General features: G+C 61.6%; 105 protein-coding genes, 2 tRNA genes and 1 pseudogene (2 of these 108 cut by a window edge). 46 read left to right on the top strand and 62 right to left on the bottom strand.

What is annotated here, in order from left to right; genetic code table 11:
• Positions 1–661 carry the end of a pilus assembly protein PilY gene (locus tag C7A17_RS26795; protein ID WP_158704672.1) on the top strand. It extends 4,040 nt beyond the left edge of the window, so only the last 661 of its 4,701 coding nucleotides appear in the window; its start codon lies off the left edge, out of view; the stop codon is at positions 659–661.
• 9 nt (positions 662–670) lie between these two features.
• Entirely contained in the window at positions 671–1,039 is a 369-nt protein-coding gene (locus tag C7A17_RS27095; RefSeq protein WP_106739063.1) for a prepilin-type N-terminal cleavage/methylation domain-containing protein, read from the top strand.
• A gap of 66 nt (positions 1,040–1,105) precedes the next feature.
• Here the strand turns inward: C7A17_RS27095 and ispH are convergent, their stop codons facing one another.
• The 6 genes from ispH to murJ form a co-directional block, all read right to left on the bottom strand.
• The gene (ispH, locus tag C7A17_RS16635; protein ID WP_106739062.1) at positions 1,106–2,050 is read right to left on the bottom strand and encodes a 4-hydroxy-3-methylbut-2-enyl diphosphate reductase; all 945 of its coding nucleotides are present in this window, start codon (positions 2,048–2,050) and stop codon (positions 1,106–1,108) included.
• Positions 2,051–2,188: 138 nt separating this feature from the next.
• The gene (locus tag C7A17_RS16630) at positions 2,189–2,626 is read right to left on the bottom strand and encodes an FKBP-type peptidyl-prolyl cis-trans isomerase (protein WP_106739061.1); all 438 of its coding nucleotides are present in this window, start codon (positions 2,624–2,626) and stop codon (positions 2,189–2,191) included.
• Positions 2,623–3,132, bottom strand: coding sequence for a signal peptidase II (gene lspA / locus C7A17_RS16625; protein WP_106739060.1), 510 nt, complete (start codon positions 3,130–3,132; stop codon positions 2,623–2,625). Before lspA ends, C7A17_RS16630 begins: the two co-directional genes overlap by 4 nt.
• Positions 3,125–5,959: an isoleucine--tRNA ligase gene (gene ileS, locus C7A17_RS16620; protein WP_106739059.1), complete on the bottom strand. Its 2,835-nt coding sequence runs from the start codon at positions 5,957–5,959 to the stop codon at positions 3,125–3,127. Before ileS ends, lspA begins: the two co-directional genes overlap by 8 nt.
• Entirely contained in the window at positions 5,956–6,906 is a 951-nt protein-coding gene (gene ribF / locus C7A17_RS16615) for a bifunctional riboflavin kinase/FAD synthetase (protein ID WP_106739058.1), read from the bottom strand. Before ribF ends, ileS begins: the two co-directional genes overlap by 4 nt.
• A 133-nt stretch (positions 6,907–7,039) precedes the next feature.
• Positions 7,040–8,581 (bottom strand): murein biosynthesis integral membrane protein MurJ, encoded by a 1,542-nt coding sequence (gene murJ / locus C7A17_RS16610; protein ID WP_106739057.1) that lies wholly within the window; start codon positions 8,579–8,581, stop codon positions 7,040–7,042.
• A 191-nt stretch (positions 8,582–8,772) separates the two neighbouring features.
• Between murJ and rpsT the strand changes: the two genes are divergently transcribed.
• Entirely contained in the window at positions 8,773–9,051 is a 279-nt protein-coding gene (gene rpsT / locus C7A17_RS16605) for a 30S ribosomal protein S20 (RefSeq protein WP_003243036.1), read from the top strand.
• A gap of 422 nt (positions 9,052–9,473) precedes the next feature.
• On the opposite strand, the gene C7A17_RS16600 is transcribed toward rpsT, so the two are convergent.
• On the bottom strand, positions 9,474–10,058 hold the full coding sequence (locus C7A17_RS16600; RefSeq protein ID WP_106739056.1) for a YajG family lipoprotein: 585 nt from the start codon (positions 10,056–10,058) through the stop codon (positions 9,474–9,476).
• Positions 10,059–10,229: 171 nt separating this feature from the next.
• On the opposite strand from C7A17_RS16600, the gene C7A17_RS16595 reads away from it, so the two are divergent.
• Together C7A17_RS16595 and mqo are read left to right on the top strand one after the other, a co-directional pair.
• On the top strand, positions 10,230–10,463 hold the full coding sequence (locus C7A17_RS16595) for a hypothetical protein (RefSeq protein ID WP_106739055.1): 234 nt from the start codon (positions 10,230–10,232) through the stop codon (positions 10,461–10,463).
• Between the two features lie 457 nt (positions 10,464–10,920).
• Entirely contained in the window at positions 10,921–12,420 is a 1,500-nt protein-coding gene (gene mqo, locus C7A17_RS16590; protein WP_106739054.1) for a malate dehydrogenase (quinone), read from the top strand.
• 95 nt (positions 12,421–12,515) lie between these two features.
• Here mqo and C7A17_RS16585 read toward each other — a convergent pair whose 3' ends face one another.
• From C7A17_RS16585 to rplU, 5 genes are all read right to left on the bottom strand, one after another.
• On the bottom strand, positions 12,516–12,974 hold the full coding sequence (locus C7A17_RS16585; RefSeq protein ID WP_106739053.1) for a CreA family protein: 459 nt from the start codon (positions 12,972–12,974) through the stop codon (positions 12,516–12,518).
• Between the two features lie 25 nt (positions 12,975–12,999).
• On the bottom strand, positions 13,000–14,118 hold the full coding sequence (proB, locus tag C7A17_RS16580) for a glutamate 5-kinase (RefSeq protein ID WP_106739052.1): 1,119 nt from the start codon (positions 14,116–14,118) through the stop codon (positions 13,000–13,002).
• A gap of 181 nt (positions 14,119–14,299) precedes the next feature.
• Positions 14,300–15,520 (bottom strand): Obg family GTPase CgtA, encoded by a 1,221-nt coding sequence (gene cgtA / locus C7A17_RS16575; RefSeq protein WP_106739051.1) that lies wholly within the window; start codon positions 15,518–15,520, stop codon positions 14,300–14,302.
• A 241-nt stretch (positions 15,521–15,761) separates the two neighbouring features.
• Positions 15,762–16,019: a 50S ribosomal protein L27 gene (gene rpmA, locus C7A17_RS16570; RefSeq protein ID WP_031303584.1), complete on the bottom strand. Its 258-nt coding sequence runs from the start codon at positions 16,017–16,019 to the stop codon at positions 15,762–15,764.
• A 37-nt stretch (positions 16,020–16,056) separates the two neighbouring features.
• Entirely contained in the window at positions 16,057–16,368 is a 312-nt protein-coding gene (gene rplU / locus C7A17_RS16565; protein ID WP_106739050.1) for a 50S ribosomal protein L21, read from the bottom strand.
• 247 nt (positions 16,369–16,615) lie between these two features.
• On the opposite strand from rplU, the gene C7A17_RS16560 reads away from it, so the two are divergent.
• Entirely contained in the window at positions 16,616–17,584 is a 969-nt protein-coding gene (locus tag C7A17_RS16560; protein WP_106739049.1) for a polyprenyl synthetase family protein, read from the top strand.
• Between the two features lie 135 nt (positions 17,585–17,719).
• Here the strand turns inward: C7A17_RS16560 and C7A17_RS16555 are convergent, their stop codons facing one another.
• Positions 17,720–18,478, bottom strand: coding sequence for an SDR family oxidoreductase (locus tag C7A17_RS16555; protein ID WP_106739048.1), 759 nt, complete (start codon positions 18,476–18,478; stop codon positions 17,720–17,722).
• Positions 18,479–18,730: 252 nt separating this feature from the next.
• Here C7A17_RS16555 and C7A17_RS16550 point away from each other — a divergent pair, with 252 nt between their 5' ends.
• The 6 genes from C7A17_RS16550 (at position 18,731) to C7A17_RS16525 (ending at position 23,823) form a co-directional block, all read left to right on the top strand.
• On the top strand, positions 18,731–19,465 hold the full coding sequence (locus C7A17_RS16550) for a HugZ family pyridoxamine 5'-phosphate oxidase (RefSeq protein ID WP_106739047.1): 735 nt from the start codon (positions 18,731–18,733) through the stop codon (positions 19,463–19,465).
• Between the two features lie 66 nt (positions 19,466–19,531).
• Positions 19,532–19,981, top strand: coding sequence for an FxsA family protein (locus C7A17_RS16545; RefSeq protein WP_106739046.1), 450 nt, complete (start codon positions 19,532–19,534; stop codon positions 19,979–19,981).
• A 255-nt stretch (positions 19,982–20,236) separates the two neighbouring features.
• A complete protein-coding gene (locus C7A17_RS16540; RefSeq protein ID WP_017675400.1) occupies positions 20,237–20,530 on the top strand; it encodes a co-chaperone GroES in 294 nt (97 codons plus the stop codon).
• Between the two features lie 48 nt (positions 20,531–20,578).
• Positions 20,579–22,225, top strand: coding sequence for a chaperonin GroEL (groL, locus tag C7A17_RS16535; protein ID WP_106739045.1), 1,647 nt, complete (start codon positions 20,579–20,581; stop codon positions 22,223–22,225).
• Between the two features lie 208 nt (positions 22,226–22,433).
• Positions 22,434–23,138, top strand: a complete 705-nt coding sequence (locus C7A17_RS16530; RefSeq protein ID WP_106739044.1) for a lipopolysaccharide kinase InaA family protein — start codon at positions 22,434–22,436, stop codon at positions 23,136–23,138.
• Positions 23,139–23,586: 448 nt separating this feature from the next.
• The gene (locus C7A17_RS16525) at positions 23,587–23,823 is read left to right on the top strand and encodes a hypothetical protein (protein ID WP_106739043.1); all 237 of its coding nucleotides are present in this window, start codon (positions 23,587–23,589) and stop codon (positions 23,821–23,823) included.
• On the opposite strand, the gene C7A17_RS16520 is transcribed toward C7A17_RS16525, so the two are convergent.
• Positions 23,824–24,552 (bottom strand): lysozyme inhibitor LprI family protein, encoded by a 729-nt coding sequence (locus C7A17_RS16520; RefSeq protein ID WP_106739042.1) that lies wholly within the window; start codon positions 24,550–24,552, stop codon positions 23,824–23,826.
• A gap of 256 nt (positions 24,553–24,808) precedes the next feature.
• On the opposite strand from C7A17_RS16520, the gene C7A17_RS16515 reads away from it, so the two are divergent.
• Positions 24,809–25,540 carry a carbonic anhydrase gene (locus tag C7A17_RS16515; protein ID WP_325049291.1) on the top strand — a complete coding sequence of 244 codons (732 nt, stop codon included), beginning with the start codon at positions 24,809–24,811 and terminating at the stop codon, positions 25,538–25,540.
• Between the two features lie 84 nt (positions 25,541–25,624).
• A complete protein-coding gene (locus tag C7A17_RS16510; RefSeq protein ID WP_106739041.1) occupies positions 25,625–27,136 on the top strand; it encodes a SulP family inorganic anion transporter in 1,512 nt (503 codons plus the stop codon).
• 268 nt (positions 27,137–27,404) lie between these two features.
• Here C7A17_RS16510 and C7A17_RS16505 read toward each other — a convergent pair whose 3' ends face one another.
• The gene (locus C7A17_RS16505; RefSeq protein WP_106739040.1) at positions 27,405–28,232 is read right to left on the bottom strand and encodes an arylamine N-acetyltransferase family protein; all 828 of its coding nucleotides are present in this window, start codon (positions 28,230–28,232) and stop codon (positions 27,405–27,407) included.
• A 218-nt stretch (positions 28,233–28,450) separates the two neighbouring features.
• Between C7A17_RS16505 and C7A17_RS16500 the strand changes: the two genes are divergently transcribed.
• Positions 28,451–28,846: a phosphatidylethanolamine N-methyltransferase family domain-containing protein gene (locus tag C7A17_RS16500; RefSeq protein ID WP_106739039.1), complete on the top strand. Its 396-nt coding sequence runs from the start codon at positions 28,451–28,453 to the stop codon at positions 28,844–28,846.
• A gap of 282 nt (positions 28,847–29,128) precedes the next feature.
• On the opposite strand, the gene C7A17_RS16495 is transcribed toward C7A17_RS16500, so the two are convergent.
• The 3 genes from C7A17_RS16495 to aptA form a co-directional block, all read right to left on the bottom strand.
• The gene (locus C7A17_RS16495) at positions 29,129–30,625 is read right to left on the bottom strand and encodes a CoA-acylating methylmalonate-semialdehyde dehydrogenase (protein ID WP_106739038.1); all 1,497 of its coding nucleotides are present in this window, start codon (positions 30,623–30,625) and stop codon (positions 29,129–29,131) included.
• A gap of 145 nt (positions 30,626–30,770) precedes the next feature.
• Positions 30,771–31,064 (bottom strand): cupin domain-containing protein, encoded by a 294-nt coding sequence (locus C7A17_RS16490; protein WP_106739037.1) that lies wholly within the window; start codon positions 31,062–31,064, stop codon positions 30,771–30,773.
• The gene (gene aptA, locus C7A17_RS16485; protein ID WP_106739036.1) at positions 31,064–32,410 is read right to left on the bottom strand and encodes an omega-aminotransferase AptA; all 1,347 of its coding nucleotides are present in this window, start codon (positions 32,408–32,410) and stop codon (positions 31,064–31,066) included. The genes C7A17_RS16490 and aptA overlap by 1 nt, the downstream gene beginning before the upstream one ends.
• A gap of 189 nt (positions 32,411–32,599) precedes the next feature.
• Between aptA and C7A17_RS16480 the strand changes: the two genes are divergently transcribed.
• The 8 genes from C7A17_RS16480 to C7A17_RS16445 all read left to right on the top strand — a co-directional run bounded on the left by C7A17_RS16480 (position 32,600) and on the right by C7A17_RS16445 (position 41,628).
• Positions 32,600–33,517, top strand: a complete 918-nt coding sequence (locus tag C7A17_RS16480) for a LysR family transcriptional regulator (protein WP_106739035.1) — start codon at positions 32,600–32,602, stop codon at positions 33,515–33,517.
• A 259-nt stretch (positions 33,518–33,776) separates the two neighbouring features.
• Positions 33,777–35,774: a methyl-accepting chemotaxis protein gene (locus C7A17_RS16475; protein WP_106739034.1), complete on the top strand. Its 1,998-nt coding sequence runs from the start codon at positions 33,777–33,779 to the stop codon at positions 35,772–35,774.
• A gap of 154 nt (positions 35,775–35,928) precedes the next feature.
• A complete protein-coding gene (locus C7A17_RS16470; protein WP_106739033.1) occupies positions 35,929–36,591 on the top strand; it encodes a TetR/AcrR family transcriptional regulator in 663 nt (220 codons plus the stop codon).
• The gene (locus C7A17_RS16465) at positions 36,591–37,175 is read left to right on the top strand and encodes an IMPACT family protein (protein ID WP_106739032.1); all 585 of its coding nucleotides are present in this window, start codon (positions 36,591–36,593) and stop codon (positions 37,173–37,175) included. Before C7A17_RS16470 ends, C7A17_RS16465 begins: the two co-directional genes overlap by 1 nt.
• Entirely contained in the window at positions 37,172–37,741 is a 570-nt protein-coding gene (locus C7A17_RS16460; RefSeq protein WP_106739031.1) for a DUF922 domain-containing protein, read from the top strand. Before C7A17_RS16465 ends, C7A17_RS16460 begins: the two co-directional genes overlap by 4 nt.
• A 222-nt stretch (positions 37,742–37,963) precedes the next feature.
• Positions 37,964–39,511, top strand: a complete 1,548-nt coding sequence (locus C7A17_RS16455; RefSeq protein WP_106739030.1) for an ABC transporter ATP-binding protein — start codon at positions 37,964–37,966, stop codon at positions 39,509–39,511.
• 11 nt (positions 39,512–39,522) lie between these two features.
• Positions 39,523–40,620 carry an ABC transporter permease gene (locus C7A17_RS16450; protein ID WP_106739029.1) on the top strand — a complete coding sequence of 366 codons (1,098 nt, stop codon included), beginning with the start codon at positions 39,523–39,525 and terminating at the stop codon, positions 40,618–40,620.
• Positions 40,621–40,701: 81 nt separating this feature from the next.
• Positions 40,702–41,628, top strand: a complete 927-nt coding sequence (locus C7A17_RS16445; RefSeq protein ID WP_106739028.1) for an ABC transporter permease — start codon at positions 40,702–40,704, stop codon at positions 41,626–41,628.
• 18 nt (positions 41,629–41,646) lie between these two features.
• On the opposite strand, the pseudogene C7A17_RS27340 reads toward C7A17_RS16445, so the two are convergent.
• Together C7A17_RS27340 and C7A17_RS16435 are read right to left on the bottom strand one after the other, a co-directional pair.
• Positions 41,647–42,024: pseudogene (locus C7A17_RS27340) on the bottom strand (REP-associated tyrosine transposase); the annotation flags it as partial.
• A 110-nt stretch (positions 42,025–42,134) separates the two neighbouring features.
• Positions 42,135–42,551 carry a hypothetical protein gene (locus C7A17_RS16435; protein ID WP_106739027.1) on the bottom strand — a complete coding sequence of 139 codons (417 nt, stop codon included), beginning with the start codon at positions 42,549–42,551 and terminating at the stop codon, positions 42,135–42,137.
• An 82-nt stretch (positions 42,552–42,633) separates the two neighbouring features.
• Between C7A17_RS16435 and C7A17_RS16430 the strand changes: the two genes are divergently transcribed.
• From C7A17_RS16430 to C7A17_RS16395, 8 genes are all read left to right on the top strand, one after another.
• On the top strand, positions 42,634–42,984 hold the full coding sequence (locus C7A17_RS16430) for a MerR family transcriptional regulator (RefSeq protein ID WP_106739026.1): 351 nt from the start codon (positions 42,634–42,636) through the stop codon (positions 42,982–42,984).
• A 132-nt stretch (positions 42,985–43,116) separates the two neighbouring features.
• The gene (locus C7A17_RS16425; protein WP_106739025.1) at positions 43,117–44,472 is read left to right on the top strand and encodes an 8-oxoguanine deaminase; all 1,356 of its coding nucleotides are present in this window, start codon (positions 43,117–43,119) and stop codon (positions 44,470–44,472) included.
• Positions 44,473–44,727: 255 nt separating this feature from the next.
• A complete protein-coding gene (locus C7A17_RS16420; RefSeq protein WP_106739024.1) occupies positions 44,728–45,810 on the top strand; it encodes a BMP family ABC transporter substrate-binding protein in 1,083 nt (360 codons plus the stop codon).
• Positions 45,811–46,009: 199 nt separating this feature from the next.
• Positions 46,010–46,975: a 2-oxoglutarate and iron-dependent oxygenase domain-containing protein gene (locus tag C7A17_RS16415; RefSeq protein WP_106739023.1), complete on the top strand. Its 966-nt coding sequence runs from the start codon at positions 46,010–46,012 to the stop codon at positions 46,973–46,975.
• A gap of 219 nt (positions 46,976–47,194) precedes the next feature.
• Positions 47,195–48,211 carry a class I SAM-dependent rRNA methyltransferase gene (locus C7A17_RS16410; protein ID WP_106739022.1) on the top strand — a complete coding sequence of 339 codons (1,017 nt, stop codon included), beginning with the start codon at positions 47,195–47,197 and terminating at the stop codon, positions 48,209–48,211.
• A 101-nt stretch (positions 48,212–48,312) separates the two neighbouring features.
• Complete coding sequence (locus C7A17_RS16405) at positions 48,313–51,207, top strand: DUF748 domain-containing protein (protein WP_106739021.1); 2,895 nt, start codon at positions 48,313–48,315, stop codon at positions 51,205–51,207.
• On the top strand, positions 51,204–51,512 hold the full coding sequence (locus C7A17_RS16400) for a DUF2845 domain-containing protein (protein WP_106739020.1): 309 nt from the start codon (positions 51,204–51,206) through the stop codon (positions 51,510–51,512). Before C7A17_RS16405 ends, C7A17_RS16400 begins: the two co-directional genes overlap by 4 nt.
• 13 nt (positions 51,513–51,525) lie before the next feature.
• A complete protein-coding gene (locus tag C7A17_RS16395; protein ID WP_106739019.1) occupies positions 51,526–51,828 on the top strand; it encodes a DUF2845 domain-containing protein in 303 nt (100 codons plus the stop codon).
• A 184-nt stretch (positions 51,829–52,012) separates the two neighbouring features.
• Here C7A17_RS16395 and C7A17_RS16390 read toward each other — a convergent pair whose 3' ends face one another.
• Together C7A17_RS16390 and C7A17_RS16385 are read right to left on the bottom strand one after the other, a co-directional pair.
• Positions 52,013–52,210 (bottom strand): CsbD family protein, encoded by a 198-nt coding sequence (locus C7A17_RS16390; RefSeq protein ID WP_074916313.1) that lies wholly within the window; start codon positions 52,208–52,210, stop codon positions 52,013–52,015.
• A gap of 56 nt (positions 52,211–52,266) precedes the next feature.
• Complete coding sequence (locus C7A17_RS16385) at positions 52,267–52,620, bottom strand: BON domain-containing protein (protein ID WP_017675327.1); 354 nt, start codon at positions 52,618–52,620, stop codon at positions 52,267–52,269.
• 520 nt (positions 52,621–53,140) lie between these two features.
• Between C7A17_RS16385 and C7A17_RS16380 the strand changes: the two genes are divergently transcribed.
• Positions 53,141–53,770, top strand: coding sequence for a TetR/AcrR family transcriptional regulator (locus C7A17_RS16380; protein ID WP_106739018.1), 630 nt, complete (start codon positions 53,141–53,143; stop codon positions 53,768–53,770).
• Between the two features lie 69 nt (positions 53,771–53,839).
• On the opposite strand, the gene pnp is transcribed toward C7A17_RS16380, so the two are convergent.
• The 15 genes from pnp to rlmE form a co-directional block, all read right to left on the bottom strand.
• Complete coding sequence (gene pnp / locus C7A17_RS16375) at positions 53,840–55,945, bottom strand: polyribonucleotide nucleotidyltransferase (protein WP_106739017.1); 2,106 nt, start codon at positions 55,943–55,945, stop codon at positions 53,840–53,842.
• Positions 55,946–56,116: 171 nt separating this feature from the next.
• Positions 56,117–56,386 carry a 30S ribosomal protein S15 gene (rpsO, locus tag C7A17_RS16370; protein WP_004424394.1) on the bottom strand — a complete coding sequence of 90 codons (270 nt, stop codon included), beginning with the start codon at positions 56,384–56,386 and terminating at the stop codon, positions 56,117–56,119.
• A gap of 238 nt (positions 56,387–56,624) precedes the next feature.
• Positions 56,625–57,545, bottom strand: coding sequence for a tRNA pseudouridine(55) synthase TruB (gene truB, locus C7A17_RS16365; RefSeq protein WP_106739016.1), 921 nt, complete (start codon positions 57,543–57,545; stop codon positions 56,625–56,627).
• A 3-nt stretch (positions 57,546–57,548) separates the two neighbouring features.
• Entirely contained in the window at positions 57,549–57,941 is a 393-nt protein-coding gene (gene rbfA / locus C7A17_RS16360) for a 30S ribosome-binding factor RbfA (RefSeq protein ID WP_106739015.1), read from the bottom strand.
• 109 nt (positions 57,942–58,050) lie between these two features.
• Complete coding sequence (gene infB / locus C7A17_RS16355; protein WP_106739014.1) at positions 58,051–60,537, bottom strand: translation initiation factor IF-2; 2,487 nt, start codon at positions 60,535–60,537, stop codon at positions 58,051–58,053.
• Between the two features lie 27 nt (positions 60,538–60,564).
• Complete coding sequence (gene nusA / locus C7A17_RS16350; protein WP_106739013.1) at positions 60,565–62,046, bottom strand: transcription termination factor NusA; 1,482 nt, start codon at positions 62,044–62,046, stop codon at positions 60,565–60,567.
• Positions 62,047–62,148: 102 nt separating this feature from the next.
• Entirely contained in the window at positions 62,149–62,607 is a 459-nt protein-coding gene (gene rimP / locus C7A17_RS16345) for a ribosome maturation factor RimP (protein ID WP_106739012.1), read from the bottom strand.
• Between the two features lie 127 nt (positions 62,608–62,734).
• Positions 62,735–62,811, bottom strand: a tRNA-Met gene (locus C7A17_RS16340).
• Positions 62,812–62,906: 95 nt separating this feature from the next.
• A tRNA-Leu gene (locus tag C7A17_RS16335) sits at positions 62,907–62,992 on the bottom strand.
• Between the two features lie 7 nt (positions 62,993–62,999).
• Complete coding sequence (secG, locus tag C7A17_RS16330) at positions 63,000–63,377, bottom strand: preprotein translocase subunit SecG (RefSeq protein ID WP_106739011.1); 378 nt, start codon at positions 63,375–63,377, stop codon at positions 63,000–63,002.
• A 3-nt stretch (positions 63,378–63,380) separates the two neighbouring features.
• On the bottom strand, positions 63,381–64,136 hold the full coding sequence (gene tpiA, locus C7A17_RS16325) for a triose-phosphate isomerase (RefSeq protein ID WP_106739010.1): 756 nt from the start codon (positions 64,134–64,136) through the stop codon (positions 63,381–63,383).
• Between the two features lie 65 nt (positions 64,137–64,201).
• Positions 64,202–65,539 (bottom strand): phosphoglucosamine mutase, encoded by a 1,338-nt coding sequence (glmM, locus tag C7A17_RS16320; protein ID WP_106739009.1) that lies wholly within the window; start codon positions 65,537–65,539, stop codon positions 64,202–64,204.
• Positions 65,540–65,552: 13 nt separating this feature from the next.
• Positions 65,553–66,404 carry a dihydropteroate synthase gene (folP, locus tag C7A17_RS16315; RefSeq protein WP_106739008.1) on the bottom strand — a complete coding sequence of 284 codons (852 nt, stop codon included), beginning with the start codon at positions 66,402–66,404 and terminating at the stop codon, positions 65,553–65,555.
• Between the two features lie 8 nt (positions 66,405–66,412).
• Positions 66,413–68,332 carry an ATP-dependent zinc metalloprotease FtsH gene (gene ftsH / locus C7A17_RS16310; RefSeq protein WP_394337042.1) on the bottom strand — a complete coding sequence of 640 codons (1,920 nt, stop codon included), beginning with the start codon at positions 68,330–68,332 and terminating at the stop codon, positions 66,413–66,415.
• A 167-nt stretch (positions 68,333–68,499) separates the two neighbouring features.
• A complete protein-coding gene (gene rlmE, locus C7A17_RS16305; RefSeq protein WP_106739006.1) occupies positions 68,500–69,120 on the bottom strand; it encodes a 23S rRNA (uridine(2552)-2'-O)-methyltransferase RlmE in 621 nt (206 codons plus the stop codon).
• Between the two features lie 90 nt (positions 69,121–69,210).
• On the opposite strand from rlmE, the gene yhbY reads away from it, so the two are divergent.
• Positions 69,211–69,522, top strand: coding sequence for a ribosome assembly RNA-binding protein YhbY (yhbY, locus tag C7A17_RS16300; protein ID WP_106739005.1), 312 nt, complete (start codon positions 69,211–69,213; stop codon positions 69,520–69,522).
• Between the two features lie 6 nt (positions 69,523–69,528).
• On the opposite strand, the gene C7A17_RS16295 is transcribed toward yhbY, so the two are convergent.
• The 4 genes from C7A17_RS16295 to carA are packed head-to-tail and all read right to left on the bottom strand — an operon-like array spanning position 69,529 to position 74,826.
• Complete coding sequence (locus C7A17_RS16295) at positions 69,529–69,918, bottom strand: DUF4149 domain-containing protein (RefSeq protein WP_234035807.1); 390 nt, start codon at positions 69,916–69,918, stop codon at positions 69,529–69,531.
• 28 nt (positions 69,919–69,946) lie between these two features.
• Positions 69,947–70,423, bottom strand: coding sequence for a transcription elongation factor GreA (greA, locus tag C7A17_RS16290; protein ID WP_106739003.1), 477 nt, complete (start codon positions 70,421–70,423; stop codon positions 69,947–69,949).
• On the bottom strand, positions 70,420–73,641 hold the full coding sequence (gene carB, locus C7A17_RS16285; RefSeq protein WP_106739002.1) for a carbamoyl-phosphate synthase large subunit: 3,222 nt from the start codon (positions 73,639–73,641) through the stop codon (positions 70,420–70,422). The genes greA and carB overlap by 4 nt, the downstream gene beginning before the upstream one ends.
• Positions 73,642–73,677: 36 nt before the next feature.
• The gene (carA, locus tag C7A17_RS16280; protein ID WP_106739001.1) at positions 73,678–74,826 is read right to left on the bottom strand and encodes a glutamine-hydrolyzing carbamoyl-phosphate synthase small subunit; all 1,149 of its coding nucleotides are present in this window, start codon (positions 74,824–74,826) and stop codon (positions 73,678–73,680) included.
• A gap of 279 nt (positions 74,827–75,105) precedes the next feature.
• Between carA and C7A17_RS16275 the strand changes: the two genes are divergently transcribed.
• A complete protein-coding gene (locus C7A17_RS16275; protein ID WP_106739000.1) occupies positions 75,106–76,518 on the top strand; it encodes a DNA cytosine methyltransferase in 1,413 nt (470 codons plus the stop codon).
• A 4-nt stretch (positions 76,519–76,522) separates the two neighbouring features.
• Here C7A17_RS16275 and C7A17_RS16270 read toward each other — a convergent pair whose 3' ends face one another.
• The 5 genes from C7A17_RS16270 to grpE form a co-directional block, all read right to left on the bottom strand.
• On the bottom strand, positions 76,523–77,254 hold the full coding sequence (locus tag C7A17_RS16270) for a PmeII family type II restriction endonuclease (protein WP_106738999.1): 732 nt from the start codon (positions 77,252–77,254) through the stop codon (positions 76,523–76,525).
• A gap of 57 nt (positions 77,255–77,311) precedes the next feature.
• Positions 77,312–78,115, bottom strand: a complete 804-nt coding sequence (gene dapB / locus C7A17_RS16265; protein ID WP_106738998.1) for a 4-hydroxy-tetrahydrodipicolinate reductase — start codon at positions 78,113–78,115, stop codon at positions 77,312–77,314.
• Positions 78,116–78,177: 62 nt separating this feature from the next.
• Positions 78,178–79,305: a molecular chaperone DnaJ gene (gene dnaJ / locus C7A17_RS16260; protein WP_106738997.1), complete on the bottom strand. Its 1,128-nt coding sequence runs from the start codon at positions 79,303–79,305 to the stop codon at positions 78,178–78,180.
• A 111-nt stretch (positions 79,306–79,416) separates the two neighbouring features.
• Positions 79,417–81,333: a molecular chaperone DnaK gene (dnaK, locus tag C7A17_RS16255; RefSeq protein ID WP_106738996.1), complete on the bottom strand. Its 1,917-nt coding sequence runs from the start codon at positions 81,331–81,333 to the stop codon at positions 79,417–79,419.
• 99 nt (positions 81,334–81,432) lie between these two features.
• The gene (gene grpE / locus C7A17_RS16250; RefSeq protein WP_267895739.1) at positions 81,433–82,140 is read right to left on the bottom strand and encodes a nucleotide exchange factor GrpE; all 708 of its coding nucleotides are present in this window, start codon (positions 82,138–82,140) and stop codon (positions 81,433–81,435) included.
• Between the two features lie 19 nt (positions 82,141–82,159).
• Here grpE and recN point away from each other — a divergent pair, with 19 nt between their 5' ends.
• On the top strand, positions 82,160–83,836 hold the full coding sequence (recN, locus tag C7A17_RS16245) for a DNA repair protein RecN (protein ID WP_106738994.1): 1,677 nt from the start codon (positions 82,160–82,162) through the stop codon (positions 83,834–83,836).
• A gap of 115 nt (positions 83,837–83,951) precedes the next feature.
• On the opposite strand, the gene fur is transcribed toward recN, so the two are convergent.
• Positions 83,952–84,356 carry a ferric iron uptake transcriptional regulator gene (gene fur, locus C7A17_RS16240; protein WP_106738993.1) on the bottom strand — a complete coding sequence of 135 codons (405 nt, stop codon included), beginning with the start codon at positions 84,354–84,356 and terminating at the stop codon, positions 83,952–83,954.
• Between the two features lie 95 nt (positions 84,357–84,451).
• Between fur and C7A17_RS16235 the strand changes: the two genes are divergently transcribed.
• The gene (locus C7A17_RS16235) at positions 84,452–84,970 is read left to right on the top strand and encodes an outer membrane protein assembly factor BamE (RefSeq protein WP_106738992.1); all 519 of its coding nucleotides are present in this window, start codon (positions 84,452–84,454) and stop codon (positions 84,968–84,970) included.
• 126 nt (positions 84,971–85,096) lie between these two features.
• On the opposite strand, the gene C7A17_RS16230 is transcribed toward C7A17_RS16235, so the two are convergent.
• Both C7A17_RS16230 and C7A17_RS16225 read right to left on the bottom strand, forming a co-directional pair.
• The gene (locus tag C7A17_RS16230) at positions 85,097–85,411 is read right to left on the bottom strand and encodes an RnfH family protein (protein ID WP_106738991.1); all 315 of its coding nucleotides are present in this window, start codon (positions 85,409–85,411) and stop codon (positions 85,097–85,099) included.
• Positions 85,404–85,838 (bottom strand): type II toxin-antitoxin system RatA family toxin, encoded by a 435-nt coding sequence (locus tag C7A17_RS16225; RefSeq protein ID WP_106738990.1) that lies wholly within the window; start codon positions 85,836–85,838, stop codon positions 85,404–85,406. Before C7A17_RS16225 ends, C7A17_RS16230 begins: the two co-directional genes overlap by 8 nt.
• Before the next feature lie 164 nt (positions 85,839–86,002).
• Here C7A17_RS16225 and smpB point away from each other — a divergent pair, with 164 nt between their 5' ends.
• Positions 86,003–86,485: an SsrA-binding protein SmpB gene (smpB, locus tag C7A17_RS16220; protein ID WP_106738989.1), complete on the top strand. Its 483-nt coding sequence runs from the start codon at positions 86,003–86,005 to the stop codon at positions 86,483–86,485.
• A gap of 190 nt (positions 86,486–86,675) precedes the next feature.
• Here the strand turns inward: smpB and C7A17_RS16215 are convergent, their stop codons facing one another.
• Entirely contained in the window at positions 86,676–87,446 is a 771-nt protein-coding gene (locus C7A17_RS16215; RefSeq protein WP_106738988.1) for an FCD domain-containing protein, read from the bottom strand.
• A 296-nt stretch (positions 87,447–87,742) separates the two neighbouring features.
• Here C7A17_RS16215 and C7A17_RS16210 point away from each other — a divergent pair, with 296 nt between their 5' ends.
• From C7A17_RS16210 to dld, 3 genes are all read left to right on the top strand, one after another.
• A complete protein-coding gene (locus C7A17_RS16210) occupies positions 87,743–89,428 on the top strand; it encodes a lactate permease LctP family transporter (RefSeq protein ID WP_106738987.1) in 1,686 nt (561 codons plus the stop codon).
• A gap of 87 nt (positions 89,429–89,515) precedes the next feature.
• Positions 89,516–90,655 carry an FMN-dependent L-lactate dehydrogenase LldD gene (gene lldD, locus C7A17_RS16205; protein WP_106738986.1) on the top strand — a complete coding sequence of 380 codons (1,140 nt, stop codon included), beginning with the start codon at positions 89,516–89,518 and terminating at the stop codon, positions 90,653–90,655.
• A gap of 4 nt (positions 90,656–90,659) precedes the next feature.
• Positions 90,660–92,390: a D-lactate dehydrogenase gene (dld, locus tag C7A17_RS16200; protein ID WP_106738985.1), complete on the top strand. Its 1,731-nt coding sequence runs from the start codon at positions 90,660–90,662 to the stop codon at positions 92,388–92,390.
• 327 nt (positions 92,391–92,717) lie between these two features.
• Here the strand turns inward: dld and clpB are convergent, their stop codons facing one another.
• The 4 genes from clpB to C7A17_RS16180 form a co-directional block, all read right to left on the bottom strand.
• Positions 92,718–95,282: an ATP-dependent chaperone ClpB gene (clpB, locus tag C7A17_RS16195; protein WP_106738984.1), complete on the bottom strand. Its 2,565-nt coding sequence runs from the start codon at positions 95,280–95,282 to the stop codon at positions 92,718–92,720.
• Between the two features lie 128 nt (positions 95,283–95,410).
• Complete coding sequence (locus tag C7A17_RS16190) at positions 95,411–96,148, bottom strand: nitroreductase family protein (protein WP_106738983.1); 738 nt, start codon at positions 96,146–96,148, stop codon at positions 95,411–95,413.
• A gap of 108 nt (positions 96,149–96,256) precedes the next feature.
• On the bottom strand, positions 96,257–96,742 hold the full coding sequence (locus tag C7A17_RS16185) for a glutathione peroxidase (RefSeq protein WP_106738982.1): 486 nt from the start codon (positions 96,740–96,742) through the stop codon (positions 96,257–96,259).
• Between the two features lie 197 nt (positions 96,743–96,939).
• Positions 96,940–97,425 (bottom strand): FKBP-type peptidyl-prolyl cis-trans isomerase, encoded by a 486-nt coding sequence (locus C7A17_RS16180; RefSeq protein WP_106738981.1) that lies wholly within the window; start codon positions 97,423–97,425, stop codon positions 96,940–96,942.
• A gap of 141 nt (positions 97,426–97,566) precedes the next feature.
• Between C7A17_RS16180 and C7A17_RS27090 the strand changes: the two genes are divergently transcribed.
• From C7A17_RS27090 to C7A17_RS16160, 4 genes are all read left to right on the top strand, one after another.
• Positions 97,567–97,734, top strand: coding sequence for a DUF3565 domain-containing protein (locus C7A17_RS27090; RefSeq protein ID WP_234035947.1), 168 nt, complete (start codon positions 97,567–97,569; stop codon positions 97,732–97,734).
• Positions 97,735–98,919, top strand: coding sequence for an acetate kinase (locus C7A17_RS16170; RefSeq protein WP_106738979.1), 1,185 nt, complete (start codon positions 97,735–97,737; stop codon positions 98,917–98,919).
• A 7-nt stretch (positions 98,920–98,926) separates the two neighbouring features.
• A complete protein-coding gene (gene pta, locus C7A17_RS16165; protein WP_106738978.1) occupies positions 98,927–101,020 on the top strand; it encodes a phosphate acetyltransferase in 2,094 nt (697 codons plus the stop codon).
• Positions 101,021–101,254: 234 nt separating this feature from the next.
• Positions 101,255–102,151, top strand: coding sequence for an acyltransferase (locus tag C7A17_RS16160; RefSeq protein ID WP_106738977.1), 897 nt, complete (start codon positions 101,255–101,257; stop codon positions 102,149–102,151).
• A gap of 113 nt (positions 102,152–102,264) precedes the next feature.
• On the opposite strand, the gene C7A17_RS16155 is transcribed toward C7A17_RS16160, so the two are convergent.
• From C7A17_RS16155 to C7A17_RS16130, 6 genes are all read right to left on the bottom strand, one after another.
• Positions 102,265–104,415 carry a putative bifunctional diguanylate cyclase/phosphodiesterase gene (locus C7A17_RS16155; RefSeq protein WP_106738976.1) on the bottom strand — a complete coding sequence of 717 codons (2,151 nt, stop codon included), beginning with the start codon at positions 104,413–104,415 and terminating at the stop codon, positions 102,265–102,267.
• Positions 104,416–104,460: 45 nt separating this feature from the next.
• Entirely contained in the window at positions 104,461–108,177 is a 3,717-nt protein-coding gene (locus tag C7A17_RS16150; RefSeq protein WP_106738975.1) for a response regulator, read from the bottom strand.
• Positions 108,178–108,430: 253 nt separating this feature from the next.
• Positions 108,431–109,087 (bottom strand): YiaD family glycine zipper/OmpA-like lipoprotein, encoded by a 657-nt coding sequence (locus tag C7A17_RS16145; RefSeq protein ID WP_106738974.1) that lies wholly within the window; start codon positions 109,085–109,087, stop codon positions 108,431–108,433.
• A gap of 144 nt (positions 109,088–109,231) precedes the next feature.
• Positions 109,232–109,900 (bottom strand): YiaD family glycine zipper/OmpA-like lipoprotein, encoded by a 669-nt coding sequence (locus C7A17_RS16140; RefSeq protein ID WP_106738973.1) that lies wholly within the window; start codon positions 109,898–109,900, stop codon positions 109,232–109,234.
• A 64-nt stretch (positions 109,901–109,964) separates the two neighbouring features.
• Complete coding sequence (locus C7A17_RS16135; RefSeq protein ID WP_106738972.1) at positions 109,965–110,612, bottom strand: MBL fold metallo-hydrolase; 648 nt, start codon at positions 110,610–110,612, stop codon at positions 109,965–109,967.
• The gene (locus C7A17_RS16130; RefSeq protein ID WP_106738971.1) at positions 110,612–111,634 is read right to left on the bottom strand and encodes an AraC family transcriptional regulator; all 1,023 of its coding nucleotides are present in this window, start codon (positions 111,632–111,634) and stop codon (positions 110,612–110,614) included. The genes C7A17_RS16135 and C7A17_RS16130 overlap by 1 nt, the downstream gene beginning before the upstream one ends.
• A gap of 214 nt (positions 111,635–111,848) precedes the next feature.
• Between C7A17_RS16130 and C7A17_RS16125 the strand changes: the two genes are divergently transcribed.
• Positions 111,849–112,694 (top strand): metal-dependent hydrolase, encoded by an 846-nt coding sequence (locus C7A17_RS16125; RefSeq protein WP_106738970.1) that lies wholly within the window; start codon positions 111,849–111,851, stop codon positions 112,692–112,694.
• Between the two features lie 92 nt (positions 112,695–112,786).
• Here C7A17_RS16125 and C7A17_RS16120 read toward each other — a convergent pair whose 3' ends face one another.
• Both C7A17_RS16120 and C7A17_RS16115 read right to left on the bottom strand, forming a co-directional pair.
• Positions 112,787–113,728, bottom strand: coding sequence for an alpha/beta fold hydrolase (locus C7A17_RS16120; RefSeq protein ID WP_106738969.1), 942 nt, complete (start codon positions 113,726–113,728; stop codon positions 112,787–112,789).
• Between the two features lie 128 nt (positions 113,729–113,856).
• Complete coding sequence (locus C7A17_RS16115; protein ID WP_106738968.1) at positions 113,857–114,525, bottom strand: TetR/AcrR family transcriptional regulator; 669 nt, start codon at positions 114,523–114,525, stop codon at positions 113,857–113,859.
• 82 nt (positions 114,526–114,607) lie between these two features.
• On the opposite strand from C7A17_RS16115, the gene C7A17_RS16110 reads away from it, so the two are divergent.
• A protein-coding gene (locus C7A17_RS16110; RefSeq protein ID WP_106738967.1) for a hypothetical protein crosses the window boundary here: on the top strand, positions 114,608–114,675 show its start. 793 nt of this gene lie beyond the right edge of the window; the window shows 68 of its 861 coding nt (coding positions 1–68); it begins with the start codon at positions 114,608–114,610; its stop codon lies off the right edge, out of view.

The following is a 114,675-nucleotide window of genomic DNA, read 5'->3' as shown; positions in this document are numbered from 1 at the left end:
GGCAGAACTTGCGCTGTTAAACGTCAACGGCACTAAAATGCTGACCGTAAACATTGGAAGTGGCTACCGAGGTCACCCCCTAAATAGTGTGATCGAGGATCGTTTCTACTCGTTCCGGACACACTTAGTAAAGGGAGCTGCGCCTGAAGTGACCCTGACGGAAAACTCTCTCTATGACGCCACAAGTAATGCGGCTCAAACTAGTAGTGAAATCGCCACTGCCGTCGCTAACAACACGAATGGATGGATGATTCGCCTGCCACGTTCGGGCGAAAAAGTACTTAGCCGTCCATTGGTTGCGGATGGGATGGTTCTGTTTAGCACCTATGAACCTCAAAGCAACCCAACACTTTGTCGAGCCTCAGTAGGTGTATCTCGTGCCTACACGGTCATGTTGGGGGACGCAACCGGCCTGACGATTGATCGCTTTACAGAGAGCAAGGCAAGTAGCCTGCCGTCTAACCCTCAAATTTACTGTGCTGGTAACGCTTGCTGGGTTTACCATGATCCGTCAGACCTAGTGCCCGTCTCAAATGGTAGTGAGAGTGGCCCAGATATCTGCGCAGCCAGTGCTAACCCCGAAAAATGCCGCTGTGATAACAACCCTCGCTGCATCTGGATGCCACCGACACCTCGTCTGTATTGGATCGATGAAGAATAAGGACGGATAATGAGACAACAACAAGGCTTTACACTGATTGAGGTGATGATCGTTGTAGTGATCATTGCCATTCTCGCAGCGATCGCAATACCAAGTTACACAGCGTATCTTGATCGAGCGGCCTGCGAAGATGGGAAATCGCTAATTATGCAGGCAGCGGCAAATGCCGAGCGACGACGAGCACAGAACGCAGGCAGTTACGTTGGATTCAACGCCCTACCACAGAATACGAGCGAGTTCTCAATTGCAGTGGGTAACATTACTGCGACTGCTTATACCCTAACTGCCACAGCGACTGGCAGGCTTGCAGCCGGCACATTGACTCTGACTGCCGCAAATGTGAGAGGTGGGAGTCTAGCAGGGCAATGTAACTGGTGAGATAAAGCGATAATAGAAGTGAAAGCCGGCTACAGCCGGCTTTCTCTTTCCTAGAATGAGGGGGCGTTAAACGTGCTTCACTCTTAATTCTTTCGGCATCGAAAATGTAATGTTCTCCGGCCGTCCATCCAACTCGCTCTCCCCCACCGCCCCCCAAGCACGCAGTTGATCGACCACCCCACGCACCAGTACTTCAGGGGCAGATGCGCCCGCGGTGATTCCAACGCCGCCCACCCCTTCGAACCATTCAGCCTCAAGGTCTTCGGCGCCATCGATCAGATAGGCCGGAGTGCCCATGCGCTCAGCCAGCTCGCGCAAGCGGTTGGAGTTGGAGCTGTTGGGACTGCCAACGACCAGCAGCACGTCGCACTCGCTGGCCAGTTGCTTGACCGCATCCTGGCGGTTCTGCGTGGCGTAGCAGATATCGTCCTTGCGCGGACCGCCAATGGCGGGAAACTTGGCGCGTAGGGCGTCGATCACCTTGCTGGTGTCATCCATCGACAAGGTTGTCTGAGTGACGAACGCCAGCTTCTCTGGGTTGCGCACCTGCAGTTCGGCAACGTCCGCCTCGTCTTCGACGAGGTAGATATCACCACCATTGCTGGCGTCATACTGCCCCATGGTGCCTTCGACTTCCGGGTGGCCTTCGTGACCGATGAGGATGCACTCACGCCCCTCGCGGCTGTAGCGCACCACTTCCATGTGCACCTTGGTCACCAGCGGGCAGGTGGCGTCGAAGACCTTCAGGCCGCGACGAGCGGCTTCATCGCGCACGGCTTTGGAGACACCATGGGCACTGAAGATCACGATGACATCATCCGGCACCTGATCCAGTTCTTCGACGAATACAGCACCACGGGCACGTAGGTCTTCGACCACGAATTTGTTGTGCACCACTTCATGACGCACATAGATCGGTGGGCCGAACACTTCCAGGGCGCGGTTAACGATCTCGATGGCGCGGTCTACACCGGCACAGAAGCCGCGGGGATTGGCGAGTTTGATATGCATGCAAGGCGTCTCGGTGTAATCAGGGGATCGGAACAAGTCGACTGAGCGATCCCGAAAGTCATAGCCTGCGCGCAATACGTGCAGGTCACAACAAGGGTTTCGCGGCTAAAACCGCTCCCACAGGGCAGGTGCTGCTGACTAGAGCGCCTTGACCTCGATGATCTCCACTTCGAAGTCCAGCACCTTGCCGGCTAGCGGGTGGTTGAAGTCGATGGTGACCTGATTGTCATCGAATGCTTTGACCACACCAGGTAGCTCGGTGTTGGCCGCATCGTTGAAAATCACCAGCAGCCCCTCGGAAAGCTCCATACCCTCGAACTGGCTGCGCGGCATGATCTGCACATTCTGCGGATTCGGCTGGCCGAACCCCTGTTCTGGTTGAACTTGCACATTACGCTTGTCGCCAGCCTTGAAGCCATACAGGGCCTGCTCGAAACCGGGCAACAGGTTGCCATCGCCAACCTTGAAGGTGGCCGGCTGCTTGTCGAAGGTGCTGTCGACCACATCGCCGCTTTCCAGCTTGAGGGCGAAATGCAGGGTCACTTCCCTGTCCGGGCCGATGCGTACGTCTGTCATTGCGTAGCCTCCTTCGCGGACTTGTCGCTCTTGAACATATCCAGTGCCAGTAGGATGGCGCCGATGGTGATGAAGGTGTCGGCCAGGTTGAACGCCGGGAAGTACCAGCGGTTCTGCCAGTGCACCAGAATGAAGTCGACCACATGGCCGAGCACCACGCGGTCGTAGAGGTTACCCAAGGCACCGCCAAGCACCATCGCCAGCGCTACCGCCAACAGGGTCTCGTGACGCTTGAGGCGCTTGAGCCAGACGACCAGCACGACACTGACGACGATGGCGATGGCGGCGAAGAACCAGCGCTGCCAGCCATCGGCATCAGCCAGGAAGCTGAATGCTGCGCCGGTGTTGTAGGCCAGCGTCCAGTCGAAATAGTCAGGGATGACCTGAATTCGCTGGTACATGTTCAGGCTGCCTTCGAAGAAATCCTTGGTCACACGATCGACGACCAGGATCAGCACACTCAGCAACAGCCAGGGCAGATGCCCGAAACGCGAGGACTCAGGCATGCTTGCGAACCTCGCCTACACCTTCAATATTGCTGACGCAGCGCTCGCACAGATCCGGATGAGCGGCATGACTGCCGACATCGGCGCGGAAGTGCCAGCAGCGACCACACTTGGCGTGGGCAGACTTGAGGATCTTCAGCTTCAGACCTTCGACTTCGGTCACCACTGCGTCAGCCGGTGCATCGGCCAGCGGCGCGGTCTGCGCAGCCGAGGTGATCAAGGCAAAACGCAGCTCGTCGCCAAGCTTGGCCAGGTCAGCCTGCTTGGCGTCGTCGCAGAACAGGGTCACCTCAGCCTGCAGGCTGGCCCCGATGGCCTTGGCCGTGCGCAGGTTCTCCAGTTCCTTGTTCACTGCCGCCTTGACCGCCATGACGCGATCCCAGTAGGCACGATCCAGCTCGAAGCCTTCCGGCAGACGATCCAGCCCTTGATACCAAGTGCTCAGCATCACCGACTCGTCACGCTCGCCCGGCAGGAACTGCCAGATTTCCTCGGCGGTGAAAGCCAGGATTGGCGCGATCCAGCGCACCAGTGCCTCGCTGATGTGGTACAGCGCGCTCTGGCAGGAGCGACGCGCCACGCTGTCAGCAGCGGTGGTGTACTGACGATCCTTGATGATGTCCAGGTAGAAGCCGCCCAGCTCCTGCACGCAGAAGTTGTGCACCTTCGAGTAGACGTTCCAGAAACGGTACTCGGAGTAGGCCTCGGTCAGTTCGTCCTGCAAACGCGCGGTGGCGTCGACAGCCCAACGATCCAGATCGAGCATCTGCTCGGCGGGCAGCAAATCCTTGGCCGGATCGAAACCATTGAGGTTGGCCAGCATGAAGCGCGCAGTGTTGCGGATACGCCGGTAAGCATCGGCACTGCGCTGCAGGATCTGATCGGAAACCGCCATCTCACCGGAGTAGTCGGTGGATGCGACCCACAGGCGCAGGATATCGGCGCCGAGACTGTCGATGACCTTCTGCGGCGCGACCACGTTACCGAGCGATTTCGACTGCTTGCGCCCCTGCTCATCGACGGTGAAGCCGTGAGTCAGCAGTTCCTTGTACGGCGCGTGGCCGTCGATGGCGCAGCCGGTCAGCAACGAGGAATGGAACCAACCACGATGCTGGTCTGAGCCTTCCAGATACAGGTCGGCAGCCGGGCCGCTGGCATGCGCCAGCTCGGCGTGGGAGCCACGCAGCACGTGCCAGTGAGTGGTACCGGAGTCGAACCATACATCCAGGGTGTCGCGGCTCTTGTCGTACTGATCAGCCTCGGCGCCCAGCAGCTCGGCGGCGTCCAGCTTGAACCAGGCCTCGATGCCTTGCTGCTCGACGCGCTTGGCGACTTCTTCCATCAGCTCCACGGTACGCGGGTGCAGCTCGCCGCTTTCCTTGTGGGTGAAGAACGGAATCGGCACACCCCAGTTGCGCTGACGCGAGATGCACCAGTCCGGGCGACCGGCAATCATGCTGTGCAGGCGTGCCTGGCCCCAGGCCGGGACGAACTTGGTTTCTTCGATGGCCGCCAGGGAGCGCTCACGCAGGGTGCCGCCCTCCTTGGGTTTAGTATCCATGCCGACGAACCACTGCGCGGTGGCGCGGTAGATCAGCGGCGTCTTGTGGCGCCAGCAGTGCATGTAGCTGTGGCTGATAGTGGTGTGCTTGAGCAGTGCACCGACTTCCTCGAGCTTGGCGATGATGGCCGGGTTGGCCTTCCAGATGAACTGGCCGCCGAAGAACGGCAGCGACTCGACGTACACACCGTTGCTCTGCACCGGATTGAGGATCTCGTCGTTGCTCATGCCGTAGCGCTTGCAACTGTGGAAGTCGTCTTCACCATAGGCAGGTGCCGAGTGAACGATACCGGTACCGGCGCCCAGTTCGACGTACTCGGCCAGGTACAGCGGCGACAGACGCTCGTAGAACGGGTGGCGGAAGTTGATCAGCTCCAGCGCCGCGCCAGGCGCAGTGGCGATCACGTCGCCCTGCAAGCCATAGCGTTGCAGGCAGCTCTCGACCATTTCCTCGGCCAGCAGCAGCACACGGTCGCCGACATCCACCAGAGCGTAGGTAAACTCCGGGTGCACGTTCAAAGCCTGGTTGGCCGGAATGGTCCAGGGCGTGGTGGTCCAGATGACGATGGCGGTCGGTTTGCTCAGGCTGGACAGGCCAAAAGCGGCGGCCAGTTTGTCGGCATCTTCGACCGGGAAGGCCACGTCGATGGCTTCGGACTTCTTGTCCTGATACTCGACTTCAGCCTCAGCCAGTGCCGAACCGCAGTCGAAGCAGAAGTTGACCGGTTTGAGGCCCTTGAACACGAAGCCGTTCTTGACCATTTCCGCCAGGGCGCGGATTTCACCGGCCTCGTTGGCAAAGTTCATGGTCAGGTACGGGTTGTTCCAGTCACCCAGCACACCCAGGCGGATGAAGTTGGCTTTCTGCTCCTCAACCTGCTCGGCCGCATAGGTGCGGCAGCGCTCGCGGGTCAGGTCAGCCGGCTGGTTCTTGCCGAAGGTGGTCTCGACCTTGTGCTCGATCGGCAGGCCGTGGCAATCCCAGCCCGGCACGTACGGCGCATCGAAGCCGGCCATGGTCTTGGAACGGGTGATGATGTCCTTGAGGATCTTGTTCAGCGCGTGACCGATGTGGATGCTGCCGTTGGCATAGGGTGGGCCGTCGTGCAGCACAAATTTCGGGCGGCCTTCGCCAGCCTTGCGCAGTTTTTCGTATAGACCAATATCAATCCAGCGCTGCAGGGTCTGCGGCTCGCGTTGCGGCAGGCCAGCCTTCATCGGGAAGGGGGTGTCGGGCAGGTTCAGCGTGGCTTTGTAGTCGGTCATGTCGGGCTCTTCATCAGCGGGTGGCTCTGCCAATAATTACGGGCAGCGGCAATATCGGCGGCAATCGCCGCCTTCAAGGCCTCCAGCGAGGCGAAACGCTGCTCATCACGCAGCTTGTGGTGGAATGCCACCGAGAGACGCCGGCCATACAGATCGCCGGCAAAGTCCAGAAGGTGCACTTCCAGATGGGCGCGGCCGTCACCGGCAACGCTGGGGCGCACGCCGATATTGGCGACGCCCGGTTGAATGACACCATCGATTTCACAGCTCACCAGATAGACGCCAGTCAGCGGTACCTTGCGCCGCTTGAGCTGGATATTGGCCGTAGGGGCATCGAGCTGGCGACCGAGTTTCTGTCCGTGCAGCACCCTCCCGGCAATACGGAACGGTCGGCCGAGCAAGGCTTCGGCCAGGTCGAAATCGCCATCGGCCAGAGCCTGGCGCACACGGGTGCTGCTGACCCGGCCGCCACGCACTTCGACGGTGGTCGAGGCGTCGACGCTGAAACCGTAACGCTGGCCCGCAGCCTTGAGAAATTCGAAATCCCCGGCGCGGTCGCAACCGAAGCGGAAATCGTCGCCAATCTCCAGATCCTTCACCTTGAGACCATCGACCAGCACACGCTGCACGAATTCGGCTGCCGAGAGCTCGCGCAAACGACGGTTGAACGCCAGGCACAGCACCATGTCGACGCCTTCGGCCGCCAGCAGGGCGAGCTTGTCGCGCAGACGGGTCAGGCGCGCCGGGGCGGTGTCCGGACCGAAGAATTCACGCGGCTGCGGTTCGAAGATCACCACGCAACTCGGCACGGCCAATTCCGCGGCACGCTCACGCAAACGCGCCAGGATGGCCTGGTGCCCACGATGAACGCCGTCGAAATTACCGATGGTGACCACACAGCCCCGCGACTGGGGCTGCAGGTTATGAAGACCTCGAACCAGCTGCATAGCACGCTTCTTGTTCACAAAGTGGCCGATTATACGCACAGCACGCCATGCACAACAGGCATCGCGATGCCTGGAATCGCAGGTAGCGCCGTACACACCGCTCCTGCAGCGGCCTGATGGCGCCCTGCAATGGCTACAATGCCCGCCTTGCAAAGTCGCGCAGGCGGAATCCCAATATCAGCAGCATGCCGAAGTAGGCGACCAGCCCGACCGCAACCAGAGCACCGAGACGCAGCAGACGCATGAGCATCTCCCCTTCCGCCCAGGCCGGCATGAGCTGCAGCAGCCCCAGCAACGCAGCAACCATCACAGCCACCGCGACTGCCAGCTTGAACAGGAACAGTCCCCAGCCCGGCAAGGGCTGGAAGATATCGGCGCGGCGCAGTTGCCAGTAAAGCAGTCCCGCATTCAGACAGGCCGCTAGACTGATGGCCAACGCCAGGCCGACGTGAGCCATATCCAGGCCGAAGACGAACAGGGCATTCATCGCCTGGGTCGCCAACAGGCTGACCACGGCGATCTTCACCGGTGTCTTGATGTTCTGCTGGGCATAAAAGCCAGGAGCGAGAATCTTGATCAGAATCAATGCAAGCAGACCGACCGAGTAAGCCACCAGCGCACGTTGGGTCATCAACGCGTCCTCTGCGCCGAACTTGCCGTACTGGAACAGCGAGACCACCAGCGGTTCAGCGAGAATCGCCAACGCCAGGGTGCAGGGCAGCACCAGCAGAAAGCACAAGCGCAGCCCCCAGTCGAGCAGGCGACGGTACTCGTCGCGGTTCTTGCTCGCGTAGGTCTTGGAAAGCGCCGGCAGCAGGATGGTACCCAGCGCCACGCCAAGCACACCCGATGGCAGTTCCATCAGGCGGTCGGCGTAGTACATCCAGGACACCGAACCGGCGACTAGAAACGACGCGAAGATGGTGTTGATGATCAGTGAAATCTGACTGACCGATACGCCGAAAATCGCCGGCCCCATCTGCTTGAGCACGCGCCACACTCCGAGATCTCCGAGACTCACGCGCGGCAGCACCAGCATGCCGATTTTCCTCAAATGCGGCAGCTGCCAGAGCAATTGCAGCAGACCGCCCACCAGCACAGCCCAGCCCAGCGCCATGATCGGCGGGTCGAAATAGGGCGTCAGGAATAACGCGAAAACGATCATGCTGACATTGAGCAACGTCGGCACGAACGCCGGCACAGAGAAACGGTTCCAGGTGTTGAGAACGGCGCCAGCCAGCGATGACAGGGATATCAGCAATATATAGGGGAAGGTCACGCGCAGCAGATCAACCGTCAGCTCGAAGCGCTCGGCCTCGGCGGCAAACCCCGGCGCGGTAGCCCAGACGATCCAGGGCGCGGCAAGTACACCTATGGCCGTGACCAACGCCAGCACCAGCGTCAGCAAACCGGAGACATAGGCGACAAAGGTTCGCGTGGCCTCCTCGCCCTGCTGCATTTTGTATTCGGCCAGAATCGGCACGAAGGCCTGGGAAAAAGCCCCTTCGGCGAAAATACGACGTAGCAGGTTGGGCAGTTTGAACGCCACCACGAAGGCGTCCGACGCCACCCCAGCGCCGAAGGTACGGGCGATGATGGTGTCGCGCACAAACCCCAGCACACGAGACACCATGGTCAGGGAACTGACGGCAGCCAGGGATTTGAGCAGATTCATGGAGTGTTTCGGCTTCCATAAAGAGGTTTAGTAGCGGACAATCCGCCGCCCAACGAAGGCGACGAGTGTAGCGAGCCACCACTGGTCAGGCCAGCACAGGAAAGCGTCATCAGACTTGACAGCAGGCAGATGGATCGGCATGATTCGCGGCCTTATTTGTCGTAACCCCCCAGTTTTCGAGGAGCTTGACGGTGGCCAACTCACCTTCTGCCAAAAAACGCGCCAAACAGGCTGAGAAGCGCCGTAGCCATAACGCCAGCCTGCGCTCGATGGTTCGTACCTACATCAAGAACGTGGTCAAGGCTATTGCTGCCAAGGATCTCGAGCTTGCCAAGACCGCTTACACTGCAGCAGTTCCGGTCATCGACCGCATGGCTGACAAAGGCATCATCCACAAGAACAAAGCCGCTCGTCACAAGAGCCGCCTGAACGCGCACATCAAAGCGCTGGGCGAAGCTGCTGCCGCTTAATCGCGACAGGTTCTTGCCAAAAATGCCCGCATCGAAAGATGCGGGCATTTTTGTTTGTGCAGTCAACTGCCATCGACAACTTGGCAGCCACCATGCGAAACAGCATCGACCTTGAACAACCGGCACTCACGCTAAAACCTCAAATGCCAACCAGGGAAGGCGGATCAGGCTTTTGTAGGGTGCGCCGCGCACACCAAAGGAACGACCATTCAGCAGCGATGCCCAGGCATACGCAGATAAGCGGTGCGCAAAGCGCACCCTACGACTGGAGAACGCATGAACCCCTTAGGATCAAGAGTGGATTCTAGCGCGCGAAGGAGAAAACCAGAGGCTGCAGCACTAGACTCCCACCTAGAGAGAAGTGAGCAGCCTCTTCAGAACCTCAAGGGCGACTGCAACACCGGGCGCAGTCACCCTGATCGTTACTGAAGCAGAACCTGGCCGATGGTCGGATCCTTGAAGGCGCGAGTCAGCGCATCACTGAGCACATCACTGACCAGCTTGGTGTTGGTCTGCTGATTGGGCGCGGTACCAAAGCGCTGATTCAGCGACGCACCATAGCGGCCGGTATAGCGCCGGCTACCACCCTGCACGTCAGCACGGATGGAGGCTGAAATATCCGCCTCAGTCACATACAGCCCTTCTTTCGGCGACTGGTACTTCAGGTCAGCCAGGGTAATAGTCAGCTGGGGTGCATTGTAGGCATTGGCCGACGGCGTAAAACCGAGCAGACGAACAGCCGCCTCGGCCTCGGCCTGCAATTTCGGCAGCACGCTCTCGCTGCTAACGCTGATGGCGCTGGTTTCCGGATACAGGCCGCCGCGCGTGCCAAGCACGGGCGAAGAGCGACCATCGACGACACGCACCACCACCGGCTGCCCCTGACCAACGGGCGTCAGCGAGCTGGTGAGTTTGGGTTGCGGGGTGAGTTGCTGAGGGCTGTGGGCACAGCCAGCCAAGGTCAGGCTGGCAGCAGCAAGCAGGGCGAACAACGCACGATGCAGCATGCTCGATCTCTCCGAAGGGGATGTCATGAAATGGCCAGCAGTATACCCAGCAGCGCCAGTCGCCGACAGCCATACCTCTATCGACAAGCCCAGCCAGGCGGCGGTTCCTGTCATGGCCCTGTCACCCAATTGCGCCATAAAGGGAGCCAGCCAATTTACGGAGCCATCGCCATGCTCTTCCTGCTCAGCCTGTTCAACGCGCGCCAGCCAATGAAGCATTTTGTTCTGCTCGACACCCAGGAGCGCTGCTGCGCGCTGCGCCATTCACGCGAGCAACCGAGCAGCGGAAACTGGGTAGAAGTCGGCGAGACATGCATCAGTTGGCTGGGCCACCCCCTCCCCGCCGGAGCCCGCGCCACACCAGTCGTCAAGCATGCACAGAGCGCCCGGCCGTTGGCAGCCTGACCGATGGAATAATAAAAGTCACACCAGACGATCAATTTCGCCGCATTCACCGTTATAATCCGCCCCCGATTATAAGGACGCCTCCTGATCGGGTTGCACCATCTCGCCGATGCATCGCCATCGCCCCGTCCCAGAGAGTCGCCCACTTCGCGCTGCCATTCCCGGCCAGCGGCTTTAGCCCATAGCAGAACCAGTTGCAGCCGTGCTCGCATGGCATGTACGGGCAAAAGCACGCCGAGGCAGACGAGCTTTTGAGGTTCACCGCTCCAAAAGAGCGTGAAAAAGACGGTTTTAACAACTTCACAAGAGTGTGGCGAAAAAATGAACGACTTTGCGTCCGTAAACAGGAGCCTTAACCCTCCCCACACGGCCGGGCAAGATGCCTGAGCCCAGCGGTATAGCCCCGGCCGGCCGATAGGCCAGCCTATCTGGTGCAGTATTTCTTGGAGAGAGGTTAATGGCGCATAACGATTCCCAAAGCGTAGACGTGGTGCTGGTTGGCGCCGGCATCATGAGCGCGACCCTGGGCGTACTGCTCAAGGAACTCAACCCCGGCATTACGCTGGAAGTGGTGGAACTGCGCGAGTCCGGCGCAGTTGAAAGCTCCAACCCCTGGAATAACGCCGGCACCGGCCACGCCGCCCTGTGCGAGCTGAACTACACCCCGGAAGGCGCCGACGGCAGTATCGATATCAAGAAGTCGGTGAGCATCAACGCCCAGTTCGAGGAGTCCAAGCAGTTCTGGGCCTACCTGATCGAGAAAGGCGCGATCAACTCGCCGAAATCGTTCATCAACCCTGTTCCGCACATGAGCTTCGTGCGCGGCAACAGCGGTGCCGCGTTCCTGAAGAAGCGCTTCGAGGCCCTACGCCAGCACCACGCTTTCGAAAGCATGGAGTACACCGAAGATCGCGCCACCATCGCTGAATGGGCGCCACTGCTGATCCCTGGTCGCGACACCAGCGAGCCGCTGGCCATGACCCGCGTACAAGCCGGCACCGACGTCAACTTCGGCGCCGTCACCCAGCAGATGCTCGATTACCTCGTTACCCAGCCGAACGCCAAGGTGACCTGCAACCAGAAAGTCACCGACCTCAAGCGTGACGGTCAGGGCTGGCTGGTGAGCATCAAGGACACCCGCTCCGGCGCTACTCGCCAACTCAAGAGCAAGTTCGTCTTCCTCGGCGCTGGCGGCGGCGCACTGCCACTGCTGCAACTGTCCGGTATTCCCGAGGGCAAAGGCTTCGGTGGCTTCCCGGTCAGCGGCCAGTGGCTGCGTTGCGACAACCCGGAAGTGGTCGCCAAACACCAGGCCAAGGTCTACAGCCAGGCCGCCGTGGGCTCGCCGCCCATGTCGGTACCGCACCTCGACACCCGCGTCGTGGATGGCAAGAAATCCCTGCTGTTCGGCCCCTACGCCGGCTTCACCACCAAGTTCCTCAAGCACGGCTCGTTCCTCGACCTGCCACTGTCGGTACGCCCCAACAACCTCGGCCCGATGCTGGCGGTAGCGCGCGACAACATGGATCTGACCCGCTACCTGATCAAGGAAGTGATGCAGTCCGAAGCGCAGCGCCTGGAAACCCTGCGTGGCTTCTACCCGGAAGCCAAAGCCGAAGACTGGCGCCTGGAAGTGGCTGGCCAACGCGTGCAGATCATCAAGAAGGACGCGAAGAACGGCGGCATCCTGCAATTCGGCACCGAACTGGTCGCTGCACAGGATGGCACCATCGCCGCCCTGCTCGGCGCCTCGCCTGGCGCCTCGGTAACCGTGTCGATCATGCTCGACCTGGTTCGCCGCTGCTTCCCGGAGCAGGCCAAGAGCGAAGAGTGGCGCAGCAAGCTGGACGAAATCTTCCCGGCCATGGCCGACGTCCTGTCCAAGGACGCCGAGCGCTACCGCGAAGTACAGGCGCAGTCCAACCAGCGACTGCAGCTGGATACGCCCGGCGCCTGATCAGGCAGCATGAAAAAACCGCCCCTCGGGGCGGTTTTTTGTGGGCGACGCCTGGTGATGAAACACAACGTGGTGTGCATCGCACACCCCAAGCACTAGCGAGCCCAGGGCAGGATCGGTATGGCGGTTACCGCATTCTGCGGGCTGCCCTCAATCACCCGGTCACTGTAGACCAGGTACACCAGGGTGTTGCGCTTCTGATCGAAGAAACGCACCACCTGCATGGTCTTGAACACCAGTGAGGTGCGCTCCTTGAAGACTTCCTCACCATCCTTGAGCTTGCCCTTGAACTCGATCGGGCCGACCTGACGGCAGGCGATCGAGGCCTCGGCGCGATCCTCGGCCAGGCCCAGGCCACCCTTCACACCACCAGTCTTGGCGCGCGACAGGTAGCAGGTCACGCCATCCACCTTGGGATCATCAAAGGCCTCGACGACGATCTTGTCGTTCGGCCCGACCCACTTGAATACCGTGGACACTTCGCCGATGGTCTCGGCCAGCGCCAGGTTCGGCAACAGCAACAAACCCAGTACAGATCCCTTGAACAGACGCATGGCACCCTCCTTCGCTCAAAACGACTCAGACCAGGATCAAGTTGTCCCGGTGCACCAACTCCGGCTCATCCACGTAACCCAGCAGCTTCTCGATGGCATCGGAAGACTGACCGATGATCTTCTGCGCCTCCAGAGCACTGTAGTTGACCAACCCCCGCGCAATCTCACGACCGTCAGGCGATACGCAGACCACCATCTCACCACGACGGAAGCTGCCCTGCACGGCCTTGACGCCGACCGGCAGCAGGCTCTTGCGATCCTGGCTGAGGGCTTTCACCGCACCGGCGTCCAACACCAGAGTGCCACGCGTCTGCAGGTGACCAGCCAGCCACTGCTTGCGCGCCGCCAGTAGGCCGCGCTCAGGCGCCAGCAGCGTACCCAGGCGCTCACCAGCCTTGAGCCGCGCCAGCACCTGCTCGATGGCGCCACCGACGATCACCGTATGCGCGCCAGAGCGCGCAGCCAGACGCGATGCACGCAGCTTGGTCTGCATCCCACCACGCCCCAGCGCACCACCGACACCACCAGCCACGGCGTCCAGCGCCGGATCATCCGCACGGGCTTCGTGAATCAGCTTGGCATCGGGATTGTGCCGCGGGTCGGCGTCAAACATGCCGTCGCGGTCGGTGAGGATAACCAGCAGATCGGCTTCGACCAGGTTGGCCACCAACGCGGCCAGCGTATCGTTGTCGCCGAAGCGAATCTCGTCAGTGACGACCGTGTCGTTCTCGTTGATCACCGGCACCACATCGAGATCGACCAGCGTGCGCAGGGTGCTGCGCGCGTTCAGGTAGCGCTTGCGATCGGACAGATCGTCGTGAGTCAGGAGAATCTGCGCCGTACGGCGGCTGTGCTCGGCAAAGCTGGATTCCCAGGCCTGCACCAGCACCATTTGACCGATGGCGGCGGCAGCCTGCAGTTCATGCATCGCGCTAGGTCGGCTAGTCCAGCCCAGGCGGCTCATACCGGCCGCCACGGCGCCAGAGGACACCAGCACCAGCTCGACTCCCTGCTCACGCAGGGCCACCATCTGCTTGACCCATACAGCCATGGCCGCCCGATCCAGGCCACGCCCGTCAGCGGTCAACAGCGCACTGCCGATCTTCACCACCCAGCGCCGCGCGCCGGTCACCTTGTCACGCATGATCTTCCAACCTTAGCCAGAACGCCCACTTAGGAAACCCTGAAAAAGTCTCAGCGTCACTCCCGCGAAGGCGGGAGTCCAGGTGCTGCGATGTTTCTGGATTCCCGCTTACGCGGGAATGACGACTATTTCAGAGCATCCCTTACAAAAACGCCGCAATTAAGCGGCGTTGAAAATTTGCTTAATCCCGGACGTAAATGATTTCCGGGCCATCGTCGTCTTCATCATCGAAGAAGTCATCGTCTTCATCGATATCATCGACGCTGCGCACCCCGGATTTACGCAGCGCACGCTGGTCGTCCAGCGCCTGCAGACGAGCACGGGCTTCATCTTCGATACGCTGATCCAGCTCAGCCAGTTGCTCGGCGAACACCGGATCTTCGGCGATGCGCTCACCGCGCACTTCCAGGTAATGCATGATGTCGCGACTGATGCGCTCGGTGCCGTCGCGGCTGATCGCCGAGACCACATAGACCGGGCCTTCCCAGTTCAGTCGAGCGACGATATCGGCCTTGCGCGCCTCACGCTCTTCTTCTGGAATCTGATCCATCTTGTTCAGCACGAGCCAGCGATCACGCTCGGCCAGCGCCGGGCTGAAGCGACCCAGTTCGTCGATGATCACCTGCGCAGCTTCGGCCGGATCGCTCTCATCCAGCGGAGCCATGTCCACGAGGTGCAGCAGCAGGCGAGTACGCGCCAAATGCTTGAGGAAGCGGATACCCAGGCCAGCGCCTTCGGACGCACCTTCGATCAACCCGGGAATATCGGCGACGACGAAGCTCTTGAAGCGGTCAACGCTGACCACGCCCAGGTTCGGCACCAGGGTGGTGAAGGGATAATCGGCTACCTTCGGCTTGGCAGCCGAAACAGCACGGATGAAGGTGCTCTTGCCCGCATTGGGCAAGCCGAGCAGACCGACGTCCGCCAGCACTTTCAGCTCCAGCTTGAGATCACGCGAATCGCCCGGCTTGCCCGGCGTGGTCTGCCGCGGCGCCCGGTTGGTGCTGGATTTGAAGCGGGTGTTGCCCAGCCCGTGCCAGCCCCCCTGCGCGACCATCAGGCGCTGGCCTGGCTTGATCAGGTCACCGATCACTTCCTGGGTGGCGACGTCGATCACCGTGGTGCCGACCGGCACCGGCAGGATCAGGTCTTCACCCTTGGCGCCGGTGCAATCGGTACTGCCACCCTTCTCGCCATTCTGCGCCAGGAATTTACGGGTATAGCGGTAATCGATCAGGGTGTTGAGGTTCTCGTTGGCCTCGAGGAACACCGAGCCACCGTCCCCACCGTCGCCCCCGTTGGGGCCGCCCTTCTCGATGAACTTCTCACGGCGGAAGCTCATCATGCCGTTACCGCCGTCACCGGCTTTTACAAAAATCGAAACTTCGTCGACAAATTTCATGGATATGCCTCCCGCAGAACATGCGGGTCAACGGAACAACGTAAAGGCCCTTGCCGGATGACCCCACGCGAGCAGCGTGGCGATACGGGTGATCGGGCAAGAACCCAAGGATACAGAAACAAAAAAAACGCCTGGAGCGTTTTTAACGTCGCTTGCGACGGCCCGAAGGGTTGCCGCCATGGACGGCGAGCCAATAAAAAAGCCCCGTCCTACGGACAGGGCTTTTCCAGCGCGCAGGCGATTAGGCCTGAACGACGCTCACGTAGCGACGGCCGAAAGCGCCCTTCACTTCGAACTTGACCACGCCTTCGACTTTAGCGAACAGGGTGTGGTCTTTGCCGATGCCCACGCCGAAACCGGGGTGGAACTGGGTGCCGCGCTGACGCACGATGATGTTGCCGGCCTTGATGACCTGGCCACCGTACATTTTCACGCCAAGGCGTTTACTTTCGGAATCGCGGCCGTTACGGGTAGAACCGCCAGCTTTTTTGTGTGCCATGAGTCAATACTCCTATAAAGGGATCGGGGCCGACAAGTCAGGCCTGGATGCCGGTGATTTTGATCTCAGTGAACCACTGACGGTGGCCCTGACGCTTCATGTGGTGCTTACGACGACGGAACTTGATGATGCGCACTTTGTCGTGACGGCCTTGCGAAACGACTTCTGCGACAACCTTGGCACCGTCTACGACCGGAGCGCCGATCTTGACGTCGTCACCGTTGGCGACCAGCAGAACGCGGTCAAAGGTAACGGCTTCGCCGGTAGCGATTTCGAGCTTCTCGATTTTCAGGAATTCGCCTTCGGCGACCTTGTATTGTTTGCCACCGGTAACAATTACTGCGTACATGGTAAATCTCCGTTGATCCTGCTCACCCAGCGCTTTAGAAGAGTCGTTATTGGCTGGCATGGCTGCTCGGGGCCGGAAGTGACACCCTTGCAATTGCGTAAGGCAGGGAAATACCCAGGGGGAATGTTCAGGGTGCGCGATTGTACGCAAGCCATTGACCCGGCGCAAGGCCCGCGGGTGCTTGCCTTGACAGCAATTACCCTGCCACCTAGCATGCCGCGCAGTTTAGAAGGAGCGCCTCTTGTCGATGCAACCCCAGGCTTTTTACCGCGTCGTAGCGGACGATTTCACCGCCGTCGATGGCATCATTCGCCAGCAGGTGGTCTCCCGCGTGCCGCTGGTGGAAAAGATCGGCGACTATATCATCTCCGCCGGCGGCAAGCGCCTGCGCCCACTGCTGGTTCTACTCAGCGGCAAGGCCCTCGGCTACCAAGGTGATGATCTGCGCCTGCTGGCCGCGACCATCGAGTTCCTGCACACCGCCACCCTGCTGCACGACGATGTGGTCGACATGTCCGACATGCGCCGTGGCCGCAGCACCGCCAATGCCCAGTGGGGCAACGCACCGAGCGTACTGGTGGGCGACTTCCTTTATTCACGCTCGTTCGAAATGATGGTCGAACTCGGCTCCATGCCAGTGATGAAGATCCTCTCCCATGCCACCCGCGTGATCGCCGAAGGCGAGGTGCTGCAGCTGTCCAAGGTGCGCGACGCCAGCACCACGGAGGACACCTATATGGAAGTCATCCGCGCCAAGACCGCGATGCTGTTCGAAGCTTCCACCCACAGCGCCGCCGCCCTGGCCAACGCCAGCGAAGCGCAGCGTGAAGCCCTGCGTACCTTTGGCGACCACCTTGGCGTGGCCTTCCAACTGGTCGACGACCTGCTCGACTACAAGGGCGACGCAGCCAGCCTGGGCAAGAACGTCGGTGATGACCTGGCCGAAGGCAAACCCACGCTGCCGCTGATCTACACCATGCGTGAAGGCACCGCCGAGCAGGCCGCACTGGTGCGCCAGGCGATTCAGAAAGGCGGCATCGAGGATCTGGAAAGCATCCGTGCAGCCGTCGAAACGGCCGGTGCGCTGGACTACACCGCGCAACTGGCCCGCGACTATGCAGAACGCGCCATCGCCTGCCTGGAAGTACTGCCGGCTGGCGAGTATCGCGATGCGCTGGTCGAGTTGAGCCGCTTCGCGGTCGCTCGTACGCATTAATAAGAAACAGCGCACCCTACAGAAAGCCGCACGCTTCAAACCAGAGTCCTGACCGTAGGGTGCGCCACGCGCACCACCCGCAGAAACGAAAACGCCCCGAACCAGTCGGGGCGTTTTTCGTTCAGGCCTGGCGGATTACAGACGCAGACCGCCGTCGAGCTCCAGGACACGACCAGTGTAATAGTCGTTTTCCAGGATGTAGGCCACCGAGTGAGCGATCTCGGCTGGTTTGCCCAGACGCTTGAGCGGAATACCCGAGGTCATCTTCTCCAGGGCTTCCGGCTTCATGCTGGCGACCATGTCGGTTTCGATGAAACCCGGCGCCACGCCCGCCACACGAATGCCATAGCGCGCCAGCTCCTTGGCCCAGACCACAGTGTCGGCAGCGACACCCGCCTTGGCTGCGGAGTAGTTGGCCTGGCCCATGTTGCCGGCACGGGAGATGGAGGAGATATTGACGATCGCGCCTTCGTTCTTCAGCTCGATCATCTTCGCCGCCACTTCACGGGTGCAGAGGAACACGCCGGTCAGGTTGACGTCGATCACCGCCTGCCACTGCGCCAGGCTCATCTTGGTCATCTCGCCATCCTTGACCTTGATGGTCAGGCCATCGCGCAGAATACCGGCGTTGTTGACCAGGCCATTGATGGCGCCAAAGTCCTCGGCGACCTGGGCGACCATATGGGTCACCTGCTCTTCATTCGCCACATTGCACAGGTAGGCACGAGCATCACCACCGGCAGCCTTGCAGGCAGCTACAGCGTCATCCAGCTTTTCCTGATTAAGATCCACCAGCGCCAGCTTGGCACCCTTGCTCGCCAGGTACTCGCCCATGGCACGCCCCAGCCCCTGGCAACCACCAGTGATGATGATGACTTTGTCTTTCAGTTGCATCGCTATTCCCCTCAAGGTGCAGCTTTTACCGGCCCCGCTGATGCCCGCTAACCGCTATGCTAGGGCGTCTGTCCGTTTATTAGAATCTGTTCACGATCTTGCGAGCTAGAGCGATGCAAGGCAAAAACAGGCGAGGAAGCGCAGTTTACGAGTTGTAAATGAGCATTCCGAGCCTGTTTTTAACGCAGCAGCGCCGACGCGCAGTTGATCGTGAACAGGTTCTTACGAATTCTTTGCGAGGAGTCATTTAAGGTGAGCGTGAAAGCCGGCAAGCATGCACGAGAATTGCTGCTCAAGGAATACCGTGGCGTGCTCAGTACCCACTCCAAGGCCATGCCTGGCTTTCCTTTCGGATCGGTGGTGCCCTATTGCCTGGACGCCGAAGGCAGGCCACTGATCCTCATCAGCCGCATCGCCCAACACACCCATAACCTCAAGCAGGACGCCAAATGCTCGCTACTGGTCGGCGAACGTGGCGCGGAGGACGTGCAGGCGGTCGGCCGCCTCACCTTACTCGCCGAAGCAGAACAGCTGCATGACGAAAACGAGATCGAAGCGGCCGCCCAGCGTTATTACCGTTTTTTCCCCCAATCACGCGACTACCACCGAGCGCATGACTTCGATTTCTGGCGATTGCAACCAGTGCGCTGGCGTTTCATCGGCGGGTTTGGGGCCATCCACTGGCTCGACGATGTAGCTCTGACCAACCCCTTCGCGACGAACGGCAGCGAAGCGAGCATGGTCGAGCACATGAACGAAGACCACGCCAAGGCCATCGCCCACTACGTCGAGCTGGCCAGCCTTCCCACACATGAACCCGCACAGATGGCCGGTGTCGACAGTGAAGGTTTCCATTTGCGCATTGGCCAAAGCCTTTACTGGCTGGCCTTCCCAACACCTTGCAACACCCCAGGACAGGCGCGCGAAGCGCTGGTGGCATTGGCTCGCGCCGACCAGTGGCCGCAATCCGCGCCGGCTTCAGCTTGAATTCAGGTCAAAGCCCCATATTTACACCCTACTGGAAGCTCGCTTCCGCCAAGGATCCACTGAATCATGCGTGCGTTTCTGTTTCTCTTCCTGCTGTTCCCGATCATCGAACTGGCCGTGCTGATCAAGGTCGGCAGCGCCATCGGTGTATTCCCCACCTTGCTGCTGGTGATCGGTACCGCAGTGCTCGGCAGCATCCTTCTGCGCGTTGCCGGGGTCGCAACTGCCTGGCGAGCACGCGAGCGCCTGGCGCGTGGTGAATTGCCTGAACAAGAGATGCTCGAAGGCCTGCTGATCGCAGTGGGTGGTGGTCTGCTGATCCTGCCAGGCTTCATCAGCGACATGCTCGGCGTACTCTGCCTGATTCCCTTCACGCGTCGCCTGCTGGTCGGCAAGATTCGCCGCCGCGCCGAGGAGCAGGCCCTGCGCCAGCGGGCCTTTTTCGATGATGCCGCTGCCCGCTCCGGACAGACGCGTCCAAATGTACTTGAAGGCGAATACGAACGCCGCGATTGACCCGCCCCCAGGGCGCCCCACTTCCTGGCGCCCATTCCCTCGCCATGCCTGGCGCATGTAAAAAATTTACGTCAGTACCCTTGAAATGCCCTCACCCGCCCACATGTAGCAGTCACCGCAAGGTGCCTGCCCTCTGAGGCAGTCCAACTTCCGCGGTGCGCCCAGCGTGCCGCGTCCGGCCCCGCCGGATTTTACAAACCCGCCGACCACACAGAGTCGGCAAGTTGGCCATTAAATTGTTAGGAGAGATCGACAATGAAGCTTCGTCCTCTGCATGACCGCGTCGTGATCCGTCGCAGCGAAGAAGAGACCAAAACCGCTGGTGGCATCGTGCTGCCGGGTTCGGCCGCCGAGAAGCCGAACCAAGGTGAAGTCGTTGCCGTCGGTACCGGTAAGGTTCTGGACAATGGCGAAGTCCGTCCGCTGGCGGTGAAGGTCGGTGACAAAGTGGTATTCGGCCCCTACTCCGGCAGCAACACCGTCAAGGTTGACGGCGAAGACCTGCTGGTAATGGGCGAGAACGAAATCCTCGCCGTCGTCGAAGCCTGATCACCCACGATTTCCCGTTAATCGTCAAAGAATTGAGGAAACAAGAACATGGCAGCTAAAGAAGTCAAATTCGGCGATTCCGCCCGCAAGAAAATGCTCGTTGGTGTCAACGTCCTGGCTGACGCCGTAAAAGCCACCCTCGGCCCGAAAGGCCGTAACGTGGTTCTGGCCAAATCCTTCGGCGCCCCGACCATCACCAAAGACGGTGTCTCGGTTGCCAAGGAAATCGAACTGAAAGACGCCTTCGAAAACATGGGCGCCCAGCTGGTCAAAGACGTTGCCTCCAAGGCCAACGACGCTGCCGGTGACGGCACCACCACCGCTACCGTTCTGGCTCAAGCCATCGTCAACGAGGGCCTGAAGTCCGTCGCGGCCGGCATGAACCCGATGGATCTGAAGCGCGGCATCGACAAGGCCACCATCGCTATCGTCGCCCAGCTGAAAGAGCTGGCCAAGCCGTGCACCGACACCAAGGCCATCGCCCAGGTCGGCACCATCTCCGCCAACTCCGACAGCTCCATCGGTGACATCATCGCCGAAGCCATGGAGAAGGTCGGTAAAGAAGGCGTGATCACCGTTGAAGAAGGCTCGGGCCTGGAAAACGAACTGTCCGTCGTAGAAGGCATGCAGTTCGACCGCGGCTACCTGTCGCCGTACTTCATCAACAAGCCGGACACCATGGTTGCCGAGCTTGATGGCCCGCTGCTGCTGCTGGTCGACAAGAAAATCTCCAACATCCGCGAACTGCTGCCGGTTCTGGAAGCCGTTGCCAAAGCCGGCCGTCCGCTGCTGATCGTGGCTGAAGACGTCGAGGGCGAAGCCCTGGCTACCCTGGTCGTCAACAACATGCGTGGTATCGTCAAAGTCGCAGCCGTCAAGGCTCCGGGCTTCGGCGACCGTCGCAAGGCCATGCTGCAGGACATCGCCATCCTGACCGGCGGCACCGTGATCTCCGAAGAAGTTGGCCTGTCCCTGGAAAGCGCCACTCTGGAGCACCTGGGTAACGCCAAACGCGTCGTCCTGAACAAAGACAACACCACCATCATCGATGGTGCTGGTGCCCAGGCCGACATCGAAGCCCGTGTTGCGCAGATCCGCAAGCAGGTCGAAGAAACCTCCTCCGACTACGACAAAGAGAAGCTGCAAGAGCGTCTGGCCAAACTGGCTGGCGGTGTTGCCGTGATCAAGGTTGGCGCTGCCACCGAAGTCGAGATGAAAGAGAAAAAAGCCCGCGTTGAAGACGCCCTGCACGCTACCCGCGCTGCTGTGGAAGAAGGCGTGGTACCTGGCGGTGGTGTGGCTCTGGTTCGCGCTCTGCTGGCTATCGACGAGCTGAAAGGCGACAACGAAGACCAGAACGTCGGTATCGCTCTGCTGCGTCGCGCTGTCGAAGCACCGCTGCGTCAGATCGTTGCCAACGCTGGCGGCGAGCCGAGCGTAGTGGTCGACAAGGTCAAGCAAGGTTCGGGCAACTTCGGCTTCAACGCCGCGACCGACACCTACGGCGACATGATCGAGATGGGTATTCTCGATCCGGCCAAGGTCACTCGTTCGGCGCTGCAAGCTGCTGCCTCCATCGGCGGCCTGATGATCACCACCGAGGCCATGGTTGCCGAAGCGGCTGATGACAAGGCTCCGGCCATGCCTGATATGGGTGGCATGGGCGGTATGGGTGGCATGGGCGGCATGATGTAAGCCGACCGGCCCCACGCAGTACCAAGAACCCCGCGCTAGTCGCGGGGTTTTTTATGCCTGTGAAAAAGTGCTACCGCTCGGAAAATCCAGGGTCATTTCCGGTGGACTCGGGAACGTTGTTTGCTTATGTTTCTTGGCAACCATGAACGCCGTAGCCTTCGTTCACGAAACGAGTGCTGCACAAACCATCAAATAGAAGAACAAGAACATGGCCCTTTGCAGCACGAGCGAAATACCTCAGCAAGCATTCCAGCACTGGTGGCAGCAGCAAGGTGAGTGGGTCGAAGAACCCAACGTACGCCGCGGCGGCGAGAGCGGTGTACAGCGCCTGCTGGATGAGACCGGCGTGCTCTATGCCAAAAGACAGATCGGCCATATCTACCGCAGCCTGTTGCATCCACAAGGGCGCCCGACCGTCCTGCGCGAGCGCAGTGCGCTGTTGGCACTGGATGCGCTCGGTGTGCCCGTTCCCAAGCTGGTCTACTGCGGAGTCGAACATGACCCACAGCAAGGATGGCGTGGCCTGCTGGTAACTGCCGAGCTGGAAGGCTTCGTGGATATCGAAAGCTGGTACGCCCAAGGCGGCCGCGAGGTCTGTGGCGAGGCCTTACACACCCAACTGCTGCAACTTGTCGGTGCAACCCTGGCACGCATGCACCTGGGTCGCTGGCAACATGGCTGCCTGTACGCAAAACATATCTTCGTACGCATCGACGGTGATACACCGCAGGTAGCCCTGCTGGATCTGGAAAAAAGCCGCCGCCGCCTGACGCGCGGCCAAGCCGCCCAACACGATCTACCCCAACTGCGACGCCACAGTCCCTGGGCGAATGCCGACTGGCAACAACTGCTGCTGGGTTACCGCCAGGTTTTCGCAGATGGCGCCAAGGGCCTCGGCACAGCTCTTGCGTGAACACACGACTGCCAGCCCAATGCCGGCAGTGATTTATCGCGACACCGTGCCTCATTCACAGAGCGCCCACCAGAAAGTGGCTCTACCTCGCACCTTTACACCAGTAATGGGACAAGCTTCAGGCAACTGCCCCTGCCAGGGTCGGCTGTTACAAGGCGCTGTAACAGGTACCTAAGGTTACGTTAAGTCGTTACCCACACTATTACTGAACCAACCGATAAGGCCCGTGTCCCAGCACAGCCCCGGCTGGGGCCAGCTACACGCCAGGATCTGTGCGAAAAGTCATCGAGCGCAGCTCTGACGAACCGTTCTTTACGAAGCTTCAGCGATACACAAGTACTTTACGCACAGAGACCAAGAACCGTTCGTCGCACAGGACAGCGACAAGGTGATAGGTGATCTAGGTTTAGCGAACAGCGTTTGGCAGCGCTTTCAAGGGGTTAGAAAAATGAAATTAGAAATAGCACGAGGTTTGTTCCTCGGCCTCGCCCTCAGCGTAACGGCGATTGCCGCTGCAGCCTGGCAGGAGCCCGGCCCACGCGTATTGGAAGCGCACGACTGCACGGCCGTAGAGCCCTGCCCCACCACTCCGTTACGAAAGCAGATGCAAACCGACGCCAAACCAGACGCCAACCTGCTGGTGCTGATGTTCGGCCTCAGCGGCGCGATGAAGGGCGAGCATTGATCAACTCTGATCACCGCGTACCACCGCCAGCTGGCGGGCACGGTCGAGCGTCAGGCGCACCAGGCAGTCGTAGCTGAATTCGCCGAACACCGAATAAGGCTGTTCCTCGCCGTAAGGCTTGCATTCGGCATCACGCATGGCGATCCAGTTACGCTGCGCCTGGCGCAAGGCGCTACTGGCCTCGTCCGACAATTGCCGCAGGCGCTCGCGGTAAGCCGCATTGAGCAGCGCATCGGCATCCCCCAACACCAGCGCATTGATTCCGCCCAGAGCCATCACGTTCTGCGGCAGCGCCTGGAGCATCTCGTCATTCCAGTTGTAGAAACCATTGCTCTCCACCCGCAGGCGTGCCTTCGGCCGGCTGTAGACGTCGCCATAGAGCGGCTGCAGCTGGCTGCGATAAACCAGTTCCAGGTAGATCGGGTCGCTGGCGCGTTCTGGCTTGGCCAGTAACGTCTGATAGATCGGCTGCAGTGGGCCACTGCCCTCGTCGATACTCACCTCGAAGCAACTGTTCGGCGCCAGGTGTTGGCTTGGCTCGCTAGCCAGTGGGCATTTGCCGACGATGGACTCCTGATCGGTAGCAAAAGCCTCATCCAGCACGCGCACCAGCAGACGCACTTCCGGGGCCTGAGAAAAGTCGGCATGGACGACGGTGGCAGTGAGCGTGCCTTCGGCAGCAGCGAGCACGGGCGACAGACACAGAGCGAGCAGCACAGGGGCGCGCATACGGAACCTTCCCTGGAAGTAGGCGAGAGCCCGTATCTTCGCGAGCACGGCGAGGCCTGACAAGCCGCCGCGCTCCAAGGCGAGCGCTGGTTCTCGCGGGACACCACCAGACTGGCCGATAGTGGCGTTTTAGAGCCTCTCGTTCAGTTTTGCTTAAGTAAGAATCCTTATCGTTGCAGCGGAAGTGACCGATTGGTCACAGGCGTTTGGCCAGCAGTCGAGAACGTCACCGATGAAAATCACAGGAGATGCAACGATGAACTCAACCGCTTCCCGAACCGGCAACACCCTGCGCCCCGTCGCCAAGGACAACGCCCAGGCCGCCCTGCAACAACTGCTGCAGGGCTTTCGGCGTTTTCGCCAGGAGGTTTACCCGCAGCAGCAGGCACTGTTCAAGCGCCTAGCCTCGGCACAGGCGCCCAGCGCGATGTTCATCACCTGCGCCGACTCGCGCATCGTGCCGGAGCTGATTACCCAGAGCGACCCCGGCACCCTGTTCGTCACCCGCAACGTGGGTAACGTGGTACCGCCGTATGGGCAGATGAATGGCGGAGTCTCCACCGCCATCGAGTACGCCGTACTGGCGCTCGGCGTGCAGCACATCATTCTCTGCGGCCATTCCGACTGTGGCGCGATGAAGGCCGTGCTCAACCCGGCCAGCCTCGATGGCATGCCCACCGTGCGCGCCTGGCTGCGCCATGCCGAGGTAGCGCGCAGCGTGGTGGCGGACAACTGCAATTGCGGCAGCGCCCATGAAACCCTCGGCGTACTGACCGAAGAGAACGTGGTGGCCCAACTCGACCACCTGCGCACCCACCCTTCCGTCGCTGCACGCGTGGCCAGCGGCCAACTGCAGATCCACGGCTGGGTCTATGACATCGACAGCGGCAACATCCGCGCCTACGACGCCGCATCGGGCAGCTTCCTTGCGCTCGATGGCGACGAACAGCCCTGCGCCACCCCACAACCTCGCTACGCCAGCGCCTGACCCACCCGTTCCCCCGAGCCTGCACTGGATGTTGGGGCAGGCACGGGCTGCTTTTGCCCGCAATTCGGGCCAGGAGATCACCTCATGAATGTGTTTCGCACACTGCCACGGGACGCACTAGCGTCCATCGTGGTCTTTCTCGTCGCCCTGCCACTGTGCATGGGCATTGCCATCGCCTCCGGCATGCCGCCCGCCAAGGGTCTGATCACCGGCATCATCGGTGGCCTGGTAGTCGGTTTTCTCGCCGGTGCACCGCTACAAGTCAGCGGCCCGGCTGCCGGCCTCGCCGTACTGGTATTCGAGCTGGTACGTACCCACGGCGTTGCCGCACTTGGCCCGGTATTGTTGCTGGCCGGCCTGATCCAACTGGTCGCCGGCACCTTGCGCCTGGGCGGCTGGTTTCGTGTCACTGCGCCAGCCGTGGTCTACGGCATGCTGGCCGGCATCGGCATCCTCATCGTGCTCTCACAGGTGCACGTGATGATCGACGCAGCGCCCAAGGCCTCCGGCCTGGACAACCTGCTGGCCTTCCCTGGCGCCGTACGTGATGCGCTGAGCCTGCTCGGCAGCAATGCCATGATCGCCGGCGCAGTGGGCCTCGGTACCATTGCCAGCATCTGGCTGTGGGAGCGTTTTCGCCCAGCGCCGCTGCGCTTTCTGCCTGGCGCCCTGGTCGGCGTGACGCTCGCCACCCTGACCAGCCTGTGGCTGGCACTGCCGGTCAAGCGCGTCGAACTACCAGCCAACCTGGGCGAGGCCATCGACTGGATCACCCCGCAAGGGCTGGCCAGCCTGGCCGATCCGCAATTGCTGGTCGCGGCACTGGCCCTGGCCTTTATCGCCAGCGCCGAGACACTGCTGTCCGCTGCTGCGGTAGACCGCATGCACGACGGCCCGCGGACGCGCTTCAACCGCGAACTGTCCGCCCAGGGCATCGGCAACATGCTCTGTGGCGCGGTCGGCGCCCTGCCGATGACCGGCGTGATCGTGCGCAGCTCGGCCAACGTCCAGGCCGGCGCTCGCGGCCGCGCCTCGACCATCCTCCACGGTGCCTGGCTGCTGGCACTGGTCGCCCTGCTGCCCGGCGTACTGCAGAGCATTCCGGTGGCCAGCCTGGGCGCAGTGCTGGTGTACACCGGCTGCAAACTGGTCGATCCCAAGGCCATGCGCAACCTCGGCCAGTACGGACGCGCCCCGGTGTTCATCTACCTCGCCACGGCGCTGTGCATCGTCTTCACCGACCTGCTGACCGGCGTACTGGTGGGCTTCGCCCTGACCCTGCTGAAACTGGTCTGGAATGCCTCGCGCCTGCGCATGAAGCTGGTACCAACCGGCCCGAACAGCGCCGAATTGCGCATGAGCGGCGCCGCCACCTTCCTGCGCGTACCGCAACTGGCCAAGCTGCTGGCCAGCGTCGAACCCGGTACTTGCCTGCACCTGAGCCTGGCACGGGTCAGCTATATCGACCATGCCTGCATGGAACTGCTGGAAGACTGGGGCCGCTCCGCCCGCGCCCAGGGCGGCGGACTGGAGATCGTCGAAGGCGCGGCGTTGAAGCGTCGGGTAGAAGGTCGACAGCGCACGGCACTGGCCTGATCGCACCACGGCTCACTCGCGTAGGGAGAGTGAGCCGGCTCAACGGATCGCCTGATGGACTATGGCGTGACACTTTCACCACACATAAATGGTGTTGGAGTGCGCCATCCCCGCTAAATTAGGTGAGGGGACTGCTCGCATGCCATCGTTGAGATCCGCTGGCACCTGCGATTTTCGCGGCTGAAGCCGCTCCTACAGACGGGGCCGGCTTCAGGTCGCGGCTAAAGCCCTCTCACCAAAAGTCGGTGATGCCAGCCGGCCTTCCCTTTTATGCCCCCGCAATCAACCGCTCGACGATCTCGCGTAGTTCAGGACGCTCCGGTACCTGAATACCAAACTCCTCGCGCAACACCCTCAGTACCTCATCGACACTCTGCAACTGCACCCGCTCACTCGCCTGCCCCAGGCGGTGGATGGCGAAGCTGCCGTTATTCAGGGTCTTGCGCAAGCCTGGGCCGGTGCGCGCGGCGATCATCTGGCCGAGGAAGGGGGAATCCGGATGGGTGCACACGTACCAGTTACCGACCACGTAATCGATATCCGCCACCTTCTGCAGATCGAACACGTACATCGCCCGCCAGCTACCGGCCACCAGCGCGCGCAGGGTGTAGGTGCCATCGACCAGTGTGAGGCGATAAGGCTCATGTGGGGTGGCCTGTTCGGCCTCGCTGTCGAGCAGCAAGGGGCCCGTCGGCACCATGCCGCCGAAGCCGACATCAGTGATGTAGCGCACGCCATCCAAGGTCACCAGCACCAGCATATGGGTGCGCGCCGGCAAGGCATCTTCCGGCCCGCCCATGACCACGCGCCCTGTCAGCCCGCGTGCGTCGAAACCCAGCGCCTGCAGCAGCAGGAGAAACAGGCGGTTGAGTTCGAAACAGTAACCGCCACGCCCCTGGCGCAGCAGCTTGTCTTGAATCGCTGCGGGTTCGACTTCGACCGGCACGCGCAGCATGGTCGACAAGGTTTCGAAGGGAAATTCGGCGGTATGCCGTGCCTGCAGGTCGCGCAGGGTGTCGAGGGTGGGAGGTGGCGCCGATGAATAACCCAGCCGCTCGAGGTATGCGTGTAGATCCAGCTTGAATGGTTCGGTCATTGTTCTTCTCCCTTTTCTACTGCCGGCTGTTGTACCAGAGGCGACCGAGGGGAGATATGTATAGGGTCGATAGCCAAAAGGCCAACTCCGCGAACGGACTTTCGCTTTATCGCTGCACAAGGGCCCAGCTCTTTAGGGGAAATTCGACACCCCATAATGGCCATAAGCCTTTATAGTACGCGGCCCTTTTTAGCACTCACGACAAGGATGTAATCCGGATGTCTTCCTTCAAGTCCGCCGCCATGCTGGCAGCCGCGCTCATCGTCAGCGGTTGCTCCACTGCCACCTGGGTCAAGCTCCCCAGCGAGAGCACCCTCATCGTCAACGAGCGCCCGGCGCTTCACAAAGAAGGCCTGGTCAAGACTCGCCCATTTTCGTGGGGCGCAGCAGGCGGCGTGCCTTATCGGCTGGAGGACAAGCAAGCTCATGTCATCCAGAGTGGCCGCCTGAAGACACGTTTCCGCGTCGCCTCGATTTTCTGGCCTCCGGTCGGCATCGCTTACTGGCCGATGGGCTTCGGCCAGCGCTGCTATGACTTGACTGGCCCGCAGCCGCAAACCTGTACCTATCAGGATCTGGTCGACCTGCGCAGGAACCACCGGCTGTCCCGCTAACGAAAGGGAAGCCGATAGCTGATGATGTCGATCAGGTAGCACTCGATGCCTGCGCGCACGGTGTACGCCGATAGCAGATGCGCCGACATCGGTGCGCACAGCGCACCCTACGTATTGATCGCCTGGAGCATCACTGACGGGCAATAGGTTGGTGACGCTTAGTCCGTATCAGCCAATACGCAGCACACCCCGCTCTCAACATATGCGCTGGAGCGGTGATCTGGCAGCCCAACGAAAAAGGCCGGTCTCACGACCGGCCTTTCGTTAAACGCTTCGCCTCACTCAACCATTGCTGGGGAAGGCGAACTGCGCGGCCTCGTGGCTCTTGCGCGCCGGCCAGCGTTGGGTGATGGCCTTCTTGCGAGTGTAGAAACGCACGCCATCCGGGCCGTAGGCATGCAGGTCGCCGAACAGCGAGCGCTTCCAGCCGCCGAAGCTGTGGTAGCTCACCGGTACCGGCAGCGGTACGTTGACACCGACCATGCCCACTTCGATCTCGTCGCAGAACAGGCGCGCCGCTTCACCGTCACGGGTGAAGATGCAGGTGCCGTTGCCGTACTCGTGGTCGTTGATCAGTTGCATGGCCTCTTCCAGGCTGCCGACGCGGACGATGCACAGCACCGGACCGAAGATTTCGTCGGTGTAGATGGTCATCTCCGGGGTCACCTGGTCGAACAGGGTGCCGCCGACGAAGAAGCCGTTCTCGTTGCCAGCGACCACCAGATCACGGCCATCGACCACCAGCTTGGCGCCCTGCTCGACACCGGCGTCGATGTAACCCTTGACCTTGTCACGCGCAGCAGCGGTGACCAGTGGGCCCATGTCCAGGCCGCAGGAAGTGCCGGCACCGATCTTCAGTGCCTTGATCTGCGGAACGATCTTGTCGACCAGCGCGTCGGCGATCTGGTCGCCCACGCACACGGCCACGGAGATGGCCATGCAGCGTTCGCCGCAGGAGCCATAGGCCGCGCCCATCAGCGCGCTGACAGCGTTGTCCAGATCGGCATCGGGCATCAGCACGGCGTGGTTCTTGGCGCCGCCCAGAGCCTGTACGCGCTTGCCGCGCTTGGTGCCTTCGCTATAGATGTACTCGGCAATCGGCGTGGAACCGACGAAGCTCAGGGCCTTGACCTCGGGCGCTTCGATCAACGCGTCGACCGCGTCCTTGTCGCCGTTGACCACGTTCAACACGCCCTTGGGCAGACCAGCCTGGTTCAGCAGCTCGGCGATGAACAGGGTAGAACTCGGGTCACGCTCGGATGGCTTGAGGATGAAGCAGTTGCCGCAGACGATGGCCAGCGGATACATCCACAACGGCACCATGGCCGGGAAGTTGAACGGGGTGATGCCGGCAACCACGCCGACCGGCTGCAGGTCGGTCCAGGCGTCGATGTTCGGGCCGACGTTGCGGCTGTATTCGCCCTTGAGGATTTCCGGAGCGGCGCAGGCGAACTCGACATTCTCGATACCGCGCTTGAGCTCGCCAACGGCGTCTTCGATGGTCTTGCCATGCTCGGCACTGATCAGTGCGGCGATTTCATTCTCGTTCTGCTCCAGCAGTTGTTTGAAGCGGAACATGATCTGCGCGCGTTTGGCCGGCGGGGTGTTGCGCCAGGCCGGGTAGGCAGCCTTGGCAGCGTCGATGGCCAGTTGCATGGTAGCGCGGTCGGCCAGACCGACCTGGGTGGTGGAATCACCGGTGGACGGGTTGTACACCGGGGCGGTGCGGCCGCTACCGGCAACCAGTTCGCCGTTGATCAGATGCTTGATTGTGCTCATGGTTATTCTCTGCTCGCTGGAACGGAAAGGGGTTGGCGGGACGCTCCCGCAGCGGCGCCTGAGCGCCAGATTGTCATTGGGGGCCACGGCAGTGCCGACTGTAACGCCGGCGCTGCAGTCAGCGCCTGCGCGCGTGCCCGCACGGTCATGAAGCTTTCAGCTCGATTTCGATGAAGGCCACTTCGTGCGCGCACGGGTTGATCACATTGTGCTCGGTACCGATCTGCCGCGTGTAGCTCTGACCGAGCACCAGTGGTGCACGCCGCTCGCCCTCGGGCGTCTCCAACAGCAACTCACCGTTGGTGACCGGTACCACGACATATTCCATGCCGTGGCGATGCCAGCCGGTCTCGGCACCGGGGGCGAAGCGCCACTCGGTGACGATGACCTTGTCGGTGTCGAGCTGAACCGTGGCGACGGCCTTCGCGCGCTCGCTCATCAGGCGATCCCGTTGAGGGCGTCGCCGACGGCGTTGAATACGCGGTCAAGGTCTTCGATCTTGGCGTTAAAGGTTGGGCCGAACTGCAAGGTGTCGCCACCGAAGCGCACGTAGAAACCAGCCTTCCACAGCGCCATGCCGGCCTCGAACGGACGGATCACGGCGTCGCCGTCACGCGGGGCGATCTGCAATGCGCCAGCCAAACCGCAGTTGCGGATGTCGATCACGTGCTTGGCGCCCTTCAGGCCATGCAGGGCGTTCTCGAACTTCGGCGCCAGCTCGGCGGCCTGCTGGATCAGGTTCTCGCGCTTGAGCAGCTCCAGAGTCGCCAGACCGGCGGCGCAGGCCACCGGGTGTGCCGAGTAGGTGTAGCCGTGGGTGAACTCAATCATGTGCTCCGGCGACGGCTGCTGCATGAAGGTGTTGTAGATCTCGCTGCTGGCGATCACCGCGCCCAACGGGATGGCGCCGTTGGTGATCTGCTTGGCGACGTTCATCAGATCCGGGGTGACGCCGAAGTACTCCGCGCCACTCCATTTGCCCATGCGGCCGAAACCGGTGATCACTTCGTCGAAGATCAGCAGGATGTTGTGCTGCGTGCAGATCTCGCGCAGGCGTTGCAGGTAGCCCACCGGCGGCACGATGGCACCGGCCGAACCGGACATCGGCTCGACGATCACCGCAGCGATATTGGAAGCGTCGTGCAGCTCGATCAGCTTGAGCAGTTCGTTGGCCAGTTCCACGCCGCCGGTCTCGGCCATGCCCTTGGTGAAGGCCATGCCCGGTTGCAGGGTGTGCGGCAGGTGGTCGGCGTCCATCAGTTGGCCGTACATCTTGCGGTTGCCGCCAATGCCGCCCAGTGCAGTGCCGGCGATGTTGACGCCGTGGTAGCCACGGGCACGACCGATGAAACGGGTCTTGGAGGCCTGGCCTTTCAGGCGCCAGTAGGCCTTGGCCATCTTCACCGCGGTGTCGGCGCACTCGGAGCCCGAGCCGGTGAAGAACACGTGGTTGAGTTCGCCCGGCATCAGGTCGGCGACCTGCTCGGCCAGCTTGAACGACAGCGCATGGCCGTACTGGAAGCCCGGCGAGTAATCGAGGGTGCCGAGTTGCTTGGCCACGGCCTCCTGGATTTCCTTGCGCGAGTGACCGGCGCCGCAGGTCCACAGACCGGACAAGCTGTCGTAGACCTTGCGGCCCTGATCGTCGACCAACCAGCTGCCTTCGGCACCGACGAGCAGACGCGGGTCACGCTGAAAGTTGCGGTTGGCGGAGAACGGCATCCAGTGCGCATCCAGCTTGAGCTGGCTGGCCAGGGACGGGGTTGCGGTCTGCGGCATGTTCATCGGAGTGGCCTCGGCAGTGGCGGCATGATCGGGAACAGCGTGGGAGGGCTTTAGCCGCGAAAATCGACAGCAATCGCGGCTGAAGCCGCTCCTACGAAGGAAGTGAATCAGTTGCCAGCAAAGGTGCCACGGGCATAGAGTCAGTAAAACAACACTCTTCTTATCTTCAGTTCAAGGCCTACTAAACAAATGAGCAGCCGCCGCCCCGATCCGCTGGCCCAAGTCAGCGACTTTGAAATCCGCCTGCTCAAGCTGTTTCGCAGCGTAGTGGAATGCGGTGGTTTTTCCGCCGCGGAAAGCGCCCTTGGCATCGGCCGCTCGGCCATCAGCCAGCAGATGAGCGACCTCGAACAACGCCTCGGCCTGCGCCTGTGCCAACGTGGACGCGCCGGCTTCGCCCTGACCGAGGAAGGCCGCGAGGTGTACCAGAGCACCCTGCAATTGCTCAGCGCGCTGGAGAGCTTTCGCACCGAGGTCAACGGTCTGCACCGTCACCTGCGCGGCGAACTGAACATCGGCCTGACCGACAACCTGGTGACCATCCCGCACATGCGCATCACCAATGCCCTGGCGCGCCTCAAGGAGCAAGGGCCGGACGTGCGCATCCACATCCGCATGACGCCCCCCTCGGAAGTGGAACAGGGCGTGCTCGACGGGCGCCTGCATATCGGCGTGGTGCCGCAGGTGGGCGCCCTCTCCGGCCTGGAATACCAGGCGCTGTACGACGAGCGCTCGCTGCTCTACTGCGCCGTCGGCCACCCGCTGTTCTACGTCGATGACCAGCAGTTGGAGGACGAACGGCTCAACGCCCAGGAGGCCATCGCCCCGACCTTCCGCGTGCCACCCGAAGTGCAGAGCCATTACCAGGCGCTCAACTGCACGGCCAGCGCCTCGGATCGTGAAGGCATGGCCTTCCTCATCCTCACCGGGCGTTACATTGGTTACCTTCCGGATCACTATGCCCAGGCCTGGGTACAGCAGGGACGCCTGCGTGCACTCAAGGCCAGCAGTCGCTACTACGACATCAACCTGGCAGCGGTGACACGCAAGGGACGGCGTGCACACCTGGTGCTGGAAAGTTTTCTCGACGCGCTGGCAGAGGCCTGATTCACGCACCAGCGCAGTGCACCAAGCACCAGAGCCGGGCACGTCACTCGACACGCCGCCTTATCAGGCTTGCAGACGTTGTGCAGCGGCCCGATCCAGATCGCGACAGCATCTAGCTATTGATGTCAGCTTCACGTCGCCATATAAATGACGGCAAGTTTCTTGCTGGCAAAACGCCAGAGAGGCTCGCACCTCCGTCATTTTCCGCTGCCTTGGCCGTACGCTTGGCTGTCGTAACTCCTGGTTTTCGAGGCTTAAGATGTTCTTCTTCAAACCGGTTCTGACGTTGATGAACCGCGCGCGCTACGCCCACAAGTTCCTGCTGATCTTCACCGTGTTCATGCTGCCCTATTGCTGGCTATCGCTCAGCAAGCTGGCCGATGTGAACGCGACCCTGGAGCAGTCTCGCCATGAGCTGCACGGCCTGCAGACCATCGAGCAGTATCTGCCGGTGTATCGCCAGGCCCTGGAGCAGGCCGGCATGCACGTGATCGGTTATGCACGCAACAAGGATGACGCCAAGCAGGAAATCGAGCGCCGCAGCCAGGCGCTGGTGAACAGCATCGGTGGGCTCAATGCCTGGCTCGATGGCAGCCAGTTCGCCGACATGAAACTGGCCGAAACCGACCCCGGCTACGCCGTGGACAAGAAGTTGTCGGTGCAGGGCCTGAGCTCGCAGATGATCGAGCACGCCAGTTCGGTACACGACCTGAGCGCCAACATGCGCGAGATCGCGGCCGTCTCCAAGCTGAGCCAGGACAGCAACCCGCGCATCTACCGCAACGTGGATCTGCTGCTCAACCAGATGCTGCCGTTGTACGAGACACTCAACCAGACCCGTGCCTACGCCAGCTACATGACCGCCTACGGCTTCCTCGAGTCCTCGTCGCGCCCGGCCATCGTCAACCAGCTCAGCACCCTGCAGCGCTACGCCGATGGCATCGAGGCCAAGGGCAACGCCGAAGCCCAGCAACTGATGAGCGAAGCGGCGCGCAGCGGCGCCGAACAGTACAAGCGCGAGATCATCGACACCTACACGCAGAGTGGCTACTTCGACCAGAACGCGGTGGAGCAGTGGCTGCAACGCTATGAATCCTACGCGCCGCAGGTCGTCGAACTGGACAAGGCCAGCAGCCTGCTGCTGGCGGAAACCGCCGGGCTGCTGCAGGCCCGCGCCGACGCCAACCTGCGCGAGCTGGTGCTATGGGCCGGCACCCTGCTGCTGGTGGTGATGGTGCTGGTGTACCTGTTCGTCGGTTTCTACCTGTCGGTGCGCGGCGCCATCCGCGACCTGACCGGCGCCACCCGGCGCATGGCCGAGGGTGACCTGCGCCAGCGCGTACAGACTGACGCGCGCGACGAGCTGGGCGACCTGGCCCAGGATTTCAACGAAATGCAGACGCGCATGAGCGAGCTGATCGCGCAGGTCGCGCGCTTCTCCGAGACGACCCTGGACAAAGCGCAGAGCGTCAGCGACAGCGCCTCCACCAGCCAGCGCAGCGTCGAGCGCCAGGCCAACGAACTGGAACTGATCGCCACCTCGATGAGCGAACTGGTCAGCAACGTCCAGGAGGTCAGCCAGAACTCGCACGTGACCGCCGACAAAGCCAACACTGCCGGCGAGAAGTGCCGTGAAGGCCGCGTGCAGGTCGATCATGCGGTGTCGCGCATCAACCAGCTGTTCAGCGAGATGGACGACTCCATCGGCGCCATCACCTCGGTAGAGAAGGAAAGCGAGGAGATCGCCAAGGCCGTCGACCTGATCAAGAGCGTCGCCGAACAGACCAACCTGCTCGCGCTCAATGCCGCCATCGAGGCCGCACGCGCTGGCGAACAGGGTCGGGGCTTCGCCGTTGTGGCTGATGAGGTGCGCAGCCTGGCGATCCGCTCCCATGAGCTGACCGGCGAGATCGACCAGACCATCGCCCGCCTGCGCCAGCAGGTCGGCAGCGCGGTGAAGACCATTCGCGGCAGCCACCAGAGCGCGGCGCAGAGCGTCGAGCAGATCACCCTGACGGCGAGCATCTTCGAGCAGATCACCGGCAGCATGGATCAGATCATCGACCACAACATCCAGATCGCCTCGGCCGCCGAGCAGCAGGCTGCGGTGGTTCAGGGTGTCGAACAGAACACTCTGGAGATCAAGAGCCTCAGCGACAGCAATGCCCACGAAGCGCAGAGTACGGTGAACGTCAGCGACGAGCTGACCGGCATGACCCGCAACCTGCACGGTCTGATCGCCAACTTCAAGGTGTGACCGACGCGCCCGTGGGCAACCGCTGCCCACGGGCGCCGATGCAGCGTGACAGGCCCGACTCAAACGGGCTTTTTCACGCCCTGACGCTTGTCACCCGGCCAAGGCTGGGGTATCTGTGCAAACGCTCCGCTCCCAGATCAGTCCGGAATCGCCCATGACCTTCGAAGTCCCCGCCCACAGCGCCCACGGCAAGCCTGCCGGGCGCATTCGCCAGAAGAACGAAGAAGCCATCATCAAGGCTGCCGAGGAAGAGTTCGCCCGACACGGCTTCAAGGGCACCAGCATGAACACCATTGCGCAGAACGTCGGCCTGCCCAAGGCCAACCTGCACTATTACTTCAACAACAAGCTGGGCCTGTATCTGGCGGTGCTGAGCAACATCCTCGAACTCTGGGACAGTACCTTCAACAACCTCACGGTCGACGACGACCCGGCCAAGGCGCTGGAGCGCTACATCCGCGCCAAGATGGAGTTCTCCCGACGCCAGCCGAAGGCCTCGCGCATCTTCGCCATGGAAGTGATCAGCGGTGGCGACTGCCTGTCGCAGTACTTCAACCAGAACTACCTGGACTGGTTCCGCGGCCGCGCCGCCGTGTTCGAAGGTTGGGTCGCTGCTGGCAAGATGGATCCGGTCGACCCGATGCACCTGATCTTCCTGCTGTGGAGCAGCACCCAACATTACGCCGACTTCGCTTCGCAGATCTGCCGCGTGAAGCAGAGCTCGCGCCTGACCAAGCAGGACTTCGAGGAAGCCGCCGACCAACTGGTGCAGATCATCCTCAAGGGCTGCGGCCTGACGCCTGCCGCCAAAGCCTGATGGCGTTCACCCTGCTAGGCCCTTGCGAATACCGCGAGGACATTCGCAAGAGCCGCTTCATCGCCCTCGCCGCGCCAATTGCCTGCGCAGCCGAAGCGCAAGCCTTCATCGACAGCCACAGCGACCCGGCTGCCTCGCACAACTGCTGGGCGTGGAAGGTTGGAAACCAGTACCGCTTCAACGACGACGGTGAACCGGGCGGCACGGCAGGGCGACCGATCCTCGCCGCCATCGAAGGGCAGGACTGCGATCAGGTCGTGGTGCTGGTGATCCGCTGGTACGGCGGCATCCAGCTCGGCACCGGCGGCCTGGCCCGCGCGTACGGTGGCAGCGCAGCGAAATGCCTGCAGGCCGGTGAGCGGCGTGAACTGGTGCTGCGCCAGGCCTTCAGCTGCCACCTGCAGTTCGCTGAACTGCCACTGTTCAAGGCGCGCCTGAACGAGTTCGACAGCCTGATCGAAGGTGAAGACTACGACGCCACGGGCGCACAGCTGCAACTGGCCGTCGCACCAGCCGAGCGTACGGCCCTTGAGCGATTGCTGGGCGATATCAGCCGGGGCCGCGAACGTCTGAGGGCACCATGAAACGGACGGCCATTGCACTCCTGCCGTTGTTGCTGTGGCTGGCGCTACCGGCGCAGGCCGATGTGCAGGAACGCCTACAGGAACAGTACTACGATCTGCAGGTGGCTGCCGGCGAGTCCCTCAGCCGCGCCCTCGACCAGGCCTCGCCGATTCACGAGAACGGCCAGGTCTTCCACGCCTACACGCGCTGGAAGGTGCAGTGGAATTTCTGGTGGCGCGAACAACGCGATGGCCGCTGCCAGATCGATCTCACCCGCACCCAGTTGAACGCCAGCATCACCCTGCCCCGCCTCGGCGGCGGTGATGCACAGCAACGTCAGCGCTTCGAGCGGTATCTGGGCGCACTGCGCGAACATGAGCTGGGCCACTACCGCATCGGTCAGGCCGCCGCTGCCGAGATCGACACGGCCCTGCTGCAGACGCCGGAATACCCCAGTTGCGCCGAGTTGCAGCAGCAGGCCAACCAGCGCGCCAATGCCATCCTGCAGCGCTACGCCGAGCAGGAGCGGCAGTACGACCAGCAGACCGGTCACGGCCGCAGTCAGGGCGCCTGGTTGCAGGATTGAGCCTTTCCCACGGATCGCCCGTAGGGTGCGCCATGCACACCGACACCACCTGCCATAGGCGCTCGAATGCGGTGCGCGCGGTGCACCCTACGGGGTGACTCGCACCAATCCCGCGCATGGATCAAATCGGGCGACAGGCGCGAATAGGCTCGCCTGGATTTTCTGACCTCCTGGCCAGGTTTTTGCTTTAGCCCCGCTCAGTTATTGCCATGAGCGTTTCCCATGTCCGCCTCACCCGAATCCCCTCGCCTGCAGCTGAAGGCCATCAGCAAGCAATATCCCGGCTGCCTGGCCAACGACCGTATCGACCTGGCCATCGCCCCCGGGGAGATTCGCGCCCTGCTGGGTGAAAACGGTGCCGGCAAGAGCACGCTGATGAAGATCATCTACGGCGTGATTCAGCCCAGCAGCGGCGAAATCCGCTGGCAGGGTGAGCCGCTTACGATGCGCGACCCGGCCATGGCGCGCCGGCTGGGCATCGGCATGGTGTTCCAGCATTTCTCTCTGTTCGAGACCTTGAGCGTCGCCGAGAACATCGCCCTGGCCATGGGCGCAGAGGCCGGCACACCGAAGCAGTTGGAGCCGAAGATTCGCGAGGTGTCGCAACGCTACGGCATGGCGCTGGAGCCGACCCGCCTGGTGCACAGCCTGTCCATCGGCGAACGGCAGCGTGTGGAAATCGTGCGCTGCCTGATGCAGGACATCAAACTGCTGATCCTCGACGAACCCACCTCGGTGCTCACCCCGCAGGAGGCTGACGAGCTGTTCGTCACCCTGCGCCGCCTGGCCGCCGAGGGCTGTAGCATCCTGTTTATCAGCCACAAGCTCGGCGAGGTGCGCGCGCTGTGCCAGAGCGCCACGGTGCTGCGTGGCGGGCGGGTGTCCGGCCATTGCGTGCCGGCCGAATGCTCCGACCTGGAGCTCGCGCGGTTGATGGTCGGCGACGCCGAGGGCCTGGAAAGCAGTTACCCGAAAGTCAGCGGCGGCCTGCCACGCCTGCGTGTCGATGACCTCAGCTGGCACAACCCCGATCCCTTCGGCTGCTCGCTGGAACGTATTCGTCTGGAAGTACGCAGTGGCGAGATCGTCGGCATCGCCGGGGTGGCCGGCAATGGCCAGGACGAGTTGCTCGCCCTGCTCAGCGGCGAAACCCGCCTAGCCCGTGGCGAACGCGAGCGGGTCAGCCTGGATGCTGCGCCAGTGGCCAATCTGCATCCCGATGCGCGGCGCCAGCTGGGCCTGGCTTTCGTGCCCGCCGAGCGCCTCGGCCATGGCGCCGTGCCGGAGATGAGCCTGGTGGACAACGCCCTGCTCACCGCCTTCGGCCAGGGTCTGGTCAAGGGCGGCCTGGTGCAGCGCGGCAAGGTGCGCGCAATGGCCGAGCAGATCATCCAGCGCTTCGCGGTGAAGACGCCGGATGCCGACACCGCTGCACGCAGCCTGTCCGGCGGCAATCTGCAGAAATTCATCCTGGGCCGAGAAATCCTGCAGAACCCGAAACTGCTGGTGGCCGCGCACCCGACCTGGGGCGTGGACGTCGGCGCAGCTGCCGCCATCCACCGTGCGCTGATCGCCCTGCGCGATGCCGGCGCAGCGATCCTGGTGATCTCCGAAGACCTCGACGAGCTGTTCCAGATCAGCGACCGCATCGGCGCGCTGTGCAGCGGGCGCCTGTCGCCGCTGGCCGAGACGGCGCAGGTGTCCACCGTGGAAGTCGGCCGCTGGATGGCCGGTGAGTTCGACCAACCCGCCGCCGCTGCGGCTTGCTGACGGAGCCCGTCATGCTGTTATCCCTGGAACCGCGCGGCCAAGAGTCACGCCCCATGCTCTGGCTGTCGCCGCTGCTGGCTGCCGTCCTGACGCTGGTGAGCGGCATGCTGCTGTTCACCCTGCTCGGCCATGACCCGCTGGAAACCCTGCACACCCTGCTGATCGCCCCGGTCAGCGACTGGTACGGCGTGTCCGAACTGCTGGTCAAGGCACTGCCGATCCTACTCTGCGCCCTGGGCCTGGCAGTGGCCTACCAGGCGCGTATCTGGAACATCGGCGCCGAAGGCCAACTGCTGATCGGCGCCCTGGCCGGCAGCGCCATGGCCCTGCAACTGATCGACTGGGAAAGCCGCTGGGCGCTGGCCTGGGTGGTGCTGGCCGGCACCGGCGCGGGCGCGGCCTGGGCCGGGCTGACCGCCTGGCTGCGCACGCACTTCAACGCCAACGAAATTCTCACCAGCATCATGCTCAACTACATCGCGCTGAACCTGCTGCTGTTCTTCGTGCATGGGCCGCTGAAAGACCCGGCCGGTTTCAACTTCCCCGAATCGGCGATGTTCGGCGATGCCAGCCGCCTGCCGCTGGTCAGCGAGGACGGGCGCCTGCACGGCGGCCTGTACCTGGCGCTGTTGGCCCTGGTGGCGGTGTGGGTGCTGCTGCACAAGAGCTTTCTTGGTTTTCAGATCAAGGTGCTGGGCCTGGACAGCCGCGCCGCAGGTTTCGTCGGCTTTCGCGAGAAACGCCTGGTGTGGTTCGCCCTGCTGGTTAGCGGCGCCCTGGCCGGTCTGGCCGGCGTTGGCGAAGTGGCCGGGCCGATTGGCCAACTGGTGCCGCAGGTATCGCCTGGCTACGGCTATGCCGCGATCACAGTGGCCTTTCTCGGCCGCCTCAATCCGCTCGGCATCGTCGCCGCCAGCCTGCTGATGGCCCTGCTCTACCTGGGCGGCGAGAACGCGCAGATGAACCTCAATCTGCCGCAGGCGATCACCCAGCTGTTCCAGGGCATGATGCTGTTCTACCTGCTGGCCTGCGACGTGCTGATCCTCTACCGGCCACGGCTGAAGTGGAAATGGGCGAAGCGCGAGCGCCTCGCTGAAGCGACCACCTGACTGTGGGAGGGGCTTTAGCCGCAACAGAAGCTCGCCGCTGAAGCGCCTCCCACGAAGAGTATGACTGCAAAGGCAAATCCCATGGATCTCGATCTGTTGACCAATATCTTCTACGCCATGGTGCGCACCGGCACGCCGCTACTGCTGGTGGCTCTGGGCGAGCTGGTGTGCGAGAAGAGCGGCGTGCTCAACCTCGGCCAGGAGGGCATGATGCTGTTCGGCGCGGTGATCGGCTTTATCGTCGCCTTCAGCACCGGCAGCCTGTGGCTGGGCGTGTTGCTGGCCATCGTCGCCGGCATGCTGCTGTCGCTGCTGTTCGCCGCCGTGGCGCTGGGCTTCAACGCCAACCAGGTGGCCACCGGCCTGGCCCTGACCATCTTCGGCGTCGGCCTGTCCACCTTCGTCGGCGCCGCCTGGGTCGGCAAGCCGCTATCCGGTTTCGAGCCCATCGTGATTCCGATGCTGTCTGACATCCCGCTGATCGGGCGCATGCTGTTCGCCCAGGACGTGCTGATCTACCTGTCCTTCGCCCTGTTCGCGCTGGTGGCCTGGGCGCTGCTGAAGAGCCGTATCGGCCTGATCATCCAGGCCGTTGGCGAGAACCCGGACGCCGCCAGCGCCATGGGCCTGCCGGTGCTGCGCGTGCGCACCCTGGCGGTGCTGTTCGGCGGCGCCATGGCCGGCCTGGCGGGCGGTTACCTGTCGCTGGCCTACACGCCGATGTGGGCAGAGAACATGACCGCCGGCCGTGGCTGGATCGCCCTGGCGCTGGTGGTGTTCGCCAGTTGGCGGGTGCTGCGTGTTCTCCTCGGTGCCTACCTGTTCGGCCTGGCCAGCATCCTCCATCTGGTGGCGCAGGGCATCGGCCTGTCGATCCCGTCGAACCTGCTGGCCATGCTGCCCTATGTGGCCACCATCGTGGTGCTGGTGCTGCTCTCGCGCGATGCGATCAAGACCCGGCTGTATGCGCCGGTATCGTTGGGCCAGCCTTGGCAGCCGGGGCATTGATGCGCCCATGAATCGCGCGACAGCCCGTAAATCCTCTTCCTGACGCAAAGCCCGATCATGGAAGCCGTGCTGCCACAACGGGCCTGTTCGCGACAACCGCTGGTTGATCCGCCGTGAGCTACGGCCTTTGATCCGGCGCATCAGCTCATTCAAGGTGGCGCTCTCCAGCTGCACCAACCAATGCAGATGATCAGGCATCACCACCCACGCCAATGAGTGCACCAGACCGACCTCATGAGCTTCGCGAAGCTCGGCGACCAATAGACGCCCGAGAGCGAAATCCTGAAGAAGCGCTTCGCGGTCATGCAGTACGGCCGTCAGCAAATAGACCCGACCAGTTTCGGAATAACGTCCACGGCGTAGTGCTCCTGCATGTGGTTTGTCTGAACGAAGCATTCCTTTGCCTCCTGATCGTGATTGGTTCTGTATAGCAGTTGATCGCGGCTGAAGCCGCTCCTACAGGAGCTGCATAGTTCGTTGTAGGAACGGCTGGGCGGCATTCCGCTTCAGCCGCGAAAAGCTTGTTGCGACGATCTAACCGGCCACAACTGCGCCACGCCCCAGGCCAGTTCGAAGACCAGGAAGATCGCGATCAGTGGCGTTGCGCCGTGCATCAGCGCGTAAATCTGCCAGGTGGAGAACAGCAGGCGACCAGCCGCGTCATAACGGCCGAACACCGCTTGCGGATCGCGGATACGCAGCACCGACCAGACGCAGATGATCGAGCCCATCAGGTTGCCCAACAGCATGTGCATCGGTTCGAAGGCCGGCAGTGCGCCGGGCAGGCCGAGGCCGTGGTGCAGGCTTTGCAGCAGGCCGTGCAGCGCCATGAAACTCCAGGGCGTGGCAAAAGGGGCGGCCACCAGCAGGTCGTACCAGCCACTGGCTCGTACCAGGCGACGATAGTGTTCGGGGGTCCACATAGGTGTTGCTCCAGTCATTGAAGGAGCCCCCAGGCTAAGGCCTGGAGTATGCTCCAAGGTCAACCCCCAACCGAGTGAAAAGATGCGAATCGGAGAACTGGCCGAAGCCTGCGAAGTGAGCCGCGACACCCTGCGCTTCTACGAGCAACGTGGGCTGATCGCCGCGCGGCGCAATGCCAACGGCTACCGTGACTATCCCGCCGAGATGGTGCAACTGGTCACCTACATCAAGACCGCACAGCGCCTGGGTTTCAGCCTCGGCGAGATCAGCCAGCATGTCGGCGGCCTGTGGCAGACCAGCGACCCGGATCAGTCCGTGACCCAATTGCTGCAAGACAAGCTGGCGCTGATCGAAAATCGCATCGACGAGTTGCAGCAACTGAGAAACGAACTGCTGCAGCGCCTGGCCACCACTTGCCCGCTGCGCGCCTGACGTCCGCATCCGATTGTCTGCCGGGCAGAAGTTCAGCTATCGTCACCTCGCGTCATTTCTGACGAACCTGGATCAGCAGACAGGGTCAACACTGAGCTGGCTTACCTGAAATCAACCTCAGAGGAGCCACTCATGGCTGCTACTCGACTCTGGATCAAGAAACCTCTCGCCGTTTTCACCGCCAACCACCACGACGCCTCTGGTGGCCTGGTGATCGAAGATGGCCGCATCGTCGAACTGCTCGGTGCCGACCAGCAACCCGCTCAACCCTGTCAGCAGACGTTCGATGCCCGCGCGCATGTGCTGCTGCCGGGCCTGATCAACACCCACCATCACTTCTACCAGACCCTCACCCGTGCCTGGGCGCCGGTGGTCAACCAGCCGCTGTTCCCCTGGTTGAAGACGCTGTATCCGGTATGGGCGCGGCTGACGCCGGAAAAACTGGCGCTGGCCAGCAAGGTGGCGTTGGCCGAACTGCTGCTGTCCGGCTGCACCACCGCTGCCGATCATCATTACCTGTTCCCCGGCGGGCTGGAACAGGCCATCGATGTGCAGGTGGACGCGGTGCGCGAGCTGGGCATGCGCGCCATGCTCAGTCGTGGCTCGATGAGCCTCGGCGAGGCCGATGGCGGCCTGCCACCGCAGCACACGGTGCAGAGCGGCGAGGCGATCCTGGCCGACAGCCAGCGCCTGATCGAGCGCTACCATGAGCGCGGCGATGGCGCGCAGATCCAGATCGCCCTGGCCCCCTGCTCGCCCTTCTCGGTAACCCGCGACATCATGCGCGCCAGCGCCGAAATGGCCGAGCAATTGGACGTACGCCTGCACACCCACCTGGCCGAAACCCTCGATGAAGAGGACTACTGCCTGCGTCAGTTCGGCCTGCGCACCGTGGACTATCTGGAAAGCGTCGGCTGGCTCGGCCCGCGCACCTGGCTGGCGCATGGCATTCACTTCAATGCCGAGGAAATCGCCCGCCTTGGTGCCGCCGGTACCGGTATCTGCCATTGCCCTTGCTCGAACATGCGCCTGGCCTCGGGCATATGCCCCGTACATGACCTGGAGGCAGCCGGTGCACCGGTCGGCCTGGGCGTCGACGGTTCGGCCTCCAACGATGCCTCGAACATGATCCTCGAAGCACGCCAGGCGCTGTATATCCAACGCCTGCGCTACGGTGCCGAGGCGATCACGCCCGAACGCGCGCTGGGCTGGGCCACCCGTGGCTCGGCACGCTTGCTCGGACGCCGCGATGTCGGCGAACTGGCCGTTGGCAAACAGGCTGACCTGGCGTTGTTCAAACTGGATGACCTACGTTTCTCCGGCAGCCACGATCCACTCTCCGCGTTGCTGTTGTGCGCTGCAGATCGTGCCGATCGGGTGATGATCGGCGGCAATTGGCGAGTAGTCGACGGGCAGATCGAGGGGCTGGACGTCACGCAACTGATCGCCGATCACAGCCAGGCGGCGAGGCAATTGGTAAGCGGCTGACGCCATGCCGTGGGGCGCGCCATGTGTATCGAGCAACTGCCGGTGCGCACGGCGCACCCTACGGTTTGCAGCAAGCCACTCGCACCACAACGCAGCATCTGCACGCCCGTCGCACCAATAGCGTTCCACACCATTCTCTGCCCTTGCTCACAAAGGCTTTCGCCACGGCTATCTGTCTTGTTGGTCAGCTTTTTGCAGTCATGGGATCAGCCAACCAACGGCCATCCCGACATCAAGACTGGAGCTCCACCCACCATGTTCGAGAAGAGCAAGAAACCGCTGCTGCGCACCCTCGTTGCCGCCCTGGGTTTTGGCGCCATGCTCAGCGCCTCCGCCGCCGATCCGCTGAAGGTCGGCTTCGTCTATATCGGCCCCATCGGCGATCACGGCTGGACCTACCAGCATGAGCAGGGCCGGCAGATGCTGATCAAGGAACTGGGTGACAAGGTCACCACCAGCTACGTGGAAAACGTGCCGGAAGGCGCAGACGCCGAACGCGTTATCCGCAACATGGCCAAGAGCGGTTTCGACCTGATCTTCACCACCTCCTTCGGCTACATGAACCCGACGATCAAGGTGGCCAAGCAATTCCCCAAGGTGACCTTCGAGCACGCCACCGGCTACAAGCAGGACAAGAACGTCGGCACCTACCTGTCGCGCTCCTATGAGGGGCGCTACGTCGGCGGCTTCCTTGCCGCGAAAATGACCAAGACCAAGAAGGTCGGCTACATCGCCTCCTTCCCGATCCCCGAGGTGATCCGCGACATCAACGCCATCCAGCTGGCCCTGGACAAATACAACCCGGGCACCGAGATCAAGGTGGTATGGGTCAACACCTGGTTCGATCCGGGCAAGGAATCCGACGCCGCCAACGCGCTGATCGACCAGGGCGTGGACGTGATGTTCCAGCACACCGACAGCCCGGCGCCGATCCAGACCGCCGAGCGTCGCGGCATCTACTCCGTCGGCTACGCCTCGGACATGGCGCATTTCGGGCCGAAGGCCGTGCTCACCTCCATCGTCAACGACTGGGGCCCGCACTACGTGAAATCAGCCCAGGCGGTGATCGATGGCCACTGGCAACCGCAGGACTTCTGGGGCGGTCTGGCCGAGGACACCATCGAGTTGCCGATCAGCGACCTGGTGCCGGCTGACGTGAAGAGCGAGGCCGAGCAGATCATCGCCGACATTCGCAGCGGCAAGTTCCACCCCTTCACCGGCCCGATCAAGGATCAGAGTGGCGCAGTACGCATCGCCGACGGCGTGAGCGCGACCAATGCCGAACTGGCCTCGATGAACTACTACGTGGAAAACGTGAAGGCCGAAATGCCGAAGTAAGCGCATAGCCTCGCGGCTGAAACGCAATACCGCCCAACCGCTCCTAGCTCCGTGGGAGCGGCTTCAGCCGCGATGATCAAGAAATCACCGATGCCGTCCCTGCTACCGGCAGAACCGCATCAAGGGGATCTCATCCGAGGTCTCTTTCCGCTGCCCTGGGTACGAGAAGACTCGCAGCACCGCCCACCCGAGGCTCAACATGAACGCACTACCCATCATCGATATCACCCCTTTGTACTGTGACGACGAATCCGCCTGGCCCGCCGTGGCCGAACGGATCGACCGCGCCTGCCGCGAATGGGGTTTCTTCTACATCGTCGGCCACCCGATAAGCAGCGAACGTATCGACACCCTGCTCGGCGCAGCGAAGCGCTTCTTCGCCCTGCCTGCCGAGGAAAAGCTCAAGATCGACATCACCCAGACCACCCACCATCGCGGCTACGGCGCCATCGCCACCGAACAGCTCGACCCGAGCAGACCGAGCGACCTGAAGGAAACCTTCGACATGGGTTTCCACATGCCCGCCGATCACCCCGAGGTACTGGCCGGCAAGCCGCTACGCGGCCCCAACCGCCACCCGGACATGCCCGGCTGGGCTGCCCTGATGGAGCAGCACTACGCCGACATGCAGGCACTGGCCACCACCTTGCTGCGGGCCATGGCGCTGGCCCTGGATATCGAACCGGAGTTCTTCGACAAATGCTTCCATGAGCCGATCAGCGTACTGCGCATGATTCACTACCCGCCGCGCCAGACCGCCAGCAGCGCCGAGCAGCAAGGCGCCGGGGCGCACACCGACTACGGCTGCATCACCCTGCTCTACCAGGACGAAGCCGGCGGCCTGCAAGTACGCCCGCGCCATGGCGACTGGATCGACGCGCCACCGATTGCCGGCAGCTTCGTGGTCAATATCGGCGACATGATGGCGCGTTGGAGCAACGACCGTTACACCTCCACACCGCACCGGGTGATCAGTCCAGTGGGGGTGGATCGCTACTCCATGCCGTTCTTCGCCGAACCGCATCCGGACACCCTGATCGACTGTTTGCCGAACTGTTCCAGCGCCGACAACCCGCCAAAATATTCGCCGGTGACCAGCGCCGAGTACCTGCTGTCGCGTTTCGCCGACACCTATGCCTACCGGCGTGAAGAACAGAGCGCCTGACCGCATCGCTCGCCAGCAATCGCATGAAGTTCTTTACCTCCCTCAGGGAATGACAGGGCTCTTGTAGGAGCGGATTTATCCGCGAAATTCGCGATGAAATCGCGAATAAATTCGCTCCTACACCGTTCATTCGATTGTCCTGCCAGGAGCCCCGGAAACCAAAAAGGCGCGGCAGCTTTCCTGATAAACTGCCGCCCTCCCCATTCCGAGATGCCGCGCATGCCTGCTCTTGACCAGGCGCTGCGCGCCGCCCTCGACGCCCGCGAAAACCTGCTGGGCGAACTGCACGCGCAAGGCACCGACTGCTATCGCCTGTTCCATGGCAGCCAGGAAGGTGCCCCGGGCCTGACCGTCGACCGCTACGGCCCGCAACTGCTGGTGCAGAGTTTTCACCAGCCGCTGGAGGCTGATGCCCTGCAAAGCCTCGCGACCATTGTCGAGCAGCGCCTCGGCCAGCCCCTGTTGCTGGTCTACAACGACCGCTCGCAACGTAACTCACGCATCGACCGCAATCCTCACGCGTTCGAAGCCGAAGAGGCGGCGCTGGCGGATCTGATCGGGCACGAATGGGGCCTGAACTACCGGGTACGCGGTCGCCACACCGGGCAGGATCCATTGCTGTTTCTCGACCTGCGCAACGCCCGCGGCTGGGTCAAGGCCAACAGCGCCGGTAAATCCGTACTCAACCTGTTCGCCTATACCTGCGGCGTCGGCCTGTGCGCGGCAGCCGGCGGCGCGAGCGAAGTGACCAACCTGGACTTCGCTCAGAGCAACCTCGCCGTAGGCCGCGAGAATGGCCAGCTCAATCCACAACTGCCAGCCATGCAGTTCATCCAGTCCGATTACTTCCCCGCCATCCGCCAAATGGCCGGCCTACCGATCAACAGCCGCCGCGGACAGAAGCTGCCGAACTACCCACGCCTGCAAGCTCGTCAGTTCGACCTGGTGTTCCTCGACCCGCCCGCCTGGGCCAAGAGCGCGTTCGGTACCGTCGACCTGCTGCGCGACTACCAGAGCCTGCTCAAGCCGGCGCTGCTGGCCACTGCCGATGGTGGTGCGCTGGTGTGCTGCAACAACCTGGCGAAAGTGGTGATGGAAGACTGGCGCGAACAGGTGCTGCGCTGCGCGGAAAAACTCGGCAGACCCGCGCGCGACTGCCAGGTGCTGGCGCCCGCTGTGGACTTCCCCTCCCATGACGCCAGGCCGCCGCTGAAGACGCTGATCCTGCAGTTTTGAGCCCGCTGCGAAAATAATTGCGCCCCACCACGCACGACCGGAACCGAACTGGCGTGCCATACTCCAAGTCATCCCTTCGTCTGGATAGATGACGCCAAGCCATGCCCAAAGGACTGAAGCGCGCGCTGAGCGCACTGTTGATCGCCCTCTTTCTCTACAGCCTGATCGGCTTCCTGATTCTGCCAGGCATCGCCCTGCGCATCGCCAACCAGCAACTGGCGCAGTACGCCACCGTGCCAGCATCGCTGCAGCGCCTGCAGCTCAATCCCTTCAGTCTGGAGCTGAACCTGTGGGGCCTGCGCATCGGCGAAGCGGGCCAGGAGCATCTGGCGTTCGAGCGCCTCTATGCCAACCTGCAAAGCGACAGCCTGTGGAGCGGTGCGCTGCACCTGGCCGCAGTCGAGCTGCAAGGTGCGCGCACCGCCGTGCTGTTCGACAAGGACGGCACACTGAACCTCACCCAATTGTTCCGCCTGCCGGAAAGTACCGAGGAAAAACAACCGAGCAGCGGCGATCCCTTCCCACTGCGCATCGACACCATCGTCCTGCAGGAAAACGCCCTGCGCTTCCAGGATCTGCGCCCGAGCGAGCCGGTGGAGTTCGCCTACGACGCCCTCGATCTGAAACTGCACAACCTCAGCACCCTGCCCGAAGACAACGCCGAGATGACCCTCACGGCCAGTGGCCCGAATGGCGCGAAGATCGACTGGCAGGGTCAGGTCAGCCTGACACCGATCACCTCCAGTGGCAGCCTGAAGATCAGCGACGGGCGTCTGAGTACCTTCTGGCCCTACGTGCGTGACGCCGTGCCCTTGGTGCTCAAGGAAGGTGTGGTCGATCTCAGCAGCGATTACCGCCTCGACCTTTCCAAAGGCACCGAACTGCAACTGAGCAAGGTCGCCATCCACCTTGCCCCCTTTGCCATCGATGATCCGGACGGTAAACCGCTGGTACGCCTGCAACAACTCGATGTCACCGATACCAGCCTGGATCTGGCCAAGCAGCAGGTGGTGGTTGGCCAGGTGCGCAGCCAAGGCCTGGAAGCCTGGGCCGCCCGCGAGGCCGATGGCCAGCTGGATTGGCAGAAGCTGTTTGCCGGCAAACCACGACCAGCGAGCGAAGCCGCACCCGAAGCGCAAGCGTCAACCGAGACCGAAACCGAGAGCAAACCCTGGCAGGTGCTGCTACAGGACGTGCAGCTACGCGACTACAAGGCCCATCTGGCCGACCGCGTACCCAAGGAGAATGTGGCGCTGGAGGTCGGCCCGCTGAATCTCGACCTGAAGGATTTCGACAGCCTTGGCGACAAGCCCTTCAACCTCAAGCTGGATACCGGCCTGGGCAAACAGGGCAAGCTGCAGGCCGCAGGCGACGTGCAACTGGCCCCAACCACGGCTCGGCTCAAGGTCATCACCCAGGATATCGACCTGCGCCTGGCTCAGGCCTACCTCAGCCCCTTTATCCGCCTGGAACTGCGCAGCGGCCTGCTCGGCAGCGACCTCGACGTGCAGCTCAAGAGCACCGAACCCTTGGCGCTGAGCGTGACCGGCAGTGCCAAGGTCGATCAGTTGCATACCCTCGACACCCTGCGCGAGCGTGACTTCCTGCGCTGGAAGCAGGTGCGCGTCAACGGTCTCGACTATCGCCATGGCGACAGCCTGGCCATCGAGCGGGTCGAGCTGGATCAGCCCTACACCCGCTTCGTGATCAACGAAAACCTCACCACCAACGTCAGCGACCTGATCGTGCCGCAACCCGCCACTGCCAGCTCGGCTCAGCAGGACGCCGGCAAGCCGCTGGCAATCCGTATCGGCGGTGTAACCATCAACGACGGCTCGGCCAACTTCGCCGACTTCAGCCTGACCCCCAGCTTCGCCACGGCCATTCAGCAGATGAACGGCCGCATCGGCACGCTCGACAATCAGAAGCCGCAGGCCGCCAGTGTCGACATCAAGGGCAAGGTGGATCGCTACGCACCGATGAGCATCAAGGGCCAACTCACCCCCTTCGATCCACTCAACAGCCTGGATATCGCCACCAGCTTCAAGAACGTCGAGCTGACCACCATCACCCCCTACTCCGGCAAGTTCGCCGGCTATCGCATCCGCAAGGGCCGCCTCAATCTCGACCTGCACTACCGCATCGAGAAAGGCCAGCTCAACGCCGAGAACAAGGTGCTGGTGGAAAACCTGCAACTGGGCGAACGGGTCGACAGTCCCGACGCCGTGGATCTGCCAATACGTCTGGCAGTTGCCCTGCTCAAGGACACCCAGGGCAACATCGCCCTCGAACTGCCGGTACAGGGCGACCTGAACAACCCGCAATTCAGCGTCATGCCCATCGTCTGGCAAACCCTGCGCAACCTGGTGCTGCGTGCAGCACAGGCGCCGTTCAAGTTCATCGCCGGGCTGGTCGGCGGCAGCGATGTCGACCTCAGCACCGTCCCGTTCAGCGCGGGTTCGGCGGAACTGGAAGACGACGCCCGCCAGGCGCTCAATACCCTGGCCAAGGCGCTGCAGGAGCGACCCAACCTGCGCCTGGAGGTGGAAGGCCAGAGCGCGCAAGCCAGCGACGGCCCACTGCTGGCCGAACAACGCCTGCAACGCGAATTCCGTGAGGGCTGGTACAAGGTGCTGCAACGTCGCGGCGACAAGGTACCGGCCAGCCCGGATGAACTGACGGTCGATGAGGATGAGCAGGCAGCCCTGCTCGAAGGCATCTATCGCACCCGTTTGAAACAGCAGCCGCCCGCCGAGTGGGCCGAGCTCGACGCAGAACAGCGTACGCAGAACATGCGCCAGGCCGTGCTGGACTCCTGGGCCCAGAGCAAGCTGTTACTGCGCCAGTTAGCCCAGCAACGCGCTGCAACGATCAAGGACTATCTGGTGGAACAGGGTGGGTTGTACGATGAACGCGTCTACCTGATTGATGTCAACCTGGCTGAGCCCGAGCCCAATGGACGGGTGCTCACCGCCCTGCATCTGGATAGTCAATGATCATGCGCAGCTTGCCTTTCATCACGTTTGCCGCCCTGTTCACCTGCCTGATCAGCGCTACCGCGCAGGCCGATACCATGCGTTGCGGTAGCGCTCTGGTCAGCCTCGGCGACCGTCCATTCGAAGTCGAACGCAAATGTGGCGCGCCAGTGCATCGCGATCCGATCGGCTACACCCTGGGCTCCTACGACCGCCGCGAATACATGATCGAAGAATGGGTGTACGGCCCGAGCAACGGCATGCTCAGCATCCTGCGTTTCGAGGGCAACCGTCTGATCGCCATCGAACGCCGTCGCGAACGCTGAGCCGGAGACTCTCATGCACAAACTCGGATATCTGCTCGTCATGCTGTGCCTGCCGCTTGCCGCCGAGGCCTCCTCCACCTATCGCTGTGGCAGCGCCCTGGTCAGCAAGACCGCGCCCAGTGCAGAAGTGCTGAGCAAGTGTGGCGAACCCGCCAGCCGTGACTTCATCGGTTACAAGGAAGTCGTCGATACCTACGGCTTTCGCAATGAAGTGAGCGTCGAGGAATGGGTCTATGGGCCGAAAAGCGGTATGTACCACTTCCTGCGCTTCGAAGGTGGACGCCTGATCGAGATCCGCAGCAAACGCGGCAGCTGACACCAGCCCGACAGAGAGTGCCGCACACCTGCGCCTCCTCTGACAATCCCGCCACAAGCAAAAGCCCCATCGGTCACACCGCTGGGGCTTTTTAGCATCCATGCCTATCGCTATCCGTGCTGATACGACATCCGTGCCTGCAGCTATCCGTGCTTGTGCGGCATCCGTACCAGGCTATCCATACTTAGAGCTTGTCGCTGAAATCGCGCAGCTCTTGCTGGGCCTTTTCCTTGGTCCAGCCGTAACGCTCTTGTAGCTTGCCGGCCAGGTACTCACTGTGGCCTTCGGCGACGTCCAGGTCGTCATCGGTCAGGTTGCCCCAGCGCTCCTTGATGCGACCGCTGAGCTGCTTCCATTTGCCTTTGATGATGTCGCTATTCATGGTCATTCTCCCAGTGATAGGGGATGGGCCGGGCCTGAACCCGGCCGGCACGGTTATCAGTCAGCCGTTTTCAGGGCATCGGCGGAGACGTCACGTACGCCTTCGATTTCCTTGGTCTTGGCGATAGCCAGATCACGTTCGGCGTCGGTCGCTACCACACCGGACAGGGAAACCACGCCTTGGTTGGTCTCGACCTTGATGTCCAGAGCGCTGAGGTTCGAGTCAGCAACGAAGGTGGACTTCACCTTGCTGGTGATCCAGGTGTCGGATACAGCCTGCTCGGCTTTATCCACAGTGTCATTGGCTGCCAACATGGTCGGCTCGGCGGCAAAAGCTGCAGACGCCAGAGACATGCTCAGTACGGCAGCGGTCAGGGTGGTAGCGGCAAAACGGTTGATTGGCTGTTTCATGGTTCGACTCCTGTACATTCCAGACAATCTGCAAACCAACTCCTGGCTGCAGGTTCACCAGTACTATCGCAAGCGCTGTGCCAGTTTCTTAAAACAAAATAAAACCTTAAAAAACAATAAGTTATAAAAAACAAAGCATAGCCTTTTGATTGCATTTCGCCGACTTGAAGAAAATAGCTCGGGCAATTTGCATGATCCGCAAGTCATCCAGGGAGCCGAGTCTGATGGACATGCTCCGAAGCGCGATCTCCCGGCTCATGGCACGACCGAGAATGGCTATCCGGCCTCACTTCACCGTGGGCAGATATGAAATAGAGAGGAATGAACGCTCTCGCGCCAAGCCAAACGCCTTGTCTATGCGGGCGCCAAAGCACAGGCCGCCGCCTGAACGGTGCCTGTCTGGACAACGCGTTGCAGGCAATCTCTGTCGATATCCGGGCTCTACGCAATACCCGAGCGCCATAGGCACACGACGGATGTGGCATATTGCCCAGGCGCGACAACCGGTTCCCAAAGCCCCATGGATAAACCCGAGAAAACCAAACCAACTCGCGGCCGCCCACGAACCTTCGACCGCGAAGCCGCACTGGCCAAAGCGACCCACCTGTTCTGGCGCCAGGGCTATGCAGCAACCTCCATCGCCGACCTCACCGCAGCAATGGGCATTGGCTCGCCCAGCCTGTATGCGGCCTTTGGCTCGAAAGAAACGCTCTACGCTGAAGCCATCGACTATTACGGCAAGACCTACGAAGGCCTGGTATGGGCCAATTTCTGCACCGCGCCAACTGCCCGAGAAGCGATAACAGCCCTGCTGGTAGATTCCGCGACTGCGCTTACCGGAAATCTCGTCGAGATTCCTCGCGGCTGCATGGTGGCGCTCTCGTCAGTGGCCAGCGAAGGCCATAGTGAGCTTGGTGAGCATGTGCGCTCGGCCCGTGCAGTGACTTTCGAGCGCATTGAAGCGCGCATCCGCCAAGCCATCGAAACAGGCGAGCTGCCACCTTCGACCGACGCCCATGCTCTCACCCGCTTCGTACAAACTCTGCACAGCGGCATGTCGCTGTTGGCCCGCGATGGCGTCGGCAAGGAGGAACTGACCGCCGTGGCCCTGCTGGCGATGCAGATCTGGGACACCATTGTCACGACTTGAACACCGGCAGCCAGGCATAAAAAAGGGCTCCCGCAGGAGCCCTTCTCATTTCAGCGAACGAACCGTCGCTTAAACGCCAGAAGCCTTGGCGGCCGCTACGTCCTTGATCGACAGTTTGATACGGCCGCGGTTGTCCACGTCCAGCACCAGCACTTCGACTTCCTGACCTTCTTTCAAAACGTCGGTCACTTTCTCTACGCGAGCATCGCTGAGCATGGAGATGTGAACCAGACCGTCCTTGCCAGGCAGGATGTTGACGAAGGCACCGAAATCAACGATGCGCTCGACCTTGCCGACGTAGATCTTGCCGATCTCGGCTTCGGCAGTGATGGCCAGTACGCGCTGCTTGGCAGCCTCGGCGGCTTCCTTGGTTTCGCCGAAGATCTTGATCGAGCCATCGTCTTCGATGTCGATCGAGGCCTTGGTTTCTTCGCAGATACCACGGATGGTCGCACCACCCTTGCCGATGACGTCGCGGATCTTGTCCTGGTCGATCTTCATCGCCAGCATGGTCGGTGCGTTTTCCGACAGCTCGCTGCGCGATTGGGCGATGACCTGGTTCATCTGGCCGAGGATGTTCAGACGAGCTTCCAGCGCCTGCTCCAGGGCCTGCTCCATGATCTCTTCGGTGATGCCCTGGATCTTGATGTCCATCTGCAGCGCAGTGACGCCTTTGGCGGTACCGGCTACTTTGAAGTCCATGTCGCCCAGGTGGTCTTCGTCACCGAGGATGTCGGTCAGAACGGCAAACTTGTCGCCTTCCAGAACCAGACCCATGGCGATACCGGCAACCGGCGCCTTCATCGGCACACCAGCGTCCATCAGGGCCAGGGAAGCACCGCAGACCGAAGCCATGGAGGAAGAGCCATTGGACTCGGTGATTTCCGAGACCACGCGGATGGTGTACGGGAACTCGTCAGCGCTCGGCAGCATGGCGGCAACGCCACGACGGGCCAGGCGGCCGTGACCAATTTCGCGACGGCCAGTGGCGCCCATGCGACCACACTCACCGACCGAGTACGGCGGGAAGTTGTAGTGCAGCATGAAGGGGTCTTTCTTCTCGCCTTCCAGGGTGTCCAGCAACTGCGCATCGCGCGCAGTACCAAGGGTAGCGACGACCAGCGCCTGGGTTTCACCACGGGTGAACAGCGCCGAGCCGTGGGTCTTGTCCAGAACGCCGACTTCGATGTTCAGGCCGCGAACGGTGCGGGTATCACGGCCATCGATACGCGGCTTGCCGTTGACGATGTTCTCGCGCACGGTGCGGTATTCGATTTCGCCAAAAGCTTCCTTGACCTCGGCAGCGGAAGGCACGCCTTCTTCGCTGGCGAACTTGGCCACGACCTGATCACGCAACTCGCCCAGACGCGCGTAGCGATCCTGCTTGATGGTGATGGTGTAGGCCTGGGAGATGGCTTCGCCGAACTCACCACGAATGGCGCTCAGCAGAGCGGTGTTTTCCGGCTTCGGCTGCCAGTCCCAGGTCGGCTTGCCGGCTTCGGCAGCGAATTCCTTGATGGCACTGATGACGGACTGGAACTCATCGTGGGCGAACAGTACGGCGCCCAGCATTTGATCTTCGGTCAGTTCCTTGGCTTCCGATTCCACCATCAGCACGGCGGTTTCGGTACCGGCCACGACCATGTCCAGGCTGGAGGCCTTGAGCTGTTCGTAGGTCGGGTTCAGCAGGTAGCCGGCTTCGGGGTGGAAGGCGACGCGAGCAGCGCCGATCGGGCCGTTGAACGGGATGCCGGAGATGGCCAGGGCAGCCGAGGTACCGATCATCGCAGCGATGTCCGGATCGGTCTTCTTGCTGGTGGAAACCACGGTGCAGATGACCTGCACTTCGTTCTGGAAGCCTTCCGGGAACAGCGGACGGATCGGACGGTCGATCAGACGCGAGGTCAGGGTCTCTTTCTCGGAAGGACGTGCTTCACGCTTGAAGAAACCGCCAGGGATCTTGCCGGCAGCGTAGGTTTTTTCCTGGTAGTGCACGGACAGCGGGAAGAAGCCTTTGCTCGGATCGGCGCTTTTGGCACCGGTGACAGCGACCAGCACGCTGACATCGTTATCGACGGTCACCAATACGGCGCCGCTGGCTTGACGGGCGATACGGCCAGTCTCGAGGGTGACGGTCGATTGACCGAACTGGAATTTCTTGATTACCGGGTTCACGGTGTTTTCCTTCTCTTTGTTGCCTTGGGGGAAATTGGAAAGAGGCGCGGGAGTCGGACCCGATGCATCCCTCGGAAAGCCAAAAGCTGGAAGCCCAGCGCCACGAGGTGAGGATCACTCCCCACTCGCGACGCCGAACTCCCAGCTTCCAACTTGTGCAGCTCGCGTCTATTAACGACGCAGGCCCAGGCGACCGATCAGGGCGCTGTAACGACTGGTATCTTTACCCTTCAGGTAGTCCAGCAGCTTGCGGCGCTGGTTAACCATACGGATCAGACCACGACGGCTGTGGTGGTCTTTGCCGTTGGCCTTGAAGTGGCCTTGCAGCTTGTTGATGTTGGCGGTCAGCAGGGCAACCTGCACTTCCGGGCTACCGGTATCGCCTTCAGCTTGCTTGTAGTCGTTAACGATCTGGGCTTTTTCTTCAACGCTGAGTGCCATGTTGGCTTCCTCTCATCTGGAAACTGCCGAAGCAGTCTCAATAGGCCGGGAATCGCTTCCCGTGTTTTAAAAAGAGGCATGACCGTGCCTACTAACAGCCACCCTCGCAATCCTGACGCCGACGTTGCCAGCCCCAGGTTTTCAGCCATCTCGGCCGAACCATTCGCGCTACCGGTAACCCCGATAACGCCTGCCGACGCAACGCGTCGGTATCCATTCAATCCAGGCCTATGGCCCGTTACGCACCGGTGTAGATCAATCGGCGCGGTGCAATACGACCGTCATCGCTCACTTCACCAATACCGATGAAGCGGCCGTTGTGATCCTGTACCCGCACCATGCCGAACTTCGGCGCTTCCGGTGCTCGCACCGGCTGCCCCTGCAACCAGTAGAACGCGCTGTGCTCGGAGAACTGCAGCAGCGGCCAATCCTGCAGGCCACTGTCAGCCGGCAACAGGAAGCGATCCAACGCCTCGTTGCCACCTTCGGCATGTGCAGCTTCCAGCTCTTCCAGGGTCACGGTACGTGACAGGTCGAACGGGCCGGCCTTGGTACGACGCAGTTCAGCGACATGTGCACCGCAGCCCAACAACTGACCGAGATCCTCGACCAACGTACGAATATAGGTGCCTTTGCTGCAGTCGACGGCCAGGCGAGCCTGCTCGCCTTCGCATGCCAGCAATTCCAGGCGCGCAATAGTAACAGAACGCGCTTCACGCTCCACTACTTCCCCTGCACGGGCCAGTTTGTAGAGCGGCTGTCCATCTTTCTTCAGCGCCGAGTACATCGGTGGTATCTGCTTGATTTCACCCCGAAAACGCGGCAACAGCGCCTCGATCTCGGCGCGACCGACGGTCACCGGGCGGCGCTCGATGACCTCGCCTTCGGCATCCCCAGTGGTGGTGGTGACGCCAAGCTGGGCGACGGTCTCGTAGCCCTTGTCGGCATCGAGCAGATACTGGGAGAACTTGGTTGCCTCACCGAAGCACAACGGCAACACGCCGGTCGCCAGCGGGTCGAGGCTGCCGGTATGGCCGGCCTTTTCCGCGTTGAGCAACCAGCGCACCTTCTGCAGCGCCGCGTTGGAAGTAAAGCCGCGGGGCTTGTCGAGCAGTATGATGCCGTCGACCTTGCGACGAATACGTTTGACCTGCGCCACGCCTTACTCCTTGGAACCTGCGGTGTCGTCGTGCAGACGATCCTCCGCCACGGCACGCTCGATAAGCGCCGACAGGTGAGCACCGCGCAGGACACTCTCGTCGTAGTGGAAGTGCAGCTGCGGCACGCTGCGCAGCTTCATCGCCTTGCCCAACTGCATGCGCAGGAAACCGGCCGCATCGTTGAGAACCTTGAGGCTCTCGGCGACGGCACTGGAATCGTCCTGCCCCATGACGGTGATGAAGACCTTGGCGTGGCCGATATCACGGCTGACGTCGACCGCGGTAATGGTCACCAGCCCCAGACGCGGATCCTTGACCTCACGCCGGATAAGCTGGGCCAGTTCGCGTTGCATCTGGTCACCGATACGCTGGGTACGGCTGTAATCTTTGGCCATTTTCTACTTACCTTTACTTAGTCCGTCGTCTATTCGCCAGCGGACTCAAAAGCGGCAAACGCCCGGCCGCGCGAATGCGGGGCCGGGCGTTGCGTGTTGCGACTCGCGATTACAGGCTGCGAGCCACCTGGACTTTCTCGAACACTTCGATCTTGTCACCGACCTTGACGTCGTTGTAGCTCTTCACAGCGATACCGCACTCCATGCCATTACGCACTTCGGCGACGTCGTCCTTGAAGCGACGCAGCGATTCCAGCTCGCCCTCGAAGATCACCACGTCTTCACGCAGTACGCGGATCGGACGGTTACGGAAGACAGTGCCTTCGATGACCATGCAACCGGCGACCGCGCCAAACTTCGGCGAACGGAATACGTCACGCACTTCGGCGGTGCCCAGGATGTTCTCGCGAACATCGCTGCCAAGCATACCGGTGAGCGCCTTCTTGACGTCTTCGATGATGTCGTAGATGACGTTGTAGTAGCGCATGTCCAGGCCTTCGGCCTCGACGATCTTGCGCGCACCGGCGTCAGCACGGACGTTGAAGCCGAACAGCACGGCATTGGAAGCCAGCGCCAGGTTGGCATCGGATTCGGTGATACCACCGACGCCGCCACCGACCACGCGCACTTGCACTTCGTCGTTGCCCAGGGTGCTGAGCGAGCCTTGCAGCGCTTCCAGAGAACCACGCACATCGGACTTGAGCACGATGTTGAGGGTTTTCTTCTCTTCCTGGCCCATGTTCTCGAAGATGTTTTCCAGCTTGCCGGCGTGAGCACGGGCCAGCTTGACCTCGCGGAACTTGCCTTGACGGAACAGGGCAACTTCGCGGGCCTTCTTCTCGTCGGCGACCACGGTCATGTCGTCACCGGCATCCGGCGTGCCATCGAGGCCGAGAATCTCGACCGGAATGGACGGGCCAGCTTCCTTGATCGGCTTGCCGTTCTCGTCAAGCATGGCGCGCACGCGGCCATAGTTGACGCCGACCAGCACCATGTCGCCCTGACGCAGGGTACCGTCCTGAACCAGCACGGTGGCAACCGGGCCACGGCCTTTGTCCAGGCGCGACTCGACCACAACGCCACGGCCTGGTGCCGACGGCGTGGCTTTCAGTTCGAGAACTTCGGCCTGCAGCAGTACGGCTTCGAGCAGTTCGTCGATGCCGGTACCCGCCTTGGCAGAAACCGGTACGAACGGAGCGTCGCCGCCCCACTCTTCCGGGATCACATCCAGCGCGGCCAGGCCGTTCTTGATGTTGTCCGGGTTGGCTTCCGGCTTGTCCATCTTGTTCACGGCGACCACGATCGGCACGCCAGCCGCTTTCGCATGCTGCACGGCTTCCTGGGTCTGCGGCATCACACCATCGTCAGCTGCGACGACCAGGATGACGATGTCGGTCGCCTTGGCACCACGAGCACGCATTGCGGTAAACGCGGCGTGACCGGGGGTGTCGAGGAAGGTGACCATGCCGCGCTCGGTTTCCACGTGGTAGGCGCCAATGTGCTGGGTGATGCCACCCGCTTCACCAGAGGCAACCTTGGCGCGACGGATGTAGTCGAGCAGCGAGGTCTTACCATGGTCGACGTGGCCCATTACGGTCACGACCGGCGCACGGGACATTGCTTCACCTTCGAACTTCAGCGACTCGGCCAGCGAGTCTTCCAGGGCGTTATCGCTGACCAGCTTGACCTTGTGGCCCAGTTCTTCGGCGATCAGCTGGGCAGTTTCCTGATCCAGCACCTGGTTGATGGTCACCGGGGTGCCCATCTTGAACATGAACTTGATGACTTCAGCGGCCTTGACCGACATCTGCTGGGCCAGATCGGCCACGGTGATGGTCTCGCCAATTGCCACGTCACGCACCACCGGGCCGGCCGGAGCCTGGAAGCCATGCTGGTTGCGCTTCTTCATCTTCGACTTGCCACGGCCACCACGACGGAAGCCGTCGCTTTCTTCATCGACGCTACGCGGAGCGACGCGCGGAGCCGGCGCCTTCTCCTTGGTGGCAGGGCGATGCTGAGTGTGCTTGCGATCGCGGCGCTCGTCTTCGTCGGAACGGGCCTTCTCGGGGCGACGCACTTCTTCTTTCTTGCGTTCGACCTCGACCGCAGGAGCGGCAACAGCCGGCTCGACTGCAGCAGCTACCGGAGCTGGAGCCTCGGCAGGCGCAGCAGTGGCGTTGCTGGCCTGGCGCTTGGCTTCTTCCTCGGCCTTGCGTTTGGCTTCTTCCTCGGCCTTCAGGCGCTCGGCCTCAGCCGCTGCCTGCTGAGCTTCGAGCTCACGCTGCTTCTCGGCTTCGAGCTCTTCCGGGCTGCGCTTGACGAAGGTTTTCTTCTTGCGCACCTCTACGCTGATGGTCTTGCTACCAGCCACACGCAAGGTGCTGGTGGTCTTGCGCTGCAAGGTAATCTTGCGCGGCTCTTCAACCTTGTCGCCGTGACTGCTCTTGAGATGGGCCAACAGGGCCTGTTTCTCGCTATCGGTCACTACTTGTTCGGCACTGTTGTGGGACAGCCCAGCTTCACGCATCTGCTGCAGCAGGCGTTCCACCGGAGTGTCGACCACTTGGGCCAGTTCTTTCACCGTGACTTGCGTCATGCATCTTTCTCCTCAGGCCGCAACCGCTTATTCGAACCAGTGGGCTCGAGCGGCCATGATCAGCTTGCCGGCACGTTCTTCGTCGATGCCGTCGATGTCGAGCAGGTCGTCGATAGACTGCTCGGCCAGGTCTTCACGGGTAATCACGCCGCGCAGCGCAAGCTCGAGAGCCAGCGCCTTGTCCATGCCTTCCAGCTCCAGCAGGTCATCCGCTGGGTGGGCATCGGCCAACTTCTCCTCGTTGGCGATCGCCTTGGTCAGCAGACGATCCTTGGCCCGTGCACGCAGCTCATTGACGATGTCCTCGTCAAAGCCATCGATGCTGAGCATTTCTTCCATGGGTACGTAGGCAATCTCTTCGAGACTGGTGAACCCCTCTTCGACCAGGACTTGGGCCAGCTCTTCATCGACCTCCAACTCGTCGATGAAGGACTGCATGATGTCGCCGGTTTCTGCCTGTTGCTTGGCCTGGATGTCCGATTCGGTCATCACGTTCAGCGTCCAGCCAGTCAGTTGGCTGGCCAGGCGTACGTTCTGACCACCACGGCCGATGGCCTGGGCCAGGTTGTCTTCGCCAACGGCGATATCCATGGCATGGGCATCTTCATCGACGATGATCGCCGCCACTTCAGCCGGCGACATGGCGTTGATCACGAACTGCGCCGGGTTGTCGTCCCACAGCACGATGTCGACACGCTCGCCACCCAGCTCGCCGGAGACGGCCTGAACGCGCGAACCACGCATGCCGATGCAGGCGCCTTGCGGGTCGATACGCTTGTCCTTGGAACGCACGGCGATCTTGGCGCGCGAGCCCGGATCACGGGAGGCAGCCTTGACGTCGATGAGGCCTTCGGCAATTTCCGGTACTTCGATACGGAACAGCTCGATCAGCATTTCCGGCGCGGTACGCGACAGGATCAACTGCGGGCCACGGTTCTCGGTACGGATTTCCTTGAGCAGAGCGCGTAGACGCACACCAACGCGGAAGGTCTCACGCGGGATGATGTCTTCGCGGGCCAGCAGCGCCTCGGCATTGTTGCCCAGGTCGACGATGACGCTGTCACGGGTGACCTTCTTCACAGTGCCGGAGATGATCTCACCCAGGCGCTCGCGGTAGGCGTCGACCACCTGGGCACGCTCGGCTTCGCGCACTTTCTGCACGATCACCTGCTTGGCGGTCTGCGCAGCGATACGACCGAACTCGATGGACTCGATCTTCTCTTCCAGCACGTCACCGATCTTGGCCTTGGCCTCGACGGCTTGGGGCATGTCTTCGGTCACCTGATAGGCCGGATCTTCGAACTCGGACTCATCGACCACGGTCCAGCGACGGAAGGTTTCGTAACTGCCGTTCTGCCGATTGATCGACACTCGCAGGTCGACTTCGTCTTCAAAACGTTTCTTGGTCGCGGTCGCCAGAGCCAGCTCCAGCGCCTCGAAAATCACGCCAGCCGGTACACCCTTTTCGTTGGATACCGACTCAACAACTAGCAGTACTTCTTTGCTCATCGTACGCCTCGCCTTTCGCAATCCATTGGATTTGCGCAATCCGCGTTACCTGCGCCCCCGCATCAAATTGCGAGATCTACGCACCGACGCGGAATTCGCGTCTCAATCAAACCGGGGGATAATGTTGGCCTTGTCGATCAGATCGATCGGCAGCAGATATTCGTGGTCATCCACCTGCACCACCACGTCCTGCTCCTCCACACCACGGAGAAGGCCCTGAAAGTTGCGTCGACCATCGAAAGGCGAACGCAGCTTGATTTTTACCTGCTCACCAACATGCATCGCGAACTGTTCGAGCGTGAACAGCGGCCGATCCATGCCAGGAGAAGAAACTTCAAGGGTGTACTCCGAGGTAATTGGATCCTCGACATCCAGTACACCACTAAGCTGACGGCTGACGATCTCGCAATCGTCAATGAGGATGCCATCGGCTTTGTCGATATAGACACGCAGCAGCGAATGACGCCCCTGCGACAGGAACTCGATGCCCCAACACTGATAACCGAGTGCTTCGATTACCGGGGCCAACAAGGCCTGCAACTGTTCTAGCTTGCTCGACACTTAACGGCCCTCGCGCATGCTGTGCAAATAAAAAATGGGCGAAACGCCCATCCCTTCAACCCACCCAATGCAGGCGGACGATATCTTTCAGCTAACAAAAAGCCCCTGAAAAGGGGCCTGCTGAAACTGGTTGCGGGGGCTGGATTTGAACCAACGACCTTCGGGTTATGAGCCCGACGAGCTACCAGACTGCTCCACCCCGCGTCAAAGCTGGGCCAGAATTATACGGCCGCCCCTAGCAGGGGTCAACCAAGACTCCAGCAACAAGAAGGCCCGCTAACTGCGGGCCTTCTTGAGTATGGTACCGAGGAGGGGACTCGAACCCCTACAGCCTATGGCCACTACCACCTCAAGGTAGCGTGTCTACCAATTCCACCACCTCGGCAAAACGGTTACTGCTCTGGAGCCTCCGGAACATCCGACGCATCGGATGCTGGCGCTTGCTCTTCGAGCACCGGCACGTCTTCGACTGCCGGCTTTTGTTGAACTTCCAGAGCCGCTGGATCTGGCAGGCCAACTTGAGTCAATCCTTCAGCTTTTTCTTTAGCAAAGTACGCTAAGCCTAAGCTAGTAGTGAAAAAAGCCGCGGCGAGTATAGCAGTAAACTTACTCAGAAAGGTAGCAGAACCTTGGCTTCCGAATACGGTTGCCGAAGCACCCGAACCGAACGACGCGCCAGCGTCCGCACCCTTACCCTGCTGCAACAGCACCAGTACCACAATACCGATCGCACCCAGCAGGTGCAGAACAACAATGACTGTTTCCAGCATTCTTCAGTTTCCTGCAGCGCGACAGATCGCACCGAATTCATCCGCATTCAGAGAGGCTCCACCCACAAGCCCCCCATCGATATCCCGCATGCCGAATAACTCGGCCGCACTGGCGGCCTTCACGCTGCCGCCATAAAGAATTCTCAGCCCACTCGCAACATCGGCACTCAGCTGCGCAACTTGCGCGCGAATGGCCGCATGTACTTCCTGAGCCTGCCCAGGCGTAGCAGTCAGCCCGGTACCTATGGCCCAGACCGGCTCGTAAGCAACCACAGCATTTACCAGCGACTCAACACCCAGAGCGTCTATCACTGCAGCCAACTGGCCACCCACCACACCCAGCGTTGCATTCGACTCACGCTGCTCGCGGGTCTCACCAAGACAGAGAACAGGGGTCAACCCCGCCGCCTGCACGGCCGCAAACTTGCGAACGACCACCTCGTCACTTTCACCCAGAATCAGGCGACGCTCAGAGTGACCTACCAGCACCAGCTTGCAACCGCCATCGACCAACTGGCTTGTCGCCAATTCGCCGGTCAAGGCACCCTGCTCAAGCTGTGCCGCGCAATCCTGCGCCCCAACCTGCACCACACCATCAGCCAGACCTTCTACGACCTGAGTGATATGCAAGCTTGAGGGGAACACCGCGACATCGATATCAGCAGGCAATACCTGCCGACGCAACCCTTCGATCAGCTCTGCGACGCTGGCGCGGGTACCGTGCATTTTCCAGTTACCGGCGACCAAGGGGCGACGCATGTTTTACCTCGTCGATCAAAGAGGGCGCAGATGTTACCCAAGAGCACCCTCGGTAGCAAGCTCAATCAAGCACAGACTTCAGCAACAATCTTAGCCAATTCATCGGCATAGCTGCGCACCTGACTCTCATCGTCACCCTCGACCATTACCCGCACCAGCGGCTCGGTGCCCGACTTACGCAGCAGCACGCGACCACGTCCAGCCATACGCTCGGTTACGCGCGCACAAGCTTCTTTCACGGAAGGGTGCTCCAGCGGATCGGCCGCACCAGCCAGACGCACGTTGACCAACACCTGCGGGCACTTCTTCAGGGCCGTGCGCGCCTCCACCAGCGTCTGCTGACGACGCTTGAGCGCCATCAGCACTTGGAGCGCAGCGATGATCGCATCCCCCGTAGTGGTGTGCTGGAAGCACACCAGGTGCCCCGAATTTTCACCACCGAGCAGCCAGTTGCGCGCCAACAACTCCGCAATCACATAGCGGTCGCCCACCTTGGCACGTACGAAGGGGATGTTCAGCTCGGCCAACGCCAGCTCCAACCCCAGATTGCTCATCAAGGTGCCGACTACACCGCCGTGCAAACGACCACGCTCCTGCAGATCACGCGCAATGATGAACAGCAGCTCATCACCATCGACCAGCGCACCATACTGATCGACCATCAGCACGCGGTCAGCATCACCATCGAAAGCGATACCCAGGTCAGCGCCCTGCGCCAGGACTTCAGCCTGCAGGCCCGCGATATGCGTCGAGCCACAGCCATCATTGATGTTCAGGCCATCAGGCTGCGCCGCCATCACCTTCACTTCAGCACCCAATTCACGGAACACGCTGGGTGCGACCTTGTAGGCGGCGCCATGTGCGCAATCGACGACGATCCTCAGCCCCTTGAAGCTGGTACCGCTGGGCACGCTGCCCTTGCAGAACTCGATATAGCGACCCGAGGCATCGTTGATGCGCGAGGCCTTGCCGATACCGGCCGATTCGACCACGGTCATCGGCTGATCGAGCAGCTCTTCGATCATCAGCTCCACATCATCGGGCAACTTGGTGCCCTCACTGGAGAAGAACTTGATGCCATTGTCATCATGCGGATTGTGCGAAGCACTGATGACAATCCCGGCATCAGCCTGGAAGGTACGGGTCAGATAGGCAATTGCCGGCGTCGGCATCGGGCCAAGCAATTGCACATCGGCACCGGCTGCTGCCAGCCCTGCCTCCAACGCGGATTCGAACATATAGCCGGAAATGCGCGTGTCCTTGCCGATCAGGATGCGGCACTTGCCTTGCTTACGAAATGCCATGCCCGCCGCCCAGCCCAGCTTGAGCATGAAATCCGGGGTAATGGGAAACTGCCCGACGCGCCCCCGAATACCGTCGGTGCCGAAGTACTTTCTAGCCATAACGCTTTCCTTGTTAGTGCGCCGCTTCAACCGCAGCGATCATGCGCACCACATCGACCGTTTCGGCGACATCGTGCACACGCAGAATATGTGCGCCCTTGGTCAGGGCCAGTGCGGCCAGCGCCAGGCTGCCATAGAGCCGCCCCCCCACCTCATGACCGAGCACCTTGCCAATCATGCTCTTGCGGGAAACGCCGACCAGAAGCGGTCGCCCCAGCACAGAGAGCTGATCCATATGCTTGAACAGGGCGAGATTGTGCTCCAGGGTCTTGGCAAAACCAAAGCCTGGATCGAGCACCAGCCGCTCAGCGGGGATACCGGCGGTCGCACAGGCCGCCATGCGCTCGACGAGAAAGTCGCGCACCTCGACCAGAATGTCCGGATACTCGGGATTGTTCTGCATGTTGCCGGGCTCACCCCGCATATGCATCAGACACACGGGCAAGCCGGTATCGGCTGCCGCATCCAGCGCGCCATCGCGCTGCAAAGAGCGCACGTCATTGATCAGACCGGCTCCGAGCCGCGCGGTCTCGCGCATCACGGCAGGCGTGGAGGTATCCACGGAGATGATCACGTCCAACTCACGCGCGATGGCCTCAACCACAGGCGCAACACGCTCAAGTTCCTCGACAGGGGATACAACCCGCGCACCAGGGCGAGTGGACTCGCCTCCGACGTCGATCAGGGTAGCACCAGCCGCAACCATATCCGCGGCATGACGCAGCGCTGCATCGCGCTGAGCGAAGCGACCACCATCGGAAAAGGAGTCAGGCGTGACATTAAGAATGCCCATCACATGCGGACGGGACAAATCAAGAAGCCGGCTGCCACAGGGCAGCCGGCTCAGGTGTTGCGCTTGAGACATATGAAACCTTAGTGCTCGGCAGCCGGGCCGCCGATCGGCTTCTCGGGACGCGGGGTTTCGTCGACCTTCGGTTGCGGCGTGCCGGAATCGCCGTCACCCCACCCACGCGGTTCGCGCGGAACACGACCATTCATGATGTCGTCGATTTGCTCCGCATCGATGGTCTCGTACTTCATCAGTGCTTCAGCCATGGCATCGAGCTTATCGCGATTCTCCACCAACAGCTTCTTCGCAGTGGCGTAGCACTCATCGATGATGCGGCGAACTTCCTCGTCGATCTGCTTGGCGGTTTCGCCGGAAACGTTGCTGGCCTGGCTGCCCATGCTGCGACCGAGGAAGACTTCACCTTCCTCTTCGGCATACATCAGCGGGCCGAGTTTTTCCGACAGGCCCCACTTGGTGACCATGTTCTTGGCCAATTGGGTGGCGCGCATGATGTCGTTGGAAGCACCGGTAGTGACGCCGTCGAAGCCCAGGGTCATTTCCTCAGCGATACGGCCACCGAACAGCGAGCAGATCTGGCTGGTCAGCGCACGCTTGCTCAGGCTGTAACGATCTTCTTCCGGCAGGAACATGGTCACACCCAGCGCACGACCGCGCGGGATGATGGAAACCTTGTAGACCGGATCATGCTCAGGCACCAGGCGACCGACGATGGCGTGACCCGCCTCGTGGAACGCAGTGTTGAGCTTCTCCTTGTCGGACATGACCATGGTCTTGCGCTCGGCGCCCATCATGATCTTGTCTTTAGCCAGTTCGAATTCCTTCATCTCGACCAGGCGCTTGCCGGCACGAGCGGCGAACAGCGAGGCCTCGTTGACCAGGTTGGCCAGGTCGGCACCGGAGAAGCCCGGGGTACCACGTGCGATCACGGCAGGCTGGACGTCGTCACCCATCGGCACTTTGCGCATGTGCACTTTCAGAATCTGCTCGCGACCACGAATGTCCGGCAGACCGACCACCACCTGGCGGTCGAAGCGGCCCGGGCGCAGCAGCGCCGGATCGAGTACGTCCGGACGGTTGGTCGCAGCGATGACGATGATGCCGTCGTTCATTTCGAAGCCATCCATCTCAACCAGCAACTGGTTGAGCGTCTGCTCGCGCTCGTCGTGACCGCCGCCCATGCCGGCGCCACGATGGCGACCCACGGCGTCGATCTCATCGATGAAGATGATGCACGGTGCGTGCTTCTTGGCCTGGTCGAACATGTCACGGACGCGGGAAGCACCCACACCGACAAACATTTCCACGAAGTCGGAACCGGAAATGGTGAAGAACGGTACTTTCGCCTCACCGGCAACGGCCTTGGCCAGCAGCGTCTTACCGGTACCCGGCGAGCCAACCATCAGCACACCGCGCGGGATGCGGCCACCCAAGCGCTGGAACTTGCCTGGATCGCGGAGGAATTCCACCAGTTCGCTGACCTCTTCCTTGGCCTCGTCGCAACCGGCGACATCAGCGAAAGTGGTCTTGACCTGGTCTTCGGAAAGCAGGCGCGCCTTGGACTTGCCGAAGCTCATTGGCCCGCCCTTGCCGCCGGCACCGCCCTGCATCTGGCGCATGAAGAACATGAAGACGGCAATGATCACCAGAATCGGGAAGCTGGCCACCAGCAACTGAGTCCAGATGCTCTGCTGCTCAGGCTGCTTGCCTTCGATCACCACATTGTTGTCGATCAGATCGCCGATCAGGCCACCGTCCTGGATCGCCGGACGGATGGTCTTGAAACCTTCACCGTCGGTGCGCTTGCCAGTGATCACGTAGCCGTCGACGGTCACGCGCTCGACGCGCCCTTCCTTGACCTGCTCGATGAATTGCGAGTAGCTCAGCGTCTGTGGCTCGCTCGGGCTGGAGAAGTTGTTCATCACGGTGACCAGTACGGCCGCGATGATCAGCCACAGGATCAGATTCTTTGCCATGTCGTTCAATTAGCTACCCTCTGAAGCAGGCCTCGTGGCGAAGCGAGCTTCCCATGACGACCAATGATATACCGACCTAACTTACACCAAACGCCCGCTTCTGGCAGGCACCGTCTGTAACCCTTTATGAGGTTTCGACGGTTGAGACCTGCCCAGTGACCGCCAGCTTCCTTGTCCTAACCGCGAAAACCGCGGGCCAGCAAATATTGTTCGCGGGAACGGTCGCGCGACGACAGCGGTTTACGCATCTGCACCTTGTCGAACGTCTCACGCACCTGCTTGTGATAAGAGTCGAAACCTTCGCCCTGGAAGATCTTGATCAGAAAATCGCCGCCCGGACGCAACACGCGGCCGGCCAGATCCAACGCCAGCTCGCACAGATACATCGCGCGCGCCTGATCGGCGGTTCTTACCCCACTCATATTGGGGGCCATATCGGAAATAACAAGGTCGACCGGATTTTCGCCGATGGCCTCGAGAATTCGCGCGAATACCCCGTCGTCGGTGAAATCGCCCTGAATGAAGGTGACATCGGGGATGCTGTCCATCTCCAGAATGTCGGAGGCGATAAGCCGCCCCTTGTCGCCAATCACCCGGCTGGTCACCTGCGACCAACCGCCTGGCGCGGCGCCAAGGTCGACTACGGTCATGCCGGGACGCAGGATGCGATCCTTCTCCTGGATTTCCAGCAGCTTGTAGCTGGCACGCGAACGGTAACCGTCCTTCTGCGCCATCTTCACGTAAGGATCGTCGAAATGTTCTTTCAGCCAACGCTGGCTGGTCTTGGAACGTGCCACTGAAACCTCTGACTCAACGGGTCATGAATAACTGCGCGGGCTCGGGTAAGATAGGCGCCGTTTTCCAGACCGAATTAGGTACTAACGATTATGCCGCTCACTCAAGAGCAGAAGAAACAATTCAAATCTATCGGCCACCACCTGAAACCTGTATTGATCGTGGCTGACAATGGTTTGACCGAGGGCGTGCTGGCCGAATTGGATCGAGCACTGAACGATCACGAGTTGATCAAGGTGCAGCTGCGCCTCGCCGAACGCGAAGATCGCCAGGCCGCCATCGGCGCACTGTGTGAAGCAGGACGTGCCGAGCTGGTACAGAGCATTGGCAAGGTGGCGATACTCTATCGCAAGAATCCCAAGCCGAACCGCAACCTCTCCAACGTCATCCGCTACCAGGGCTGATTACCCTCAGCTCTGACGCTCGCGACCAGGCACGGGCTGTAGCACCAGCAACAGCCCGGAAAACGCCATCACCAGATAGCTGAAGCGTAGCCAGTAACTGGCGTCCTCCAACAGCTTCGGCGCCAGCCAATAGCTGAGTGCCATGAGTGCGACGGTCAGCAACAGCTGACCACGCATGTCCCGCCATAGACTGACGAATCCCTCGCAACGCAGCAGAACTGCACTCTGAATGCCGATGCATACGGCCGTCAAAGCGACCAGCACCGGCGTCAGATGCGAGGCAATTTCCTGCACCAGCAAAGGCGCCAGGCCGAACTGGCCGATGGCCGGCAACAGGACGAACTGCCATGCCCACAAGCCACCCACCCATAGCGGCAGGGCCAGCTGCCAGGCCATGGCAGCCGGCTTCGACGAGCGCTGTAGCCTAGATGTGACGGACTTCGACAATCTCGTACTCGATCAGGCCGCTGGGAGTCTTCACCGCCACCACATCACCCTCACTCTTGCCCACCAGGGCACGGGCGATAGGCGAGCCAACGGAGATCTTGCCCTGCTTGATGTCGGCTTCGTCCTCACCCACGATCTGATAGGTCACGCTTTCGTCGGTCTCGACGTTGGCGATCTCCACCGTGGTACCGAAGATCACCTTGCCGGTGTGCTCGATGGTGGTGACATCGATGATCACTGCATTCTGCAGGCGACCTTCGATATCACGCACACGCGCCTCGACCATGCCTTGCTGCTCGCGCGCGGCGTGGTACTCGGCGTTTTCCTTGAGATCGCCCAACTCGCGAGCTTCACCGATGTCCTGGCTGAGTTTCGGACGCACCACCTTGGTCAGATGCGCCAGCTCTTCTTCCAGGGCGCGAGCGCCCTGGACGGTCATTGGATATTTGATCATGCCTTGATTCCTGCATGCAGATCCTGCAGCCGGCGCACGGTCTTCTCGGGACCAAACTTGAGCGCCTCACAGACCGCCTGACCAGCCGCGATAGTGGTGGTGCAGTAGATCTTGTGCTGCAGGGCGTTACGACGAATCGAGTAGGAGTCAGCAATCGACTGACGCCCCTCGGTGGTGTTGATGATCAGGGTCACTTCATCGTTCTTGATCATGTCGACGACATGCGGACGACCTTCGGTCACCTTGTTCACCCGGCGAACTGGCAAACCAGCCGCCTCGATCACTTTGGCAGTACCGGCGGTGGCGACCACTTCGAAGCCAAGCGCAACCAGGTCACGGGCGACCTGAACCGCTTCCGGTTTGTCGTCTTCGCGCACACTGATGAACGCGCAACCAGAGTTCGGCAGAATCTCGCTGGCACCCAGCTGAGCCTTGGCGAAGGCTTCGCCGAAGGTGTCGCCGACGCCCATGACCTCACCGGTGGACTTCATTTCCGGGCCAAGGATCGGGTCGACGCCTGGGAACTTGGCGAACGGGAACACCGCTTCCTTCACGCTGAAGTACGGCGGGATGATTTCCTCGTTGTAGCCCGCTTCGGCCAGGGATTTGCCAGCCATGACGCGAGCAGCGACCTTGGCCAGGGACTCACCCACGCACTTGGAAACGAACGGCACGGTACGCGAGGCACGCGGGTTCACTTCGATGACGTAGATGTCTTCACCCTGGACGGCCATCTGCACGTTCATCAGGCCTACGACGCCGAGTTCCAGGGCCATCTTCTTGACCTGGTCACGGATTTCGTCCTGGATGTGCGCCGGCAGCGAGTATGGCGGCAGTGAGCAAGCGGAATCACCGGAGTGCACGCCGGCCTGTTCGATGTGCTGCATGATCGCGCCAATGACAACGCTTTCGCCGTCGCTGACCGCATCCACGTCCACTTCGATGGCGCAGTTGAGGAAGCGATCCAGCAGCACCGGGCTGTCGTTGGAGACCTTCACCGCTTCACGCATGTAGCGCTTGAGCTCTTCTTCCTGGTAGACGATTTCCATCGCCCGGCCGCCCAGTACGTAGGACGGACGCACCACCATCGGGTAACCGATGTTCTTCGACAGGGCCAGGGCTTCGTCTTCGCTGCGCGCGGTGGCGTTGGCCGGCTGGCGCAGGCCGAGGCGCTGCACCATCTGCTGGAAGCGCTCGCGGTCTTCGGCGCGGTCGATGGCTTCGGGGCTGGTGCCGATGATCGGTACACCCGCCTCTTCCAGGGCGCGGCAGATCTTCAGCGGAGTCTGACCACCGTACTGGACGATGACGCCTTTCGGCTGCTCGACGCGGACGATTTCCAGTACGTCCTCCAGGGTCACCGGCTCGAAGTACAGGCGATCGGAGGTGTCGTAGTCGGTGGAAACGGTTTCCGGGTTGCAGTTGACCATGATGGTCTCGTAACCGTCTTCACGCATGGCCAGCGCGGCGTGTACGCAGCAGTAGTCGAACTCGATACCTTGGCCGATACGGTTGGGGCCGCCACCGAGGATCATGATCTTGTCACGATTGCTCGGGTTGGCTTCGCACTCTTCCTCGTAGGTCGAGTACATGTAGGCGGTGTCGGTGGCGAACTCGGCGGCGCAGGTATCCACGCGCTTGTACACCGGCAGCACCTTGAGCTTGTGGCGATGGGCACGCAGGCTCTTCTCGGAAACGCCGAGCAGCTTGGCCAGACGCGCATCGGAGAAGCCCTTGCGCTTGAGCTTGAACATCAGATCGCGATCGATGGCCGACAGACCCAGGGTCTGTACGGTCGCCTCGTCCTTGATCAGGTCTTCGATCTGCACCAGGAACCATTCGTCGATACGGGTCAGTTCGAACACTTCGGCGACGGTCTTGCCTGCGCGGAAGGCATCGGCCACGTACCAGATGCGGTCGGCGCTGGGCACGGTCAGCTCGCGACGCAGGGTGCTTTCAGCTTCCGGGTCGTTCAGGTCGAGTTTCTCGTCGAAACCGGCAACGCCAACTTCCAGACCGCGCAAGGCTTTCTGCATGGACTCCTGGAAGGTACGGCCAATGGCCATGACTTCACCGACGGACTTCATCTGGGTGGTCAGGCGGGCGTCGGCTTTCGGGAATTTCTCGAAGGCGAAGCGCGGTACCTTGGTCACGACGTAATCAATGGCCGGCTCGAAGGACGCCGGGGTACGACCGCCAGTGATATCGTTGGACAGCTCGTCAAGGGTGTAGCCGACAGCCAGCTTGGCGGCGATCTTGGCGATCGGGAAGCCTGTGGCCTTGGAGGCCAAGGCCGAGGAACGCGATACACGCGGGTTCATCTCGATCACGACCATGCGACCGGTGTTCGGGCAGATGCCGAACTGCACGTTGGAGCCGCCGGTTTCCACACCGATCTCGCGCAGTACCGCCAGCGAGGCGTTACGCAGGATCTGGTATTCCTTGTCGGTCAGAGTCTGCGCCGGCGCCACGGTGATCGAGTCACCGGTGTGCACGCCCATCGGGTCGAAGTTCTCGATGGAGCAGACGATGATGCAGTTGTCCTTCTTGTCGCGGACCACCTCCATCTCGTATTCCTTCCAGCCGATCAGCGACTCGTCGATCAGCAGCTCGCTGGTCGGCGACAGGTCGAGACCGCGGGCGCAGATTTCTTCGAACTCTTCACGGTTGTAGGCGATGCCACCACCGGTGCCGCCCATGGTGAAGCTTGGGCGGATGATGCACGGGAAGCCGACCTTCTCGAGCACGCCGTAGGCGTCTTCCATGCTGTGGGCGATACCCGAAACAGGGCAGGCCAGGCCGATGTCTTTCATCGCCTTGTCGAAGCGCGAACGGTCTTCGGCCTTGTCGATGGTGTCGGCGTTGGCGCCGATCATCTCGACGCCGAACTTCTCCAGCACGCCATGGCGCTCCAGATCCAGCGCGCAGTTCAGCGCGGTCTGGCCGCCCATGGTCGGCAGCAGAGCGTCCGGACGTTCCTTCTCGATGATCTTGGCCACGGTGGCCCATTTGATCGGCTCGATGTAGGTGGCGTCGGCCATCGACGGGTCGGTCATGATGGTGGCCGGGTTGGAGTTCACCAGGATGACGCGGAAACCTTCTTCCTTCAGTGCCTTGCAGGCCTGGGCGCCGGAGTAGTCAAACTCGCAGGCCTGGCCGATGACGATGGGGCCGGCGCCGAGGATCAGGATACTTTTGATGTCTGTACGTTTTGGCATGTTCTTTACTCGAATCCTTGGGTCAGTCGGCAGGGCTTAGCGGCGCTTGGCCATGGCTTCGATGAAGCGGTCGAACAGCGGAGCCACGTCGTGCGGGCCTGGGCTCGCCTCGGGGTGACCCTGGAAGCTGAAGGCATCCTTGTCGGTGCGCTCGATACCCTGCAGGGTGCCATCGAACAGCGACTTGTGGATCGCACGCAGGTTGCCCGGCAGGCTGGTTTCGTCCACGGCAAAACCGTGGTTCTGGCTGGTGATCATCACCACGCCGCTGTCGAGATCCTGCACCGGGTGGTTGGCGCCGTGGTGGCCGTGGCCCATTTTCAGGGTCTTGGCACCGGAGGCCAGGGCCAGCAGCTGGTGGCCGAGGCAGATGCCGAATACCGGGATATCAGTTTCGAGCACGTCCTTGATCGCCTGGATCGCGTAGTCGCACGGCTCGGGGTCACCTGGGCCGTTGGACAGGAACACGCCATCGGGATTCAGCGCCAGCACTTCACTGGCCGGGGTCTGCGCCGGTACCACGGTCAGGCGGCAGCCGCGCTCGACCAGCATGCGCAGGATGTTCAGCTTCACGCCGTAGTCGTAGGCGACCACGTGATACGGCAACTCACTGGCCGGGATTTCCGGATGGCTGTCGTCTTTCAGATTCCACACACTGGAGCGCCACTCGTAACGCTCGGTGCAACTGACCACCTTGGCCAGATCCATGCCTTTGAGGCCAGGAAAGCTGCGCGCCAGCTCCAGCGCCTTCTCTTCGGTTGCATCGTCACCAACCAGGATGCAGCCGTTCTGCGAACCCTTCTCGCGCAGGATGCGGGTCAGGCGGCGGGTATCGATGCCGGCAATGGCAACGGTGCCATTTTCCTTCAGGTACTCGTCCAGCGGCTGCTTGTCGCGCCAGTTGCTGGAAATCAGCGGCAGATCACGGATGATCAGGCCGGCGGCCCATACGCGATTGGACTCGGCGTCTTCCGGCGTGGTGCCGGTGTTGCCGATGTGCGGGTAGGTCAGGGTAACGATCTGCTGGGCATAGGAAGGATCGGTAAGGATTTCCTGATAGCCGGTCATGGCGGTGTTGAACACCACCTCACCGATGGTCTGGCCATCGGCCCCGATTGATTCGCCGCGAAAGATGCTGCCGTCAGCGAGGGCCAGAATGGCGGGTTTAGGGGCTGGCTTAGTCAAGAAGACCTCCGTCTCGATCAAGGCTTGAAGCAAACGCAGATTGTAAAAAAGCGGGATGACGTGTGAAGGTCATCCCGCTTTTTTATCAGAGCCATTTCTGCGTAACTTTTAGTGGACACACTAAAGCGGGAAGCTTACAGGAAAGAGCCAAAAATCGAAAGTCGAAAAGGGCAAAAAGGCATACCCGCTTCCCACCGGCGAGCCTGAGACAGGGTTGACAGCGCTGAGACGCCAGGAAACCATTGGTACTTCTTACAGGTTTCGCATGAGAAACCCCTGATGAGTACCAAGATCAGCATCGAAGATGCTGCACGCCAGCTCCACATAAGCCCTCAGCGCACCCGCACGCTCTGCCGCACTCAAGCACTGCGAGCCGAGCGAGTCGGCAAGACCTGGATCATCGACCAGGAAAGCGTGACCCAATACGGATTAAGAACAGCACACATGATTGCAGAGGATCATCCTGCCTATCACGCGCCCGAGCGCAGCAAGAGCAGCCCTGTCGCGCTGAGTTTTTTCTCCGGCGCCATGGGTCTCGACCTTGGCATGGAGAAGGCCGGTTTCGACATACGCCTGGCCTGCGAATTCGATAAGTACTGCCGCCAGACCATCGCCCTGAACCGCCCCGACACAGCGTTGCTGGGTGATATCAACAGCTGCTCCGTCGAGCAGGTACTCGAAGCTGCCGGCACGCCACGCGAGGCTATCGACGTCATCATCGGCGGGCCACCCTGCCAGGCATTCAGCACGGCCGGCAAACGCAAGGCCTTCAATGACGAACGCGGCAACGCCTTTCTCAAGTTCATCGATCTGGCGCTGGAGATCAGGCCGCCCTATATCGTCATCGAGAACGTGCGTGGCCTGCTGTCCTGCCCGATGGATCACCGCCCGCATGATCAGCGCGGCCCGGACTTCCCCGATCTGTCCCTCGACGAGATGAAGGGCGGCGCACTGAACTTCGTCCTGAGCAAGCTGAGCAATGCCGGTTACGCCACCTCGTTCAACCTGTACAACTCGGCCAACTTCGGCACGCCACAGATTCGTGAGCGCGTCATCATCATCTGCTCACGAGATGGCAAGCCTGCGCCCTTCCTGACACCGACCCACAGCGAGGACGGTGCTCAAGGGTTGCCGGCCTGGCGCACTGTCCGCCAGGCACTGGAGGGACTGAACAGCCACAACCACCTGAACTTCCCGGAAAAGCGCCTGCGCTTCTATCGCCTGCTCAAGGCCGGGCAGAACTGGCGCAACCTGCCCGAGGATCAGCAGCGTGAAGCACTGGGCAAATCCTACTTCGCCGGAGGCGGCAAGACCGGCTTCCTGCGTCGCCTGGCCTGGGACAAACCATCACCCACCCTGGTAACGCACCCCGCCATGCCAGCAACCGACCTGGCGCACCCGGAAGCGGATCGTCCGCTGTCGATCGAGGAATACAAACGCATTCAGGAGTTTCCGGATGACTGGCAACTGGCCGGGCCACTGATCCAGCAATACAAACAGGTCGGCAATGCCGTACCGATCAGCCTGGGACATGCCGTCGGCAAACTGTTGCGAGATCTGCTGGCAGGCAAGGCACAAGCGGCACCTCGCAATTTCCGCTTCTCGCGCTACCAGGCCACCTGCCATGAAGAATGGCGCAAGGCCTTCGAGCAGCAACGACGCAAGGCGCAACTGGAGCTGGCGATCAGCTGATGATTCAGGCCTCGGAATTGAAACGCAGCAGGCGCGCCCAGTCGATGGCGCCCTGCTCGTCGCAGAATTCGAGGGTGAACTCACGGGTGAACTTGTTGATCATCTGCCCGTAGCTTTCAGCGAACTCGTCGTTGCGTTCACGCGCCTTGAAGCCCAGCGGCTCGATCAACTCCACGTAGAGCTGGTCGTCCCCCGAGATGAATGACCAGAAACGCTGACCGCAGTACTTGTAGTAGCTGCCTTTGTCCGGATTGCTGTCGCGACCATAGCAACAGCCATTGACGGCGACGACCTGCAACCCCGAATTACCCGTGCGCAAGGTGCGTTGCGCAGTCAGGAAGTTGGTTTTCATCTGACCGATCTGCGAGCTGTTGCCCCAGTTCGGGCCGGACTTGATGGCCACGATGTGACGCAGCCCGTCGCGATCGAATTCGAGATCGACACCCGTGATGCCGGACTTCCAGCCACCGTAGACCTGGCCATTGATGAAAATGGCCAGCCCCTCCAGCCAGTCACCGAACAGCGTCTCTTCGTTGGAGGAGATGTGTGCATCGACGATGCCGCGAATGATCTGCTCCGCGGTCAGCACGTGCTTGGCCCTGTACATGTAGGGGTTCTTGCGCTTGAGCACGTCCTTGAGCTTCAGGCGCCCCAAACTGGCGATGCGCTTCTCGTGGAAGGCACCAATGTTCAGTTCGACGTAGCGGGCCACGTCATCCAGATTCAAAGGCGTCATCAATTACCCCGGAACATCCATGCACGAGCGGGAGACAAGCTCCCGCCTCCCTTTGCCCTATTTCAGGCCCAGTACATCCTGCATGTCGTACAGCGCGGCATCACGCCCCTGCAGCCACAGCGCCGAACGCACGGCCCCCTTGGCGAAGGTCATGCGACTGGAGGCCTTATGGGTGATCTCCACACGCTCGCCATCGGCGGCGAACAGCACGGTATGGTCGCCCACCACATCACCGGCGCGCACGGTGGCAAAGCCGATGGTTTCACGCTCGCGCGCTCCGGTCTGGCCTTCGCGGCCGTATACGGCGACCTTCTGCAGATCACGCCCCAGCGCATCAGCGACCACTTCCCCCATACGCAGGGCGGTGCCGGAGGGTGCATCCACCTTGTGCCGATGGTGGGCTTCGATGATCTCGATATCCACGTCGTCACCCAGCACCCGAGCCGCGGTATCCAGCAACTTCAGGCAGAGGTTGACGCCCACGCTGTAGTTGGCGGCGAAGACGATGGGAATCTGCTTGGCGGCCTCATTCAGCAGCTGTTTTTCCTCGGGGGAGAAACCGGTGGTGCCAATGACCATGGCCTTACCGGCCTGACGGCAGACTTCCAGGTTCTTCAGGGTTACCGAGGGGTGGGTGAAGTCGATCAGCACGTCGAAATCGGCAACCGCCGACGCCAGATCGCCAACCAGCTTCACGCCGATCTTGCCCAGGCCGGCCAACTCACCGGCATCGGCGCCGATCAGACTGCTGCCGGGACGATCGATGGCAGCCTTGAGCTCGGCGCCCTCGGCCTGCTGTACGGCTTCGATCAGAATCTTGCCCATGCGCCCGGCGGCGCCCATTACTGCGATACGTTGCATAGCCATTCAGCTCCAAGCTGACGCATCCGGGCGCGGACGAGAGCCGCGCCCGATACGCTGTTTTATACGTCGCCAAAGAAGCGCTTGACGCCTTCGAACCAACCACTCGCCTTGGGCGAGTGGGAGTCGTCACCCTGCAGCGACTTGCGGAACTCGTCGAGCAGTTCGCGCTGACGCTTGTTCAGGTTGACCGGTGTTTCTACCGCCACCCGGCACATCAGGTCGCCGGCACCACCGCCACGCACCGGGGCCACGCCCTTGCCGCGCAGGCGGAACAGCTTGCCGGTCTGGGTGCCTTCGGGGATCTTCAGCTTGACCCGACCATCGAGGGTCGGCACTTCCAGCTCGCCACCCAGGGCGGCATCGGCGAAGCTGATCGGCACTTCGCAGTACAGGTGCTTGCCGTCACGCTGGAAGATCGCGTGCTCGCGCACGTTGACCACCACGTACAGGTCGCCCGCCGGACCACCATGGGAACCGGCCTCGCCCTCGCCTGACAGGCGAATGCGGTCGCCGGTATCGACGCCTGGCGGCACCTTGACCGACAGCGTCTTGCTCTCTTCCACGCGCCCTTGGCCGTGGCAGCTGCCACAGGGGTCGGTGATCATCTTGCCGCTGCCATGGCAGCGTGGGCAGGTCTGCTGCACCGAGAAGAAGCCCTGCTGCATGCGCACCTGACCAATACCACCGCAGGTGGTACAGGTGACCGGGCTGGTGCCCTTCTTGGCGCCGCTGCCATCGCAGGTCTTGCAACCAACCAGGGTCGGCACGCGGATGGTCACGCTGGTGCCACGCACCGCTTCTTCCAGATCCAGCTCCAGGGTGTAGCGCAGGTCGCTGCCACGCTGGGCGCCGCCACGCGAACCACCGCGGCTGCCACCGAAGAAGTCGCTGAACACGTCACCGAAGATGTCGGAGAAGTTGGCACCGCCGAAACCGGCACCGCCGCCACCGCCCATCTGCGGATCGACGCCGGCATGACCGTACTGGTCATAGGCCGAGCGTTTGGCCGCATCGGAGAGCACCTCGTAGGCCTCGTTGGCCTCCTTGAATTTCTCCTCGGCGTCCTTATCGTCCGGATTGCGATCCGGGTGGTACTTCATCGCCAGGCGACGGTAAGCCTTCTTCAGCTCCGCCTCGCTGGCGCCGCGCTCGACACCGAGCACTTCGTAATAATCGCGTTTAGCCATGGGTTTTCTGCACCTTCAAAATTCGCACCCTCCAGACACGCCGACGCGGGAGCAAGCCCCCGCGCGACGGATTGCCTCGCATGGCGAGGCAGAGCACAAGCGAGCCGAGGCTTACTTGTTGTCCTTGACCTCTTCGAACTCGGCGTCGACCACGTCGTCACCGGCGTCCTTGGCGTCGTGCGCGTCAGGCTGGGCAGCGCCCGGCTGCGGCTGTTCGGCGTACATCTTCTGCGCCAGCGGCGTGGTGGCTTCGGACAGGGCGTTGATCTTGGCCTCGATGGCCGCCTTGTCGTCGCCCTTGACCGCAGCTTCCAGCTCGCCGATAGCCTTCTCGATGGCCGCTTTCTCGTCGGCAGTGGCCTTGTCGCCCGCCTCGGTCAGCATCTTGCGAGTGGCGTGTACCAGTTGGTCACCCTGGTTACGCGCAGTGGCCAGCTCTTCGAACTTGCGGTCTTCCTCGGCGTTGGCCTCGGCGTCACGCACCATGCGCTCGATTTCGTCATCGGACAGACCGGAGTTGGCCTTGATCACGATGGACTGCTGCTTGCCAGTGGCCTTGTCCTTGGCGGACACGTGCAGGATACCGTTGGCGTCGATATCGAAGGTCACTTCGATTTGCGGCACGCCACGCGGAGCCGGCGGAATCTCGGCCAGGTCGAACTTGCCCAGCGACTTGTTCTGTGCGGCCTGCTTGCGCTCACCTTGCAGCACGTGAATGGTCACGGCGCTCTGGTTGTCATCGGCAGTGGAGAACACCTGCGACTTCTTGGTCGGAATGGTGGTGTTCTTCTCGATCAGCGCAGTCATCACGCCGCCCATGGTTTCGATACCCAGGGTCAACGGGGACACGTCGAGCAGCAGCACGTCCTTGACGTCGCCAGCCAGAACGGCGCCCTGAATGGCAGCGCCCATGGCGACGGCTTCATCCGGGTTGACGTCCTTGCGGGGTTCCTTGCCGAAGAACTCGGTCACCAGTTTCTGTACCAGCGGCATGCGAGTCTGACCGCCGACCAGGATCACGTCGTTGATCGAACCCACGTCGACACCGGCGTCCTTGAGCGCGATGCGGCAAGGCTCGATGGTGCGCTGCACCAGATCCTCGACCAGCGACTCCAGCTTGGAGCGGGAGATCTTCACGTTCAGGTGCTTGGGACCGCTGGCATCTGCAGTGATGTACGGCAGGTTGACGTCGGTCTGCTGGCTCGAGGACAGCTCGATCTTGGCCTTCTCGGCAGCTTCCTTCAGGCGCTGCATGGCCAGCGGGTCGCCCTTGAGGTTCATGCCGGTTTCTTTCTTGAATTCGTCGACGAGGTAGTCGATCAGGCGAATGTCGAAGTCTTCACCACCGAGGAAGGTGTCACCGTTGGTGGCCAGCACTTCGAACTGGTGCTCGCCATCGACTTCGGCAATCTCGATCACCGACACGTCGAAGGTACCGCCGCCCAGGTCATAGACGATCACGGTGTGGTCGCCCTTGGCCTTGTCCATACCGTAAGCCAGCGCAGCCGCAGTCGGCTCGTTGATGATGCGCTTGACGTCCAGACCGGCGATGCGACCAGCATCTTTGGTGGCCTGGCGCTGGCTGTCGTTGAAGTAGGCCGGAACGGTGATGACCGCTTCGGTGACCGGCTCGCCGAGATAGTCTTCGGCGGTCTTCTTCATCTTCTTGAGGATTTCAGCCGAGATTTGTGGCGGTGCCATCTTCTGGCCATTGACCTCGACCCAGGCGTCACCGTTGTCAGCCTTGGCGATCTTGTACGGCACCATCTGAATGTCTTTCTGCACGACTTCTTCGTCGAAACGACGACCGATCAGACGCTTCACCGCGTACAGGGTGTTATGCGGGTTAGTCACGGCCTGACGCTTGGCCGACTGGCCGACGAGGATTTCACCATCGTTGGCGTAAGCGATGATCGACGGCGTGGTACGAGCGCCTTCGGCGTTCTCGATTACCTTGACGTTGCCGTTTTCCAAAATAGAGACGCAGGAGTTGGTAGTCCCCAGGTCGATACCGATAATTTTGCCCATGAATGTTCTCCCGAAACTTTGATTTTTCCGTCGCCTCGTTTCTCAGGCGCCGGCAGCACTAAAACGCTTGACTTAAAAATGGGGTCGTTACAGCTGATTTCAAGCCTGCTCGTCGATACTCGGCGGCGGCGTCGTTGGTGCCTTGCTGACCACGACCATGGCCGGGCGCAGCAGGCGCCCATTGAGCACATAGCCCTTCTGGAACACCTTGAGCACCGAATTCGGCTCAGCATGAATGCTCTCTTCCATGGCCATGGCCTGGTGGTGCTCCGGGTTGAATGGCGCACCATGCGGGTCGATGGCTTCCAGGTTGTAGCGAGCCAGGGTGTCGTGGAACAGCTTGAGGGTCAGCTCCATACCTTCACGTACGGCCTTGATCGATACATCGTCAGGGCTGGACAGCTCCAGACCACGCTCCAGGCTGTCGATTACCGGCAGCAGATCACCGGCGAATTTCTCCAGCGCGAATTTGTGCGCCTTCTCCACATCCTGCTCGGCGCGACGACGCACGTTCTGCAGATCGGCGGCCATGCGCAGCGACTGATCCTGCGCAGCAGCCAGTTGCTCTTCCAGCGTTTGCACGCGAGCAGCCAGGTCATCACCCGCTGCAACAGCTTCTGCTGCCTGTGCCTCGGGGTTCTGCGTATCCAGGGTCTGTTCGTCAGCCATGCCTTTCTCCTCTCGAAAAAACTGGCGCGATACCGACTCGCGCTCCTGCCGCCTATATGGAGTCAATTCCACAGGTTTCAAGGGGCGATAGGGAGGATTGCCAGAGAAAGAAAAAACACTGTATAAATAACCAGACATCAATTCGGGAGCGTTCGCCATGCTGGTGCACCTGTCCATTCACAACTACGCCATCGTTGACCATCTGGATCTCGAGCTGGATGCCGGCATGAGCACCATCAGCGGCGAAACCGGCGCCGGCAAGTCGATCATGCTCGACGCCCTGGGCCTGTGCCTGGGAGATCGCGCCGACAGTGGCGTGGTACGGCCAGGGGCGGACAAAGCCGATCTGCTCGCCAGCTTCGACCTGAGCGACATTGCCGAGGCCCGTACCTGGCTGGCTGAGCGTGACCTGGACAACGATGGCCCATGCATCCTGCGCCGCGTCATCACCGCAGAAGGTCGTTCGCGCGGCTATATCAATGGCACGCCTTGCCCACAGAGCGATCTCAAGGCGCTCGGCGAATTGCTGATCGACATTCACAGCCAGCATGAGCATCAGTCGCTGCTGAAAAGCGACACCCACCGCCGCCTGCTCGACGAATACGCCGGCAGTCAGGAACTGGCACGCCAGGTGCAACTGGCGGCGCAACGCTGGAAGCAGACCCGCAACGAGCTGGAACGCATTTCCAGCCTTGGTGACGAACAACGCGCCCGCCATCAACTGCTCAGCTACCAGTTGGAAGAACTGGAAAACCTCGCCCTCGGCGAGAACGAACTGGAACAATTGGAGCAGGAACACAAGGCCCTGAGCAACGCCGAAGCCCTGCTCAGCGCCTGCCGCCAGGTACTCGACCTATGCAGCGAGAGCGACGCCGGCAACGTGCTGTCAGCACTCACCGCCAGCCTCAATCGCCTCGGCGGCTTCGGCAACCAGAGCAACGCCCTTGGCGAAGCCAGCAATCTGCTGGCCAGCGCGCAGATCCAGGTCGAAGAAGCCGTCGGCGAACTCAACCGCTTCCTCGATCATTTCGATGCCGACCCTGAACGCCAACAGAGCCTCGAAGAGCGCCTGGATACCATCTACACCCTGGCACGCAAGCATCGCATCCAACCCAGCGAGCTGGCCGCACTACAGCAACAGCTGTTCGAGGAACTGGAAGGCCTCAACGCCGACGACCAAGCCAGCGAGCGCCTGGCCGAGGAACTGGCCGCCTACGCCCGCCACTATCAGGAAAAAGCCGCCGAACTGAGTGCTCTGCGCGGCAAGGCAGCCGAACGCCTGGCCAAGAAAGTGGAAAAGGAGATGCAGACACTGGGCATGCCCGGCGGCCGCTTCAGTGTGCAACTGCAAGCCCTGGAAGGAGCGGAACCACAGGCAAACGGCCTGGAGATCGTCGAGTTCCTGGTCAGCGCCAACCCGGGCCAACCGCTGCGCCCACTGGCCAAGGTGGCTTCGGGCGGCGAACTGTCGCGTATCAGCCTGGCGATCCAGGTGATCACCGCACAGACCTCGCGCGTACCGACCCTGGTCTTCGATGAGGTGGATGTCGGCATCGGCGGCCCCACCGCCGAGGTGGTCGGCCAGCTACTTCGCCGCCTTGGCGAACGCGGGCAGGTGCTGTGCGTCACCCACCTGCCACAGGTCGCCGCACAGGGGCATCAGCATCTGTTCGTGCACAAACGCCGCGGCCAGGGCGCCACCTCCACCGCAGTGAGCAAGCTCGACGACCAGGGCCGCATCGAGGAAATCGCCCGTATGCTCGGCGGCGTCGACCTGACCGAAGAATCACTGGCGCATGCCCGCAAAATGGTCACCAGCGCCCAAGCAGCATGAACATCCTGCCCGCGCACGACTCGCACTCGACAATTCGCGGGTAAAGCTCACTCCCACAGGAAGCAAGATGCAAAAAAGGCGACCCGCAGGTCGCCTTTTTTGTCAGTGCTGAAAGTCAGCTCTTCTTACGTACGTACAGCACCAGATTGTGATCGACCAGCTCGAAACCGTGCTGCTTGACGATCTCTTTCTGCAGCTTCTCGATCTCCGGGTCGAAGAATTCGATCACTTCACCGCTGTCGACACAGACCATGTGGTCGTGGTGCCCACCGTCGGCCAGTTCGAATACGGCGTGACCACCATCGAAGTTGTGGCGCTCGACCAGACCGGCGGCCTCGAACTGAGTCAGTACGCGGTACACGGTGGCCAGGCCGACGTCTTCGCCAGCCTCCATCAGCGCCTTGTAGACGTCCTCTGCGCTCATGTGGCGATGCTCGGCGTTATCGAGCATTTGCAGGATCTTGACCCGCGGCAGAGTTACCTTAAGTCCAGCTTTACGGAGTTCGCTATTTTCAACCATGGTCTGCTTTCTCGTGAGGCCTGCTTTCGCAGCTCCTCTTAATACGGGTATGATCCGGGGTTCAAGTTGCCCAAGATAGTGGAAGTCACCCTCCGATGCAAAAAACCAAGCTCTTGCTGACCAGCCTGTCGCTGACCGGGCTCTTCGCACTCGCCGGTTGTTCATTCCCCGGGGTTTACAAGATCGACATTCAACAGGGCAATGTCGTGACGCAGGACATGATAGACCAGCTGCGCCCTGGAATGACCCGACGCCAAGTGCGGTTTATCATGGGCAACCCGCTGATTACCGATACCTTCCACGCCAATCGCTGGGATTATCTCTACAGCATGCAGCCGGGCGGCACTCAGCGCCTGCAGGAACGCGTAAGCCTGGTATTCGACGGCAACGATCAACTGGTTGGTCTGGCTGGCGACTTCATGCCAGGCGTGAGCCGTGACCAGGCGATCCTCGGCGAGGACAGCGGCGTAACCACGCCACAAGCCCAACCGCAGAAGCAGGACGATACCCCGCCAGCTCCTGGCTCGCTGCTGGAGCAGATCCAACGCGAAGTGGATCAGGTCGAAACCGTTCCAGTGCCGACACCGGAACCGCTGGACACCGACCCACAGTAATACGCAGAAATGAAAAAGCCCGGATATCTTCCGGGCTTTTCATTTCAAGGCAGGATGTCGCGGGGCCATCCAGACCGCGCCCCCATTTGTTCCGTAGGATCGGTGCGCACAGTGCACCCCACCCAGCTACTCGCTACCCTCAGCCCTGGCCTTGGCTCTCGCCGCACGCTGCTTTCGCACTTCCTTGGGATCAGCAACCAGTGGCCGGTAGATTTCCACCCGCTCGCCCTCGGCCACTGCGCGCTCCTCAGGCTTGATAACCACCTTACCGAAGATACCCAACGGCGCCCGCTGCAGGTCGAGATCAGGAAAATGCGCCTGCATACCCGAAGCGAGTACCGCCTCACGCACAGTACAGCCCTCCGGCACGGACAGGCGCAGCAGCTTCTGCTCCCCCGCCAGGGCGTAGGCCACCTCGATACTGAGCGTGCGCTTATCCATACAATTGCTTGGCGCGTTGGCAGAAAGCGTCGACCATGGTGTTGGTCGCCTGATTGAACAGCGGCCCAAGGGTTGCGCGCACCAGCGGCCCAGCATAGTCGAAGCTCAGATCCAGGGTGATCTTGCAGGCTTTTTCGCCAAGCGCCTTGAACTCCCAGACACCATGCAGGCGACTGAAAGGCCCTTCCTGCAGGTTCATTTCGATGCGCTGCCCAGGCTGCAGTGTATTGCGGGTAACGAAGCGCTGACTGAGGCTGCCTTTGGCCACCTCCAGACTGGCCAGCATGTGCGTCTCACTGACTTCCAGCACCTGACTGGCCGAGCACCAGGGCAGAAACTGCGGATAGCTGGCCACGTCATTGACAAGGTCGAAGAGCGCCTGCGCCGGATAAGGCAACAGCGCCGAGCGTTGAATACGAGTAGTCATGACACGTCAGCTCCGCCATGGGTACAGCGTGCGCTCATCAAGATACCGGCCCCATGGCGAACCGACACTGCGCAGGAAAGATCGCGCATTGTCAGGGATATGAGGGTGCGGCTCAAGCGCGCCCCATGGCGCAGGCGACAGCGACTCCCTATAATGCGCGCCCTATGGCTAAGCAAAAGAAACATCCCCAAGGCACCATCGCGCTGAACAAAAAGGCGCTGCACGACTATTTCATCGAACACAAGTTCGAGGCCGGCCTGGTGCTGTCCGGCTGGGAAGTGAAGAGTCTGCGAGCCGGCAAGGCACAGCTGGTCGACAGCTACGTGCTGCTCAAGGACGACGAGGCCTGGTTGATGGGCTGCCACATCTCCCCCCTGAAAACCGCCAGTACCCACGTCATCGCGGATCCGACGCGCACCCGCAAGCTGCTGCTGAACAAGCGCGAGCTGGAGAAGCTGTTCGGCTCCGTACAGCAGAAGGGCTACACCGCTGTGGCGCTGTCGCTGTACTGGAAGCAGCATCTGATCAAGTGCGAGATTGCCCTGGCCAAGGGCAAGAAGGACTTCGACAAGCGTCACACCGAGAAGGAACGTGACGCTGACCGCGAAGTCCAGCGCGCCATGCGCAGCAAGGGCAAGGAAGACTGAAAAGCCCAGACGCGCAGGACAGATGCAGGGCTAACCGCAACGCCGGCCGCTCGTAGGGCGGGCTCAGGAGCGAAGCGAACAGTCCGCCGATCCATGCCCTCGCTCGTCACCACGGCCCACCATCGGAACGCTGACGGCATACTGCTGCGCGACGACTGCATGGATGCAGGAGGCCAAGGCCTAGTACGCCCTACAACCCCTGACGGCGTTGCGCCCGCGCTTCTCGCTGAGCCTCCAGCTGAACTTCGGACAGCACTTCCTGCACATAGTCGATGTGTTGATTGGATAGTGTCCGCGCCTCTTCGGCACGCCCCTCCATGATCGCCTCGTACAGCGCCTGATGCTGCTTGATCAACATCTCGCGGGTTTCTTCACGCTGGGCGTACATGCCGCCGATATTGGTCACCACGTTGCGCTTGAGCAGGCTGAACAGGCCACGGATGGTGTGCAGCAACACCGCGTTATGGCTGGCCTCGGCAATCGCCAGGTGAAAGCGCGCATCGGCAGCGCCCTCTTCTGCCCGGGTCACCTTGCCACTGCTGCGGCTGTAGCAATCCTGCAGTGCCTCGAATGCCTCGCTAAGGCGCTGGCGGTCGATATCGGTCGCACGCCTGGCGGCGTAGAAGGCGCAGGAGCCCTCCAAGGTGTGGCGAAATTCGAGCAGATCGCGCTGGGCGTCTTCCTTGTTCTCCAGCAACAGGATCAGCGGATCGCTGAAGGTCGAGCCCAGCGACTCGGCGACATAGTTACCGCCGCCCTGGCGACTGACCAATAGCCCTTTGGCCACCAGTTTCTGAATGGCTTCACGCAGGGAAGGCCGGGAGACGCCGAACTGCTCGGCAAGCAGACGCTCTGCCGGCAGGCGTTCACCAACCCGAAGCGTCCCTTCCAGGATCATCGACTCGAGCTGCTCGACTATATCGTCCGACAGACGGCGCTGCCGCACCTGACCGAATCCCATCACCACTCCTCGCACTGGCCTGACCTGAAACTGGCGGCCGCCTTGAAAACACGGCGGCAAGCCTAACCAGCCAATGATCCTCCAGCAAGTCGCAGCCACCCACTTAATACGACCAAAGTCGTAGCGCGACAAATTGACAGCTTAGCAGCTCCCTCTTACCCTGAGCCGTCGCTTATGTAAATTGGTATTACCAATATTGCGACATCGGACGCCGACCACTGCACTCCTGCCAAATGCGCCTTGGCCAGGCCCCGACACAAAGCTCGATCGCCTACAACAATTAGGGGAGTCCCCGCATGCAAACCTGGCAACAGCTCTACACCCCGCTTGGCAGCCTTGGCCTGTCAGCACTGGCAGCCGTCGTCCCAATCATCTTCTTCTTCCTGGCCTTGGCAGTGTTTCGCCTCAAAGGTCACGTAGCTGGCACCATCACCCTGGCGCTGGCCCTGCTGGTAGCGATCTTCGCCTTCGGCATGCCAGCCGACATGGCTTTCGCTGCCGCGGGTTACGGCTTCGCCTATGGTCTGTGGCCGATTGCCTGGATCATCGTGGCTGCCGTATTCCTCTATAAACTGACGGTCAAGAGCGGTCAGTTCGAGGTCATTCGCAGCTCGGTGCTGTCGATCACCGGTGACCAGCGCCTGCAGGTGCTGCTGATCGGTTTCTCTTTCGGCGCATTCCTCGAAGGCGCTGCCGGCTTCGGTGCTCCGGTAGCGATCACCGCCGCCCTGCTCGTCGGGCTGGGCTTCAACCCGCTGTATGCGGCCGGCCTGTGCCTGATCGCCAACACCGCTCCGGTGGCCTTCGGCGCTCTGGGCATTCCGATCATCGTCGCCGGCCAGGTCACCGGTATTGATGCATTCAAGATCGGCGCCATGACTGGCCGTCAACTGCCGATTCTGTCGATCATCGTGCCATTCTGGCTGGTGGCGATGATGGATGGCTGGAAAGGCATCAAGGAAACCTGGCCAGCCGCCCTGGTCGCCGGCGCCAGCTTCGCCGTGACCCAGTACTACACCTCCAACTACATCGGCCCGGAACTGCCGGACATCACCTCGGCACTGGTCAGCCTGGTGTGCCTGACGCTGTTCCTCAAGGTATGGCAGCCCAAGTCCGAACGCGCCAAACAGGTCGCCGGCACCTCCGGCGGCGCAGCTGTCATGGGTGGTTTCGGCGGCGCCCGCACGACTGAACCATCGCCCTACAGCATCGGCGAAATCATCAAGGCCTGGTCACCGTTCCTGATCCTCACCGCGCTGGTGACCATCTGGACACTCAAGCCATTCAAGGCAGCCTTCGCCCCAGGCGGCGCACTGGAGAACTTCGTCTTCCTGTTCGCCATCCCGCACCTGGATCAGTTGGTCATGAAGATGGCGCCGATCGTCGCCAACCCGACCGCCATGCCGGCCGTGTTCAAGCTCGATCCGATCTCGGCCACCGGCACCGCGATCTTCATCTCCGCCCTGCTGTCGATGCTGGTACTGAAGATCAACCCTAAAATTGGTCTTACCACACTCAAGGAAACTTTCATCGAGCTGAAATGGCCGATTCTGTCCATCGGCATGGTGCTGGGTTTCGCCTTCGTCACCAACTACTCGGGCATGTCTGCGACCATGGCGCTGGTTCTGGCTGGTACAGGCGTGGCTTTCCCGTTCTTCTCGCCTTTCCTCGGCTGGCTGGGTGTATTCCTGACTGGCTCGGACACTTCGTCCAACGCCCTGTTCGGCTCGCTGCAAGCGACCACTGCGCACCAGATCGGGGTCAACGACACCCTGCTGGTGGCGGCCAACACCAGCGGTGGCGTGACCGGCAAGATGATTTCGCCACAATCCATCGCCGTAGCCTGCGCTGCGACTGGTATGGTCGGTAAGGAGTCGGATCTGTTCCGCTTCACGCTCAAGCACAGCCTGATCTTCGCCACCTTCGTGGGCCTGATCACCCTGGTTCAGGCCTACTGGCTGACCGGCATGCTGGTGCATTGAGACCGGCCCAACCGGCTACCCTCGGGACGAGGAACCACCCAGGCGGGGGTTCCTCTTTCGCTTATCAAAAAGACGGTCGAACTGCCCATGATCATTTCTGCCTCCACCGACTACCGCGCCGCGGCCCAGCGCAAGCTGCCGCCCTTCCTGTTCCACTACATCGACGGCGGCGCTTACGCCGAGCACACCCTGCGCCGCAACGTCGCCGACCTGTCGGACATCGAACTGCGCCAGCGGGTGCTGAAGAACATGTCCGACCTGAGCCTGTCCACCGAACTGTTCGGCGAGCAGCTGTCCATGCCTGTCGCCTTGGCACCTGTCGGCTTGACCGGCATGTTCGCTCGCCGTGGTGAAGTGCAAGCCGCCAAGGCCGCAGCAGCGAAAGGCATTCCCTTTACGTTGTCCACCGTTTCGGTGTGCCCGATCGAGGAAGTCGCACCGGCCATCGACCGGCCCATGTGGTTCCAGCTCTACGTGCTGAAGGATCGCGGCTTCATGAAGAATGCCCTGGAGCGGGCCAAGGCGGCAGGCTGTTCGACCCTGGTATTCACCGTCGACATGCCCGTACCCGGTGCGCGCTATCGTGATGCTCACTCCGGCATGAGCGGCCCGAACGCGCCGTTCCGGCGCATGCTACAAGCCATGACTCACCCGCAGTGGGCCTGGGATGTCGGTCTGCTGGGCAAGCCGCACGACCTGGGCAATATCTCCGCTTATCGCGGCAACCCCACTGGCCTGGCCGATTACATCGGCTGGCTGGGCGCCAACTTCGACCCGTCGATTTCCTGGAAAGACCTGGAGTGGATTCGCGACTTCTGGGACGGCCCGATGGTGATCAAAGGCATCCTCGACCCTGAAGACGCACGCGATGCGGTGACCTTCGGTGCCGACGGCATCATCGTTTCCAACCATGGCGGTCGTCAGCTCGACGGCGTGCTGTCCAGCGCCCGGGCGCTACCGGCCATCGCCGATGCAGTCAAGGGTGAGCTGAAGATCCTCGCCGACTCGGGCATCCGTACCGGCCTCGATGTGGTGCGCATGCTGGCCCTGGGTGCCGACACCGTGCTGCTCGGCCGCGCCTTCATCTACGCGCTGGCAGCAGCCGGTGGCGCCGGCGTGAGCAACCTGCTCGATCTGATCGAAAAGGAAATGCGCGTGGCCATGGTACTGACCGGTGCCAAGTCGATCGCCGAGATCACCCCGCAATTGTTGGTCAGGGAGCGTTGATGCCATGAGTGCTGCTGGCGATACCACCGTCACCCGCGATGCCCTGCTGGCGCAGATGCGCCAGATCGTGGGCAGCCCCCACGTGCTCACCGACGAGCAATCCACGCGCCGTTTCCGCAAAGGCCATCGCACGGGTGAGGGCAATGTGCTGGCAGTGGTTCGTCCCGGCTCACTGCTGGAGCAATGGCGCATTCTGCAGGCCGCCGTGGCAGCGAACCGCATCGTCATCATGCAGGCGGCCAACACCGGGTTGACTGGCGGTTCGACGCCCGACGGCAGCGATTACGACCGCGAGATCGTGCTGATCAGCACCCTGCGCATCACCGGCGTACAGCTGATCAATGACGGCCAACAGGTGGTTTGCCTGCCTGGCGCCACGCTCGATCGCCTGGAGCAGGCACTGGCGCCGCTGGGTCGCGAACCACACTCGGTCATCGGCTCCTCGTGCATCGGCGCTTCCGTGCTTGGCGGCGTCTGCAACAACTCCGGCGGTGCGCTGGTACGCCGCGGCCCAGCCTACACCGAGCTGGCGCTGTATGCACAGGTCAAGGACGACGGTTCGCTGGAACTGGTCAACCATCTGGGCATCGAGCTGGGCGACAACCCTGAAGAAATCCTCACGCGCCTGCAGAATGGCGATTACACACCGCAGCAAGTGCGTAACGAAGAGACGGCCAAGGCATCCGACGCTCGCTACGGCGAACACGTACGCGATGTCGATGCCGATACGCCGGCACGCTTCAACGCCGACCCATCGCGCCTGTTCGAAGCCTCGGGTTCGGCCGGCAAGCTATGCCTGTTCGCCGTGCGCCTGGACACCTTCACCAAGGAACCCAGCTCGGTGTTCTACATCGGCAGCAACGACCCGCACGACCTGACCGAAGTGCGTCGTCACCTGCTGGCCAACCTGCCACGCCTGCCAATTGCCGGGGAATACATCCACCGTACGGCCTTCGACATCGGCGAGAAGTATGGCAAGGACACCTTCCTGGTGATCGACAGGTTCGGCACCGCCAAGGTGCCGGCCGCCTTCGCCATGAAGAGCCGGGTCGATGGCTTCTTCGAGCGCTTCGGCCTGCGCGGCGTCACCGACAAGGTCATCCAGGCACTGATGAACCTGCTGCCCAGCCACCTGCCGCCGCGTATGCGCGAGTACCGCGACCGCTTCGAGCATCACCTGCTGGTGCGTGTGTCCAACGACACACTGGAACAGACCCGCAGCTTTCTCGCCGAGTACTTCGCCGGCCGCCAGAGCGGCGCCTATTTCGAGTGCGACGCCGAGGAGGGCCGCAAGGCCTTCCTGCATCGCTTCGCCATCGCTGGCGCAGCGATTCGTTATCGCGAAGCACACCGCAGCAGCGTCGAGGACATCCTCGCTCTGGACATCGCCCTGCGCCGCAACGACCGTGACTGGGTCGAGACGCTACCGGCCGAGATGGAAGAACGGATCATCCACAAGCTCTACTACGGACACTTCTTCTGCCATGTGTTCCACCAGGACTACATCGTCAAGAAGGGCAATGACCCGCTCGCCATGGAGCACGCCATGTGGAAGCTACTGGACGAGCGCCGCGCCGAGTACCCGGCCGAGCACAACGTCGGCCATCTGTATGTAGCCAAGCCGGCGCTGGCCGGCTTCTATCGCGAGCTCGACCCGACCAATACCTTCAATCCCGGCATCGGCCATACCTCGAAGAAGAAGCATTGGGGCGAATGCTGCGGACAGGAGCATTGAACCAGTAGCGTGACGCACCAGAACGGAGGGCGGCCTCATGAGCGCAGCGAGTAGCCCGCCGGCCTGGCAGCACAACGACCGTTTGGAACTCCAGCGACGCAGGAAGCCAAAGCCGACGACTGCATGGATGCAGGAGATAGATCGCGAGTAGGCCCTAAACCTGTGGGAGGCGCTTCAGCGGTGACGGTCGCGGCTGAAGCCCCTCCCACAACAGCTCCGTAGCCCAGATGCAATCCCGGCACCTGATGCCGATTTCCCGGATTGCATTCGGACGACAAAAAACAAGGCCCGCCAATTTGGCGGGCCTTTGTGTTTACGCGCAACCGATCAGGCGAAGACGATCTCCTCGCCTTCCACCCTGGCCTTGACCTGCGCACCGGGTGCGAAGTCGCCAGCCAGAATGCGCTGCGCCAGCGGGTTCTCGATCCAGCGCTGGATCGCACGCTTGAGCGGGCGAGCGCCGTAGACCGGGTCGTAACCGACGGCGATCAGCTTGTCGAGCGCCTCCGGTGTCAACTCCAGGCTCAGCTCGCGCTCGGCCAGGCGGCCACGCAGGCGTTTGAGCTGGATCTCGGCAATGCCGGCGATCTGCTCACGACCCAGCGGCTCGAACACCACCACCTCGTCGATACGGTTGATGAACTCGGGACGGAAATGGCTGCTCACCGCATCCATCACCGCCGCGCGCTGCGCTTCCCTGTCGCCGACCAGATCCTGAATATGCGCCGAACCGAGGTTGGACGTCATCACGATCACGGTGTTTTTGAAGTCCACGGTGCGGCCATGGCTGTCGGTCAGGCGACCATCCTCCAGCACCTGCAACAACACGTTGAACACGTCCGGGTGGGCTTTCTCCACCTCGTCCATCAGCACCACCGAATACGGCTTGCGACGCACGGCCTCGGTCAGGTAGCCGCCTTCCTCGTAACCGACATAGCCGGGCGGCGCACCGATCAGGCGAGCGACGCTGTGTTTCTCCATGAACTCGGACATGTCGATACGCACCAGCGCCTCCTCGGTGTCGAAGAGGAACTCGGCCAGCGCCTTGCACAGCTCGGTCTTGCCCACCCCGGTCGGGCCGAGGAAGAGGAACGAGCCGCTCGGCCGGTTCGGGTCGGCCAGCCCGGCACGCGAACGGCGCACGGCGTTGGATACGGCGACCACCGCTTCGTCCTGACCGATCACACGCTGGTGCAACAGGCCTTCCATTTTCAGCAGTTTCTCGCGCTCACCTTCGAGCATCTTGCTCACCGGAATGCCAGTCCACTTGGACACGACCTCGGCGATTTCCTCGTCGGTGACCTTGTTGCGCAGCAACTGGTTCTCGCTCTTGCCGTGCTGGTCGACCATCTGCAGGCTGCGCTCCAGATCTGGAATCACGCCGTACTGCAGTTCGGCCATACGGTTGAGATCGCCCTTGCGCCGCGCAGCCTCGAGCTCGGTCTTGGCCTGCTCGATCTTCTGCTGGATCTGCGCCGAACCTTGCACTTCGGCCTTTTCCGACTTCCAGATTTCATCCAGGTCGGCGTATTCCTTCTCCAGCTTGGCGATGTCTTCCTCCAGCTTGACCAGACGCTTCTTGGTCGCCTCGTCGTCTTCCTTCTTCAGTGCCTCGCGCTCGATCTTCAGCTGGATCAGGCGACGATCCAGGCGATCAAGTTCTTCCGGCTTGGAGTCGATCTCCATGCGGATACGGCTGGCAGCCTCGTCGATCAGGTCGATGGCCTTGTCCGGCAACTGGCGGTCGGTGATGTAGCGATGGCTGAGCTTGGCCGCGGCGATGATCGCGCCGTCGGTGATGGTCACCCCATGGTGCACTTCGTAGCGCTCTTTCAGGCCACGCAGAATGGCGATGGTGTCCTCTTCGCTCGGCTCGTCCACCAGCACCTTCTGGAAACGACGCTCCAGTGCAGCGTCCTTCTCGATGAACTGGCGGTACTCGTCCAGGGTGGTGGCGCCGACGCAGTGCAGCTCACCACGAGCCAGGGCCGGCTTGAGCATGTTGCCGGCATCCATGGCGCCCTCGGCCTTGCCGGCACCGACCATGGTATGCAGCTCGTCGATGAACAGGATGATGCGCCCTTCCTGCTTGCCCAGTTCGTTGAGTACCGCCTTCAGGCGCTCCTCGAACTCGCCGCGGAACTTGGCGCCGGCGATCAGCGACCCCATGTCCAGCGACAGCAGGCGTTTGTCCTTCAGACCATCCGGCACTTCACCGTTGATGATGCGCTGGGCCAGGCCTTCAGCGATGGCAGTCTTGCCGACGCCGGGCTCGCCGATCAGCACCGGGTTGTTCTTGGTACGGCGCTGCAGCACCTGGATGGTGCGGCGGATCTCGTCGTCACGACCGATCACCGGGTCGAGCTTGCCCTCCTCGGCGCGCTTGGTCAGGTCGACGGTGTACTTGTCCAGCGCCTGACGCGATTCCTCGACGTTGGGATCGTTGACGGCCTGGCCTCCACGCAGGTTGGCGATGGCATTTTCCAGGGCCTTCTTCGACACGCCCTGGCCGAGCAGCAGCTTGCCCAGCTTGGTGTTCTCGTCCATGGCGGCGAGCAACACCAGTTCGCTGGAAATGAACTGGTCGCCCTTCTGCTGCGCCAGACGGTCGGCCTGGTTGAGCAGGCGTGCCAGATCCTGCGACAGGTTGATGTCGCCGGTGGGGTTCTGCAGTTTGCCGAGCTGATCCAGCTCACGGGTCAGCCCCTGACGCAGGCTGTTGATGTCGAAACCGACCTGCATCAGCAGCGGCTTAATCGAGCCACCCTGCTGTTCGAGCAGCGCCTGCATCAGGTGCAGCGGCTCGATGGCGGCGTGATCCATGCCCACAGCCAGGGATTGGGCATCGGAGAGTGCAAGTTGCAGCTTGCTGGTCAAACGATCGATACGCATTGTGTCCTTCCTCCAATAGAGCGGGCCGGGACAACATCCCCGAAAACTGAGACCCGCCGAGATGAAGACTAGATAAGGACGATTACGCCGTATTCAAGATGTGACGACTTGATCCAGGTCAAGCACCGCTACAACCAAGTGACCTGCTGTTCCAGCGGGAAACGCAAGCGCGGGTTGTAGACCCCCTTCTCGCCCTGTCTCCCAACGGCCAGCAGCATGATCGGCATGGCCTGACGTGGGATGTCCAGCACACGGCGCAGACGCACCTCGTCGAAACCTTCCATCGGACAGGTGGCATAACCATGACTCTGAAAGGCGAGCATCAGGTTCTGCGCCGCCAGCGCCGTGGATTTCACCGCCCACAGGCGCATGTCTGCTCGGCTATTGGGCGTGCGCATCAACGCCTTGCGCAGCCCCACCAGGCGCACCAGCTGACGCTTGAACAGCCCGAAAAGACCCAATGGGCCCTGGTTGTACTGGAATGGTGCCGTCTTGCTGTAGAAACGGCGGATTCGCGCCGGAACCTCGGCCTCCGGCCAGTATTCGATGATGTTCTGGCAGGCCTGACGCCAGGTATCCGGACGCGCCAGCACGGCGATGATCACCGGTGCCCGCGCCGCGTTCTGGCTCATGCACACCGGATGCAGTCGCGCCAGCAACGCTGGATCGCGAACGACCTGAAAGCTCCAGGGTTGCAGGTTGCAGGAGTTCGGCGCCAGCACGGCCAGCTCCAGGCAATCGCGAATCACCTCGTCCGGTACCGGCTCGCTGGTGAAGCGCCGTACTGCACGGCGACTCTCGATCAGCGCACGCAAGGCAGGTGGCGATGCCGTGTTCGGCGTTTCGTCCGTTGGGAAACTGGTCATGAGCACTCTCCTCGGCTGCCTGCCGATGTAAACAGCCAGAAGAGCGGATGAACAAGGGCGCGGGAGAAAACGGCCGCGTGATTGGCCGATCTGCCGCGCCTTGCGGGATTAAAGGCCTAGCGCTTTCTCGATGGCCTGGATCAGCGCTGGATCGTCCGGCGCAGTGCGCGGCGAGAAGCGCGCGAGTACCCGACCGTCCTGACCAACGAGGAACTTCTCGAAGTTCCAGGTGATGTCGCCAGGGAACTCCGCGCCTTCGCCCGCCAGCAGGCGATACAGCGGATGGCGGCCTGGGCCGTTGACCTCCATCTTGCTGCCCAGCGGGAAGGTCACGCCGTAGTTGAGGCTGCAGAACTCACGAATCTCATCCTCGCTGCCTGGCTCCTGCCCGGCGAACTGGTTGCAGGGCAGGCCAAGCACGGTGAAACCGCTGCCCTTGTACTGCTGATAGAGTTTCTCCAGCCCGGCGTACTGTGGTGTCAGGCCGCACTTAGAGGCGACGTTGACCACCAGAACCACCTGGCCCTTGTAGGGCGCCAACGGCAGTTCCTGGCCGTCCAGCGCACGCAGATTGAGATCGTGAAAGGCACTCATGACGAACTTCCTCAGCGAATTCAGTGCAGCAGGGCACAAGGCCGCTGACTTCGGATAATGCTGCTTCAGCAAACAGCCAGCATGCATGAAAAAGGCGCCCTAGGGCGCCTTTATCGCAAACTTGAGCTTAGCAGTGGTTCAGCGAGAAGGAACGACCGCAAGTCGCCTGGGAGCCTGCGAGCAGGCTCTGGCGCCACTCAGTGGTGATGACCACCTTCACCGTGGATGTGGCCGTGAGCCACTTCTTCCTGGCTGGCGTCACGCACGTTGACGACCTTCACCTTGAAGTTCAGGCGCTGACCGGCCAGCGGGTGGTTGCCGTCGACAGTCACGTCGTCGCCGTCGATATCGCGAATGGTGACGATCTGCATGCTGCCGTCAGGGCCGGAAGCGTGGAACTGCATGCCCACTTCCAGGGTGTCGACGCCTTCGAACATGGCGCGGCTCAGAGTGGCGACCAGCTCGGCGCTGTATTCGCCGTAGGCTTCTTCCGGCTCTACTGAAACGTCCAGCTCATCGCCAACCTGCTTGCCAACCAGGGCCTTCTCAAGCCCGGCGATGATGTTGCCTGCACCATGCAGATAGACCAGCGGAGCGCCGCCAGCCGAACTGTCGATCACCTCACCGGCATCGTTGGTCAGGGTATAGTCGATGGAGACTGCCTTGTTGGCGGCGATCAGCATGGGTGAGACCTTTTGCAGAAGAATGATGAACGGTCGAGTTTAACCAAGGCTGCCCGTGAATGCGACCCGACCCCAGACAAACGGCCAGCGACGGCCCCGGCGCACCTGCTTGATTTTCGTCAGGACGAGCATGGCGATTGGGTGGCAGTCTTATCTTGTGGTCATACTCAACATGTACGTCATCGCCCACCCTGGCAAAATCGCGACTGGATACTCGATCCGGCTCAGCGCCAGGCACGCCTGGGCTGTCCCTTTCCCTGTGGCTGGTGCGCCCGGGAGAAGTCGAATGACGAATTCAAGGAAGCTTAAATGTCTGCACGCAACATTCTGGTGATCAACTGCGGCAGCTCGTCGATCAAGTTCGCCTTGGTCAACGAAGCCCAGGAGCAATTCCCCCTGAGCGGCCTGGCCGAACGCCTCGGTAGCCCTGAAGCGGTACTGCATTGGCAACAGGGCGAGCACAAGGACAGCCTGGTGATCGCCGGCGCCGATCACCGACTGGCACTTTCGCACCTGCTGCCCATCGTCCAGCGTGTGGCGGACGGTCAGTTGCACGGCATCGGCCACCGCGTGGTACATGGCGGCGAGCACTTTTCCGGCGCCTGTCGCCTGGATGACGTCAGCCTACTGGCCATCCGTCAGGTCGCACCGCTGGCGCCGCTGCACAATCCGGCCAACCTGCTCGGTATCGAAGCCGCGATGAAACTGTTCCCCAGCCTGGTACAGGTCGCCGTATTCGACACCGCCTTTCACCAGAGCCTGCCTGAGCACGCCTATCGTTATGCCGTGCCGGAGGCGCTGTACCGCGAACACGGTGTGCGCCGCTACGGCTTCCACGGTACCAGCCATCGCTACGTCAGCCAGAAAGCCGCCGAAATGAGCGAGTTGCCTTCCGATGGTAGCAGTTGGCTGGTCGCCCACCTGGGCAATGGCTGCTCCACCTGTGCCATCGAGAACGGCCACAGTCGCGACACCAGCATGGGCCTGACGCCGCTGGAAGGCCTGGTAATGGGTACACGCAGTGGCGATGTCGACCCCAATCTGCACAGCCACCTGGCCCGCGCCCTGGGCTGGAGCCTGGAGCGGGTCGATTCCATGCTCAACAAGGAAAGCGGCCTGCTGGGCCTGTCCGGTCTGTCCAATGACATGCGCGCGTTGGAGCAGGCGCGCGAACAGGGCCACATCGGTGCCACGTTGGCCATCGAAGTGTTCTGCTATCGCCTGGCCAAGTCACTGGCGGCCATGAGTTGCGCATTGCAACGCCTGGATGGCCTGATCTTCACCGGCGGTATCGGCGAGAACTCGGCGCTGATCCGTGGCAAGACCCTCGATCACCTCGGCCTGCTCGGGCTGAAACTCGACCCCCAGGCCAACGCCCGCTGCGTACGCGGCGTCGCTGGTGCCATCCATGCGCACGGCCATCCGCGCGTTCTGGTGGTGCCAACCAACGAGGAGCGCCAGATCGCGCTCGATACTCTCGCCCTGCTCGACTGAGGCTCACATGCATACCTTTTTCATCGCCCCCACCGGTTTCGGCGTCGGCCTGACTTCCATCAGCCTGGGCCTGGTCGGCGCCCTGGAGCGCAGCGGGCTCAAGGTCGGCTTCTTCAAGCCCATCGCCCAGCCGCACGCCGGCGATCTCGGCCCGGAACGCTCCAGCGAGCTGATTGCCCGTACTCATGGCCTGCACTCACCCAAGCCGCTGCCGCTCAGCCATGTCGAGCGCATGCTCGGTGACGGCCACCTGGATGAGCTGCTCGAGGAAATCATCAGCCTTTACCACCAGGCGGCTGCCGACAAGGACGTGGTCATCGTCGAGGGCATGGTTCCCACCCGCCACGCGAGTTACGCCGCGCGGGTCAATTTCCACCTGGCCAAGAGCCTGGACGCCGACGTGATTCTGGTCAGCGCACCGGAAGACGAGAACCTCACCGAGCTCTCTGATCGCATCGAGATTCAGGCTCAGCAGTTCGGCGGCCCGAAAGATCCCAAGGTGCTTGGCGTGATCCTCAACAAGGTGCGCAACGAGGACGGTATCGAGGCTTTCACCGAACATCTGCAGGAACTCTCGCCGCTGCTCAAGACCGAAGATTTCCGCCTGCTCGGCTGCATTCCCTGGCGCGACGAACTGAACGCACCACGAACCAAGGACGTCGCCGAACTGCTCGGCGCACGCATCCTCAACGCCGGTGACTATGAGCAGCGACGCATGATGAAGATCGTGCTCTGCGCACGCGCAGTGGCCAACAGCGTGCAGTTACTCAAACCCGGCACTCTGGTGGTCACGCCAGGCGATCGCGACGACATCATCCTCTCCGCCAGCCTGGCGGCGATGAACGGTGTGCCGTTGGCCGGTCTGCTGCTGTGCAGTGATTTCGTACCCGACCCGCGCATCATGGAACTGTGCCAGGGTGCCCTGGCCAGCGGCCTGCCGGTGATGACGGTAGGTACCGGCTCCTACGACACGGCCACCAACCTCAACCGCCTGAACAAGGAAATTCCACTGGACGACCGCGAGCGGGCGGAGAAGGTCTCCGACTTCGTCGCCAGCCACATCGACCATGACTGGCTGAGCGCACGCTGCGGCACCCCGCGCGAGCTGCGCCTGTCGCCCCCGGCCTTCCGCTACCAGCTGGTGCAGCGGGCCAAGGCCGCCGCCAAGCGCATCGTCCTGCCTGAAGGCGCCGAGCCGCGTACCGTGCAGGCCGCAGCTATTTGCCAGGCACGCGGCATCGCCCGTTGCGTGCTGCTGGCCAAACCTGAGGAAGTTCAAGCGGTCGCTCGCTCCCAAGGCATCGCTCTGCCGGAAGGGCTGGAAATTCTCGACCCGGATCTGATTCGCGGCCGTTATGTCGAACCCATGGTCGAACTGCGTAAAGGCAAGGGCCTCAACGCACCGATGGCCGAAGCTCAACTCGAAGATACGGTCGTGCTCGGCACCATGATGCTGGCTCTGGACGAGGTGGACGGCCTGGTGTCCGGCGCCGTCCACACCACAGCCAATACCATCCGCCCGGCACTGCAGTTGATCAAGACCGCGCCCGGCTACAACCTGGTGTCCTCGGTATTCTTCATGCTTCTGCCGGATCAGGTACTGGTCTACGGTGACTGCGCGGTGAACCCGGATCCCAATGCCGAGCAGTTGGCGGAGATCGCCCTGCAAAGCGCGAAGTCGGCGCAGGCTTTCGGCATCACGCCGCGCGTGGCCATGATCAGCTACTCCACCGGTGACTCCGGCAGCGGCGAAGAGGTCGAGAAAGTGCGCACCGCCACCCGTCTCGCCCGAGAGAAACGCCCGGAGCTGTTGCTCGACGGCCCGTTGCAATACGACGCAGCCGCCATCGAAAGCGTTGGCCGGCAGAAGGCGCCGAACAGCCCGGTGGCAGGCCGCGCCACGGTGTTCGTGTTCCCCGATCTGAACACCGGCAACACCACCTACAAGGCCGTACAACGCAGCGCCGACTGCATCAGTGTCGGTCCCATGCTGCAGGGGCTGCGTAAACCGGTGAACGACCTGTCGCGCGGTGCTCTGGTGGATGACATCGTGTTCACCATCGCGCTGACGGCGATCCAGGCGGCGGATCAGAGCAACTGAAATCCGGGTAAGCCGTACGCAGTTCGAATATGACGCGTACGGCAATCCCTCCACCACGGAAACCTGGCGGTCAGTGCTGGCACTTGCAGGTCAGTGCACAACCGTTAACCTTGGCGCCGAACCAGCTCGCTGCACGGAACGCTGCAGCTCTTTCGACCGATACGGGGCACAGAGAAAGCCCCCATTCTAAGGCTGCCCGCTGGCGCGCAGCCTACTTACGGAGGCGTTCGCCCGATGCTGCACTTTCTTCCCGCGCCACTGCGTGGCGTGATCGCGAGCCTGCTGCTGGCTCTCAATACCCTGTTCTGGTGCTGGCCGCTGTTCTTCATCGCGCTACTCAAACTGCTACTGCCATTTGCGCCTATCCAGCGCGCGCTGCGTTTCGTCATGCATGCCATTGCGGAAAGCTGGATCGGCGTCAACAAGTTCTGGATGCGCCTGGTCGGCCACATCGAGTGGGACGTCAAAGGCCTGGAGCGCTTCGATACCCGCCACTCCTATCTGGTGACCAGCAACCACCAGAGTTGGGTGGACATCCTGGTGCTGCAGTATCTGCTCAACCAGCGTATGCCACTGCTGAAGTTCTTCCTCAAGCAGGAACTGATCTGGGTACCAGTGATCGGCCTGTGCTGGTGGGCGCTGGAGTTTCCCTTCATGAAGCGCTTCAGCAAGGAATACCTGGCCAAATATCCGGAAAAGCGCGGCCAGGATCTGGCCACCACCCGCAAGGCCTGCGAGCGTTACAAGACCAATCCGGTTGCGGTGTTCAACTTCCTCGAAGGTACGCGTCTGACTCCGGCCAAGCACGCACAGCAGAAATCACCGTTCAGGCACCTGCTCAAGCCCAAGGCCGGCGGCATTGCCTTCGTCCTCGATGCGATGGGCGAGCAGTTGCACGCCATCGTCAACGTCACCATCCATTATCCACATGGCGTACCCGGTTTCTGGGACATCCTATGCGGTCGTCTCGATGCGGTGCAGGTGCGTTTCAAGCAGGTAGAGATTCCACGCGAATTCATTGGCCGTAACTACGACCAGGACGAAAGCTACCGCCTGGCGTTCCAGCAGTGGGTCAATCGACTGTGGGAAGAGAAAGATGCGGAGCTGACCGAGCTTGGCCGGCGCGCGTAAGAACCGGCCTCGGCGTCCCTGGCGGAGCATGGCTACGGCAAGGTGCGCCGTGAGCACCTGATTCTTTCGCCACGACCGGACGGTGCGCATGGCCTAGGCGGCCCCGCGACACCCTACGATTTCGGCCCGGATAGCGGCAGTTTGTCCCATTCCAGTAAGGCCGGCACCTGCATCGCCGCGTCGGCCGATATACCCGGCGCCACCAGAAAGCCCTGCATGATGCTGCAGCGATGTTGCACCAACCATTCACGCTGAGCCTGCGTTTCGACACCCTCGGCGATCACCTCCAGCCCCAGGTGATGGCCCAGGTCGATGATGGTGCTGACTACCGCAGCATCGCGTGGTGATTCAAGCATGTTGGCGATGAACAGGCGATCGATCTTCAGCGTATCCAGCTCGAAGTGGCGCAGGTAGGCCAGGGACGAATAACCGGTTCCGAAGTCGTCGATGGCGATCTTCACTCCCAGTTCACGCAAATGGCGCAGTTGCGCCTGGGTCAGCTCCAGATCCTGCATGAGCGCGCTTTCGGTGACTTCCACCTCCAGTTGGCTGGGCTTGAGGCCGTGGATCGCCAACACGCGTTGCAGATCCGACACCAGTTGCGGCATGCCGAACTGAACCGGGCTGACGTTGAGACTGAGCACCAGCCCCTCGCCAAACTGACGCTTGAACGCTGCGAGCTGCCGCGCGCCCTCACGGAAGATCCATTCACCCAGGCGGTTGATCAGCCGGGTCTCCTCCAGCAGCGGGATGAACACATTGGGCGCCACGGTCCCCGCAACCCGATGCTGCCAGCGCAGCAGGGCTTCGAAGCCGCGCAGTCGCCCCGTCCCCAACTGAAACTGCGGCTGATAAACCAGCACGAAATCATCGTTCTCGATGGCGTGACGCAAACTCTCCTCTAGCATCAGGCGCGAACGTGCCCGGCCATTCATTTCCGGCGAGAAGAAACGGTATTGCTGGCGCCCGGCACGCTTGGCCTCGTACATCGCCATGTCAGCAGAACGCAGCAACCCCTCGACACTCTGTCCGCACTCAGGGAAGCAGGCGATGCCGACACTGGCCCCCAGGGTGAAATCCACACCATCGAGGGTATGTCGTACCGATACCAGCTCGATCAACTTCTCTGCCACCTTGGCGGCGTCCTCGGGATGGCCGAGGTTGTCGAGCAACGCGGTGAACTCGTCGCCACCGATACGCGCCAGGCTGTCATAAGGTCGCAGGCAGGCTTTGAGCTGCTCACCGACCCGGCGTAATAACTGGTCGCCAACGTCATGCCCAAGCGAGTCGTTTATCCGCTTGAAACCATCCAGATCCAGATAGAGCACCGCAACCCGCTGGCCACTGCGCTCGATGCGCGCCAATGCTGATCCCAGCGCCTGATGGAAACCTCGCCGATTGAGCAATCCCGTCAGCGAATCGGTCACTGCCTGCGATTCGAGCTGGGCGTGTAAATTGCGCACCACCGACATGTCCAGCGCGATCACCACCATGGCATGTTGCATCCGCGGCAGCGGTGAACAGGACAACGCCACCGGTAGGCAGCCCCCCTTGAGCGTACGCATCATGGCTTCGTGCACGCGATAGGTGGCCTCGCGCTTGAAGTGGAGGAGGAATTCCGATTGCTGCCAACCGCCTTCTACCGCTGGATTCTTGAGAAACGACAGCAACTCCGCCCCTTCGAGGTCACCGACATCGCCATCGAGCATCTGCGCCATCGCCGGATTGGCGAACTGGATACGGCCATCCTCGCCAACCACCATGATGCCCTCGGCAGCATTGTCCAGCACCGAGGCGTTGAAGGCGCGTGCACGTTCAAGCTGCTGGGATAGCTGCTGCAACTCACAACGATTGTGCTCATGCTCCAGCAGGCTTTGGATCTTGTGCCGCAGCACGGTGGGATCGAAGGGTTTGAGAACGAAATCCACCGCACCGGAGCTGTAACCGCGCAACACCGCATCGTGTGTCTGGGCGATGGCCGAGACGAAGATGATCGGCGTCAACCTTGTACGCGGATTACCCCGCATCAGCCTGGCGACTTCAAAACCATCCATACCGGGCATCTGAACGTCCAGCAGCACCAACCCGACATCCTCTTCCAACAGGCAACGCAGCGCTTCCTCTCCTGAACTGGCGCAGCGTAGCTCCCACTCCCCCTCCTCGAGCAGCGCCTGCATGGCCTCAAGATTTTCGGCACGGTCATCCACCACCAGCAGAACCTGCCTGGCGGGTACGGCGACGGTCTTGCCCTGCGCCTGAACCATCGTCACTCCCCTGTCCTTTTGCCCTTGCACCGTTAACTCCTGTTATCAGGTTAGATCATTGCTGGCCGGGGGCACGGGCGGCATGCTCAGCCAGCGCTCCAGCAGCTCAAGCAGCTCATCGCGCTTGATCGGCTTGGCCATGTAATCGTCCGCTCCTGCGGTGATGCATTTCTCGCGGTCGCCCTTCATCGCGTGAGCCGTGAGCGCGATGATCGGTATCACGCAACCGTGCTCCTGCTTGAGCAAGCGCGTGGCGGTATAGCCGTCCATGTTGGGCATGGCCATATCCATCAGAATCAGGTCGAAGGGATCGCTCTGATAGCTGGCGATGGCCTCGAGACCATCCTTGGCCGAGCTGACGCGCAGCCCCACTTCATCGAGCAATGCCGTCAGCGCATAGACGTTACGTACGTCGTCATCCACCAGCAGGATGCGCCGCCCCTGCAGCGGGTTGGCCCGAGCATGCGTCGGTTCAGGCGCACGCACATCACCGAGGAAGCCTTGCACGGCCTGGCCCAGGGCCTCGGTATCGTCGCCATGTTTGCGCACCACCACCGCGCTGTAGCGGCGCAGGCGCTGCAGTGCCTGCTGGGTAACGTCCACTCCGGTGTTGATGACCACACGCGTACCCTGCAACGGGCGCAATTGGCTGAGGCTGTCGAGCAGTGCGAAGCCGTCCTGATCCGGCAGATCGAGGTCGACCACCAAGGCGCAGAACTGCCCCTGCATGTAGGCCATGCGGGCCTCGTCACCATTGGCGCAGGCTGTCACCTGGAAACCCAGGCTGGCCAGCTGTTCGCGGTAGTGCTCACGCTCCACCTCGACATCCTCGACCAACAGCAACGCCTGCTCCTGAGCGGCGCCATGCTGCAATTCGAGGAACACCTGTTCCAGCTCATCGCGGCCAATGGGCTTGACCAGATAGCGTGTACCGTCATCGTTCCAACCAGCCGGCTGTGGCACACAGGAGATGATGTGCACCGGTGTGTAACGGTGACTCGGCTGGGCTCGGAGGCGGCGAAACAGCTGCCAGCCACTGAGATCCGGCAGGAGGATGTCGAGGATCACGGCATTGAACGACTCCTGCTGCAACACCCCCAGCGCCTGCAAACCCGTACGGCAGTGAACGCTGGAAAAACCATGAGCGTGCGCCTCCTCGGCGATCACTGCCGCGAAATTGGCATCATCCTCGACGATCAAGAGCGGCGGCCCCTCTCCTGCACGCTGCGGCCCTTCGACAGGCGCCTCGGCGGCGATCGCCGCCGTTTGCACCGGCAAGCGAACCGTGAAGGTAGAACCCTGCCCCGGCGCACTCTGCAGGACGATGTCGCCATCGAGTGCCAGCACCAGTTGGCGGGTGATGGCCAGGCCCAGTCCCGTACCACCGAAACGCCGACTGGTAGAGCCATCGATCTGCTGGAACGCCTGGAACACCTGTTCATGCTGCGCCGGGTCGATACCGATGCCACTGTCACGAACGCTGAAACATAGCAACTCGCGGTCGTCCTCCTGCCGCCCCTGGCTGCTCACGCTCAGTGTCACTTCGCCCTGATCGGTGAATTTCAGCGCGTTGGATAGCAGGTTGCGCAAGATCTGATGCAAGCGCACACGATCCGTATGGATGATCCGCGGTACTCCCGCCTCGACCTGGGTATGCAGGCGTAACCCCTTGATCTCGGCCATCGGCCGCAAGCTGGCATCCAGCTCCACCAGCACGTCCTGCACGTTGATCGGTTCGAGCTTGAGCTGCATGCGCCCGGACTCGACCTTGGCCAGGTCGAGCACGTCATTGATCAATTGCAGCAGATCGCCCCCCGCGCGATGCACGATATCGGCATGCTTGGTCTGCTTCTCGGTGAGGTTACCCGCCAGGTTCTGGCGCAGCTGATCACTGAGAATAAGGATGCTGTTGAGCGGCGTGCGCAGCTCATGGGACATGTTGGCGAGAAACTCGGATTTGTAACGATTGGCCAGCAACAGTTGCTCTGCCTGCTCACGCAATTTCTGCTCAGCCGCCTTGCGCTCACTGATGTCGATGATCACCGCCTGCACCAGGTTTTCATTGCCACTGCGAATCGGCGACAGGCCCACCTCCAGCGGAATCATCTTGCCTTCGCGGTGCTGACCGAACAGCTCGCGATTACCGCCCATGCGTCGCTGCTCGGGCATCGCCTGATACCCACGGCGCAACGCCACATGGCTACCGCGCTGTGCCGTTGGCAAGAGCATCTCCACCGGCTCGCCGAGCAGCATCTGTCGTTCGTAGCCGAACAACAGTTCGGTCTGCCGATTGACCATGGCGATACGGCCCAGGCCGTCCACCAGCACGATGGCGTTGGGCGAAGCCTCTACCACCAGGCGGAAACGTTCTTCAGCCACCTTGCGTGCACGCAAATCGACCAGGTTGATCAGATAGCTGCTGCCCTCATGTAGTGGATTGAGGCTGATGCTCACCGGGATCGACTCACCGCGCAACGTACGCACCATGCGCTCGTCGCTCTCGCTCAGTTGCTCCAGCAAATCCTGTGGTGACTCGATGTTGGGCAGCACGCGCAGAACCGTCTCACCCAACAGCGCGTTGAGGGTGCAGTCAAACAGTTCGGCCGCACTGCGGTTGGCCATTTCGATGCGCCCTTTGGCATCGCACAGCAGAGTCGCCACTGGCAGCCGCTCTACCAGCATGCGGAAACGCTCTTCCCGTTCCTGCAATTCGACAGCTGCCTTTTCGCTGATGTGCAGTTTGCGTTCGCGCTGATAGAGATAGCCACCCACCAGCAATGCCAACAGCAATGTCGCGGCAAGGCCCGCCCACAAACCCAGCGTCCCGGTGCGATCGACCAGGCTGCGCTCGTACTCAACGGTACCGATCACATCCAGGCTCCACACGCGACCATACAAGGGCAGCTCCAGATGATTGCGAAAGCTCGGCTTCCAACCATTGGCCTGGGTTTCACCACTGAGCAGCTGGATATCCTGCGCTTGCAGATCCTTCAGAACGATATCGAAACGCCGGGTCTGCGCCCCCAGGATGCCCTCCATCAGGTCGTGGCTACGAAAGGCACCATGCACCACACCCAGCAAGGCAGCACGGCGCTGCTCGGCGGTATTGAGTGGCAGCCCTGGTCGAAATACCGGCAGAAACAGCAGAACGCCCTGCTGCACGTTGACATCGATTTCCTGGCGCAACACCACCGGACCGCTCAGGCTGGCCTCTCCGCTATCGATGCTGTGCTCGATGGCTTCTCGCCTGGTCGCCTCGCTGAGCATGTCGAACCCCAGCACTCGTCGATTACGCCAGTCCAGCGGGCTGACATAGTCGATAGGCAGGTAACGTTCGCGCTGCTCAGCCGGGAACATCTGGTAATCGAGGCGCCCGTCTGCCTGCAGCTCAGCACGAAAGTCGGCGAGTTGCTCAGGAAGCAGAGAACGTGACCAGGCCACGGCCTGGATGCCAGGATAACGATCCTGTAACTGCAGTTGATCCAGTGCACGCTCCCATTCGATGGGAGAAACCCGGTCGCTGCCCGTCATCAGGCCGGAAACGCCACGCAGCACCATCTCGTAGGCCTGCATCCGCGCTACGACCCGCTGGCCGATATCCTGCGCTTCGAGCTGGAACCGATGCTGACTGTCTTCGAACTCTCGCTTCTGCAGCGTACTCCACTGCCAGAAAATCAGGCCTCCCAGCCCAAATAGCAGACACAAGGCAACCAGTAACGGTATCCAGGGCCTCGGTGGCCGCTCGACAGCTCCATCTTCCATTCGAACTCCCTCGGTCATCCAGAACCAATGCGCACGAGCCATCCGCACGCGGACTTCACAGAACCACAGCAAGCATTCTAGTCAGCTTTTGAATGGCTGGCCTTTTGCCAGGAGAGACACGACAAGCGGTCACGAAAAATGTCGGAACCGCCCTGCGCCGCTTAGCCCAAAGAACCTGGAGGGTTGACGAAAAACGGCCGACGGACACGAAAAAGCCTCCCATAGGGAGGCTTTCGTTCAACGCAGCGACGGCTTAGAGCGGGCGCAGGTTGATCTCGACGCGACGGTTCTGCGCACGGCCAGCATCGGTGGAGTTGCTGGCAATCGGTTGGCTCGGGCCGGCACCGTATGCAGAGATGCGCTGCCCCGGCACGCCATTGGCGGTCAGGTAATTGGCCACGCTTTGTGCACGACGCTGCGACAGGCTCTGGTTGAGTTCCTGCGAACCGGTGCTGTCGGTATGGCCGACGATGTTCACGCCGTTCTTGTTGAACTCCTTGAACACCAGCACCAGCGAGTTGAGGGTTGGGTAGAAGCTGCTGGAGATGTCCGCCGAGTTGCTACCAAAGGTGATGTTGCCCGGCATGATCAGTTTCAGGTCATCGCCGTTGCGCTGTACCTGTACGCCAGTGCCCTGCAGCGTCTGACGCAGTTTGGCTTCCTGAGTGTCGACGTAATAGCCGTAACCACCACCAGCGGCGCCACCAACGGCAGCACCGATCAGCGCACCTTTACCGCGATCTTTCTTGCTCGAAGTCGCAGCACCGATCACTGCACCGGTAACGGCACCGACGCCGCCATAAACGCCGGCTTTGCCAGCCTGGCTTTCGCCGGTGTAGGGGTTGGTGGTGCAGCCAGCCAGCATGGCCATGAGCGCAGTTGCTGCGATCAGATTACGTCTGGTCTTCATAACGTTTCCTTAGGATTTCTTCTGGTATCGGGCAGACATGCCACAGCCTTCGAGCCGCCTGGGCAAGGCGAAGTTCCGCGCAAGCTTATCAGTCCAGGCGTTGAGGAACCGCGATCTAGACGATGTCTGCCCGATACACTGGCATCACTGCACGCCAGGCAGCGGGCGCAGAGTCACCTCGACGCGGCGGTTCTGTGCCCGGCCTTCCGCAGTAGCATTGCTCGCTACCGGCTGATCCGGCCCCATGCCACGAGTGCTGACCCGGCTCGGATCGACGCCCTGTGCCAGCAGGTAGTCGGCCACGCTCTGCGCACGGCGCTGCGACAATCCCATGTTGTGGCTGTGCGAGCCGGTGCTATCGGTATGACCGACCACCTCGATGCTGTTCTGGTTGTACTGGCGGAAGGAGTTGGCCAGGTTGTTCAGCGGCTGATAGAAGCTGCTGGCGATCTGCGCGGAGTCGGTGGCAAAGGTGATATTGCCGGGCATGATCAACTGGATCACGTCGCCCTGGCGCTGCACCTCGACGCCGGTACCCTGCATGCTGCGACGCAACTCCTCTTCCTGCTTGTCGGCGTAGTACCCGTAACCTGCGGCCGCTGCACCGGCCACGGCCGCACCGATCAGCGCGCCTTTGCCACGGTTGTCATGATTGATCAGCGCACCGGCAGCCGCGCCAGCCAGCGCACCGATACCACCATAGGTAGCAGTGCGGTTAGAGCTCGGTGCGCTCTGGTCATAGGGATTCTGCGAAGCGCAGCCACTGAGCAGCAGCGCGGAGGAACACAAGGCGATCAGGGAAAGGCGGAACATGAAGGATTCTCCATGAACGGTGGGTGATGGCTCTTTGAGTCCTCACACCTGCATTAGTGCCCTGTCATGCGCGAATAAAGGGGTTCTCACGCATCTCATCGCCCAGGCGAGTATCCGGGCCATGACCGGTGACCACGGTGGCCTCCTCGTCGAGGCTGTAGAGCCGCTGCTTGATCGAGCGCTCGATGGTGGCGTAGTCACCACCCCACAGATCGGTACGCCCAATGCCACGACGAAACAACGTGTCCCCCGCGATCAGCAACTTGGCATCCGCGAACCAAAAGCTCATCGAACCCGGCGTATGCCCAGGCGTATGCAGGGCCACACCACAACCGCAGGCCAGCTCTTCGTCATCGGCCAGCCATTTGTCCGGCGCTGGCACCGGCGTGTAGGGCACACCGAACATGTTGCATTGCATCTCCAGGTTATCCCAGAGGAATTGATCTTCCTTGTGCAGATGCAAGGTGGCACCGGTCTTCTCCTTCATCTGCCCCGAGGCAAGGAAGTGATCGAGGTGCGCATGAGTGTGGATGATGCTCACCACCTTCAGGCCATGGGCTTCCAGTCGCGCCATGATCAGGTCGGGATTGCCACCCGGATCGACCACGATGGCCTTCTTGGTCAACGGATCACCGATGATCGTGCAATTGCACTGCAAGGGGCCGACGGGAAAGGTTTCGCGGATCAGGGCGGGACGTTCGGCGGTGCTCATCAGGGGGCCTCGTTTCGATAATCGCCAGGCAGTTTACCCGTCCATTTGCGGAATGCACGGCGGAAGTTGGACGGGTCGCTGAAGCCCAGCAGATAGGCGATTTCATACAGCGGCAAATGCGTGGTGGTGAGGTATTGCAGGGCCAGGCGCTTGCGTACCTCATCGAGCACTTGCTGGTAACTGGTGCCCATCTGAGCCAGGTGCCGACGCAGGCTACGACCACTGGTATGCAGGGCGCTCGCGGCGCTTTCCAGGTCGGGAAACTCGCCTGGGCGGGCCAACAGCAGGCGGCGCAAGCGGGTCAGCAGGCCGTCCTGCACGTCAAGGCTGGCCAGCAGCGCCTCGCACTGCTGCTCGCACATCTGCACCGTAGCAGGATTGGCCAGGGCCATGGGGCGTTCCAGATAATGCCGCGGCAAACGCAGCCAGTGATAGGGCTGCTCGAATTGTGCCGCCACGCCAAAGACCTCGGCATAGCGCTCGGCATAAGCAGGTGCCATGTGGGCAAAACCAACGGCAAGCCCTTGCAACTCCTCGCCCAAGAGAAAGCGGGCGATGGTATGGATGCTGGTCAGCAGGCCCTCAGCGGCGAAACGCGACTGCGGCCCCATGGGAAAGGACTCGACCGCGCGCAACTCCATATCCTCGCCCTGCTCCACCAGTTCCAGCTCGAACGCCAGGCCAAGCACGCGGTAGTACTTGAGCGCGAACTGCAACGCCTTGCCCAGATTGGCACTGGACAGCACCGCGTAGCCGAGGATGCCATGGGTGGAGACATTCAATCGCTGGCCCAGCACCAGCCCGAGCGCCGGTTCACCGCAACGCTCCAACGCAGCCTGGGTCAGCAGGTGGAAATCGAGGAAGGAAAGCCGACCATTGGGGCTGCCAAGCACCTCGGGACGCAGCCGCGCCAGGGCGAACAACTCGCCACGTTCGAGGCCAAGTTCTTCGGTCAGCGCCAGCAGCGCTTCGGCATAGGCAACCGGCACCAGTTCAGCCGTGAAATTCAGGGTTTGCTTCATGGGCGCGCCGTTCTGGGTGGCTGGCCGCAAATGACCTGCCTGATGACAAACCTTAACCCAGCGAATCTGTGTTCACTGCCAGGCCACTACCCCAACTTTTTATTGGAATAGCGCATTGGCCAGATATGACTGTCACCTTGGCTGTTACGAACCTGTGCCCCATGGCGCATGACGCCCATAGTGAACACCAGTCAAACAGCGCAAGGGAGCCCTCATGGCCAGCACCACACCGGAAGGATTGCAGATTCGCCCCCGACACATGGACTTCGATCTGCCCAACCCGCTGCCGCGCCACTGGAACGGCGGCGACGCCTTCAAGACTCATTTGTTCGATGCCATGTCGGTGTTGTTTCCCGATGGCGAGCGCTTCTTCATCGACTCGGTGCGCCAGTTCCGCGATCGTATCGATGACCCGGTACTCAAGGAGCAGATTCGCGGCTTCATTGGCCAGGAAGGCCATCACAGCCGCGAACACCTGGAGTACAGCCAGCGCCTGCGCGATCTGGGCTACAACGTCGAACGCATCGAGAAACGCGCCCGCGCGCGCATTCGCTACACGCAGAAGAAGTTCTCGCCACAGCGCCAACTGGCGGCGACGGCAGCGCTGGAGCACATCACCGCGATCATGGCCGATGGCCTGCTGAGAAATGGCGGATACATGGCCGAAGCCCACCCGACGCTGGCGCGTCTGTGGCGCTGGCACGCACTGGAGGAAACCGAGCATAAAGCGGTGGCCTTCGACGTCTACAACCAGGTGTGTGGCAGCCGTAAGTTGCTGCGCCGAGCGATGATCATGGGCACCTTCTTCTTCGTGCTCGATACCACGCGTGGCCTGGCACACATGCTCAAGGTCGACGGCCTGCTGTGGAACTGGCGGGTATGGCGCGACGGCATCCGCTGGATGTGGGGCAAGGAAGGCGTGTTCCGCCCGTTGATCCGCACTTATCTGGATTTCTTCAAGGACGGTTTTCATCCCTGGGAACACAACAACCTGGATCTGCTGCACGCCACGCGTGAAGAGTTCGACGGCACCCCGCAGGTTCAGGCTAGCGCCGCCTGAGCTACAACAGCAGTCACGCTACCCAAGAAAAAGCCCGGATCCTGTCCGGGCTTTTGCGTTGCCAGGGGCTTCTGGGCTGCATTTTCTCTCACTCAGCCGCGCAAAAAGCGCATCGCATCGGCTGCACTCTGCTCGGGAATTTCCTCCATGGGGATGTGGCCGACGCCCGCATAGACCTTGACCTGAATACCCGGCAAATCGCGTTGCCAAAGCGGCACATGCTTGGGTGAAATCCAGCGATCACGCTCACCCCACATCAGCAGAGTTGACGCCTTGATCTGCGCGACCCGCTCCGGGGTTGCGTGCAGCTCCTGCTTGTTGACCTGCAGCAGCACACGGAAGATATCCATCATGCCGCGACGATTGCCCGGCCTGCGCGACAGGTCATAGTAGCGATCGACCACGCCCGGCTTGATTCGTCCCGGCTCACCGTAGACCTCCTTGATGCCCTGGGCGATCAGCGCACGTGGCATCCACATCGGCATGGCAACAGTGGCGCCAGGCAGCGCAGCGGCGGCAATCATCCAGGGCACCTTGTTCATGTGGTAACCGGCAGGATCGATCAGTACCAGCTTGCCAACCCGCTGCGGCTGGGCCACGGCAAAGTTCCAGGCGATATAACCGCCCAGCGAGTTACCGGCGATATCCGCCTTGTCCACCTGCAGGTAATCGAGCAGCAGACCGAGCACGCGAATCATCCGCTCAGCCGAATACTGACCATCACGCGCAGGGCCTGTCAGGCCAAAACCCGGAACATCGAAACGGATGATGCGGTAATCGGCTGCAAAGGCTTGCACCCAGCCGTCCCAAGTATGCAATGAAGCGACCACACCGTGGATCAGCACCAATGCTGGTTTGTCTCGGCTTCCCTCATCGCGGTAGTGGATATTGAAGCCATCGAGTTCGATATAGCGGGAGCCTTCGGCCGCATTACCGTAGCGCGCCTTGAGGCGCTCCAGCGGCAGGGCGCCGAAGCCCAGGCGGGCGAAACCGGCAGATAGCGGCGGTTGCAGGGACAGGCTGTTGGCGGTCATGCACGGTACCTCGGTTCTTATTGGGGTCACCGTGATCAGAACATGAGACCTGGCCGAACGCTGCCCAACCTTGGGTCTGTTCCCACCTCATTTCTCGCTGAATTCGGCTCATGAAGAGCCGGAGCCTCCTACGTCCCGGGACACAACGAAGCAATCAACAGATCGCCAAGCACCGCCTTGGCGCGCTCGATTTCCTCACGACTGGCGCTGCGCCCGAGCAGGTCGAGCGAGGCCGCTTCAAGCGCCCAGATCAGCGCCTGATAAACCAGTGGATCACGCGGCGCCAGCTCTGGCTCCAGACGTTCGACCAGCAATCGCAACATCTCCTGATGAGCTCGCTGACGATGAGCGGCCAACGGCGATTGCGCACGCAACGCCTCTTCCTGCATCAGGCGGATGATCGGCCCGACGGCCAGGTGATAGTCGAAGAAACGCCCGACCATCGCGCGCAGCCAGGCCTGAGGGCTACCAGCAACCCGCTGCATCTCGCGAAAACGAGCGAGCAGCAGTAGCACCGACGTCTGATAGATGCCTTCGAGCACGTCCATCTTGTTGGCGAAGTACTTGTAGAACGTACGCCGCGATACCTGCGCGGCTGCCAGCAGATCGTTCACGGTCGCCTGCTCGAGACCTTTTCGCGCGAATACGCCGATGGCTGCCAGCTGGATATTGGTGCGCTGCAGATGACCGACCAGTGGCCCCTCGGCACCTGCGCCCTGCTGCGACGCGAGCGCGCCGTAACCGCCCAGATCCTCGAATACCGCCTGAATCGCGCCGTGTTCTGCCAACTCGTCCATGCTATGTTCCCAACCAAGGCGCGGGTGACGCGACGCCCCGAGCTGGGTACTCTGGAGCCGCCTCTAGCCGCGGATATTCATCGTGTCGCTCACCCTAGCACGTCGCCTGTTCTGGCCGCTGGCCATCCTTTTGCTGGTCTGGCTACCGCC

The sequence above is a fragment of the Pseudomonas mendocina genome (assembly GCF_003008615.1).
In the GTDB taxonomy this organism is placed as follows: Bacteria; Pseudomonadota; Gammaproteobacteria; order Pseudomonadales; family Pseudomonadaceae; genus Aquipseudomonas; species Aquipseudomonas mendocina_C.
The sequence above is the reverse complement of the archived record's forward strand: the minus strand, read 5'-3'. Positions and strand labels throughout refer to the sequence as shown.

Excerpts from the sequence above, each read along its gene's own strand:
- C7A17_RS27095 (WP_106739063.1), top strand. The coding sequence starts at position 671 with ATGAGACAACAACAAGGCTTTACACTGATTGAGGTGATGATCGTTGTA.
- ispH (WP_106739062.1), bottom strand. The coding sequence starts at position 2,050 with ATGCATATCAAACTCGCCAATCCCCGCGGCTTCTGTGCCGGTGTAGAC.
- C7A17_RS16630 (WP_106739061.1), bottom strand. The coding sequence starts at position 2,626 with ATGACAGACGTACGCATCGGCCCGGACAGGGAAGTGACCCTGCATTTC.
- lspA (WP_106739060.1), bottom strand. The coding sequence starts at position 3,132 with ATGCCTGAGTCCTCGCGTTTCGGGCATCTGCCCTGGCTGTTGCTGAGT.
- ileS (WP_106739059.1), bottom strand. The coding sequence starts at position 5,959 with ATGACCGACTACAAAGCCACGCTGAACCTGCCCGACACCCCCTTCCCG.
- ribF (WP_106739058.1), bottom strand. The coding sequence starts at position 6,906 with ATGCAGCTGGTTCGAGGTCTTCATAACCTGCAGCCCCAGTCGCGGGGC.
- murJ (WP_106739057.1), bottom strand. The coding sequence starts at position 8,581 with ATGAATCTGCTCAAATCCCTGGCTGCCGTCAGTTCCCTGACCATGGTG.
- C7A17_RS16600 (WP_106739056.1), bottom strand. The coding sequence starts at position 10,058 with ATGCTGCATCGTGCGTTGTTCGCCCTGCTTGCTGCTGCCAGCCTGACC.
- C7A17_RS16595 (WP_106739055.1), top strand. The coding sequence starts at position 10,230 with ATGCTCTTCCTGCTCAGCCTGTTCAACGCGCGCCAGCCAATGAAGCAT.
- mqo (WP_106739054.1), top strand. The coding sequence starts at position 10,921 with ATGGCGCATAACGATTCCCAAAGCGTAGACGTGGTGCTGGTTGGCGCC.
- C7A17_RS16585 (WP_106739053.1), bottom strand. The coding sequence starts at position 12,974 with ATGCGTCTGTTCAAGGGATCTGTACTGGGTTTGTTGCTGTTGCCGAAC.
- proB (WP_106739052.1), bottom strand. The coding sequence starts at position 14,118 with ATGCGTGACAAGGTGACCGGCGCGCGGCGCTGGGTGGTGAAGATCGGC.
- cgtA (WP_106739051.1), bottom strand. The coding sequence starts at position 15,520 with ATGAAATTTGTCGACGAAGTTTCGATTTTTGTAAAAGCCGGTGACGGC.
- rpmA (WP_031303584.1), bottom strand. The coding sequence starts at position 16,019 with ATGGCACACAAAAAAGCTGGCGGTTCTACCCGTAACGGCCGCGATTCC.
- rplU (WP_106739050.1), bottom strand. The coding sequence starts at position 16,368 with ATGTACGCAGTAATTGTTACCGGTGGCAAACAATACAAGGTCGCCGAA.
- C7A17_RS16560 (WP_106739049.1), top strand. The coding sequence starts at position 16,616 with ATGCAACCCCAGGCTTTTTACCGCGTCGTAGCGGACGATTTCACCGCC.
- C7A17_RS16555 (WP_106739048.1), bottom strand. The coding sequence starts at position 18,478 with ATGCAACTGAAAGACAAAGTCATCATCATCACTGGTGGTTGCCAGGGG.
- C7A17_RS16545 (WP_106739046.1), top strand. The coding sequence starts at position 19,532 with ATGCGTGCGTTTCTGTTTCTCTTCCTGCTGTTCCCGATCATCGAACTG.
- C7A17_RS16540 (WP_017675400.1), top strand. The coding sequence starts at position 20,237 with ATGAAGCTTCGTCCTCTGCATGACCGCGTCGTGATCCGTCGCAGCGAA.
- groL (WP_106739045.1), top strand. The coding sequence starts at position 20,579 with ATGGCAGCTAAAGAAGTCAAATTCGGCGATTCCGCCCGCAAGAAAATG.
- C7A17_RS16530 (WP_106739044.1), top strand. The coding sequence starts at position 22,434 with ATGGCCCTTTGCAGCACGAGCGAAATACCTCAGCAAGCATTCCAGCAC.
- C7A17_RS16525 (WP_106739043.1), top strand. The coding sequence starts at position 23,587 with ATGAAATTAGAAATAGCACGAGGTTTGTTCCTCGGCCTCGCCCTCAGC.
- C7A17_RS16520 (WP_106739042.1), bottom strand. The coding sequence starts at position 24,552 with ATGCGCGCCCCTGTGCTGCTCGCTCTGTGTCTGTCGCCCGTGCTCGCT.
- C7A17_RS16515 (WP_325049291.1), top strand. The coding sequence starts at position 24,809 with ATGAACTCAACCGCTTCCCGAACCGGCAACACCCTGCGCCCCGTCGCC.
- C7A17_RS16510 (WP_106739041.1), top strand. The coding sequence starts at position 25,625 with ATGAATGTGTTTCGCACACTGCCACGGGACGCACTAGCGTCCATCGTG.
- C7A17_RS16505 (WP_106739040.1), bottom strand. The coding sequence starts at position 28,232 with ATGACCGAACCATTCAAGCTGGATCTACACGCATACCTCGAGCGGCTG.
- C7A17_RS16500 (WP_106739039.1), top strand. The coding sequence starts at position 28,451 with ATGTCTTCCTTCAAGTCCGCCGCCATGCTGGCAGCCGCGCTCATCGTC.
- C7A17_RS16495 (WP_106739038.1), bottom strand. The coding sequence starts at position 30,625 with ATGAGCACAATCAAGCATCTGATCAACGGCGAACTGGTTGCCGGTAGC.
- C7A17_RS16490 (WP_106739037.1), bottom strand. The coding sequence starts at position 31,064 with ATGAGCGAGCGCGCGAAGGCCGTCGCCACGGTTCAGCTCGACACCGAC.
- aptA (WP_106739036.1), bottom strand. The coding sequence starts at position 32,410 with ATGAACATGCCGCAGACCGCAACCCCGTCCCTGGCCAGCCAGCTCAAG.
- C7A17_RS16480 (WP_106739035.1), top strand. The coding sequence starts at position 32,600 with ATGAGCAGCCGCCGCCCCGATCCGCTGGCCCAAGTCAGCGACTTTGAA.
- C7A17_RS16475 (WP_106739034.1), top strand. The coding sequence starts at position 33,777 with ATGTTCTTCTTCAAACCGGTTCTGACGTTGATGAACCGCGCGCGCTAC.
- C7A17_RS16470 (WP_106739033.1), top strand. The coding sequence starts at position 35,929 with ATGACCTTCGAAGTCCCCGCCCACAGCGCCCACGGCAAGCCTGCCGGG.
- C7A17_RS16465 (WP_106739032.1), top strand. The coding sequence starts at position 36,591 with ATGGCGTTCACCCTGCTAGGCCCTTGCGAATACCGCGAGGACATTCGC.
- C7A17_RS16460 (WP_106739031.1), top strand. The coding sequence starts at position 37,172 with ATGAAACGGACGGCCATTGCACTCCTGCCGTTGTTGCTGTGGCTGGCG.
- C7A17_RS16455 (WP_106739030.1), top strand. The coding sequence starts at position 37,964 with ATGTCCGCCTCACCCGAATCCCCTCGCCTGCAGCTGAAGGCCATCAGC.
- C7A17_RS16450 (WP_106739029.1), top strand. The coding sequence starts at position 39,523 with ATGCTGTTATCCCTGGAACCGCGCGGCCAAGAGTCACGCCCCATGCTC.
- C7A17_RS16445 (WP_106739028.1), top strand. The coding sequence starts at position 40,702 with ATGGATCTCGATCTGTTGACCAATATCTTCTACGCCATGGTGCGCACC.
- C7A17_RS16435 (WP_106739027.1), bottom strand. The coding sequence starts at position 42,551 with ATGTGGACCCCCGAACACTATCGTCGCCTGGTACGAGCCAGTGGCTGG.
- C7A17_RS16430 (WP_106739026.1), top strand. The coding sequence starts at position 42,634 with ATGCGAATCGGAGAACTGGCCGAAGCCTGCGAAGTGAGCCGCGACACC.
- C7A17_RS16425 (WP_106739025.1), top strand. The coding sequence starts at position 43,117 with ATGGCTGCTACTCGACTCTGGATCAAGAAACCTCTCGCCGTTTTCACC.
- C7A17_RS16420 (WP_106739024.1), top strand. The coding sequence starts at position 44,728 with ATGTTCGAGAAGAGCAAGAAACCGCTGCTGCGCACCCTCGTTGCCGCC.
- C7A17_RS16415 (WP_106739023.1), top strand. The coding sequence starts at position 46,010 with ATGAACGCACTACCCATCATCGATATCACCCCTTTGTACTGTGACGAC.
- C7A17_RS16410 (WP_106739022.1), top strand. The coding sequence starts at position 47,195 with ATGCCTGCTCTTGACCAGGCGCTGCGCGCCGCCCTCGACGCCCGCGAA.
- C7A17_RS16405 (WP_106739021.1), top strand. The coding sequence starts at position 48,313 with ATGCCCAAAGGACTGAAGCGCGCGCTGAGCGCACTGTTGATCGCCCTC.
- C7A17_RS16400 (WP_106739020.1), top strand. The coding sequence starts at position 51,204 with ATGATCATGCGCAGCTTGCCTTTCATCACGTTTGCCGCCCTGTTCACC.
- C7A17_RS16395 (WP_106739019.1), top strand. The coding sequence starts at position 51,526 with ATGCACAAACTCGGATATCTGCTCGTCATGCTGTGCCTGCCGCTTGCC.
- C7A17_RS16390 (WP_074916313.1), bottom strand. The coding sequence starts at position 52,210 with ATGAATAGCGACATCATCAAAGGCAAATGGAAGCAGCTCAGCGGTCGC.
- C7A17_RS16385 (WP_017675327.1), bottom strand. The coding sequence starts at position 52,620 with ATGAAACAGCCAATCAACCGTTTTGCCGCTACCACCCTGACCGCTGCC.
- C7A17_RS16380 (WP_106739018.1), top strand. The coding sequence starts at position 53,141 with ATGGATAAACCCGAGAAAACCAAACCAACTCGCGGCCGCCCACGAACC.
- rpsO (WP_004424394.1), bottom strand. The coding sequence starts at position 56,386 with ATGGCACTCAGCGTTGAAGAAAAAGCCCAGATCGTTAACGACTACAAG.
- rbfA (WP_106739015.1), bottom strand. The coding sequence starts at position 57,941 with ATGGCCAAAGATTACAGCCGTACCCAGCGTATCGGTGACCAGATGCAA.
- infB (WP_106739014.1), bottom strand. The coding sequence starts at position 60,537 with ATGACGCAAGTCACGGTGAAAGAACTGGCCCAAGTGGTCGACACTCCG.
- nusA (WP_106739013.1), bottom strand. The coding sequence starts at position 62,046 with ATGAGCAAAGAAGTACTGCTAGTTGTTGAGTCGGTATCCAACGAAAAG.
- secG (WP_106739011.1), bottom strand. The coding sequence starts at position 63,377 with ATGCTGGAAACAGTCATTGTTGTTCTGCACCTGCTGGGTGCGATCGGT.
- tpiA (WP_106739010.1), bottom strand. The coding sequence starts at position 64,136 with ATGCGTCGCCCCTTGGTCGCCGGTAACTGGAAAATGCACGGTACCCGC.
- glmM (WP_106739009.1), bottom strand. The coding sequence starts at position 65,539 with ATGGCTAGAAAGTACTTCGGCACCGACGGTATTCGGGGGCGCGTCGGG.
- folP (WP_106739008.1), bottom strand. The coding sequence starts at position 66,404 with ATGTCTCAAGCGCAACACCTGAGCCGGCTGCCCTGTGGCAGCCGGCTT.
- yhbY (WP_106739005.1), top strand. The coding sequence starts at position 69,211 with ATGCCGCTCACTCAAGAGCAGAAGAAACAATTCAAATCTATCGGCCAC.
- C7A17_RS16295 (WP_234035807.1), bottom strand. The coding sequence starts at position 69,918 with ATGGCCTGGCAGCTGGCCCTGCCGCTATGGGTGGGTGGCTTGTGGGCA.
- greA (WP_106739003.1), bottom strand. The coding sequence starts at position 70,423 with ATGATCAAATATCCAATGACCGTCCAGGGCGCTCGCGCCCTGGAAGAA.
- carB (WP_106739002.1), bottom strand. The coding sequence starts at position 73,641 with ATGCCAAAACGTACAGACATCAAAAGTATCCTGATCCTCGGCGCCGGC.
- C7A17_RS16275 (WP_106739000.1), top strand. The coding sequence starts at position 75,106 with ATGAGTACCAAGATCAGCATCGAAGATGCTGCACGCCAGCTCCACATA.
- C7A17_RS16270 (WP_106738999.1), bottom strand. The coding sequence starts at position 77,254 with ATGACGCCTTTGAATCTGGATGACGTGGCCCGCTACGTCGAACTGAAC.
- dapB (WP_106738998.1), bottom strand. The coding sequence starts at position 78,115 with ATGCAACGTATCGCAGTAATGGGCGCCGCCGGGCGCATGGGCAAGATT.
- dnaJ (WP_106738997.1), bottom strand. The coding sequence starts at position 79,305 with ATGGCTAAACGCGATTATTACGAAGTGCTCGGTGTCGAGCGCGGCGCC.
- dnaK (WP_106738996.1), bottom strand. The coding sequence starts at position 81,333 with ATGGGCAAAATTATCGGTATCGACCTGGGGACTACCAACTCCTGCGTC.
- grpE (WP_267895739.1), bottom strand. The coding sequence starts at position 82,140 with ATGTCTGGTTATTTATACAGTGTTTTTTCTTTCTCTGGCAATCCTCCC.
- recN (WP_106738994.1), top strand. The coding sequence starts at position 82,160 with ATGCTGGTGCACCTGTCCATTCACAACTACGCCATCGTTGACCATCTG.
- fur (WP_106738993.1), bottom strand. The coding sequence starts at position 84,356 with ATGGTTGAAAATAGCGAACTCCGTAAAGCTGGACTTAAGGTAACTCTG.
- C7A17_RS16235 (WP_106738992.1), top strand. The coding sequence starts at position 84,452 with ATGCAAAAAACCAAGCTCTTGCTGACCAGCCTGTCGCTGACCGGGCTC.
- C7A17_RS16230 (WP_106738991.1), bottom strand. The coding sequence starts at position 85,411 with ATGGATAAGCGCACGCTCAGTATCGAGGTGGCCTACGCCCTGGCGGGG.
- C7A17_RS16225 (WP_106738990.1), bottom strand. The coding sequence starts at position 85,838 with ATGACTACTCGTATTCAACGCTCGGCGCTGTTGCCTTATCCGGCGCAG.
- smpB (WP_106738989.1), top strand. The coding sequence starts at position 86,003 with ATGGCTAAGCAAAAGAAACATCCCCAAGGCACCATCGCGCTGAACAAA.
- C7A17_RS16215 (WP_106738988.1), bottom strand. The coding sequence starts at position 87,446 with ATGGGATTCGGTCAGGTGCGGCAGCGCCGTCTGTCGGACGATATAGTC.
- C7A17_RS16210 (WP_106738987.1), top strand. The coding sequence starts at position 87,743 with ATGCAAACCTGGCAACAGCTCTACACCCCGCTTGGCAGCCTTGGCCTG.
- lldD (WP_106738986.1), top strand. The coding sequence starts at position 89,516 with ATGATCATTTCTGCCTCCACCGACTACCGCGCCGCGGCCCAGCGCAAG.
- dld (WP_106738985.1), top strand. The coding sequence starts at position 90,660 with ATGAGTGCTGCTGGCGATACCACCGTCACCCGCGATGCCCTGCTGGCG.
- clpB (WP_106738984.1), bottom strand. The coding sequence starts at position 95,282 with ATGCGTATCGATCGTTTGACCAGCAAGCTGCAACTTGCACTCTCCGAT.
- C7A17_RS16190 (WP_106738983.1), bottom strand. The coding sequence starts at position 96,148 with ATGACCAGTTTCCCAACGGACGAAACGCCGAACACGGCATCGCCACCT.
- C7A17_RS16185 (WP_106738982.1), bottom strand. The coding sequence starts at position 96,742 with ATGAGTGCCTTTCACGATCTCAATCTGCGTGCGCTGGACGGCCAGGAA.
- C7A17_RS16180 (WP_106738981.1), bottom strand. The coding sequence starts at position 97,425 with ATGCTGATCGCCGCCAACAAGGCAGTCTCCATCGACTATACCCTGACC.
- C7A17_RS16170 (WP_106738979.1), top strand. The coding sequence starts at position 97,735 with ATGTCTGCACGCAACATTCTGGTGATCAACTGCGGCAGCTCGTCGATC.
- pta (WP_106738978.1), top strand. The coding sequence starts at position 98,927 with ATGCATACCTTTTTCATCGCCCCCACCGGTTTCGGCGTCGGCCTGACT.
- C7A17_RS16160 (WP_106738977.1), top strand. The coding sequence starts at position 101,255 with ATGCTGCACTTTCTTCCCGCGCCACTGCGTGGCGTGATCGCGAGCCTG.
- C7A17_RS16155 (WP_106738976.1), bottom strand. The coding sequence starts at position 104,415 with ATGGTTCAGGCGCAGGGCAAGACCGTCGCCGTACCCGCCAGGCAGGTT.
- C7A17_RS16150 (WP_106738975.1), bottom strand. The coding sequence starts at position 108,177 with ATGGAAGATGGAGCTGTCGAGCGGCCACCGAGGCCCTGGATACCGTTA.
- C7A17_RS16145 (WP_106738974.1), bottom strand. The coding sequence starts at position 109,087 with ATGAAGACCAGACGTAATCTGATCGCAGCAACTGCGCTCATGGCCATG.
- C7A17_RS16140 (WP_106738973.1), bottom strand. The coding sequence starts at position 109,900 with ATGTTCCGCCTTTCCCTGATCGCCTTGTGTTCCTCCGCGCTGCTGCTC.
- C7A17_RS16135 (WP_106738972.1), bottom strand. The coding sequence starts at position 110,612 with ATGAGCACCGCCGAACGTCCCGCCCTGATCCGCGAAACCTTTCCCGTC.
- C7A17_RS16130 (WP_106738971.1), bottom strand. The coding sequence starts at position 111,634 with ATGAAGCAAACCCTGAATTTCACGGCTGAACTGGTGCCGGTTGCCTAT.
- C7A17_RS16125 (WP_106738970.1), top strand. The coding sequence starts at position 111,849 with ATGGCCAGCACCACACCGGAAGGATTGCAGATTCGCCCCCGACACATG.
- C7A17_RS16120 (WP_106738969.1), bottom strand. The coding sequence starts at position 113,728 with ATGACCGCCAACAGCCTGTCCCTGCAACCGCCGCTATCTGCCGGTTTC.
- C7A17_RS16115 (WP_106738968.1), bottom strand. The coding sequence starts at position 114,525 with ATGGACGAGTTGGCAGAACACGGCGCGATTCAGGCGGTATTCGAGGAT.